Raw genomic sequence first — 115,343 nt, 5'->3', positions numbered from 1 at the left:
GAACTTTGCAACAATCGATTTAATAATATAAGTAACTCTTCTTTTTCTAAATCTTTCAGTTTCTCTTTAACTGCACTCTCACCAGCACCTTGCATATCATAAACAACTGCCGCCATATGTTTACAATAATTTTCATAGGGACACTCACAGTTACTTTCTGAAAAATCTTCGAGATCGATAACTACTTCATAATTCCCTGCATTTCCAGTAACGAAAGCAAACACTTTTTTATCTTGTATTTCAACATCTTCTACATGCCCATCTTCATAATATTCATATCCCTTATCTACAATGTACTTTGGGATCCATTTCGTTATATCTTTTAATAAGTAAGCGTACATAATTGTACCCCTTCCTTTAATTCCCTTTTGACTTCAAAAATCCTGCATGTTATTCTAATTACTGTTAAGTAGCAAGTCTACGTGACAAAACGACTGACACCTATTCGGCGAAGGTGTCTCTTTTCATTTGCAGCCGATATGAATTGCCTCTTTCAGGCACATTCAATTTTTGACACTACACACTCAACACCATTCCCTGTATCAGGCTGCTTTAGCAGTCTTTTACTCTACATACTCCGTTATTTTAAGAAAAAAAGAGAGCTTAGCTCCCTTTTCTCGCCTTATACAATACCCCTTTTTCAGCATAGAGATATTCATCAGCTAATGTAATTTTCCCATCCAGTTTTAGTTCGTCTAATAATCTTGATAAATAAAATTGATGCAACATCTTTTTCGTGAATTTTCCTTCATGATGCGAAACGATATGTTCTTGAATATCTAACAATGATATCGGCTTATCTTGCTCTATCATATATTCATAAACTGTACTACGCAGTTTTACGTATTTTTCGAGTGTCACAGTAATGCGCAACCCCTTTCTTCTTAATATAAATTTTCGTAATCGGTTTTTTTGCAATAAAAAAACCTCTCCGATAAGAAGAAGTTACGTATATATCTTCGTCTTATCTCCCAGAACAAATATGTTCTGCTGGAATTAGCACCTGCATCGCGGTTGCTGGGTTTCATCGGGCCAGTCCCTCCACCTCTCTGGATAAGAAAATATTCACTTAATTCTTACTATACGTAATTCCACTTTAATTGTCAAACAAATATAATAAATATAACAAATTATATTTTCTTCCTTACTGTTCATACTACCCATATACGAACATGCAAGGAGGATTATGAAATGCATCAAAATGCTCGCGGATATGTACAAGATTCTTTTCAATCATTACAAGAAGCTAAAAATTGTTTAGAAGAAGCGCTCGAAACAGTTGAAAAAGATTTTAATCGCGCTCGTATTGAACAATCACTTTATGCTGTTGAACAAGCTATTCAACGTTGCGAGTACACCGTTCACATTTTAGAAAAAGATTAAAAACTTCCCATCAATTGATGGGAAGTTTTTTCAAATGGCATACTTCATAATTATTGCCGTTATGATTAAAAAATATACAGAATTAGCAATTTCTAAAATTCCTACTTTTTTAATAGAAATTTTTTTGCCATACAACACAATTGCTCGAATGACACTTGGTATAAAAATAAGAGAACACCACGGATTAATCACAAATATGATTATCGTTAATACGATATGATATCCCCAAGATATAAGACGATACTTCGGGTTATTTTTTTCACGAATCATCGTTTTCACATAGAACGTACTACCTAAAAAGTATAAAAATGAAATAAGCGCAATGAATAATGCTGTATGATCGATTTGCTTCATTGAAAAGGAATAACTAATTAACCCACCGATACAAAACACAATAATCGCACAAATATCATTTAATAGTGCTCTTTCATTTTTTTGACGAGCGTAATACATATTCACTATAAATAATGGAATCATTACTATTACGAATAAAAGAATTCGCCACTCATATAATAAAGAAATCATCCCAAATAGGAACGCAATAAGAAAATAAATAATGGCAACTTGTAAAAACTCTTTTTTTCGTCTTTGCTTTATGTACGTAAGAAATGGGTACGTAGCTAAATAGATAAAGAACCACGCTAAAAACAATGGAATATGATAAATAGTAGGTTTCCCAAGTATGACACTTAATAAAAAAGGAATAACAAGCATGGCCCATGCACCATGTTGCTTCGGAATAACTAACTTCATTAACTATACACCTCCCTTTTGAAAAAAGTTCTCACCTACAATTATACAAATAATTTTATATAATAGCGGATGCATATTGAATCGATTTTTTGACAAAAAAATGCTCCTTACATTATGTAAGAAGCATGAAAGAGGCAAACGAATATGTAAGTCGCGACCCTACCTTATATGAGTATGCTTTTCTATGTCACGTTATGCTCATCTAATATACCGTATTTCTTTTTAAATCTTGTAAGAATCGTAATCCATGAAGTACTAAATAGTAATAAGAAAATAACATTCGAAATCGCATGGCTCAAATCAAAGTAAAAACTTGCGATATAATACGAAATGACAGTTTCCCATGTTGCTTCTCGTATAAAACCGAGAAGGCCCCAGAAATTCATAATCCAGCCAAATAAAAAGCCAACAATTACTCCGTAAAGAAGTCTCCCCCATAGCTTTTTCATAAAAAATGTATTACGAAGTAAACCTGCTATAAAACCAATCATGCCCCACGAAAACATTTGCCACGGTGTCCATGGACCTTGTCCTAAAAAAATATTAGATACGATTGCTGCTGTAGCACCAATCATAAAACCAGTTTCACTTCCAAATACAATTGCAGAAACGATAATGACAAAAGAAGTTGGTTGTACACTTGGTAAAATAGAAAATGGCACCCGGCTTACTGCTGCAATTGCCGCTAATACAGCAACGAGAACAATTTCACGTGAAACAAACGCCTTTCTTTCAAAACGGATATAGAAAGGTAACATAATAACCGCTAATAGAAACAAACTACTTAACATGTAATAACCATCCATAACAAGTGTCGTAAAGAGTAATGTGCCGATTATTACTGCAAAGATACATATTATGAATGCAACATATTGTTTGGACAAGCTTCGTACACATCCTCCCACGTTAATGCATATGGCAATTCTTTTCGAATGAATCGATTAATAGATGTTGTATAAAAGAAGTTGCCGCTAAAAAATTCTTTCGGTGCATCATTCATAATGACTGTTCCATCAAATAACATCATACATTGATCCACGTATTTCGCTGCAAACTCAATATCATGCGTTGCCATTACAATTGTTGTACCTTCTTTTTGCAGCTTCCTAAATAGTTCTCCTACTCTTTCTTTCTTCCATGGATCCAATCCCTTTGTCGGTTCATCAAGTAATAATAACGTTGGCTTTGATAATAACGTTGTACATAACGCAAGTAATTGTTGCTCTCCTCCGCTACAATCATGCGGATGGCGTTCTTTAAGCGAGTACAACCAAAACTGTTTTAGCGTATCTTCTGCTATTTCTTTTCCTTGTTCTCCATATAATTCACGCGCACGTTCATAAACCTCGTCCCATACTGTATCAAATGTAAAATGGTAATACGGATGCTGCGATACATACCCAATACTTTTAAACCGTTCTTTCGAATCGATTTTATGTACCACTTTTCCGTTCCACTTTACTTTTCCTCTTCTCGCTTTTTGTAATCCTGCTAAAATCGTTAACAGTGTAGACTTACCTGTACCGTTCTTCCCAACGAGCGCTACCCATTTTCCTTTTTCAATTGGAACTGATAAATCACGTAAAATAAGCGGACTATTTTTTTCATATTGGAAGGAAATATGCTCTGCGCTTAAAATTACCTCTTGCTTTTCACTTTGTGCTATTGGGTCATTTACATATGATATCGCTGCAAAATCATTCATTTTCATTTGCGCCTCTCGCACTGTAAACGGAATATCTCTCACATTCCACTCTAAAAATAGCCTTGGAATTTGCGGAATAAATGGACGGAATGTTTCTACTCCCCACATATCCGTAATAACAATTTTAGGACTACCATCATACATAATACGGCCATTATCCATACAAACAACGCGTGTTGCAAGCGGGATAACTTCATCTAAACGATGTTCACTTAAAATAATCGTAATTCCAAGTTCTTCATTAATCCGTTTTAATAATCCTAAAAACTCTTTTGCAGCGATTGGATCTAACTGCGCTGTCGGTTCATCTAATAATAGCAATTTCGGCTGCATAACTAATACCGCAGCTAAATTGACAAGCTGCTTCTGCCCACCAGATAACGTATGAACAGATTGATGCAATAAATCTTGAAATCCTAAAAAGCTAATAAGCTCTGCTATTCTTTTTTGAATAATATGTGATGGTAATCCGATATTTTCTAAAGAAAATGCTAATTCTTGAATCACTGTATCCATAACAATCTGGTTTTCTGGGTTTTGAAATACCATCCCAATTTCTTGGGCAGATAACAAATCAGCTACTTCCTCTATTAAAACACCCTCATAAAATATCTCTCCAGAACGCGTACCAATTGGAAGTAACTCCTTTTTAAAATGTTTTAATAACGTCGTCTTCCCAGATCCCGATCCTCCAGCAAGTGCAATAAACTCACCTTTTTGAACAGAAAGAGAAATATGCTGTAACGCGTATTCGTTTTCATCAGCATATACAAATGATAAATTGTTTATTTCTGCATGCGCCACCATATCCATTCTCTCCCTTCCATCATAATTGGTAAACTAATAAACAGTGTAAATAATACAAACATCATTCCATCATATTGCTGGAATAAAATAGATTCGACTTTCGGATAAATAATCAATTTCCCTCCGCCATAATTACTACATACAATAGCAGCTATAAATAAAATGATTAAATAACTGAGCGTATACCAATCACGCCTTTCCATTCTATAGCGAATATACGTCGTACGCTTCGTTACACCAAATCCACGAGCTTGCATAGAATCTGCCGTTTGCAGTGCATCTTCTAATGAACAAATTAATAATACTTGCAGCAATTGCATACCATTTTTGACGCGTTCAATTATCGAACCTGAATCTACCTGCACACCTTTCGTTTTTTGGACGAGTGTGATTTTCTTTAATCGTCTTATAAACAAAGGAACAAATCTCACTGTAATCATCGTTAACAATGCAACTTTCGGTGAAATTCTTGAAAACAAATATAAAAATTTATGACTGGAAATAATATCATTGTATGACGCAAACGTAAACATAACTGCAACTAGTAATAACCCCATTACTATTCCAAACATAATCGCCTCAAGCTTAATACGGCTATCACCTAACCAAAATAACGTAGTTCGACCTCTATGCGTTAATAACGAATTAAATAAAATTACCATAAAAAAGAAAACAATTGTGCTCGGTAGCATCTTTCTTATCTTTTCGCTATTTCCTTGCATCACATTTAACATAATAATTAATACTATTGCTCCAATTAAAAAAAGAGGATGAAGACACATCGTACATAGTATCATCACCCCGATATAATAGAAAAAATTCACAAAAGGATGTAAAGAAGAAAAACTTATTTTCATAGCCCTTTACCGAATGCCTTTCTTATTGTAATACGTATACCCACTCAATTGTATCTCCTGGTTTTACCGTAGCTACACCAGCACTATGGTTTGGAAAAGCACCGTTCACACGATATTTCCATCCACTAGTATCCGCAATATCTTTTTCATATAAATCATTAATACCTTTTACATAAATACTATCTCTAGATCCGCTTGCATCAACATCTAATCCTGTACGTTGTAATACTTTATACACAGTGTCGCCATCTTGTACATCCATCTTTTTCGCACCCATTATATATCCGTTATTTCCTTTTACCGAGATTGTTACTTGTTTTGCTTGCGGTTTCGGTACTGGTACTGGATCTGGTTTTGGTGGTTCAGGTTTTGGTACTGCCGGAGTCGGTATCGTTTTCTCCGCTTTATTCGGATCTTCTTTTTGCTCCTGCTTCGGTGTTTCTTTCGGCTGATTCACAACCTTTGCTTCTTCTTTTACTTCTGGTGCTTTCGGTTGTTGTTTCTCTTCTTGTGCTTGTTGCTGTTCTGGTTGCTTATTTACACCCGGCTGTTCTTTCGGTTGTTCCTGTTGTTCCTGTTGTTTCTCTTCTTTCTTTACCTCTGGTTGTGCCTGCGGCTTTTCCTCTTTCGGCTTCTCTTCTACTTTTTGTTCTTGTTTCTCTTTCTGCTCTTCTTGCTGCTTTTGCTCTGATTCAGCTTGCTTTTCTTCTGTTTTTTCTTCCGGCTTCGCTTCATCTTTTTGTACTTCTTGTTTCGCTACCTCTTCTTGCTTCGGTTCTACCTTCTTCTCAGGCTTTACAGCTGCCTCTTCACATCCGGCAAGTAGCCCGAGCGAAAGCAGTAAAGAAATGAACCATTTCACCTTACTCATCCTATCTCTCACCTTTCATACGAAAATTAGGAGCAAATAATTGCTCCTAATTTTTTGTTAAGCTGCTTTACGTCTCCATAATACATATGCAAAAGCAATACATAATACACCCATACCTACTTCTGTTGCTGCACTATGAGAAGATGCTCCTGTTTTTGGTAGACTGTTATCGTTTCCGATTTTTTTATTCTTAACCGGTTCGTTATCTACAACTACTTTTAGATTTTCATCTTTTGTTTCTTGTTGTATTTGTTTTTGTTCTTTCGGTTCTTCAATAACTTCTTTTTCTACTACATTATTTTCTGGTTCAACGACCTTTTCTGGCTCTTCAATCGGTTTTGGCTTAATTACATCACCAGCGTCTACATTAGACCAATCATAAATAGATTTTCCCATTTCCTTAAATTGAAGTAATGCTAAAAGAGCCTGTTCTGTAGCCATTCCGTTACCATTTTGATCACCTGGTAACCATTTAAATTCACCATTTGAAAGTTGATATGATAATAGGTTTTGCATTGCCTTATGAAGACGATTTTGATCTACATCTTTAACAAGCGATAATCCAATAATTGCTTGCGCAGTACTATTTGAATTTTCTTGTCCATCAGCTGAAAAACCACCATTTTGCAGCTGTTCGTTATATAAATACGCAACAGCTTTTTGTATAGCTGGTTTCACATCTGATCGCTCTTGATAAGGAGCTAATGCTGATAAAACCATACCTGTTACATCAACGCTACTAGCACTATCTTTACTACCTGAACTATTATAAGTCCATCCACCGTCTGTATGCTGATTATTTAACAGTGCTTCAACTAAAGCAACTCGGTTCCATTTTGATTCAACTGGAATCTCATACTTCTTCGTATCAAATGCAAGTAAAGCAAATGCATAACCTGTAACAGAATTCACTTTATCTGACTCATACAATTTTTGAACTAAATTATGTCCACCTACATTTTTAGGGTCTGCACTCATTGCATTCATCATAATAATTGTTCTAGCTAAATCTGTCGCTGAAAAACGATTAATGCGCTTTTCTACTTTTTCAGTTACTGACTTAACATAATTTAATTTCGCCTCAATTGGCACATTCTTTCCAGAACGAGCAAGCGCTACAGCTACCCAGTCACTTTCAATTCCATCTTGTAACATTTTTTCAGATGTTTTTGAGATTGCTTCCTCTAATTGCTTCGCTGGAATTTGAACATTCTCTTGCTTTGGTTGTTCTGGTTTTTTACTATCTTGGTCACCTTGGTTTTTCCCATCTGGCGTTTTACCGTCTTGGTCACCTTGGTTTTTCCCATCTGGCGTTTTACCGTCTTGGTCACCCTGGTTTTTCCCATCTGGCGTTTTACCGTCTTGGTCACCTTGGTTTTTCCCATCTGGCGTTTTATCATCTTGACCTTCTGATTTTGGTTCTTCTGTTTTGCCACCGTTAGTTTCTTCTGTTTTACACGTCCCGAACTTATCTAACGTTTCTTTCAATGTTTCCTGGCTTATATTGCTCCAGTCTGAAACAAAGCGAAAGACAACAACATCTCCAGATTTTAATTTATAACTATCTGCTCCGACTTCTGCAGACTTATCATTTACATCATATAGCCAAGCACTTGTAGCCCCGGCCATTAAACCATCGATTCCTTTTACATATGTTCCAAACGACATCGTTTCAGATTCTACTTTGTCCCCCATGACCTTTTGCAGCAAACTTAAAGCTGTTTCCCCATCTTTAATTTGCTCTTCTTTCGGACATAACATAATGCCCTTTTGTGATTCCCCAATAATTGCAAGTTTTGCTGTATTTTCTTCAGCAAACGTAATATGTACTGTATTCGCAAAAGAAACAAATACAAGTGTCACTGCCATTAACGACGTAAGCAGCCACTTTTTCAACATTGCCATCCCAAAATTTCCTCCCTTACTACCATTTACACAAAAAAAGGCCCTTCAAGGGCGTGCGATTGACACTCTCTTTTTGTAAGTGTCGAACAAAAATGTACAACACCTCCTACCCGCATTATTCGCGGCTATATTTGTATAGGAAAAATAATTTTGTTTATGAACGTATCATTGTGATAACATTCACTTTTCTTGGCACAACTTACTTCCATTTAAGTTATCGTAAAACGATAAACCTATACATTCTGTAAATTTTAAATTTCTGTATTATTTTACTATTGACAAAGAATTTTGTCCATGCTTTATCGGATTTATTTTCTAAGAATAATAACTTATTAACTCTTAACGATGTAAACTCTTTTCACTAATAATGACGCCATCTTCATCCGCATAGACATATTCATTTGGATTCCAATCCACTTGTCCAAAGTGCAATGAAATATTTCGTTCTCCTTTTCCTTCTTTCACACTTCTATTTGGCATCGTTCCTAACGCTAAAATACCAATATTAATATTCTTTAGTTCACTAGAATCACGAACATACCCATTCACAATAATTCCTGCTAGCTTTCTTTCTTCCGCAATAGCTGCCAAATTATCACCAAGTAACGCACAATTCGTAGACGCTCCGCCATCAACAACTAATACTGTTCCTTCTGGTAATGTTTGCAATCCTTCCTTCACTAGTACATTATCATCTTTCACTTTTACAGTTGCAATTTTCCCGTGGAATTGTTCTTTCTTCCCAAAAGACCGAAAAGACTGGCGACATATTTGTAATTCCTTTTCAAATTCATCACATAGATCAGTAGTTTTCCACATCTTGTTCCCTCTTTTCCTTTTTCTTTCTACATAACATATTCTTGGCTTATTATCGTTTCCCTGTCTAATATTGCAATAATTTGTACGTGCGGGAAAAGGATACAAAAACTATTGCCTTAAGAAGCTACCTTTATTATAATCTATTTCACAGATTAAATTCAGAATATTAAAAATTAACCAAGTGAAGAAGGAGGGATTTTATGCAAATACAAACTGAGGCAAAAAAACAACCTAGTAAACAAAAGTTTAAAATGCCTGATGCGTACGTACTACTATTTTTTATTGCCTTACTTTGCGCCATTGCTACGTACTTCGTTCCTGCTGGAGAATTTAAAAGGGTTACAAACGGGACCGTTACAACGACAATACCAGGTAGCTACCATTCTGTTCCGCAATCACCCGTAGGATTTGTTTCTTTTTTTACCGCTATTGAAAAAGGAATGACACTTGCTGCTCCTATTATCTTTCTAATTTTATTTACAGGTGGAGCTATTGCAATTCTTGAAAAAACAGGTGCTCTTGACGGTTTAATCTATCATGTTATTAACAAATTTCGTAATCAGCAATTACTTTTCATTTGTATAGTTGCTGCGCTTTTTTCTATTCTTGGAACGACTGGTATTATCGTTAACTCAGTTATCGGTTTTATCCCCATCGGCATCATCGTTGCACGCACGTTAAAATGGGACGCTATCGTCGGTGTAGCAATTATTTATTTAGGCACTTATGCTGGTTTTAATGCTACTATTTTATCTCCCTCACCTTTAGGCATTTCACAAAAGATCGCAGAACTTCCGATGTTTTCCGGGATTGGTTTACGCACCGCAATCTATATATCTTTTTTACTTGCCACTATCCTTTATATAAATTGGTATGTAAAACGCTTGAAAAAATCAAATAAAGGAAGCATCCTTGGCGACAACTGGTTTCCCAGTAACGCTCTTTCAAGCGAAAAAGAAGCAGAGAAAAAAGAAGTCCCTTGGACGATACGTCATAAATTAATTTTACTCGTTTCAGCTTTATCATTAATTGCATTTTTAATAGGCGCTTTTCGTCTACATTGGACGGACGCAGAAATGACCGCTACTTTTATTTTCATAGCAATTACAGCAGGAATAATAGGTGGCATGAAAGCAAACGATATCGCATCCACTTTTCTAACTGGCTGCCAAAATCTTATCTACGGTGCTTTAATCGTCGGAATGGCTCGCTGTATTTCAGTCATTTTAGAACAAGGCAAATTACTTGATACTATCGTTAACCAGCTCGCACAGTCTCTTGAAGGACAAAGCCCTGTATTTGGCGTTATCGGTATGTACGTAAGTAGTGCTGCATTACATTTCCTTATTTCATCCGGGACAGGAGAATCGGTTATTTTTATTCCGATATTAGCTCCATTAGCTGATTTCATGCACATTACACGCCAAGTTACAGTACAGGCTGTTATGCTCGGAGAAGGTGTAGTAAACTGCTTAAATCCAACTTCCGGTGTTTTAATGGGCGTTCTCGCAGCAAGCGGGATTTCTTATGGAAAATGGATTCGTTTCATGGCTCCACTTGCACTCATTTGGTTTATCATTGGACTTGTTTTTCTTATTGTTGGGGTGAATATTGAGTGGGGACCTTACTAAATACTTAACTAGATAAATAAGTACTATCGTTCCATATAAATATCTATTCTATTTCCCTCACTAGTCCTATAAAAATCATTTATTCTAGTAAAAATATAAGAAGGGATTGATCATAATGATCAATCCCTTTTATCAAAATATAATACCTTTAAAAATCTTAGTTCCAGATTTTATTTACCCATTCTGGATGATCAATAAAAGGGTTGCGGTTATGTTGATATTTTGTAAAAATCACTTCATTACGCTTTCGCTCTAAATCATCGACCGGGTCTTGTTCATTCCATTTTAATAAGACAGATAGTTTCCCCATGTATGGATCTTTATTGTTATTCACTTTTTCATTTAGTTCTAAATCTATTTCGCCGTTGTCTCCCTCGTAACGAACAGCCATATAAAACAGCATTCTAGCAATATCTCCTTTTACACTATCACGAGGTTCCCAAGAATCACTATCATATTTACATTCTGTCGCTTCAGAATGATTTACACCACCGTTATCAAAATCTAGATTTCCACGTGAACTATTTACAGATACATCCGTCGCTCTTAAATGATGTAGATCTGTTCCAGGTCCTGCAGTCGTTCCAAAGTCACCGTGAGATTTTGCCCAAACATGCTCTCGGTTCCAGTTATTTACTCCTGATCCATTCGTAAGTTTCCCTTGCGAACGACCAGTATATAAGAGTATCACATTATTTTTATTATTCGGATCTTCATCAGTATCTCTTAACGCTTCCCAAACCGCACTGTATGATAACTTTGTATGATTATCAATAATATTATGCAATTCCTTCTTTAATTCTAACCCCGTTTTTCCTATTGCGTTATTATAATATGTATCGTCATAATTTTTTACAATAATCTCCTGTGCTGATGCAGGAACCACTTCACCATGTATAATAGTATCTGTGAATGATAGAGATGCAGAACCTAAAATAAAAAATGAAGATAGTGTAACCATAGCAATCTTTGTATTTCGAAACTTCATATACCCATTCCCCTTTAAAATATAATTTAAAGCTATTAACTAAAAAGTGCTTTCTAACCCCCGAAACCTTTTAGAAACCCATACCCCTTTTCTGTTTATTTAATACAAGACTCTATCCAGTCTGTATCACTTCTAAACTTTTTGTTTATTCACATTCCAAACAATTTCACTTTTTACAAGGAATATCCTTTTCTTATAAAGATTATTAACATATTCTTTACAACTAAAAAGTAGTTTAATATTAACTTATAAATTTAAATTTATTTATGCAATAATGCATATTTGATAAATACTTTAAAAACAGTTTGAATAAAATGCATTCAAAGAAAACCGTGCCACAAAACAGATACGGTCTAAGACAGAAATAATAAAAATTAAGATGATAGCTCGACTTTTCCCTTTTCCATAACTATCTTTATTTTTGTGTAAAACCTTTCTTTCTCTGAATAATACGTACAAAAATAGATTGGATACCATGTAGGCACCAATCTATTTTAATTAAAGAAACTGTGTCAATTCTGAGTTCACAACACGTTGTGCAGTAATAATAACATTTTCAGCTGTTAGTCCATAAACACTATATAGTCCACCAGGTTGATTAGGAACAATTTGAACTTCATATTCAAATGCTTGTCCAAGAGCAGGATGAACTAAACTTAGAGTTGCAAAAGTAGAAGCATTAGAATTCACATTGAAGTTTACCTGTTCAATTAATACTAATGAACCGTCAAGTCTAAAAACTCTAGCTACTCCAGTAAGTGGGCCCGCAGTACGGTTAAGGATCTTCACCCTAACTTTATTTGCATTAGCAGGTTGATTTCCTACGTTTTCAATTGGTCCTGTAGTAAGAGCCATATAACACCACCTCCATTATATTATTATTATATTCAATGATAAACATTAATGTTATAGTCTAATTACCCAATTTATTTAAAATAAAAAAATGCTCGTTTTTATCGCGTGAATTAATAAAAACGAACATTTTATAATGAATGAATTCGCAAAAAATAAATTCATATACTAAACTAAATCAACCTACAACAACCGTTTTTTTACAGACAATTCCTCTCCCTTCCGACTTCCTCACTTTCGCCTAATATTGAACCGGAAATCTTTCTACCCGCATGTTGCGAGATAAAATGCGTATCCATCCAATTCACAATTATTTCTTCCAGCTCTGGATGAAGGGGCTTTCCCGCTCCTTTTTCATAATTCTTTTTAAACTCTAAAGCTTTGAACTCCCCCTCAAAACCTTTTAAACTATGATCCATATCTTTTATTACATGTACTTCAGAATCACCCTTCACATAATCACCAATCCGCTTCGCTCTTTCAGGGTCAGCCTGAATATCTTTATCACCAGCAATAGCTAGTACTGGACATGTTACTTGTTGTAAATCTTTATAAATATCATGCTGAAAATGCTCTCTAAACCACTTTGCGTTCATCGGTTTAAAACCAACTTTAATCGTATCTTTTTCTGTATTCATCATTTTCTCTTTTATTTTTTCCATCTGCTTTTCTCCACGTTTCTCCACATTGAGAAGACGCATTAATTTTCCTTTTATTCCTTTCTGCTCTTTTAGTTCTTTATATGCAATTTCTCTTTGTCTTTTCGTAGCTTCTTCTAATGATTCCGCAGCTCCTGTAAGAAGGATGAGCCCATTAACTGGTGTTCTTGCATTTACTACTGTTGCCAACATACACCCTTCACTATGACCAGCCAAAATGATATTTTCTGGATCAACAAATGGTTGTTCTTTTAAATACGTAATCGTAGACTCTATATCACTAACTAAATCCCACATTCCAGTCTTCATGATATCTCCGTCACTCTTTCCTACTCCGCGCTTATCAAAGCGGAGCGTCACCACGCCCAGTTGCGCCAATATATGCGCTAAATCTTTATATATGTTCGACGCAAGCTTTAGCGGTAGAATCGTTCCATCACGATCAATCTCCCCAGATCCCGCGATAATGACAACAGCCGCATACTTCCCGTCAACTTTGGGCCTTGTAATCGTACCTTGTAAAGTAAACTCACTATTGATCGCTACTTCATATTCATCAAAAGTCATCATTTTGTCACCCCTATTCTTTTATATCCAATTTAAATTTCAAACTCGTTATTATATTTTTATACTCTCTTACATCTTTCATTGGAGAAAAAACTGGATTCTCTGCAATAGTTTGTAACATGCTTCGCTTTATAATCTCTTCATTTCTAACTGTTTTAGCACCAAGTGGAAATTCTGCAAACCATCCATCAATCGCATCAAAATAGGAATCGCCGTGTAAATGCAGGCTATTTACTGTGAAGCTATTCGTACAAACCGCTGCATATTTCCGTAGCATTTCTAATGAACCTTCAAAATTCCCTTGCATGCAATATACTTGTGCAGCAGCATAGTATACTTTTAAAGTCATATTGGGATGTAACGTTTCTAATTCATATATATCTATTAACATAAAAGCTCTATTTAAAATTACCTCTACTTTTTCAGCGCTTGAAGCATTTACTACTACATAATTCGGTATTGTCCCAACGAGTTGTATTAAATGTTGATACATACTAATTTGCATCACTTCATTTGCCTTCTCAGTATTTCCAAGCATTTGATACGCCTGTGCGATTAGATCTTCCTCTGGAAAGTTAGGACGTATCGTTTCGCCAAGTAATTGAAGCACCTCATTTGGTCTATTGAGTATAAGATAGCAAGTTGCTTGAAACGATGCCGCCTCTTTCACAAGAGAAACATCGTCACTTTCTTCCTGCACTCTGCTAAAGAGATTCATTGCCTCTTCTAAAATTTCAATTCCTCTATCCGTGTCCTCTGTTAACATGTGATGATTAATAAAAAGTATTCCTATTTGAATTAATAATGGAAAACAAGAATAATATTTTTTGATTATTCCCCTGCACTCCATCATTACTTCATCAAACGGTTCTTCACTAAAAGCTTCGGCTAGTCGATGATATAAATTTTTAATATCTTCCTGCTCCATTTGTGGTGTATAACTAATTAGTTCATCTATACTTATGTTAAAGTACGATGCTAACAGTGGTAAAAATGTAATATCCGGATAACTTTGCCCTGTCTCCCATTTAGAAACAGACGCCTTCGTAATACCGATATACGCCGCTAACTCTTCCTGCGTAATTCCCTTTTCTTTTCTCTTATCCGCAATTATTTTATGAATGTTTATCTCCTTCACATCATCACCTCATACTTTTATTATATGCTTTTATTTCACACAAAATATGGATTTAAAGTCGACTTTCGTTAACAAAATCAACTGTTAGGAAACATCTCTCTAAAATGAAAGGCAGGAACATATTTGATATGTTCCTGCCTTTTTATTGTGGGGTACCGATACTAGCCCTCTAGTTAAGATTTTGAAGTGCTGCAAAATCAAAAATTTTATCTCACCACAGTTTTCTATGGGAATCCAGTGAACATTTTATTTACATAATTTTCGTTATTGGTAGTTAATACATCTAGAAGTCTACAAAAATATCCTCCAGTTAAGTACTCTGGAGGATATTCATATTTACATAATCATTCTTAAAAGAAGCCACACAAAATGAAACCTCTTTAGCTCCCAAAAGGCTTACTCTTATCTATTAATAACTGTACATCGTCTTGCTCCTCTACAGATTAAACGCTCGGCTTCTCTTAATGAAATTGGAACAAGTACAGCTTCATCAACATCGTCTTCTACATCAAAAACCGCAAATGCTTCCCCACCCACGATTAAAACACAAATGAATTCTACTTCTAAATCATCATGAGACCTAGGAATACAATTAGAAATAGTACAACGTTGAATCCCCCCTGCTAACAATGTTCTAGCTTCTTGCTCAGATATTCGAATAAAAACAAATTCCTCTATGGCTACATTTCCAAATTCCACTTCAATTTCTACTAGAAGAAAGAATCTGTTTCTAATTCTCACTATACAATTTGCCCCAATTGAAATAATATCTTCATTCATTCTTTTCACCTCCTTTAATACTATATAATTCATAAAGAGGTGAAATGGTGTGGACAAGCAAACAAAAAAGTTGTTTTTTGAAATGTGAGACATCAGTTAACAACTATCATCAAAAAAACAGAAAAAACAACCTACACGACAGGTAGTTTTCTCTGTTTTTAGTCTGTATACAATATTCAAACCTAGTTAACATAACGTCTCATTATCGGTAGCAGTGAAAAAGGAGAACCCTGCTCTCACACAGGAACCTTCTTTTTAGTTCTATGACTCAATACATGTTGTATACATTCCTATCCTGGTACCGTTTTAGGGTTCTTGTTTGTTACTGGATTAGCAAAAAAACTGTATAAAATCTTGCATACTCTTAGCATAGGGGGGTTCAAACATACTGACATTCCCGAATATACGCTTTCTTATTGCATTTCTTGAACCTTCATTAAAACACTCTCCCGTCCTTTGTCTATCTTTAAAAGTGACTCTAGTTGTTTATTTTAAGTCCTTCTCCCAAAGCCAAACAAACAATTCAGATTACATGCCTATATCAAACTAAACATTCAATCTTTATCCAGTTTGTAAATAAAAAAGGACAATCAGCCCTCACCAATCGGGCTTTTACGGGCAGTTGATCCCCACCTAATTTCTTTGCTTCCGCTGAAATTTGAGATGAGGGTCTTACTGCCCGGCAAATAGCGGGATAAAACTAGAACTTCTTTTCCTATGTATATTTACTTCGTTACCTCTCCAAACTGCGCTCTCGTCACTTTCGCCAAGTCATCTACTTTAAGCTCAATTTGTATACCAATTTTCCCGCCACTTACAATCATCGTTTCAAGTGATTGGGCGCTTTCATCGATACATGTAGAAAATAACTTTTTCATTCCGACTGGCGAACAACCGCCGCGAATATATCCTGAAACTTTCGTAATATCTTTTACAGGAATCATTTCAATTTTCTTTTCACTTACTGCTTTTGCGGCAGCTTTTAAATTTAGTTCCTCATCTACCGGAATAATAAACACATGATAATTTTTACTATTCCCTTGAGCGATTAACGTTTTATATACTTCTCTCACTTCTCGTCCAATTTTCTCGGCTACTGATACGCCATCAATTTTCCCATCGTCTGGATCATATGACATCATCGAATATTCAATTTTTTCTTTATCTAATATTCGCATCGCATTTGTTTTATCTTTTTTCATAGTGATCTCCTTAAAAGGTTATTTCATATTATTAAGTTTTATTATACACCCTTTTCCATTTCTCCTACATAACTTCACGTATATTTCAAAACTAAAAATATTGATAATTCAAAAATCATCTGATATAATTTGGAAAAACTTACGTTAAGGAGAGATTTGTAATGCGAAATTTTAATACTTCTTTCCAACTTCATCATCATACGTAACGCCGTGTATCCGAAGAAAAATTTTTCTTCGTGGGTACAGGGCTTTTCCTGTTGACCCACGAAGCGTTCATAAAGCTATGTGGGTATTTATATACCTGCATAGCTTTTTTAAATTTGAAAAAGGAGTGATTATGATGGAAATGAGAAATGTAAAGGGAACGAAAGACTATTTACCAGAGGAGCAAGTGCTGCGAAATAAAATTAAAAGAGCTTGTGAAGATACGTTTGAACGATACGGATGCAAACCGTTAGAAACACCAACGTTAAATATGTATGAGCTTATGTCATACAAGTACGGCGGTGGTGATGAAATATTAAAAGAAATATATACACTTCAGGATCAAGGAAAACGCGACCTTGCCTTACGATACGATTTGACAATTCCATTCGCAAAAGTCGTGGCAATGAATCCGAACCTCCGCCTCCCTTTTAAACGTTATGAGATTGGGAAAGTATTTCGAGATGGGCCAATTAAACAAGGAAGATTTCGTGAATTTATACAATGCGACGTTGATATAGTTGGTGTTGAGTCTGTCATGGCAGAAGCTGAACTTATGAGTATGGCGTTTGAACTGTTCCAAACGTTAAACTTAGAAGTAACGATCCAATATAACAACCGAAAATTATTAAACGGTATTCTCGAGTCTATTAACATCCCTACTGAGTTAACGAGTGACGTCATTTTGTCATTAGATAAAATCGAAAAGATTGGGATTGATGGTGTACGAAAAGATGTATTAGAGCGCGGGATTTCTGAAGAAATGGCTGATACGATATGTAATACCGTATTATCTTGTCTAAAGCTTACTATCGCTGACTTTAAAGAAGCTTTCAATAATCCACTCGTTGCCGATGGAGTAAACGAATTACAACAATTACAGCAATATTTAATCGCCCTTGGAATAAATGAAAATACGATATTCAACCCGTTTTTAGCGCGAGGACTCACAATGTATACAGGTACTGTATATGAAATCTTTTTAAAAGATAGATCGATTACATCTAGCATCGGTAGCGGCGGCCGTTACGATAACATTATCGGAGCATTCCGTGGTGATAATATGAACTATCCAACAGTCGGTATTTCATTCGGTTTAGACGTTATTTATACAGCACTATCGCAGAAAGAAACAATCTCATCTACAGCGGATCTATTTATCATCCCACTCGGGACAGAGTTACAATGCTTACCAATTGCCCAGCAATTACGTTCTACCACTTCCTTAAAAGTCGAACTAGAACTAGCAGGACGCAAATTAAAACGTGCCCTTAATTATGCCAATAAAGAGAATATCCCTTATGTGCTTATTATTGGGGAAAACGAACTTAGTACAAACACTGTTGTGTTGCGGAATATGAAGGAAGGTAGTGAGGTGAAGGTTCCGATTTCTTCTTTAAGTAATTATTTATAATACGAACCACCCTCGTTTGGGTGGTTTTTCTATTTTATAGATACCCAACAATTAGTTTACATAAAATTATTATATTCTATTAAAAATACAAATAAACAATATCCAATTATCTATTTTTTTTGGTAATATATAGATATGAATTGTTTTAGGAGGATTCACTTTGAAAACCTACATTCAAGCACTAAAGTGGACTACAGGGATCTATCATCTTTTATTATTTCCTTGTTATTATGTATTTCCAAGTCTTGTTAACCTATATGGGTTACCTTTACTACTATTGATTGTTTTACATATCAATACTATTTTATTAGCTAAAAAAGAAGGCATGAATACGTACCCTCATTATATCGGTATTATCGTTACTCTAGTTGCCTTCTTTCCTTATATAGACATCTTTCTACATATGATAGCAGCCATTTTCCTTTTATTAGATGCTGCTTCTACGAATGCAAAAGAAGTGTATGATTCATAACAGGATGAAATGAAACTTTAATCAGTAGAGTTTTGAAGTCGGTTAGCAAATTGCAAAACTTACACAATAACTTCATTGCTAACACCCAAAAAGGATTTACTTTTTAAGTAAATCCTTTTTTAAATTCCCCTCCTTACTCCAGAATAATAAAAGAATATTCTGTATAATTTTTATAAATTTCTAAATATTTATAATACATTCGAATTAACATACATTTTAGTTATGTAAAAAATCTAAGTTTTAAGGAGATGAATCCATGCTTAAAAAGTTGGTAGCAGGTGCATTATTAACTGTTTCGTCGTTAACTGGAGGAATGGGATTAGTATCAGCTAGTACCGAAAAAGATTATACGATTTCCTCTTTCGAATATGTAACTGTAGATGAAAAGACTGTTGATTCGTTTAACAAATTGAGTGCTCCATCAAGGGAAGACGTAAAAATAACGTTAGTTCTACCGAAACAAAATCAAAATGGAGACTGGTTATCTTATGGATTTTCGAGCAAAGAAAGTTTAGAGTCTTTTATTGAAAAAGATAAACAAAGGTTGAATCATTCAATCACTCCCCTTGGTGTTGGAGGAAGCGGACCTGGTAGTACAGACTTCTATAAACTCACAAATCAAGGTAGCGAGTATTTTTCACTAAGTAGCGGTTATAAAAACTTGTCTGCTAGTTGGCAAAATCAAATTGTTTCTGTACGTACAGCAGCTCCTACTGCTAGCTATTCAACAACACTATGGGAACGTACTTCAACTGACGGATATGGAAAAGGTGTTGTTTTTAAACATGCTGATTGGTATGGTCAAACTGCAAACTTAAATAACTTTCCAACTTCAGCAGTTGAAGTTAAAAAGTAAAAAATATAGAAATAAAAGGTGTTTTCATGTATGAAAGCACCTTTTATTTCTTCTATAACAATTTCAACTCTTAATTATTATTTTTCGTATTCCTATTCTCCAAAACCTTCTCCATATTATGAGTTGCCCATTCCATCATTAATAGAATCACTGGACGTAGTGATTCACCAAGCTCAGTTAACGAATATTCAACTTTAGGTGGCACTTCACGGTATACTTCACGATGTATAATGCCATCAGCTTCAAGTTCTCTCAGCTGCAGCGTTAACATTCTTTGTGTGATATTTGGTTTTAATCTTTTTAATTCATTAAAGCGCTTTGTACCATCTAATAAATGATACAAAATTACCCCTTTCCATTTCCCTCCAATCACCTCAACCATAGCTTCAACTGGACAAGAATATTTATTTAAAAATGGGTAATTTATATTATTTTCGTTTGGACAATCCATAATAAATCCCTTCCCTTAACAATAGTATCTTTTTTGATACTATATCACATAAATGTGCGTACTTGTATCTATGTTACTTTAAAAATATAATTTACTTACAAAAATAAATTCATGAAAAGAGGAACTTTTATGACAAATACAAACGAAATTACAAAAGAAAAGATTATGGAGGCTTTTCATTTCAGACATGCATGTAAAGAATTCGATCCTATGCACAAAATTTCAGAAGAGGATTTTAAATTTATTTTAGAAACAGGCAGATTATCTCCTTCTTCTTTTGGATATGAGCCTTGGAAATTTATTGTCGTACAAAATAAAGAATTAAGAGAAAAACTACAACCGTATTCATGGGGCGCTGGTGGGCAACTTGCAACAGCTAGTCATTTTGTTATTGTTCTTTCAAGAAACATTAAAGATATGCATTATGATGCAGAGTATATTAAATATATGATGAACGATATTATTGGATTGCCTGAAGACACTCAAAAAATTAGATATGAATTCTTCAAAAAGTTCCAGGAAACAGATTTTAACTTATTACAATCCGATCGTGCTGTATTTGATTGGGCATCTAAACAAACTTATATTGCTTTAGGTAATATGATGACGAGCGCAGCTCAAATCGGTATTGATTCTTGTCCAATAGAAGGATTTGATAAAGAGGAAGTAGATTCTTTACTTCGTCAAGAAGGCATTATACAAGACGATAACTTTGAAGTATCAGTTATGGTTGCCTTTGGTTACCGTAAAGAAGAGCCAAAGCGTGATAAAACAAGACAGACTATGGATACAATTGTTGAATGGATTAAGTAATATAGCACAGACAAATAATGCTCCTAATAGCTGGATACTTATACTAAAGAACTATCAGTCGTTTTTCTTATGTATGAATTTGGTTTTTCATGGAAAGATATGTTAGTATGTATACAGTTTGAGTGCTCTATTTTTAGAGTCGAACAGGAGGAGAATGAATATGTCTGATATTGAAGTTGGCGAAGTGTTTACTCTTAGTGATGAGAATAACGAAGAGCAAGAAGTAGAAGTACTTGGAGCGATGGATGTCGAAGGTGCAGAGTATATTGCTGTTGCCTTTGTTGAAGATATCCAAACAGAAACTGAGGAAGACATTGATATTTTCTTTTTAAAAGTAGAAGAAGATAATGAGTTTTCATACATTGAAAATGATGAAGAGTTTGATAAAGTATCTACTGCGTTTGAAAAGATTTTGGATGAGCAAGAGCAAGAATAGTATGAATGAAAAACACGCGGGCGGATGTATATCCGCCCTCTTTTTATTTATTACTCATCCAGAGACTCACGCAGTAATTGCAGTACATCTTTCATCGCAAAAGGTCCATCTTTTTTAACATGTTCCGCAAATTCTGAAACGAGACGTAATGTTCTCACACTTTCGATTGGATGCTCTCCTGATGCACTTTCAGCTGAAAGCATAACTGCATTCGTCCCGTCCAGTACAGCTTGAAACACATCAGTCACCTCTGCCCTTGTTGGAATAGAATGATCTACCATAGATTGAAGCATTTGTGTTGCTGTAATGACATATGTATTCGTTCGATTACATTCCTGAATCATCATTTTCTGTAAAAGCGGAATGCATTGATACGGTAACTCTACTCCTAAATCGCCCCTTGCAATCATAATTCCATCTGCTTCTTTACATATATCTTGAAAATTCTCGATTGCTTCCATCGTTTCTATTTTTGCAATTACATTAGGTGACGTTTCTTTATACTGTTGTATAAAATCTCGTATTTCTTTTATATGACTAGGTTTTCTTACGAAAGAACACGCGATAAAATCAACATTCTCTTCTAAAAGAAACTGAATATCTTTTTTATCTTTCTCTGTAATAGCTGGTAAACGAACAGCCGCATCTGGTAAATTAACTCCTTTATGAGATGAGATATTGCCACCTGTTTTTACCTTCGTTTCTATTTTGTCCGTACTTATCTTTTCAACAATTAATTCAACTTCTCCATCATTAATTAAAATTCTACTGCCTACTTTCACATCATTCGCAATTCCTTCATAATCAACGCTTGCTTCTGTATTACTCCCTGTAACTGGTTGTGTATGTAAAATAAAAGAATCTCCTGCCTGAAGTGTAATTTGCTCTCCCTTCACTTCACCTAATCTTATTTTAGGACCTTGTACATCACCCAAAAATTTAATAGAGTCATCTAATGATTTCACTAAACGAATGATGTCTTTATGACTTTCATGCGTGCCATGCGATAAATTCAGTCGAACAATTTTCATACCATTCTTTATTAACTGTGCTAACGTTTCTTTATTATTACTTGCGGGTCCAATTGTACAAATTCGATCGATTGTCATTTTTGTCACCATCCTTTTTTTAATAAGTTTCCCATATGAACTTAAAAATAACAGAGATTCTGACATGAATAGATTTAAATTTACATGAATTTCATAAAATTAAACCTGTATCCCTTGCTGGCTAAGCATTAGAAGATATATTCGCTTTTTTGCAAATGAAGACATGTTGAATCGAAAGTAAAAGAAAAGTTAAGTATGGGATAAACCATTGAGAGTTTCGAAATTTTCATATATTGTATGAATTGAGTTCGAACTCAAAAATTTAAAAAGGTGGGAAAATTAGTGAATATGAAAAAATCTTTATCGGTGACAACTTTAGGGTTAGCGGTTTTAGGTTTTGGTTTTACTAATAACGCAAGTGCTTCAGAGGTCGATACTGTAGACAAGCAGCCCGTTTTAGTTGACTTTGATACAATTCAATCAACAAAAACATCTAGTGTTCCTAGTTTGACTGTTGCAGTTGCACCTAAGAATGACTCTAACATTAGCGTATATACTCCCTTTTTTGGTAACCCATATGCAGTTGCTAAATCGAATTCAACTACGACCGAAGACTATGTTTATGCAAAAGCAAGAACTTTCAATGGCGATGGCTCATTAGTGAATACGAAAAGTAATAGTGCAAAAAAATCATCCTTTGTAAGTGCTACAGCGACCAACACAAGCATTTATTATGGAGATGATTACGCTATCGGTAATCATACCTATAAATTAAGTGGTTATAATGATGTGAATCACGAAACAAAAGCTTTCTGGTAAGAAAGAGAAAAAAGATATGCATCTTGCATATCTTTTTTCTCTAATATTTTACATATATTGAGGTGCTATTTATGAAACAAATATATATTATTAGCGGTGTTTTACTTATTTCATTACTTACAATTTATATTTTGTTCAATACTTCATTCATACAACCTCATCCACCTTCCATAGAAAATAAACGAGAGCAACAAACCAATACTATTTCTTACGGATTGAAGGATAATCAAGGCCAACATATTAACAATGGTAGTACAATTACTAGTGAGGATAATAAAATTAATGTAACATTATCATTCGTACATACTATTAATGAAAACCGAAAATATGGATTAATTGTTCTAGAAGATTACGAACAAAAACCTTTTAAAATAGAAGATACTACTACTGAAATATCACACTATTTTTTTGATATGAAACCAAACAGTTCAATTACTACGAAAATCTCTTTACACACTTCTCCTAATGCAAGTGAATTAACCTTTTTAATAATTAAAAAAACCTGAATACAAATTAAAAGATAATAACTTAAATAAAGCAGCTATTTTAGAAGATATTCTAAGTATGCGATATTCAATACATCCTCTTCAGAAAGAAAACGAAAAAATAAAACTCTCCCTTATAGATCCAGATGCTATTCTAAAAGATGGTCTTTACGAACCATTATTTGTTACGAACCGTGAAGAGAACTTACAAACTGTCTTCTTTGAAAAGGAAGGCAAGCAATTAATTTTATCAAACGGTAATGAAACAAATGATGAAATGACTTACGCAATCGTGGCTTTTAAAGATTGGAAACAAGTTGAAATATTTAACAATAGAAAAGTCGTTTATACTAAGGTTGCACCTGAAACGAGGCAAATCTTTAATTTCACATTGCCTTCAGTGGATCAGGAAAGTAATTTGCAACTCGTCGCTTTTCCATTTCCTTATAAAGTTAGCGAAGAAGATTATATCAGTCAACAAGCATTCAGTTCCTTTCGCATCGTAATTGAAAATGAAAATAAATAAGTTATACTATGCACATTACAACAACCTAAAAAAGGCCTACTCACACGAGTAGGCTTTTGAAACTATGAAAGTTTCGTCAATAACTGATTTAAATCTTTTTTCGTTTTCATCGTTAATGATTTCATTTTATTAATATCGATTTTTTCTTTCTCCGCTCCTACAATTAACGGATACATACTTTGACCGATTGTTTTAGAATCCGTCGGATGTGATGCTTCTAGCTCTTTTTCAATCACATCCCACTTTTCATTAATTTGTTTGCCAAGCTTATTCACTGTTTCCAATTTTGGATTAGCAGCTAACTGCTTGTCCAAGCTATCAATTAATGCTACAACTTCTTTAACATTCGTTTTCACAGCAACACTTTTCTTCGGATCTTTCGTTGTCTTTCCGTTATTGTTTGTGCTTGTACTTGTGCTTTGATCTGTTGTTTTCCCGCTAGTCGTTTGATCATTCGTTTTTCCTGTCGTCTCTTTTTCTTTTGTTTTTACATTTTCGTTTTGAGTTGACGTTTTGCCGTTACTTTCTGTCCCTGATGATTCTTTCATATTTTTTGCATCCTTATCTGTTTTTTCATTTGAAGAAGTATTTGTTTCTTTTTCAGTATCTTTCGTTGTTTTTGACGCTTCATCTGCACTTGTCGTTTTTGCTTCTCCATCATTTTGCGCAGTTACTTGCTCTTTCTTTTCCGTTTCTTTATCTGCTGAAGGACTACAAGCTGCCATAGTAAGCATTGTACCAATTGTTATCGATGCGATAGCGACCTTTTTCATTTTCATATAAATCCCCCTATGTTTTACATAATTTATCCTCCCCTTTACGATTCGATTCCCCCTTAAAAAATCCCTTTTCATACGAATTATCATCTTTCCGACAGTAATCTTCATAATAATACGTACAAAAACTGATAAACTCATTTTAATATTCGAGTTTCTTCTACTTCATTTTTCTACTCGCAAGTAAAAGAAAAAGAGTATATTGTCACATTAAGAATTACTATCTTCATATGACGATATACTCTTCTATCAAATTTTTATCTTTCTTGACATTTTATTTATACAAAAAAATAAAATTTTCTTTCGTTTTTTGTTTCTCAACATTTGTTAACATAATATTTTTATGAATAACCACCATTCGAGTGAATGACTTGCCCAGTAACCCATTTCGCTTCTTCACTTACTAAAAAAGAAATTAAGCGCGCAGCATCCACCGGCTCTCCTACTTTACCTTGCGGGAACTTCCATACTAAATGATGCTTCAGCTCCTCTGTAATCCATCCTGTATTCGTCGGTCCTGGATCAACGGCATTAACAGTAATCCCCTTCTCCATCGCTACTGGTGCTACTGACTTTGTAAATGCTTCAATTGCCCCTTTCGTTGCTGCATATGCTAGTTCATCTGGCATTGGACCTACTGACTGTCCTGAAGTAAGATTAATAATACTCCCGCCCGTTTTAAGTGAATAATGTTTTATAAACAATGAACTTAATAGCATAGTAGCTCGAACATTAACTGTATAATGTTTATCCAACTGCTCTACATCTAATTCCTCAATCCTCGTATGAGTAGAATATACTGCATTATTAACTAGAATAGATGGATCACCTAACCGTTCTGATACCATATAAAACAAACGATTTGGCGAATAAGACTGCGATAAATTGATTTCTGCCATTTCACATCGAACATCGTAACTTTCAATTTCCTTTTTCAGCAAAAAGGGTTCTTGATCACTCATTCCCCATGGCATCGCTTTATCATACTTTGGCCAGTACGTGAAAAAAATGTCTATCCCTTTTTGAGCAAGCACCTTGCATACAGCTGCACCAATTCCATTCAGACGAGTTGCCCCTGTTACAATTGCTATTTTCTTCACCTTTTTCTCCTCCATCTATACACAGATCCCCTGCATGAATACAGAGGATCTATCTTCTTATTGAATATTTGACAGTATACGTTCAGCACCTAATTTTAACATTTTAATAAAGATATAATTTACAATCGTAAACATTACAAATAAAACGATAAACATAACCCACAGTCCGACATGAAGGAAGAAGTATAATACACTTACTCCCCCCACAATAATTAAAGCTATTAAAATATTAGCTAAAAAATTCCACAAAGTTGTATATCGACTTTTAAATAATTTCTGCTCTGTATCCCAATGAATATCTGCAGTTTGCGCGTCCCAGCGTGTTCCGATTAAATTAATTAATAACAACCCGTTCGCACTTAGTAAAAACCACAGTATCATAAAGACTGGAGAAATCCCAGCTACAACTGCCATCGTAATACCAAATACTGCTAAAATGATTACATTAATTAACCAAGCAGTGATTGCTTTCGCAAAAAAGATATCCGAAGCCTTTACTGGTAAATAACGATTCACAAACCAAGAGCTTCCATCTCGCGAAAATGACGTTGTTGCAATGACGTTACTACCCATTAAAAATAACGATGCACAAAGGCCAACACCAATTGCAAATCCTGTTGTCTTTGGATTGTTAATATACTCTGTAATAAACTTTAAGTTTCCATCTTGCACAAATAAAATAAAGAACAACATAATTGGCATAACGAAAGTTTGTACAATGCAATTTAAGAAAAATTGTGGTGTACGGAATAACGTTTTAAATTCTTTTTTCACATACGCTTTTAAATGCGAACTTTGTACTGTTGATTTCTGTAAACCTTCCGCCGAAATAACTTGTTTCTTTGCTGTACTCGTTGAAAGTCCAATAACCCCTTTTAAATATGTACGCTCTGCTATGTAATAAAACAACACAAAGAAGACAAATGAAATAACTGCAAAGATTATTACATATAAAGGTCCCTTCCAATTTGCATTTTCTACTAATGCTACTGCTCCAAAATATGTAGTTGGAAAATAGTTTGTCATTTGTACTAAAAGAGAAGACTGGTTGTTTGCAAGGTAATCCGCAATTGCATCTTCAGAAAACGAACTTTTATTTTTCCACTGCAAAAATACGTTAATTCCTACAATAAATAGTATACTTACGATTCCAATAAATATATTTCCTCGGTCTTTATTTTTCGCTATATTTGTATACCTCATAATAACTGTCATCAGTAACGAAGCTAGTACTAACGGCACAATTGGGAAGAGTAAGTAAATGAAAATCATATATATGTAATATGTAATAAATGCTCCACTTTTTAAACCGTACGTAATAAAGATCGGTAATAAAATAAATGAACTCATTACGTATTGTGTAATTAATACTGTTAAAAATTTGGCTGAAATAATTTGCGCTGGTTTTAATGGTAATGGTAATAACATTTCAATGTCATTGCTGTAGTAAAATACAGTTAAAATGTTCGTAATACTCATTAAAAATACCCATATACTCGCAATCGCAAGTCCCATTGCGATAATCATTCCTGGATCTTGCCCTAAATGTATCATTCCCTCATACATTGCATGCGTGATAGAACCAAACAGTAAAAAGCCGACAAATAAAATAGCTGCAAATGAAAATACATACGCCCATCGCTTCTTCTTATCTGTTATAAAATCTGCGTAATTTAACTTTAATAGTGCCTTCGTTAACGTCCAAATTTTACTCATTGCCCGTCATCTCCAAGAACATTTTTTCAAGTGATTCATTGGATTTAAAATGATCTCTCATTTCATCTAAATTTCCTTTAAACTGCAAATTCCCCTTATTAATAATAGCAACCCGGTCACATATTTTTTCCGCTACTTCTAATACGTGTGTAGAGAAAAATACAATCTTTCCTTTATCCGCATGCTCTCTCATCATTTCTTTTAAAATATATGCAGATTTCGGATCAAGCCCAGTTAATGGTTCATCTAAAATCCATACATCTGGCTCATGTACGAGCACACCAATAATAACGATTTTTTGTCTCATACCGTGCGAATAACTTTGAATTTGATCAGATAAAGCATTATAAAGATCAAACTTCTTCGCTAAAGACTCTATTCGTTCTTGTCGTACTTCTTTCGGCACTTCATACATATCGGCCATAAAGTTTAAATATTCAATTCCTTTTAATCGTAAAAACATATCTGGACTATCTGGTACATAACCAAACGTCTTCTTCGCTTCCATCGGCTCTTCCATAATATTTTTTCCGTTAATCGTAATAGTCCCTTTGTCCACCCCGTGAATACCAGTAATCATCTTAATTGTCGTTGATTTACCCGCACCATTCGGTCCTAAAAATCCAAAGATTTCGCCGCTAGGTACAGATAAACTTAAGTCTTTTACTGCATAGGTAGACCCATTATAACTTTTTGACACATTCGTAATTTCAATCATTCCATCCAATCCTTTCCTTAATTACCAAATAACTATATTGATATTATAGCATACTTCTATTTTTAGATTTTTGTATTTTTCAGTTTTTTAACCTTTGAAATAAATATACAGACCTAATCCAACAATCAAAACGACAGCTAGTATAATATAAATCATCGTAAGCCTTCTAATATTCCCCTTTGTCGCTTTACTATAGTTTGCATCACCCTTTCGCCCAATTAACACCGTCGCGACTACAGTAATGACTACAAGTAATACAACGATCATAATCCAATTTAGCATACCTTCCTCCCCCTCCTTACAACCATTTTACAATATTATCCTCTTTGTTTCGCAGCATATTTCCTCTTTTTACTATTATTATGAAGCAAACTGGAAAACTATTATTACCATTCCTATCCAATTGTGATATATTTGTAACATAACGTGACTTATTTCTAACAACGTAAGGAGGACCTATCATGAAAACAACTTGGATAAAATATTTAGGATTTCTCGGTTTCTTCGGTTTCCTCGGATTTTTTTATGAAAAAGGATTGTTTACTATGTTCTGTTTCTTCTCCTTTTTCACATCGTATAGAACAGTTCAACACGATGAACTGTTTGAACAAATTGTCAATAAATCGTGTCGCAATGCATTTATCGTTACATTACTAACTACTGCTATCATTATATTTATTGAAATGTTATTTCCAAACTCTACGCTACAAGAGATTGATATCGCTCTTATTTTCGGCACACTCATTCTTACATTCGGTTTTTCTATGTTCTTTTATGATAAACCTGTTGATGAAATGGAAGATGCACCATGGCGTTCGTAACGAAGATAAAAGAATACCGCGCAAAATTGAACATGACACAAGAAGATTTAGCAAAGAGCGTTGGTGTGCGACGTGAAACAATTAGTCATCTCGAAAAAGGTAAATACAATCCTTCCTTACAACTTGCTCACGATATAGCGAAGGCACTACATAGTACGATTGATGAGATTTTTATTTTTGAGGATAAATAAAAAAATACCGTCATTCTTTCCAAGAAGAATGACGGTATTTCTCATTGATTATCCATATAAAACCGCATGAAATACGCCTAATAGTAAGTATTGATCCTCCATGTAATCTCCATCATATACATTCATCTCAATGTAATACATATCTTCCTCAAGACGAATATTCCAATCTGCAATTACATAGCCTTTTCGTAATAATTTTCCCATTCCAAATGAAGTTTTATGAACAACGTATTCTTCTGCCTTATATGTAAAGGTAAATAAGAAATTTGCATCCAATAACTTTCCGTCACATACAAGTATTTCATGCTCTGCATCATGATTATCTTTGTACATTACTAAAATCCTTCTTTGGCGCTGCCTACTTACATCCTTTGCAATGACGCGAATATTGTCCTTACTATCCTTTATTTCATAAATAATATTACTACCAATTTTCGGAATAAAATCCAGCACTCTCATCAGCGTATTTTTATAATAGCCCCTTACTACACCTACTTGCTCACTTCCATTATAAACCTCTATCGGTGTCGTATCTGCTTTACTATCACACGGTCGTTTGTAAGAGAGCTGCATCATTCGCTCTCCTCTTAAGTACTGATCAAACGTCACAGGATATTCTATCATGCGCAGTTCTTTATTTAACTCATACAAATAGCGTTGAACACTCTCTATTAATGTTGTAGTAGCTATACGCTCTTGAAGTTCAAATTCTTGCCAGCTGGAAAAAACATTCCATTGATTATGATCCTCTTCATAGAAGAAACCAAGAATTACCTCTTCACGGTCAGCCGTTTCATATTTCATAGGCACGTTCTGCCCATGTTGAACTTGTTCCATCCACTGACCTAAATAAATCCCCAGCTCTGCAACCTTCATACATGATTTTTGAAAAAATACGCTGTCACTCGCGCAAATCGTTACATCTCCTTCGATAAAGCCCTTTGAATAAGCATCATACCGTGGCTCATCCTTCTGCGGGAGATTCTTGTCTAACTCAAATAAAAACGTTAACATCCTTTATTCACCTCTAGTTGTTACACTAATCATACATGACATCGCATCACGCTAGGAAACTATTTATATACGCATATTTAATTCACGCATTATAACACGTGAATGACCTTGTATAGTAGCTCTATTTTTTTGTTCTATATCTTAGTATATGAATTTATATGAGCGATTTTTCAAATATATCTATCGCAACTTACAATATATCAACGATTTTTCAAATATATCTATCACAACTTACAATATATCAACGATTTTTTCAATATATCGATTTTTCGACAAATATCAGCATGATTAAAATGAAGCTACCTTTTCTTCCGCCACTTCTACAATTTCTAAAATTTGTAGCAGACTCTCCACTTCATAAGTCGGGTTAACATCTGTCCCGTTTTCTTTCAAACTCGGATTATACCAACACGTATCAATGCCGTAATCTTCTCCGCCTTTCATATCAGAAGTTAACGAATCTCCAACCATTAGTACGCTTGATTTATCAGTAATCCCAAACTTCTCAAACGCATAATCAAAAATCTCACGTGCTGGTTTTTGATGACCAACTTCTTCAGAAATAATAATGTGATCAAAGAAATTACATAAAGGCGAATTTCCGATTCTTGATTGTTGCACCTTCGTATATCCATTCGTAATAATACCTAACTTGCAATCTTGTAGATTTTCACATAATTGTACTGCGCCTTCTATAAGATGTACTTCTTTCCCTAAGTTTTCAAGATATACATCACTAAATTGCTGTGCATCTACGTCTATATTATGAAGTGCAAATAATTGTCTAAATCGATTTACTGCTAATTCACTTAGCGTAATCATTTTATTTTCTAAATCTCTCCATAATCCATTACTAATCTCCTTATAGCTTGCAAGATAATCATTATACCCTGTAGGCATATCAAACTGTACAAACGCATTATGTAATGCGTGTCTTTCCGTTTCGGGGAAATCTAATAATGTATCATCTACGTCGAATAATATAACTTTGTATTTCATGATGTTCTCCTCAATTCCTATTTTAAAAGCTTCGTTCTCATTGTTTAAAATTTATTTAATTCTTTTAACTAAAGCACACTTTAATTCAATTTTTATATAACTAAAACTACACCTCTGCGTTTAATAACTTATAATCATTATTAAAATAGGCATGTATCATGTGTCCACCAAATAAATCTCCATCATGATATTCACAGTATATATCATTTTCTCTAATTTCAATTTCATAGAGCGTAATTGCTTTTGCGAATTTTTCTTTCGTTATATCATATTCTCCTGCATCTACAGCATCCCAATTTAAATGTTCATCATTCTCATCATACTCAGGCCAAAAATCATTTTTGTAATTTATCAATTTTTCTGCTATGGCTACTTTAGCCTTTTTATCAAATTCTTCTATGCATAAAAAAAGCTTCTCTGCCCTTTTAATCATCTCATTAACATCTACATATTCATTTCTAATATCCAATTGCCAATGTATTTCCCCATTTTTTTGCTGATATGCTTTACATGTCTCATTAAAGGTAAACAATCCTATTAATTCACTTTTTATTGATTTCTCCATCTCCTAATTTCCTTTCTATTATGATAACCCTCCATCAAATACATAGACATTTTCTTGCTTTTTCCCTATAGTTCATTATAGAAATCATTATAAATCACACGACTTTACCGTCACTTAACATAATAACACGATAGTAATATAAGTTTATATATTTCATTATGAGGCGCTTAACCTGCTCTTTATTGAATACACCATTATCTTCTATTTTCAACTACGCTATAAGTAAAAGGAGGCTAATCCGCTCAGCCTCCTTTTACTTATTAGTCTTCTAGTAATAACTCTTTCATTTCCTCTAACGACTCTTTCGTAAAGCCAAGAGCCCTTTCAGCGTATGCTTCAACTGATCCGTATTGCTTTTGAATTTCACCAATCGCAGCTTGCAAGTATTCAGCACGTGCTTCAAACATTGCACCTAATATCGCTCTGCTCTCATCGTTTTGTAATTTCGCACCTAAAAAGGCCATCATTTTTTCATTTAGCTTTTCACGGAATCCGTTACTTAGTAAGTAGTCTTCCATTACTGTTTTTTCTGGTACACCTAGTAAAAGTAGTAATAATGCTGAACCAAATCCAGTACGATCTTTTCCAGCTGTACAGTGGTTTACTAACGGTAAGTTTTCCGGGTTTTGCGCTAAGTTTAAGAAGCTTACGAACGCCTCGTTACCACTTACGAAATCTTGATTCATTTTCACAAGATACTCACCTGGTTTTCCTAACATAGAAAGGTCACCAACTTGGAAAAACTCATTAATATTTAAGTCTTTCGCTAAGTCTTGCATAACTGGTAAGCACACTTGACGAGCACCTGTAATCTCAGGATTTGGCTTATGCTTTACCTCAAAGTCTGTACGATAGTCACAAATTAACTTTAAACCAGACTTTTGTAAATAGTCGATATCCCACTCTGTTAGTCCTGCTAATTCTTCAGAACGGTATAATTTGCCCCATTTCACTTTACGTCCATCTGTCGTTTCATATCCACCCATATCACGGAAGTTAAACGCACCTTGTAATGGCAATCTACGCTCAGCTACTGTCACTGCTTGTCCATTACTTCCTACTAGTCTAAAATATGGACGTTCATTTTCACTCGGGTTTTCAATTGTATATGATAATTCTCCATTTACAGTTGCAAGTAGTTCTCCATTTTCTTCAATATGATCTGGTGAAGTACTCCAATAAATACGAACTTCTTCTATATTATTTTCCCACTTTATTTGTAACGTATTATCTTCAATTCTTTCTACAGTTGCTTGTAGCCAATTTCTTTGCTGCTCCATTCTTTCACCAACGCTTTCTCTTATAATCGAATCTCACTCTATTGTATTATACAAATATCTACTTTGTCGTTCTCATTTTTCTTTTTATCTTACAAACAGGCAAAAAGTTCTTTTACTTGTTCAAAATTTGTACATGGATTACCGCGAAATACGTATGCGATTTGTTCATTACCTAAATCTTCGTATACAACTGTTCCGCGATTAGGGTGCGAATAAAACTCTAACCCGTTTATAATTTGTTTTGGGCCATAGTTCATTGTCCATGAAGAAATAGGATAATACGCTTTGTTTTTATGTCTACAAACCCAAAGTGCATATAGTTTATTAACTTCGTCCCAGTATACATACTGCGTTTCGTCATTTCCGAAACCGACCGATTCAAGTTTCCAATTTAGTTTTTCATGAATTAACAAATTTACATAGGATACGTCATCTGGAGCATTCCACTCTCTACATCTTCCTATCTCACCCATTTCACTTCTCTTCGCTTGAAAGCTTAATATGTGAAATGATGTATGTAATATCGTTTTCCCAAGCTCCATATTTACTGGTTGTAATTCAAATAGAAATCGTTCCATTTCGTCTTGGTTTACATATCCATGATCAACAGAAATTTCAACTTGTGTTTTCCATATAGATGTAACGTAACTTTCTTTTCCTTTATAATTTACACCTTTCCAATACACAAGCCCTTTATATTGAAAACAATCTCCTTTTGCTTGAGAAATACAGCTATCCGGAAATACTGGTTCTATTATATCGAGAAAAAATTCCTTTACTCGAAACATCCCAGTTGGAGTAACAACCTGAAACCAAAAAGTTCCCCACTTTTCACCTTCATAACGTTCTGAAACTTTTTCAACATTCCAGCCTTCTAACAATACATTTGGATACAATAACACGAATGAATGCATGGATTGCTTTAACATATATAGTCCCCTCCCGCTATACGAGTTCGAGAGTATACATCATTCATCCTCCTAAAACTTTCTCACATATCTCTCAGTTGAACTAAGCAGCTGACATCCATTCTTTTCAAAAACATCCTTCATCCACTCATTTTGCATATTTGTCTCACCAATATAATAAGATGCACCTATTTCCTTTAAGACAAACATCGCACCTGCAAATAGTGCAGCTTCATATCCCTTATTACGCATATTTGGAGTAACTGCGAAGTACATAAGTTTCCCTTCTTCTAACGCACCTCTTTCAATATGTGGAATTACAATTCCTATCGGCTCTTCACCTACACTCGCTATTAAACAATGTTCTTTCCACTGCTCACCAATTTCTTCTAGCATCATATGCACAAATTGATCATGAGCGACTGGTTCTCCCGTCGCTTCATTCCACAGTGAATAAAAAGCCTCTTCTCCAACTTCTTCAATAAGCTTAAAATCAATTTCACTTTCTACATCTTCTACTTCGTATATATCTTTAAATACAATCATGTTTTCCGTAACATATTCAAATGAATACGTTTCAAAACATTTTTTATACACATCATAATTTGGACTTTTTGAAGAGATTTCAAAATGTAGTTTTTCTAATCCATCTTTTTTAGCTTTAGCAACGCAATATTGCATCATTTCCTCTAATTGCTCTTCTGTAAAAATCTCTGCATTATTTTCTTTTATCATAATAGAAGAAGCACTTCTTCTTATTTTAAAATGTTTTTCTAACTGTTCTATCGTCGTCATATTCTTCCCTCATCTATATCATACTCGAATTTCTAATCGTTCTCCTTGCATGAGCAGGATTGTCCTTGAATATATAGAATACTAGAAAAGATCGCATCTTTAAAGTGCGGAGGAGGTTCTCCATTGGATATTACAGCATTGCAACAACAGTTAGAGCTTATACAACAAAATGACTACACGCAACTGCAACATATAGACGTAAATGAGTTAACTTTGAACATGCTTCAGTATATCGGAACGACTGATAGCTACGTTCGTTACCAACTTATATATAAATGTTTTGCGCATTTCATTCATCATGAATTCCTTATGGACGATCAGCTGAAATTACTTCTGCAAACTTGTTTAAGTGATGAGTATTTATATTGTGACATTTACTCCCCACATACAGATGGGGTTTTCACACGTTCTTACACTGTTTCGTTAATTGCGTTAATACTCCAATTCGCTAATTCGCACTACTTTTGTACAGAGGAGGATATCGAAGAAATAAAAAATAAACTCATTACATACACAAACTTAGAAACGGATTTTCGGGGCTATATTGAAAATAAAGGATGGGCTCATTGTCTTGCTCATGTATCTGATGCCTTTACTGAAATTGTTCATAATACGTATACAACTTTTGAATGGTACGAAGAATTAATTCATTGTTTATTAAATAAAATCTTTATTCCATCTGACCTTTTTCATAATAACGAAGATGAACGCATTGTTACTCCATTACTAGCAATGCTGTATCATGATTTTCCTCAGAACGATTTAATTTCTATTATTCATAAAAAAATAAAAAGGCTTCCTCAAATTAGAAAACGCCTTTCGCTTAATGAGTATTGTATTTTATGTGCCAATATTAAAACCTTTTTACGCACATTATTTTTCAGAACGAAAGATGACCATAACTTAGCCTTTACAGCACGTAAAACAGAAAGAATGTTAAAAGAACTTCCTAACTATTATTAAATACAAGGAGCAATGACATGGGTTATATTGAAGATATGAGAAATCTAGTAGGAAATCATCCACTTATTCTAATAGGATCACACGCCATTATATTAAATGAAAAAGATGAAGCATTGCTGCAGCTCCGTACAGATTTTAACCGCTGGGGCATTATTGGCGGTGCCTTAGAATATAACGAAACGTTAGAAGATGCTTTAAAACGAGAAGTGTTTGAAGAAACTGGACTTATTATTAAAAATCCAGAACTATTCCGTACATACTCAGGACCAGATTTCTTTCAAATCTATCCAAATGGCGATCAAGTACACGGTGTACTCGTTGTTTATATTTGCCGCGAATTCCACGGTGAGCTTGTATGCGACCATACGGAATCGAAAGAACTACGCTTCTTTTCACTTGATGAATTACCTAATAATCTTCCTCCTGTTATCGAGAAGATTATTACAGATTATCTAAAAAAATAAGGGAACGCTTAACGTTCCCTCTCAAATCCAATCCGTTTTTTAATTTCCGCTAAATTTACCTTCGCAATAGCGCGTGCCTTCTCAGCACCGTTTTCTAATGCTTCATATAATAAATCCGGCTCATTCATATACATTGCGTACTTTTCACGAGGTCCAGCTAACTCACAATCTACAACGCGAAACAACTCTTTTTTCACATCGCCCCATCCGATTCCAGTCTCATATTTTTCACGTAATGACTGTACTTCGTCTTCTGTCGCAAACTCTTTATATATCATAAATAATGTTTCTAATTCTTTCGGTTCATTTGGAAGTGAAGAGTCTGTTTTGATTTTAAATATTAACTTTCGAAGTTTTTCTTGCTCTGCAAATAATGGGATTACATTTCCGTAACTTTTACTCATCTTCCTTCCATCAAGACCAGGTAAAATAGCTCCTTCTTCTTGCACTACATACTCCGGTAGTGTAAATGTCGTGCCAAATGTATGATTAAAATACGTCGCAATATCACGCGCAATTTCAATATGCTGAATTTGGTCTTTTCCAACTGGTACATGAGTAGCTTGAAATAATAATATGTCAGCTGCCATTAAAATCGGGTACGTGTATAACCCCATATTCACTCCCGCATCGACCTCTAACCCTGCTTCTTTATTTTGCTCCACCTTCGCTTTATACGCATGAGCACGGTTCATAAGACCTTTCGGAGTTAGGCAAGCTAAAATCCAAGCTAATTCTAGAATTTCCGGTACTTCTGTTTGCCGATAAAAAACAACATCTTCCCCAAGTCCAAGCGATAACCAAGTAGCTGCTACCTCTTTCGTATAACTGCTGAACTTTTCTGAATCATGCACAGCATTTAATGCATGATAATCAGCTATAAAGTACAATGCTCTTCCTTCATTATTCTTTGACATTTGTAATGCAGGTTTAATCGCACCAATATAATTTCCTAAATGTGGATAACCTGTCGGCTTAATTCCTGTTAACATTATTTTTTCACTCACACTAACTCCTCCTTTCGCAAAATAAAAAGAGCCCCTCATCCTTAAAAAAGGACGAGAGACTCCCGCGGTACCACCTTAATTAGCTATCATTAGCTCACTTCATACTTCAATAACGTGAAGTAACCGTCTTTACCTACTCATTTCAGTTAGAAGCTCCAGAGTCCATTCCATATTCATCCCTTACTGATTTCCACCACATATCAGCTCTCTGAAAAGTTTCGAATATGTACTCTTCTCTTTCATTGCTTTTTCGTTATTTTTTACAGTTTATCACATTTCACTTCCAAACAAACCCTAATTTTCTATTTTATATAGCAGGAATTTCCACTTCAATTGTCTAATATTATATAGGTTTGTTGAAATATTCGAAACAACTTTGGAGGTTTTTTCATGGTAAAATATATATCAATTTTAGGTTCAACAGGATCCATCGGCACATCTGCATTAGATGTCGTTTCAGCTCATCCTGAACATTTTAAAATCGTCGGTTTAACCGCAAATTATAATATCGATCTTCTTGAGCAACAAATCAAAACGTTTCAACCTCGTATTGTAAGCGTTGCGACAAAAGACTTAGCAGACAAGCTTCGTACGCGTATTTCAGCAAATACAAAAATCACACACGGGACTGATGGCTTCATTGCAGTAGCTACTCACCCTGATTCAAATCTTGTATTAAGCTCTGTTGTAGGTGTTTCAGGATTACTTCCAACAATTGAAGCATTAAAAGCGAAGAAAGATATCGCTATTGCTAATAAAGAAACTTTGGTTGCAGCTGGACATATCGTAACTGAACTAGCGAAACAAAACGGATGTCGCTTAATTCCAGTAGATAGTGAGCATTCAGCTATTTTCCAATGTTTAAAAGGAGAAAATAATAAAGAGATTGAGAAGTTAATTGTAACAGCTTCCGGTGGTGCTTTCCGTGATAAAACACGTGATGAAATGCAAACATTACAAGCAAAAGATGCTTTAAAGCACCCAAACTGGTTAATGGGCGCAAAACTAACGATTGATTCTGCCACATTAATGAATAAAGGGTTCGAAGTAATGGAAGCGAGATGGCTATTTGATATTCCATATGAAAAAATTAATGTAATGATTCATAAAGAAAGTATCATTCATTCTTTAGTAGAATTTATTGATGGATCAGTTATGGCACAGCTCGGTGCTCCTGATATGAGAATGCCGATTCAATATGCGTTTCACTATCCTACTCGGCTACCTTCTTCCTATGAAAAATTAAATTTATTAGAAATCGGTAGTTTACATTTTGAAAAACCAGATTTAGAGAAGTTCCCTTGTCTACAATACGCATATGAATGTGGCAAAATCGGTGGTACTACTCCCGCTGTATTAAATGCAGCAAATGAAATTGCGAATGCGCTATTCTTAAAAAATGAAATTGCCTTTTTCGATATTGAAAAAACAATTTACAAAACAGTTGAAGCTCATCATAACGTAAAAGATCCTTCACTAGATGCTATATTAGAAGCGGATCAATGGGCACGCCAATATGCAAATGAATTGTTAATAAAAAAGCGCTAAAACAGTTCCCACTGTTTTAGCGCTTTTTTTCACGTATTCAACTTAACAAATCTATAACCGTGCGTAACTAATACTTTCAATATCGCATATCCTGGAATCGCTAAAATAATCCCCATAATCCCGAATAAGTTTCCGGCAGTTAAAATGATAAAAATGATAGTAATCGGATGAATATCTAACTTTTTACCCATAACTTGCGGAGAAATAAATTTACCTTCTGCTAATTGTACAACCATCATAACGATAATTACTTTTAACACCATTGCTGGCGAGTCGATAAATGCGATAATTAACGCTGGTGTAATCGCGATAATTGGTCCTACGTACGGAACGATATTTACAATCATCGCTAAAATCGCAAGTAATACCGCATATTTAATACCAATAATAAGATAACCAATTAATAGCATAATACCGATAAATAAGCTGACGATAATTTGACCTCTAATATACGAGCTAATCGCATAATGCATATCATCTAGTATTCTCATTGCTGCTGGTTGTCTTTGCTCTGAAATAAACTTTAAAAAGTGATTCGGCAATTGCTCACCATCTTTTAAAAGATAGAACAATATAAATGGAACCATTACAAATGTCAAAACAACCTCTGTAACAGTACTCAAAAATCCAGTTACATTCCCAGTTACTGATGATAATGACTTTGTAAAATCAACTGTGTATTCTTTTACCATATTCGCAACATTAATATTTAAATTCTCCTGAATTTTACCGAGTAAATTACTTTCCCCGAATCTACGTGCTGCTTGTTCAATCTCATGGCCAAAATACGGTAAGTTATCAATTAATGCATCAATTTGATCTTTAATAATAGGGATAACCGTTACAACTAAAAATACAAATAATCCTAGTACGATTAAATATATGGAAGCTATCGATACGATTCTTGAAACACCTTTCTTTTCTAAAAGCGAAACGAATGGATGCAAAATATAAAATAGCACGCCTGCTAATAGTACTGGGAAGAAAATTGTTTTTAAAAATACGATAAACGGTGTAAAAACAAATGATATTTTTGTTAGCAATAAAATATTAATGAACAATAACGCAAATCCAAGTAATACCGCCAAATAATTTTGTTCTCTAAAAAACTTTCTTAACTTATCTCTTTTTCTTATATTTATTTTCTCCAATGAAACCACCTCTTCGAATGATGAAAAGCCCTTATTCAGGGCTCTTCATCATAATCTATATCTCTATTTCTTTGCAGCTTTCACTACAAATGATACAATAAGAATTAACACGATTGCACCTAATAATGCCGGCACGACATGAATCCCACCAAATGATGGCCCAAAGGATCCAAATAATCTACCACCTAACGAAGCACCTAATAAACCTGCGATAATATTTCCGAACATACCACCTGGGAAATTTTTACCTGTTATAGAACTAGCAATTGCACCTATAATAGCACCAACTATTAATGTGATAATCCATCCCATTTTTAGTCCTCCATTTCTATTATAGTTTGTATGATTCAATACAAACATATGTATTTATCATTGCTAATCATATTTCACTATAGAAATATATTTACTACTATTTTACATATGGAGATACATATATTATATGCAAAAAAGAAAAATATTGTCAAACTAACCCATAAAGCAATTATATTCATATACCATATTTAAAGGAGGCTTCATTATCTATGATTCTTAAGTTAAATTCCACTTCTTTTGAAGTAGCAACCTCCATTTTACAGGTTCAAATTCCAGCTTATAAAGTTGAAGCAGACTACTTGAATAGTACTGCCATACCTCGTTTATATGATACTGTAAACGATATTCAAAATTGCGTTGAAACATTCTATGGATATTTTTCTGAAAATAAACTTGTCGGTTTTATTTCTTTTGTACAAGAAGAAAAACTAATCGATATCCACAGGTTAGTTGTATCGCCCGATTTTTTTCAAAAAGGAATCGCAACGAAACTCCTAATTTATATATTTAACATGTTTCCCTCTTCAATGACATACATTGTACAAACAGGTAAAGCGAATACCCCTGCTATTACTTTATATAAAAAACACGGATTCATTACAGTATCAGATACAATACTTCCTGACGGTATGATTCTTACGCAATTAAAAAAGACAGAATACACAAAATAATTTGACTTCTTCGCTCCTTTATGTTATTTTTTACTTTATAAAACCTTTTGCTGAGTCCAAATTTTGGAGCGGGGGAACCATTTTTGTAGCTATGCTACTTGGGGCGAATCTTTTTTAAGTAGGGAAACTCTCACTTCCCGAGTCCGACAGCTAACCTCGTAAGCGTAATGGGAGAGGAAGGTGCTTTTTGCCTATGTTACACATTTTGCCTCCTTAATTATAAATATGGGATCGATATCAAATAGTCACCTATATTTATAGAAAAGGAGAATGTATTATGTTACGTTTATCTGATCACGCAATTAAAATGATGGAGCAAAGACTCCGGATTGAAAAACAACGCACATATCAAGCAAATAAAGTTGTAGATAACTTACATCACAAATACTTCTTTCAGCATATTTTTCAACCGAAAAGATAAAGAAACGGTTCATTTAACATTAAAAGCACAAGGTGTGTCTAAAAAGACATTCCTTGTGTTTTTTATTTTTCTTATAATATTCTCACTACATTTAAACTTGCCGTAATTGCACCTGCTATGGTTGTTACATGCCCTACACCTAATGGACCATTTTGTAATACTAACGTTGAATTAGCACTCGTTACATTCACAAGAAGTGTATTTGAAATGGCCGGTTCGATTACTACAGTTGATGTCGTTACGTTTTGTATAAAACTCCCTGTTAGTTGCGTTCCATTTAATAGCAATCTCACAGATACTGTCTCATTCCCACCAGTCGCGTCCCCTTGGAAATAGTAGCTTACTAAATATATTCCTGGCGTCGCTACTGTGACTGTCGTAGCACTAGTTAACGATACACCAGTTCCATATACAGTGGATCCAGAATTAATTGGGATAGTGGCATTTGCCGCAATTGTACTTGTTGATGTAGAAAAGAAATATCCGCCACCTGTCGATATAGCAGATGATCCGGTTGGGCCTGTTGCTCCCGTTGGACCGGTTGCTCCTGTTACACCGGTTGCTCCCGTTGCTCCTGTTGGACCAGTCACTCCTCGTATGCCTTGGTTTCCTGTCGGGCCGGTTGCACCAGTCAATCCCGTCTGGCCCGTTACTCCTGTTGGACCCGTTATCCCTTGGGGACCTTGGATTCCTTGGGGACCTTGAGGACCCGTTGCTCCTGTCGCTCCCGTCGCTCCCACTTGCCCTGTTACTCCTTGCGGTCCTTGGATTCCTTGCAAACCTTGTGGACCGGTTGCTCCTGTCGGGCCAGTTGCTCCCACCTGCCCTGTTACTCCTTGTAGCCCCTGTAAACCAGTTGGACCGGTCGCTCCCCTTACTCCTTGCTCACCTTGTATGCCTTGTATCCCTTGAGGGCCGGTTGGACCGATTGGCCCCTGTGCCCCTTGCACTCCTTGTGGACCAGTCGGACCGGTTGCTCCTACCGGTCCCTGAATTCCTTGTAGACCTTGCGGACCAGTCGGACCGGTTACTCCTTGTATCCCTTGTGGACCTTGAATACCTTGATCACCCGTTGGACCCGTTGCCCCCATTGGTCCCTGTACTCCTTGCAAACCTGTTACACCAGTTGCTCCGGTCGGTCCCTGTATTCCTTGTACCCCTTGAATTCCAGTCGCTCCTGTTGCTCCGGTCGCCCCTGTTGCCCCTGTTGCTCCAGTCGGACCAGTTGGACCCCCTGGTGATCCTGCTGGACCGGTTGGACCAGTTGGACCTCCTGGTGGACCAGTTGGACCGGTTGCTCCAGTCGGGCCAGTTGCAGAACCTGTCGGACCAGTTATCCCAGTGGCTCCTGTTGGGCCGGTTGGACCTCGATCACCTTGTAAACCGGTTGGACCAGTCGGACCGATTACACCTTGCACTCCTTGTATTCCTTGTATTCCTGTTGGACCTACCTGCCCCATTTCTCCCTGGGGACCTTGTAAACCTTGAACACCAGTTTCCCCTTGTGGCCCCATTGGTCCTTGCTCCCCTTGAATTCCTTGAGAACCAGTTGGCCCTGTTGGACCAATCGGACCCTGTATTCCTTGTATTCCGGTTACACCTTGTAAACCACTACCTCCTAAATTACCTTGCACACCTTGTATACCAGTATTTCCAGTTGGTCCAGTCGGACCAATTTCCCCTTGCACTCCTTGTATTCCTTGTATTCCTGTTGGGCCGGTTGGACCGATTTCTCCTTGCATTCCTTGTATGCCTTGTATTCCTGTTGGACCTGTTGGACCGATTGGGCCAGGAATTCCTTGTATCCCTTGAATACCAGTTGGACCAGTCGGACCTCTTTCGCCTTGTATTCCTTGAACACCTTGTATTCCTTGTGGGCCTCGTTCTCCCATAGGCCCTTGATTACCTTGAGAACCTTGTGGTCCAGTTAAACCAGTTGGGCCGGTCGGACCATTTTCTCCTTGCACCCCTTGCACTCCTTGTATTCCTTGTGGGCCGGTTGGACCGATTGGACCTTGTACGCCTTGTATTCCTTGCGGTCCAGTTGGGCCACCTAAAGCACCAGTTGGACCGGTTGGTCCAGTGGGCCCCGTAATACCTGGCGGTGGAAAAGGAATAGGTGCTTGAAACTTACTACACTTATCTTGATTCTTCACAAGCATCTCCCCCGTTATAACTAACGTATCAAACTATTTTTAATACATTTAAACTAGCTGTTATCACACCAGATAATGTCGTTACATGCCCGATAGCTAACGGACCATTTTGTAAAGACAAAGTTGCATTTGAAGAAGTAACTTCAATGACCATCGTATTCGAAACTGCTGGTTCTAATATAAAAGTACCTCCTGTAACATAAAAAATAAAACTCCCTGCGACTTGTGTTCCATTTAAAGTAAGCCTCACTGAAATTGTTTCATTTCCGGCCGTTGGATCACCTTGAAAATAATAGCTTACTAAATATATTCCAGGCGTACTCAACGTTACAGTTGTTGCACTTGTTAAACTAATTCCTGATCCAAAAATCGTAGAACCAGAGTTGATTGGTATTAGCGCATTCGCTGCAATTGCACTCGTGGCAGTGGAAAAGAAATAACCGCCCCCACTAGGTAAACCGGTCGCTCCGGTCACTCCTACTATTCCGGAGAAGCCTATTGCTCCTACGCTACCAGTTGCACCTGTAGGTCCAACCGCTCCATTTTGTCCCTGACTACCTTGCGCTCCAACTGGTCCTATACTACCACTAGCACCTGTCACTCCACTTGCTCCAGTTGGGCCTTGCAACCCTTGAATACCTTGTATCCCTTGTATTCCTTGCGGACCCGTTGCACCTGTATTGCCTGTCGTTCCCGTTATTCCTTGTATTCCCGTAATCCCTTGCACTCCTTGCACACCTTGTGGTCCAGTTGCCCCGGTTGCTCCAGTCGCTCCAGTTTCACCAGCTTCACCTATAATTCCAACATTTCCTTGTGGGCCTTGGGGCCCTTGACTACCTTGTGCCCCTTGGACTCCTTGAGGACCTGTTATACCGACTTCCCCTGTATTTCCTTGGGGACCTCTAATTCCTTGTGCACCTGTTGGACCTATTACACCTTGAATACCTTGTATTCCTTGCACTCCTTGCGCTCCTGTTGGCCCCGTTATTCCTTGTAATCCTTGAGGACCTTGCAAACCAATAGCTCCAGTCGGTCCTATTATTCCTTGCACTCCTTGAGGACCTTGTGCTCCTTGTATGCCTGTCAATCCGGTAGTCCCTTGTATCCCTTGAACCCCTTGAGGACCTTGTGTTCCAGCTGCTCCTGTTTCCCCTTGAATTCCTTGAACTCCTTGTATTCCTTGTGCTCCTGCAGGACCTGTTGCTCCTCGGATTCCTTGTGCTCCTTGAGCTCCTTCCGCTCCTGTAACACCAACTGGACCAGCTATCCCTTGTATTCCCACCATTCCTTGTGCACCTGTTGGACCTATCACACCTTGAATACCTTGAATACCTTTAGGACCTTCTGCACCAGTTGGACCAGTTACTCCCAGCGGACCTTGTATTCCTTGAGAACCTTCTGCACCCGTTGGACCTGTTATACCTTGGTTACCTTGAGGACCTTGTGCTCCTTGTACTCCAACTGCTCCAACTACACCTTGGGCACCTTGCGCTCCCCTTACACCTTGATGACCTGTTGGACCTGTTATACCTTGCACACCTTGCCCTCCAATTGGACCTATCCCTCCGCTTACACCTGTTGAACCGGTCGCACCCGTTGGACCTGTTGGACCTCCTGGTGGACCGGGTGGGCCAGCTGGTCCAGTCACTCCACTAGAAGGGCCAATTAATTGGACCGGTCACTCCCGTCGGACCGCCCGGTGGTCCTTCTGAGCCTTGAGTACCAATACTACCCGTCGCTCCTGTTATACCTCTTATTCCCTTTATCCCTTGAAAACCTGTTGCTCCCGTTATACCTTGTATTCCTTGCACACCTTGTGGTCCTTGTAAACCTATTACACCTGTTATCCCCTTTATTCCACTTATACCTTGGGCACCTTGCATTCCAGTAGAACCAGTTGGACCCACTTCACCTTGTATTCCTTGAGCTCCTTGTGGGCCTTCCTCCCCAGTAATTCCTTGTATACCTTGGAAGCCGTCTTCTCCTTGTATACCAATAGCCCCTTGCTCTCCTTGTATTCCTTGAACACCTTGAGGGCCTTGTGGACCAGTTACACCCGAGACTCCAGTTATGCCTCTCTCTCCCTGCATTCCTTGTGCCCCTGTTTGTCCTCGCTCACCTATTTCCCCTTGTATTCCTTGTATACCTTGTATTCCTTGACTACCAGCAGGACCCGTAGCTCCTTGTATTCCTTCTAATCCTTGTACTCCAATATCACCAATTAGACCTTGGTTTCCGATTAATCCTTGAGTACCTTGGAGACCAGTTGGGCCAGTTATACCTTGCTCTCCTGTATCACCAATAACTCCTTGTATTCCTTGTGCTCCTGTTGTCCCTCGGGGACCTTGTATCCCCCTGATACCTTGAGGACCTTGGGGCCCAGTTGCTCCCGTCGGTCCAGTCACCCCTGTAGGACCAACAGGACCTTCATGCCCTCCAGTTGGACCGATTGGACCACTATTACCTGTCGGACCCGTTGCTCCTATAAGCGGAAGAGGCAGTGCCACTCCAAATTTTTTGCACTTTCTATGATGACGCACAACAATCCCCCTTCCCCAAAATAATTACACCTTTTATATGAAATGCATTTTTATAAGAAAAGTACACCTTTGACCTCATTTTTTTAAAATAAAGAAGCCTATCATTTCATCTATTTGAAACGATAGGCTGCTTTTTATAAAACACTTTACTTTCTCGCCTTAATAATAAAAGTAATTGGCACCATTCTAGCTTTATATAAAGAATAGTATTTCGTAGACATAGACAGGTCAGCTAGTTCTTCATCAAATGAGCTCGATGGTCCAGGCTCTTCTATTAATAAAAAGATTCGACCATCGTATGTGACAGTCGAATCTTTTTATTGTTCATATTCAAGATGATTATGCCTTTTACAACCAAACAAATAGCACCCACCTATAAAATCCGTTTCAAATTCTAACCCTGGAACGTATCCAGATTTGATACGTTCTACCATTGTTTTATAACAATTATTCTCTTCTGTATATTCCTCAATTAACTCTTTCTTATCATTTTCTGTCCAGTTTTCTTCTACTTCTTCATTCTGAACATCTTCTATTTCTGCTGTTTTCGCTTCGATACATTCCCGTATAACTTCATTTATACGGGAGAAATTATTCGTTTTATATAGAGCATACACAAATCTACCAATCCAATTAGGACTTTTCCAGCATTCTTTATATCCCTTTTCGAACCATTCAATTGCTTCTTTATAGCAATTCAACTCAACATATAAATCTGCTACATTAATTTCCCCTAAAAAATTATCAGATTCCCTGTTAAAAGTATCTAACTTCTCTTTTGCTTCTGTCGTTCGTTCTAAATCAATTAAACATTTTACATAGCTATACATGATATAGTCCGAATCCCCTGCAACTCGCAAGAAAAAGTCTGAAGCTTTTTCCAGCTCTCCAAGGTTATAATGCGCTACAGCTACATTATGATATGCTTCATCCGATGGTTGAATCGAAATAGATTTTTGTAATACTTCCTTCGCTTCTTCCCACTTTTTTTGTTTTATATAAATTTCCCCTAAGATGTTATAGGGAAAGTATGAAGAAGGATTCAACTTAACAACTTCTCTTATTAATTCAAGAGCTTTCTCATCATTCTCTTCCTCATAAAAGTACATCCAAGCCAGATTATTGAGAGATTGTACATCTCTAGATTTATGTACTGCTTGTTGAAATAGTTCCATTGCTTCCTCATATTTATTTTGTTCAAACATTTCAATTGCCTTCTCATTAATGTTCAAATAACTACCTCCGAAGTGAATGAATTCATCTATTCCCTATCATTATTGTAAAATGTAAAAATTGTAATTTCTATAAAAAAATTTCTTTCTCTCGTCTACATTTCGATTGAAATAGAAGCTAAAACACAAGAATTTACAACAATCAGTAAATTCTTCAATCTCCCTTAAATTGGATATACACCTGTTTTAATTTACATATTATGGTACAATTAAGGGGGTACTAACTAAACATTTACGCTCCGCACTAGTAATCTAGCAATACCAAAATCAAAAATCACATAGAATCGGAGGGGATGTTATGAAAAAGAAATTACTTGTTCTTCTATTCACTGGAATCATATTATCAGGATGTTCAACTATAGCAGAGAATTCTTTAGAAAGCGGGAAAGGCAGTATGGAATTATTAACACCAACGATCACAGCAAAAGATAATGAATTAGAAATTAAAACTAAAGGCATTGATGAAAATAAAGTAACTTTTATTTATGTTGCTAATAAAAAAGTGTTGGAACAAAAACTAAAAAATGGTGAATCCTACAAACTTAACATTAAAGATATCGAACACGCTCATAGGACGGACTACAAACCAAAAGTTCAACTTTTACAAACGAAAGACGATGATGATGATGAAGAAATAGTAACCTTCAAACAAGTTAGATATACAGTTAAAAACTAATTTTAAAGTTGTTTCATTATAAATGTAACAAAAGAAAATATACTTTTAACAGTAGATAAATATAGGGGGTGCTAACATGAAAAAACGATGGATTTCTTGGTGGATTGGTAACCTATTTTGGATTATCGTTTTTGGAATATGGGCCGCTATTATTTGGTTACGAGAGGTTGATGGTGCTGGTGTTATTCAAACACCTGAAATTAAATCCATATCACTTATCGTTATATTAATCGCGTTTATCATACCGGTATTTTTTCAAGTTATATGGCTAATCATTAATTTGAGGATGAGTAAAAAACATAATTATACGATTTAGTTTTTTTGAATTAACAGATGAATATTTTTCATAAAAAAAGAGAGGAATCTACATCAAAATAGATTCCTCCCTTTTACATTTAGACTTATACTGCGCTTTTAATGCATCACTATTCCTCTTTTTTACGATGCATGTTCATCTTTCTTCTTCATTAACGCTCTTTTCTTCATCGCCTTCGTTAAATATCCACCCTTAAACGAGCGAATTTCATACGAAGACATAAACGCTTTCGGTGCAATTTCATTAATGATTTCTAAAAGCTCTTTCTCTCTAGAACGCTTTGCGACGATATCTAAGCGATAACGTATAGAATTAATACCTTCGCCTTCAAATACTGTAACGCCAAATCCAGAGTGACGTAACTCATCTACTAATTCATTACAACGGTCTAGTAAACTAACTTGATACGTAATATAACCAATTGCTAATTTATTCTCTATATAACCGCCTAATAACAGTCCCGCACTAAAGCCAATGACATAGGCAACGATGTTCATCCAATTTGATAAATCTTGAAACACAATACCTAAACTGACAATGTAAATAGCTCCTTCTAACAATCCAACACCAGCAGCGGATCTTGTTTGATTCTTTACAAGCAAAATCGTACGGATTGTTAAAATTGGAACGTAAATAATTTGAAGCACAAAAATAAGTAGCGCTTGTAACATTGGTATCCACCTCTTTCAAAAAGTCTTTTGTCATAATAACATACATAACCTTTAGAAATCGATGGGTTTTTAATTTTTTTTTTATTATTTTTCATACTATTGAAAAACGCAAAAAAGAAGCGTATTATATTTGTCGTTAATTTGATTACTTGTATCATATCGCTAAACTAAAAAAGGAACCTGATTAGGTCCCTTTCATCATAGCTCTATGTTTTTTGAAGCATGTTCTCTTTGCTTCTCTTCTTCTTTCACTAACTGCATATTTGCATAAGCTAAATTTGCAATCATTAAAAAGTGACCACCTAAAATACCTGTACCGAATGCCCACATTTCCATTTCATGCTCAATTTCATACATGATGATAGCTCCTAAAATAGCAGCTGCAAATCGGTTTAAAACTCCTAATCCAGGAGCCTTTTTCTTCATTACGATACTTTTTCCGAGTTTCTCCACTCTGCGAGCTAATAACCAAAGACAATAGGCGCTTACTGCTAATCCAATACCGAACCCTGTCACTTGTTTTCCAAACGGAGTAATCGTCCACATAAGTAGTAAACCACTAAAGATCACATACAATTGTAATCGATATACACGTAAGGCTTCTTGAATCAAAATATCCGCTCCTAAGTTCTCATTTTTTGTACTTTAGAAGAAAAGCAGCAACTTACACAGTTGCTGCTTTCTCTTCTTCTTGTTCTTGTTCCATCTTACGAATTTCAACACGTTTAATTTGGTAAGCGTCTTTTTCTAACACTTTAAATTCATAACCTTCCGCCTCAACGTGTTGTCCTTCTTCGATTTCATGATTTTGCATCATAATCCATCCACCGATTGTATCCACATCATCTTCTTCGATGTGTAATCCAAATAAATCTTTCACTTCTGAGATAAGCACTTTTCCATCAACAATAATATGTTGCTCGTTCACATGTTGAATTGGTGGTGCTTCATCTTCATCATATTCGTCACGAATTTCGCCGACGATTTCCTCCAAGATATCTTCAAGCGTTACAATTCCAGCTGTTCCTCCGTACTCATCATATAAAACAGCCATCGGAATTCGCTTCTTCTGCATTTGAAGTAATAAATCGTGAATTGGAGTCGTTTCCATCACTTCAATAATCGGACGCATATACGAGCGAATAGATGATAAATCTTTTTGATCCTCGGTCATATATCGAATAAAGAAATCTTTTACGTTGACCATACCGATAATATCATCTTTATCTTCTCCAAAAATCGGATAACGTGTGTATCGCTCATTTTGGATTACTTTCATGTGTTCTTCTACTGAATCTTCCAGATAGAAACCAACGATTTCTGTTCGCGGTACCATAATCTCTTTTGCAATACGATTATCAAATTCAAAAATATTATTTACATACTTGTATTCAGCTTGATTAATTTCGCCACTTTCATAGCTATCTGAAAGGATAAGACGTAATTCTTCTTCTGTATGAGCTACTTCATGTTCTGAAGCTGGCTTTAAACCAAATAAACCAGTTATCACACGAGCTGAACCGTTCAATACCCAAATAAATGGATACATCACTTTATAGAACATCATTAATGGACCTGCCAATAATAACGTTACCCTTTCAGCCTTTTGAATTGCCATCGTTTTTGGAGCTAATTCTCCTACTACAACGTGTAAATACGTCATAATCATAAAAGCAAGACCAAATGTTAATACTGATGAAATAGAAGGATTTAAGTTCCATTTCTCAAATAACGGGTGTAATAACTTTTCAATTGTCGGTTCACCTAACCAACCTAATCCCATAGCTGTAACTGTAATACCTAATTGACAAGCAGATAAATATTCATCTAAATTTGTTGTTACCTTTTTCGCTGCTAAAGCACCGCGTTTTCCTTCCGCAACAAGCTGATCGATACGGCTTGAACGTATCTTTACAATCGCAAACTCTGCTGCTACGAAAAATCCAGTAAATGCGATTAAAATCGCAACCATGACTAAATTAAATATTTCCAATGAATCCCCTTAGTTAAAAAACTAAGGTGTCCACCTCCTGTATACTATAATGTTTTCTTATTTGTTTGTTAGAAAACATAGCCCGATACAAAAATTAAAGAGGTCGGATTTCACTTATTCTATAATAATAGAGCAAGTGTCTGTATTAAAGCTGTCGTTTGACCTGATAAAGATTTCGATATTTTTTCACGTTGTGAATCAGTCAATTCATCTAAAAGCGGTTTTAACTCAGTAAGCTCCACTTCTAATCGATGAATATGGTCTGTCACTTCATTCACTTGTTTCGAAACGTGTTCATTGATACCGAGCAGCTTCTTCTTCTCCTCGATTTTCTCTTTAATCTCACAAAGCGGCATATGCATTTCTTTGCACTTCTCAATAAATTGTAATGTCTCAAATGCTGTTTCGTCGTAATAGCGATAATTAGATTGAGATCGCTCCGCTTTTAAGATACCTAGATTCGTATAATAATCAATCGTTCGTTTCGACACGTGAGCCATGAGAGCCAACTGTCCGATTCGATACACCTTCCCAACGATCTTCCCCCCTTGTTTATATTACTTACATCATACAATACATAAACTGTACAGTCAAACGTGACGGTTTATTATTCACAATTTATACAAAATTCCAATCTCCTCCTATGATGATTCAATACGAGTAATCTACACTTATACAATAAAATTACTAAACTACTACCTAATCACTACATTATCTGCCACTTTTAACCTTTCTTATTTAAAAGCATATCCTACTAATAATGATTGCTTGTATAGGAGGGAATTAATATGAAAAAGACAATCATTTCTCATTTTTATAATGAAGAATACCTACTTCCATGGTGGCTTATGCATCACACGAAAATATTCGATCACGGCATTTTAATTAATAGAGGGTCTACAGATCGTTCCGTAGAAATTTGTAAGCTATTAGCACCCCACTGGGAAGTACGAAATTCAAGATTTCTTGAGTTTGATCCAACTAATACTGATATTGAAGTGATGGAAATTGAAAGAGAAGTTTCAGGTTGGAAAATCGTTTTAAATACTACTGAATTCTTTTGTTGTAATAATACTGAAGAATTTTTTTCATCTCTTCATACACTAGGCCAAAACATGTATGCGATTAGAATGATTTTAATGATAGATAATCATAATTATAATTATTCAAAGCCTAGATATTCTATCCCCTTAGTAGAACAGCGATACCACGGTGTCTTCCCTTATAACCCAAATCTCGGATGTGCTTGGAGATTTATTCACAATCATCTAGACGGTGCATATTTACCTGGTAGACATCATTCGCGGCACGGATATATAATTTATGACTATCCTTCATTTATTTTAAAATTTTATTTTAGCCCTTGGAATGAACAATCAAAGGCAAGAAAATTACAAATTACACCTACCCTTTCAAAAAGGGGTGTTCAAATGGGACTTCAAACACATTACGGTCAATCTCCTGAAGTACTGGACATACGTTTTTTAGAGCTTAGTAACCTAACACAAGACCTCCGTCATAACCCTGAATATCAAGAATTATTTCCAAAATTCAAACCGTAATATTTTCTGCATCGTCATCACCTCAAACATTTTCATTCACTTAATCAAAAACAATCTCATTTGCATAAAACATGAATACTGTATAAATAATAAATTTTTATTTTAGGAGGAAAAAATGAAAGCTGTTATTCTTGCTGGTGGGTACGGTACAAGAATTGGGGAAGAAACACATTTAAAACCGAAACCTATGATTGAAATTGGAACAAAACCCATTCTATGGCACATTATGAGTTTGTATAGTCATTACGGGATTACTGAGTTTATTATTTGCTTAGGCTATAAAGGATATGCAATTAAAGAGTTCTTTCTAAATTACAACTTACACATGTCTGATTTCACAATACAGTTAAACGATAATACAATTACTAGCCATTCTCATCGTGTAGAACCATGGAAAGTTACACTAATCGATACTGGTGTAAATACCGAAACGGGTGGCCGAGTGAAAAAGATTCAAAATTATGTCGGAGACGAACCTTTCTGCCTCACTTATGGTGATGGATTAAGTAATGTAAATATAAAAGAACTTATTACATTCCATAAAAAACATGGAAAATTGGCTACTGTTACTGCCGTACAACCTCCTGGTAGATTTGGTTCTCTCATATTAGATAAACAGTCTGTAACATCTTTTCAAGAAAAACCATTAGGTGATGGCGGATGGGTTAACGGTGGATTTTTCGTTTTAAATCCTGAAGTTTTCAATTACATTAGTGGAGATAAGTCTGTTTTTGAAACAGACACTTTAGTTCAGTTAGTAAACAAAAATGAATTGGCCGCATATCAACATTCTGGTTTTTGGCATCCGATGGATACATTGCGCGATAAAAATAAATTAGTCGAGCTATGGGAAAGTAATAACGCTCCATGGAAGGTTTGGTAATATGGCTTCATCATCTTTTTGGAATAAGAAAAAAGTATTTATTACGGGACATACTGGATTTAAAGGCTCATGGCTCACCCTTTTCTTAACTTCTTTAGGTGCAGAAGTAGTAGGCTTTTCTTCTCATCCCCCATCCATTCCTAACATTTTTGAACAAAGTAACGTAGCAAAAGAGTGCACGACAATGAAAGGTGATATTACAGATTACCATTCTTTATTTCATGCCATGAAGCAGCATAAACCTGACATAATATTCCATTTAGCAGCTCAGCCAATCGTAACCGCTTCATACAAAAATCCTATCGATACATTCAAAACGAATGTTTTAGGTACTGTCCACGTGCTAGAAGCAGCAAAGTCCGTCGAAAGCGTACGTGCCATTATTAATGTGACAAGCGATAAATGTTATGAGAATGACGGTAGTGGCGACCGAGCGTTCGTGGAAAATGACCGACTAGGAGGTTTCGACCCTTATAGCGCTAGTAAAGCTTGCGCTGAATTAGTCGCAACATCTTATCACAAATCTTTTTTTCACACGAATACTACTTCGCTTGCCTCTGTAAGAGCAGGTAACGTTATTGGTGGTGGTGATTGGGCAGAAGATCGATTATTCCCTGATATCATTCGGGCATATTTGCACAATCATACTTTGTGTATTCGAAACAAATATGCCGTCCGTCCGTGGCAACATGTTTTAGATCCTCTACATGGCTATATCCTTTTAGCTGAGAAACTTTGGAATGATGATAAATATGCAGAAGCGTGGAATTTCAGCCCAATGAATGAACCTAACAGAACCGTTCATGATGTCATTGAATCTGTAATAAAATTATGGAATAACCCACTAACAATCATTTCCTCCTCTACAAATACTCCTTATGAATCACCTGTTTTAACACTCGACAGTACAAAAGCAGTAAATAAACTCGGCTGGACTCCTAAGTTATCAACAGATGATGCTATCGCTTGGACTGTTGATTGGTACAAAAAATATGCATCTGGTGAAAATATAGAATCTTTCACACGACAACAAATCGATGCATTCAAAAATTTATAAGGGGGCTATAAAATGGAACAGAAAAAATGCCGTTTTTGCCACTCATTACTAACCAACACTTTTTTAGATTTGGGCGTTTCCCCTCTTGCTAATTCATTTGTAGCTCCTGAAAGCTCATATAAAATGGAACCTTTTTATCCGCTGCACACATTTGTTTGTAACTCTTGTTTACTCGTACAGCTAGATGAATTTGAATCCCCACAAAATATTTTTCATAACTATTTATACTTCAGCTCTTACTCCTCAAGTTGGCTACTACACGCTAAACAATACGTAGAAATGGCGATTAAGCGTTTCAACTTAACGAAACATTCAAAAGTGATTGAAATCGCAAGTAACGATGGGTACTTATTACAATACTTTAAAAAAGAAAATATCGAGACATTGGGAATTGAACCCGCGAAAAACGTAGCAGAAATTGCTATCAAAAAAGGAATTCCTACTCATGTAAATTTTTTCAGTAATGACTTAGCAAAAAAATTGCCACAAGCTGATTTAATCGTCGCAAATAACGTATTAGCACACGTTCCGAACTTGCATGATTTTGTCGCTGGTTTAAAAACACTATTAAAACGTGATGGCACGATAACAATTGAATTCCCACACTTATTAAACCTTATATCCTTTAACCAATTTGATACCATCTACCATGAACACTTCTCCTACTTCTCACTTATAAGCCTTCAAAAAGTTTTAAGTTATCATCATTTAAAAATTATTGATGTAGAAGAACTTTCAACGCATGGTGGTTCCTTACGGATTTTTGTAAACCATCTAAGTGCCCAATCAACTATCCATTCCAATGTTACAAAATTAATTCAAAAAGAAGTCGATCATGGGTTAGATACTTTAGATTACTATCTCCTTTTTTCTAAACGCATCGAACAATTGAAAATAAATATTTTAAAGTTTTTTATTGAAGCGAAAGTTTTAAACAAACAAATTATCGGTTACGGTGCTCCAGCTAAAGGAAACACCCTTTTGAATTATTGCGGGATAGGTAAAGAATTTCTAGCTTATACAGTAGATAAAAATCCTCACAAACAAAATCTCCTTTTACCAGGAACTCGTATTCCAGTAAAATCTCCAGCAGAAATTAAACGTACAAAACCGGATTACATTTTCATACTTCCTTGGAATTTGAAAGACGAAATTATGAAAGAATGCTCTTTCATTCGTGAATGGGGCGGTAAATTTTTAGTGACGGTTCCAGAAGTTGAGGTGATCGAGCCATGAAGAAAGTTGTTGTAACAGGTGGTAGTGGCTGGATAGGTAAATATGTTGTACATTCACTTATACAAAAGGGATATGAAGTGCACGCCACGTATAATAAAAATAACCCCTCTCACCTCCCTTGCCATTGGCATAAAGTAAACTTGCTTCGCGATGACGAAGTAAAACAATTCATTTCGGATGTTCAGCCTAGCCATCTCATTCACCTTGCTTGGGAAGCAGTGCCACCAGCATGCTATATATCTATTAATAATTACTATTGGCTAAAGTCTAGTATTTCATTGATTCAACACTTCACAATATGCGGTGGAAAGCGTGTTGTCGTTGCAGGTACTGGCGCAGAATACGAATGGTTTAACGGCGTATTATTTGAAGATTCACCGCTCCTTTCCTATAAAACCCCGTATTCTTTGTGTAAAAATGCACTGCACTCCTGGCTAGAAACGTATGCACAACAAACAGGCCTCAGCATGTGTTGGGGCCGCATTTTTCATATGTATGGACCTCACGAACAAGGTAATCGGCTCGTTTCTAACATTATCACTTCCTTATTAAAAAATGAGGAAGCACTATGTACACATGGAAAACAATCGAGAGATTTCCTCCATGTGAGTGACGTCGCTGACGCTCTCGTAACAGTATTAGAACATGGCGTTACAGGCACCATCAATATCGCTTCAGGTCAATCTGTACAAATTAAAGAACTAGCTTCTATCATCGCTAAAAAGATAGGAAAAGAACATTTAATTAAACTAGACGCGATTCCTTTCTCTAAGGATGAACCTTTATTCGTCGGCGTTAGTGTAGAACGTTTAAAAACTGAAGTAAACTGGAAACCAACATACGATTTAAATACAGGAATAGAAGAAACAATTTTATGGTGGGAATCATTTATACAAAAACATAACGATATACGTCACTAAAACGTAAATCCTTCGTTCCTCTCGCTAATTCCTTATACCATTCTTCTAATCTTTCCGGCGTAATAATATGGTGCGTCCCCATTCCCCCATGCTTACTAGCTTCAGAAAGAGTCGGACCAATTTGTAACTTTCTCTTTCTCATCACATCGTTCCACGGACTAAATCCAAACCATAATATACAAGCAAGAGGTGGATAAATCATCGATTCATGCGCAGATAAATGTCTTCCAACCGTATAACTTCCATGCTCATGATTATGAATAAATCTACCTCTTCTCCATAACGGCCAATCTTCTGGTAAATAACCATGAAATCGCTGTTTCATTAAAGGTATTCCAAAGTTAAGGTCAGGATAGTTGTAGTTAGGATCATCAACCATAATAAGCCCGTCCAGCCAATACATCCTCCCCCCCAATTCATTTAGCGATTTCCAAAACTGATTTTTATCTTGCACGCAAAGAAACTCAGTCGTATTTAAAATCATTTTCCATCCTTGTACTTCTTGTTCTATCCTCATCACTTCATGATCTGTCGCATATGCATCAAACTCTGGATTTACAGAATCTCGCACCTCCCAATGCGGTGCGAATTTTTTACAAATCTCAACGGAACGATCTGTTGAACCTTTATTAATTAAAATACCATGATCAAAAAGTTTCGTATGATGCATAAGCCACCATGGCAATAAATACTCTTCATTGTAAAAATGTGAAATAACGGTTGTAGTTATAATAATCTCCTCCTCTTTCTCTATTAATCTACTTTTTATCCTACAACCAATATACTCATAAGCAAAAATATGTTTCCTAATTATTGATCAAATATTATTATTAATATTTTTGTAAGTTTTCCTTTGGTACCCAGCCCTTCTCACCATCTCTTCCTTCGCACCAAACCCATTCATTCAATTCTTCTAATCCGATCAATCTTTCTCCAATATTCACATTTAATTCTTTCGCAGTATATTGTTTTATAATAATTCCTGTTCCATTCATATCTTTTCTTATAATTTGCTCCGGAACCCATCCTTTCCGGTTATACTTCTCTTCGTGACAAAACATCCAGTTTTCCCAGTTTTCCGGACCAGCGTAACTCTCTATCATTTTCACTACATCCCCCTCTTCTAAGCGAATTGGATTAGGATAATTGCTAACATGTGATTTTATAACGATATATTTCATAACAACCTCCAATAATCAGAAAATTAAGTTATAATATCATTATAACTTAAAGAGGAGGAATGCACTCATGTACTACAACACTTCATTCGAAAACGATCAACCTGTAGGCCGTCTATAAACTAAGACGGGCTTATAACACATACACTATGCCTCGTCTTAGGGAACTCATATTACCCTAAAAATAGACGGAGGTACTTCAAATGAAACAAACAATTTTAGGAGCTATATGCTTATCACTAGCAGCAAGTATATGGGGCGGTATGTATGTTGTTAGCAAATACGTACTCGATTTCATTCCACCACTAACACTCGTTTGGCTACGCTTTATTATCGCTTTTGTTGTTTTATATGGCATTTTGAAACTAGCTGAGAAAAAGCAAAAGAAAAAAGTAACCATTCGCAAAAAAGATTGGCTCCTATTCGCTTGGATTGGATTTATCGGCTATTTCATTTCGATCACATGCCAATTTATCGGAACAAAATTATCCGACGCTCATACAGGCTCGTTAGTTACATCAGCTACACCTGCATTTATGGTTATATTTGCAGCGCTCATTTTGAAAGAAAAACTAACTGCTCGTAGACTTTTATCTACTATAATAGCGACAATCGGTGTCATTATCGTAATCGGATGGGATATTGAAATTGGCTCCTATTTTATTGGAACAATCATTTTAGTTGGAGCCGCTATTACGTGGGCTTTACTATCTATTTATGTAAAAATCGCTTCAATCCAATTTTCATCCTTAGTTATTACAACGTACGCAATTTTCTTTTCACTCTTTTTTATTACACCTTTTATGATATGGGAGCTACAAGCGGCCTCTATCGGAACAGTAAATACGTACGTAATATTAGGCGTATTATATTTAGGAATCGTCTCAACAGCAGGTGCCTTTTTCCTTTGGAATAAAGGATTAGAATTACTGGATGCAAGCATAGGTTCCTTATTTTTCTTCTTCCAACCTATCGTTGGATCGTTACTTGGTTGGCTCTTATTAAATGAAACATTAAATAGTAACTTTTTTATTGGTGGTATTCTTATTATATGTAGCGTTTTAATTACTACTTTTGAAAAGAAATAAAAAGCAGGCAGAGATTCTTAGTCTCTGCCTGTTCGCATTATTGGATCTTGGTCGTGAAAACCAATACAAATCGGTATATTATTTTGCACTTCACTACGTACACTTATAAAACTACACAGCGTTTTAGCAATTAAATATAAAGTGATACCAATTGCTTTTTCACTTGCGTCAAAGCCATTTTCATTATACATATCCGCTAATTCTACAGACTCCGGTCCCTCAACATCATATGTCCATTCAGAAGCCCAATCATCATCCTCTTCTTCAAGTGGAGCATACTCCTCACAAATATAAAACTGACTAGTCCACTCGTTATCAAGGTCATACTCAAAATAAATCGCTTTTGCTTCTTCATTAGTAGCCATATCTACAGCTGCATCCAAACCTACTCGAATACTTACCTTATATGACTCTACATCAATTACTTTAATTCGTTCTGCATATTCTGTAGACGCCAACATGCAACAAATATCATAATACTTCGCTTCTATTTGCTCTACTGCTAACGAAAAGACATCCTCTTGCATCTCTTCTAAATACTGAAATATATCCACACTAAATACTCCTCACTCTTTACGCACTCCAATGCGATGGACGAGACAATAATTTCGGTAATTTCGTATGTTTGTCCCCTCTAGCAGCATTAACTTGAACTTGCGTCAGAAAAATACTATTAGTAAAATCAGCCCCGCGAATATCTGCATCTCGCAAATCTGCTCCGATGAGATCTGCTCCTCTTAAATCTGCACCATTTAAGTTAGCCGCAATTAAGTAAGCTCCTCTTAAATTTGCACCTTGTAAATTTTTCTTTTTCAGATTCGCTCCCATAAGGTCTGCTCCGCGGTGAATAATTCGTTTCTTACGCGCAGTATTCATTTCCTTCCATACTAATTCGCTCGTTTCTAAAAGAAGAATGTTCACCTCTGCCCTATGCATTGGAACATTTATTTTCATTAGCTCATCTGGATTTAAATTCGAAAGTCGCTCTGTCTCCTCAATTGCGGTCTCCAGCTCTTTATGAATTGGCTGTGTTGCCTTTAAAAGAATCGCTTCATTCAAATACCAAAGCATTTCATGAAGTTGATGCATAACCGGAAAAGCATCGTACATTTTTCTTGCATGCTTTGCATCTTTCCTCCAATCAATCCCTTTAAACGTACCCTGAGAAATCTTCTGCCCAGCACCGAAACACTCAAATACTGTACAACCTTTATAACCTTTTCCTCTAAGATTTTTATGTATACTACATTTAAAATCTGATTGTAAGTTGGAACATGGTTTACCACCATCTTTATTCACTGCAAAATCTACCGATGCTGCAAACGGTAATGCAACGCAACATAGACCGAAGCATTTTTCGCAGTTTGCTTTTAAATGATCGTTATGATTAGTCAAAATCTATACCCCCTGTTGTCTTTTGACTATTTCATAATATTCCAACTGTAATAAATAATCAATTTTAAAATAAACCAGCATCTTTCGTTTCAATTCATAACTTTATCATTCGATTTCCTTTCAATTGAAAAGGACTATTTCTATTTAATGAATTATAATTAAATTATAAATTTTCTGACTAAAAAGGAGACTTATTATGGCACTAGAAATGAAAACAAACTGTCAAATTTGCGATCAATCGCTCGAACAAGATTCTGAAGCATACATTTGTGTATATGAATGTACATTTTGCGCACCATGTACAGAAGAAAGACATAACGTTTGTCCAAACTGCGGCGGCGAATTAGTACGTAGGCCGAAAAAGAAACAATAAAAAGCAAAGCGATATCGCTTTGCTTTTGTTTAGGCATCTGAAATTATATATTTAAAAACTTCACACAAACAGGCTCTGGCACAACAACATCAGATTGTAAAAGTGTTAACTTACCTGTAGATTCATCTCTTGAAAATAACACAAGATTATGTGACTTTTCATTTGTAGCAACAAGGAACTTTTCAGTAGGATCTAATACAAAGTCTCTTGGCCAATTTCCTTCTGTAGATGTATGTTCAACAAATGTAAGCTGACCTGAATTTTGATCTACGCTATAAACAGCGATACTATTATGACCACGATTACCTGCATATACAAAACAGCCGTCAGAAGAAATATGAATCGCACTTCCTTGATTATTTTCATCAAACTCTTCTGGAACAGTAGAAATATACTGTAGTTCTGTAAAGGATCCTTCTGTAGGATTATATGTTAACACAATAACCTCTGAACTAAGCTCCGTCATTACATACGCATACTTTCCATTCGGATGAAAAGTAATATGTCTTGGACCACTTCCTGGATTTACAGATAAACGATTCACTTCTGTTAATATACTATCTTTTACTTCATACGTAATTATTTTATCTATCCCTAAATCAACGCCCACTACATATTTTTCATCAGGAGTATATCCCGCGTAATGTGCATGTGGTTTTTCTTGTCTTTCTTTATTCGGACCTGAACCTTCATGTGTCATAATAGATGCAGCAGGATTTACAGTTCCATTTTCTTCATTTACTTCAAAAGACTCAATCGTTCCTTTATGGTAATTTGCTGTAACTACTGTATGATTTCCACTATCAACACTAATATGACAAGGAGAAGCCCCTTCTACTACTTGTCTATTTTTCGCTTTTAGTTCTCCAGTATGACTATCCATGGAATATGCAGCTACACCGCCAGATTCGCCTTCCTTAACAACGGAATAGAGATATTCATTATTTCGATTAATCGTTACATATGTAGGGTTATCCAACTTAGCGGCAAGTGTTACATTACTAATTTTTTTTGCTTCCGTTTCTAAAGTAAACTTATATATTCCTTCACTATTTTCTTTCGTGTATGTTCCAACATATCCGATAAACTCTTTGTTATTCTTCATTTTCATAACCCTCTCTCCCTATATTTTTCATTCATCATACTTCTTAAAATATTTTATGTTGAAAGAGTATCCTAAAAAATCGGAGTACCTCTTTATACGTTACCATATTTTCTTGGTAACTAGCTTTTAAACCCACTTTTTTTGGTACGCTGCTATACTTTCATATTCTTCTTCCAATTGACGAGACAGACGAATATAGATTGGTGTTAAATCTTTATATTTTTCCACACTTTCCATGTTTGGTTCATGATGGAAATTCGCACCTACCATTTCAGAAACTACATGCAACGTATCTACTTCACCTAAACTATATAAACCGAGGATTGCAGCTCCTAAGCAAGAGCTTTCAAAACTTTCCGGAACATATACGTCTTGATGGAAAATATCTGCCATCATCTGTCTCCAAAGTTCCGATCTTGCAAAACCACCTGTCGCTTGAATTTTTTTCGGTTCACCAATTAGCTCTTTTAAAGCAAGAAGAACGGTGTATAAATTATAAATTACTCCTTCTAAAACAGCACGGATCAGATGTTCTTTCTTATGATGCAATCCAAGTCCAAAGAAAGATCCTCGCGCATTTGCATTCCATAAAGGAGCTCTTTCTCCTGCTAAATACGGGTGAAATAATAAACCGTCGGACCCCGGACTCACTTTTGCTGCTATTTCAGTAAGCACTTCATATGGATCTTTTCCTAAACGCTTCGCAAGCTCAATCTCTGAAGTGCCTAATTGATCACGAGCCCATCTGAAAATCATACCACCGTTATTAACTGGTCCACCAATTACCCAATGGTCTTCAGTTAAGGCGTAACAAAAAATTCTACCTTTTGGATCTGTTACAGGACGATTTGTTACAGCACGTATCGCACCGCTTGTACCAATTGTCACAGCAACAACACCAGGATCAATTGCATTTACACCTAAATTGGATAGGACTCCATCACTCGCTCCTACTACAAAAGGCGTAGAAACAAGTACATTCATCTCTTTGGCAAGCTCTTCATCTAATCCGGTTAAACTGTGCGTTGTTGGAACGAGTTTAGAAAGCTTGTCATCTGTAATTCCCGCAACATGTAAAGCCTCTTCATCCCATTTTAAAGATTTCAAATTAAACATCCCTGTTGCTGATGCTATAGAATAATCAATTACATAATCCTTATATAACTTATAAAAAACATACTCTTTAATAGAAATAAATTTATAACTTTTTGCGAACAATTCTGCCTGTTCATTCTGTAACCAAACTAATTTCGAAAGTGGCGACATCGGATGAATTGGTGTCCCAGTACGCAAATAAATTTCATGACCATTCATATCATTCTTTATTTTCTCTGCCCAGCTTGCACTTCTATTATCTGCCCAAGTGATACATCTCGTTAACGGTTTTCCCTTCTCATCTACAGCAATGATACTATGCATTGCCGAACTAAAAGAGACACAAAGAATATCATTCGGCTGTACACTACTTGACTGTACAGTTTCTTTAATCGTATTTATTACTGCACGAAAAATTTCTTCTGGGTCTTGTTCTGCTATTTCAGGTGTAGGAGAATATAAAGGATATTCAATTCCATGACTTGCAATAACAGACCCATCAGTAGAAAATAGAACCGATTTTGTACTAGTTGTCCCAATGTCTACACCAATCATATATTTTGTGCTCACCATTTCTTCCTCCTAACAAAAATCCCTACAGTATCCTAATCATATAAGAACCATAAAAATATATTTATTTTATCTGTTCATAACGTTATGTGCTAAAGTTGTCTCTCTTAATTGATATAAAAATATCCTTATTTTAAACAAACATATCGAGTAGTAAAACTCCTCCAAAAGCGATAAATGAAAGTAACGTTTCTAATACCGTCCATGTTTTAAATGTTTCTTTCACTGTTAAACCTAAGTATTCTTTTACCATCCAGAACCCAGCATCGTTTACGTGTGAAAACATTAATGCTCCTGCACCTGTTGCAATGACGAGCAACTCTAAATTCACACCTGTCGTATTTTCAATGATTGGTGAAACGATGCCTGCTGCTGTTGTTAAAGCGACTGTCGCTGACCCTGTCGCAATTCGAATTAGTCCTGCTACTATAAATGCTAATACAATTGGAGATAGAGCTAAATGCTCAGACATTTGAGCAATAGCATTGCCTACACCACTATCGATAAGAATTTGCTTAAATCCCCCGCCGGCACCAATAATCGCAACAATTGAACCGATTGGTAATAAGCTATCTTCTGTTACCTTCTTAATAGCCTTTTTATCGATACCTTGACGAAATCCAAGAAAATAAAACGCTGCAAAACATGCAATCAATAACGCAATGATAGGACTACCGATTAATGTGATAATCTTCATCAAAGTAGTAGAAAGTGGAACATAAGGAGCCGCTGCAGCTAAAACCATTAACATAACTGGTAACAATATGACTAAAAATGAAACTCCTATTCCTGGTAATTTCGTTGATTTTGTATTTACACGAATCAATTCTGGCTCATTTTCAGGAATTACACGTTTGTGAATCCATTTAGCGAATATAGGACCTGCAATAATCGCTGCAAAAAATGTAATAATGAGTGAATACAATAGTACCTTCCCAAGGTTCGCTTTATAAATACCAATTGCAACGATTGCCCCTGGATGCGGAGGAACTAGGCCATGTACGACAGATAGCCCAGCAATTGCTGGTAACGCTATCAATAAAATATTTTGTTTCGTAGTTTTATGAATTGAAATTACTAACGGCAACAATATTAAAATACCTACTTCAAAAAACACCGGAATTCCAATAATAAAACCTGCAATTAACATAGCCCACGGTAAGTTTTTTATCCCAAAGGATTTAATAAAGAACTCTGCCACTTGCATTCCAGCACCTGACTCTGCCATCATTTTCCCTAAAATTGTACCTAAAACTAAAATACCTACTAAATGCCCGAGAACACTCCCAACTCCCGTTTCATAAGCACTCACTATTTTATCCATTGGCATTCCAGACATAATTGCTAAAAACAAACTTGCAACCGTTAAACTAATAAACGCATGCCATCTCCACCACGAAACCCCTAAAATAACAATTACAATTGATAATAATGTAATCATTAAAAGGTACATATTCATACTTAATCCCCCTTTATGTAAACCCTTTCAAAAATGCTATATAATGAAAAGAACCTATATAGTTCTTACTTGAGTAAAAGATAGCTTTACATATTGATATGCACTTAAAAGCATCCTCACATCATAATGATTTATACAAAAAGAATCTCCCTTATCAGAGATATACTTTAACTCACCTCTCTGATAAGGGGATTTCTCTTTCATAATTATAATGTCATTGTGATAAACGCTTCGCGTAAGCAAATTTTCCTTTTTTAAAAGTGAATGACGCTTTCTTCTCTTGCTGTTTTCACATAGTAAGACTACAAACTCGGGATCCAGTTTAAACGATGAAGTTACTTAGAATTTGTCCTCTCATGAAAAGCAATTTTCAGCAAGCCCCTTCACTTTTATACATTATAATTTAGGAGCTTTCGCCCAATCCGCAGCAAACTTCTCAATACCTTGATCTGTTAATGGGTGCATAGCAAGTTGCTCGATTACTTTATAAGGGATTGTTGCAATGTGAGCACCTGCCATCGCTACACGAGTTACATGATCTGGATGTCTGACAGAAGCCGCAATAATTTGTGTATCTAATTGATGAACATCGAATAATTCAGCAATTTTAGCAACTAATAGTACACCATCTTCAGAAATATCATCTAAGCGTCCTAAAAATGGAGAAACATACGTTGCACCTGCTCGAGCAGCTAAAAGTGCTTGGTTCACAGTGAAAATAAGTGTAACGTTCGTTTTCACACCTTTTTCAGTAAGATAGCGACAAGCTTCTAATCCTGCTAGCGTCATTGGAAGTTTTATCGTGACGTTTTTATCGCCACCGTTAATTTTAATTAATTCTTCTGCTTGAGCAATCATTTCTTCAGCTGTAACAGCATCTGGCGTTACTTCTGCCGAAACAGACTCAACTTTAGGTACTGCCTGACAAATTTCTGCGATACGGTCTTCAAACTTAACGCCCTCTTTTGCTACTAAAGAAGGATTCGTTGTAACACCAGCTAAAACTCCAAGTTTATATGCTTTTTTTATGTCCTCAAGATTTGCAGTATCAATAAAAAATTTCATGATCAATTCCCTCCAGTTTTTAAACGTTGATGAGTTACATGTTTAATATGCTTATCCCGTAAAAGCCCGATTGATGTGGAATAAAGCCCCTACTTATTAAAGTTTCACTTTATTTCTTTTCTACTGCATGTCCGCCAAATTCATTGCGCAGAGCTGCTACAACTTTTCCTGTAAATGTATCATTGTCTAATGAGCGGTAGCGCATTAATAGAGACATTGCGATAACAGGAGTTGCTGTTTGAAGGTCTAATGCTGTTTCTACTGTCCATTTTCCTTCACCAGAAGAATGCATAACACCCTTAATTTCATCGAGTTTTGCATCTTTAGAAAATGCATTTTCTGTTAATTCCATTAACCAAGAACGAATGACTGAACCGTTGTTCCATACTCTTGATACTTTTTCATAATCGTAGTCAAATTCACTTTTCTCTAGAATCTCAAATCCTTCACCAATAGCAGCCATCATACCGTATTCAATTCCGTTATGAACCATTTTTAAGAAGTGACCACTACCAGCTTTTCCAGCATATAAGAATCCATTTTCTACAGCAGTATCGCGGAAGATAGGTTCAACGATGTCCCAAGCTTCTTGATCTCCTCCGATCATGTAACAAGCACCATTACGAGCGCCTTCCATTCCACCAGAAGTTCCTGCATCCATAAAGTGAATGCCATCTTCCTTTAATTGCTCATATCGGCGGATAGACTCTTTATAATGTGAATTACCAGCTTCAATTAGAATATCTCCTTTTGATAAAAGTGGTGTAACCTCATCAATAACAGAATCAACAACAGCGTGTGGTACCATTACCCAAAGAATTCTTGGTGATTGTAATGACTGAACAAGTTCACTTAAACTAGATGTACCCGTTGCCCCATACTCTTTCATTTCTTCTACTGCGCTCGTATTTAAATCAAATGCTACTACTTCATGTTTATGATCCATTAAATTTTTCCCTAAATTTAATCCCATTTTACCTAACCCAATTAATCCTACTTGCATAATATAATTCCTCCTCAAATCATCTTTTATTAAAAATTCATATCACTACAATCTGGAATACCTTTCAGCACTGAAATGTTAGTATGTACAGAAAGGTATTCACAGTCATAGCTTAAGAATTCAACACATTTTTTGTAATTTGAACAACATTTTCTGTCGTAAATCCAAATAGATTCATGACTTCAGCTCCAGTTCCTGAAGCTCCAAATGTTTCAATTGATAGTACTTTTCCTTCTTGTCCTACATAACGTTCCCAACCTAGAGATACACCCATTTCAAGAGATACTCGTTTCGTTATAGAAGACGGAAGAACGGATTCTTTATATTCGTTCGATTGGCGATCGAATAACTCCCAGCTCGGCATTGCAACGATGCGAACAGAAACTTGATCTTCTTCTAATTTTGCTTTCGCACTAGTAGCTAAGGATACTTCAGAACCTGTCGCAATTAAAATTACATCCGGATTTTCATTCGTTTGTGTTAATACGTAAGCTCCTTTAGAGAGATTCTCTATGTTCGCTTTCGTTTCATTAAACACCGGTAAATTTTGACGGCTCAATACTAAAACGACTGGACCATCCGTTTGCTGTAAAGCATACGCCCAAGCACTTGCTGTTTCATTTGCATCTGACGGACGGATAACTGTTAGACCAGGAATTGCTCGAAGCGCTGCCAATTGTTCAATTGGTTCATGCGTTGGACCATCTTCTCCTACAGCAATCGAATCATGTGTAAATACGTAAGTAACAGGTAAATTTTGCAGTGCAGCCAGTCGAATCGATGGACGAAGGTAATCATTAAATACAAAGAATGTACTTACGAAAGGTTTTACTCCTCCATGGAGAGCCAGTCCATTTGCTGCCGCGCCCATTGCATGTTCACGTACACCGAAGTATATATTTCGTCCAGCATACGATTCTACCGCGTACACAGCTTCACCTTTTATATCTGTCATAGTGGAATGAGAAAGATCTGCACTTCCACCGAAAATAGAAGGAATCGATTTCACATAATGATTAATAGCTTCCCCACTTGCAACACGAGTGGAAATCGTTTTTTCAATATCAAAGGATAGAATGTCTTTCGCTTCAATTAAAACATCACCTGTAATCGCTTTTTCTAATTCATCTGCTAGTGCAGGGTTCGACTCTCTGTATGAATTGAACTGCTCATTCCAGTCATTTTCTTTTTCAATACCTTTTTGTTTCAGTTCATTAAAATGAGCTTTTACTTCTTCAGGTACAAAGAAATCTTCCTCATAACCCCAACCATACACTTGTTTTGTCGCTGTTGCCTCTTCTACTCCAAGCGGATTACCATGTGCTTTGTTCGTTCCAGCAACTTTTGGACTTCCATAACCTATAATGGTTCTAATTTCTATAAGAGTAGGTTGATCCGTATTTTCTTTCGCTGATTGAATAGCTTTTGTAATAGCATCGACATCGTTTCCATCTTCAACTCTTACATATTGCCAATGTACAGATTCTGCCCTTTTCTCAATATCTTCAGAGAAAGCAATGCCTAATTCACCATCAAGTGAAATTTCATTTGAATCATACAGTACAATTAACTTGCCAAGTTTCATATGTCCTGCCATTGACATCGCTTCATAAGCGACACCCTCCATTAAGTCACCATCTCCGACTAAAGCATACGTATTGTGATCTATAATAGAGTGACCATCCTTATTGAACTTCGCTGCTAAATGAGCTTCTGCCATTGCCATTCCGACAGCATTAGCAATCCCTTGTCCTAACGGGCCTGTCGTCGCTTCAACTCCAGGAGTATGACCAAACTCAGGATGTCCTGGTGTTTTACTATTTAACTTTCTGAAGTTTTTCAAGTCATCAATTGAAACGTCATATCCAGCTAAATGAAGTAGGCTATATAACAGACTAGATCCATGTCCCGCCGATAAAACGAAACGATCACGGTTAAACCATTCTGGGTGATTAGGATTGTAATTTAAATGATTCGCCCATAATGCATAAGCCATTGGTGCTGCTCCCATCGGAAGACCTGGATGACCTGAGTTTGCCGCATTAATAGCATCAATTGATAATGTACGAATTGTATTCACTGCTAATTGATTTATGTTTTGTGTCATAGTAATCGTCCCCCTACATGCTTTCATGAAAGAAAGTACTTATTTTTCCGTCTCTTGATCTAACCACCATTTAAATCCACTTTCTTGCAATAATTCATTAGACGCATCTGGACCATATGAACCAGACTCATATTCATGAAGTGGTAATAAGTTCTCCTCGAATGCTTCAAGAATTGGTTGTACCCATTCCCATGACAATTCAACTTCTCTCCAATGTGCAAAGAATGTAGCGTCTCCACTCACCGCATCATGAATGAGTCTTTCATACGCTTCAGGTACTCCCACATCCGCTTGCTCACAAGTAAAGTTAATACGCATCGGTTCAATTTCTCCATTTTTCAATGGATTTTTACTATTTAACTGTAATGAAACGTTCTCACCTGGACTAATTTCAATTATTAATAAGTTAGGTGCTGCATTTGGATTACTATCTTGATATTGCTGTTTTAACGTATTTTTAAATTCGATTACAATACGAGTAGACTTTTCTTTCATTCGTTTACCTGTTCGTATATAAAATGGAACGCCAGTCCAAAATGGATTATCGATCCACAGGCGAGCAGCAACAAATGTGTCTATGTTAGAAGAAGGATTTACTCCTGGCTCCTCTTTATACGCTACAACTTGTCCGCCTTTTATTTCTCCTGAAACGTATTGACCGCGAACGATATGGTTTTGAACGTCTTCTTTTTTCACTTTACGAAGCGTCTCCATTACCTTTCGCTTTTCCTCTCGAATTTCACATGCATTAACCTTTTCCGGCAGATTCATAGCAGTCATCATTAATATTTGTAACATATGATTTTGAACCATATCTCGAATGGCTCCTGCCTGGTCATAATATCCTGCCCTTTCTTCAACCCCAACTGTTTCACTAGCTGTGATTTGTACATTCGCTATATGTTCTTTATTCCAAATCGACTGGAGAACAGGATTTGCAAATTCTAGCGCTTCAAGGTTTTGAATCATCGGTTTACCTAAATAATGATCAATACGGTATATCTCGTCTTCTTCAAACGTGCGACTAAGCTTATCATTCAGCTCACGAGCAGATGCAAGGTCGTGCCCAAACGGTTTCTCAATCATCAGGCGTTTCCATCCATCTGTTTTATCAAGTCCGCTTTCCTTAATATTTAAAGCAATCGTCTCGAAAAATTCAGGAGCAACTGAAAGATAGAACATTCTATTACCTTTTATATGTAGTTCTTCTTCCCTTTCACGAACGACTTGTAATAATCTCTCATAGTCTTCCGGCTTACTCACATCTAATGGACAATAGCGAAAGTTATCTAAAAAAACTTCGAGTTCTGGAGTACCTTCTTCTCTATGACGGGAAAACGTCTCTATTGATTCTTTTATTCTTTCTTGAAAATCCACATGAGATACTTGACGTCTCCCAAGCCCGATAACGGATATTTGCTTTGGAAGCTTTTGATCTCTATATAAGTTATATAGTGCGGGGTAAATTTTGCGTTTCGCTAAGTCCCCTGTCGCTCCAAATAAAACAAAGGTCATTGATTCCAATTTCAGTCCCCCTCTTGTTGTATAATCCTTGTCAATATTTTAAAAATGAATTGTACAGAAGCCCCTGTTTTTATAAAAAAAAACAAAGAGTTATCAAATTCCAATTCCTTTTATACCTTTCGCTTTCTAATTGTCCCCAATATTAATAGTGGCAATTCAAAGCACTTCTACCACAGATTACTTATTTATCGAACTCAACAAACAAATGTATATTCGATTACTTTTAGTAATTAAATAATCTTATGTCTAGTATATTAACCATATAAATTATTATCGTCAATAAAAATGTCTTGCATTACATACTATTTATTTCGTAATGCTTTTCTAAGTGTATTCCTAATTACCATTCATTTTCAAAGATAATGATTGATATAAAAAATGTCAGTTTCATCAAAATCTTCAATCATTTTTCCTTTAAACTCACGAGCAGACGTTACATGATAACCAAAAGGCTTCTCTATAATAAGACGGTTCAATCCTTTTGTAGCCCACAATCCACTTTCCTTAATATTTAAAGCAATGACATCAAATACTTCTGGTATAACAGATAGGTAAAACATGCGGTTTTCAGGAATGTTTAATTCTGTTTCACGCCTCTTTACAAGACGCAACAAATCTTGATAGTCCTCTATATTCGCTGTATTTAATTGACAATAACGAAATGTACTAATAAATTCTTCTACTCCTGATTCGTCATCAGTAGATATTCTAGAAAATGTAGCAAGGGATTGTTCTACCTTTGTTTGAAATTCCATATCTGACATTAGCCTTCTGCCAATACCGATAATCGAAAGAGATTGTGCTATATTTTGATTACTAAATAGGTCATATAAAGCAGGATAAATTTTGCGTTTCGCTAAATCCCCTGTCGCTCCAAATAAAAGAAATGTCATTGAATCCATTTGTTCTCTCCCTTTTAAAACAATTGCTAGAATAGAATATATAAGTTCATTCGCTACTTAGCACAATACTGTCTCTAAAACCTCATACTTTACCAATGTTTCTTCAATACAATTTTCCCAAGAGCACGCTCTGACTCACTTATGTGGTGTGCTTTTTTTACACCTTCTACATGTAAAGGCAACACATGCGTGGCAACAGGTTTAATCTTCCCGCTCTCAATTAATTCTGTAATAAGAGAAAGTTCATATCCGTTAGGTTCAGTAAATATATGGTCACTCTCAATATTTTTCTCTCTTGATATCTCGGTTTGCGGAATTTCCATACCTTTCGGACCATAAATAGACGCTAACTTTCCATTTGGTGCAAGTACTTAATAACTATTCTTTAGTACATCCCCACCTAACACATCAAATACAATATTGTAATTATGCAAAAGCAAAGAAAAGTCTTCCGTTTTGTAATCGACGACAGTATCAGCGCCTAGATCCTTTACAAATTGCATGTTTTTCGTACTAGTCGTAGTTGCAACATGTGCACCGAAACTTTTCGCTAGCTGAATAGCAAACGTACCAATCCCGCCAGATCCAGCATGAATTAAAACCTTATTACCTTTTTGAACATTTGCGAACTTCACTAAGCTTTGCCAACTTGTCAAACCTACTAGAGGGATTGATGCCGCTTCTTCAAAAGATAGATTTCTCGGTTTTTTCGCCACATATTTTTCATCTACAGCCACGTACTCTGCGTACGTGCCGTTTCGTTCAATATCTGGACGACTATATACTTCATCCCCCACTTTACATACTGTTACGTTTTTTCCTATAGCAGCAACTACACCTGCAACATCCCATCCTAAAACGAGCGGGAAGTCATAAGAAATTACGTCTTGAAGTAAACCCTCACGTATTTTCCAATCCACAGGATTTACACCAGCTGCATATACTTCAATCAGTACATCGTTGTCTTCCAATAGCGGTGTCTGCATTTCAATCTCTTGTAGTACACTTTTATCTCCATATTGCATAAGTCCTATTGCTTTCATTCTTTTCACTCCTTTACAAGGCTGGGAAATGCGGTAGCACTTCTTCTCCTAGCTCATCCAATACTTCGTCAGCTGGACGTTGACCATCAAATAGAGCAAGGAATAAATGATTCACACCAATACTTTTATATATATCAAGTAATTCAATTAGTGCCTTACGCCCTGTACGGTAACCTAAACGTATCGGTGTAGGACGTTCATTTGGATCTTCAGATAAATCTAAATGCATCGGTTGGATAAATGGTTTGAATACAGCTGGATGATAATCCTCTACTAGTTCTCTCCATTGTCCAATTGCTCCCGCCTGATGCACCGGACTACGTGGATAATACATCCATCCATCTCCATGTTCAGCAAACCATTCCATATTTTGCTGACTAAAACCTGTAATAAAGGTTGGAACACGTTTAGACGGTTTTGGAACTAAATTCGCACCATGAACTTCTCCTAGTGTCGACTGGATAGACGGGAAGTTTTTATACAAAATTTCTTCCAAGTAAGCAAATGCTTCTCTAAACTTTTCACCTCGTGTTTCATGACTAACACCTAACGCTTTGAAATCGGCACGTCTGTCACCGGATGAAACGCCAAGCATAATTCTTTCTGGAAATAGTTGATCTAATGTAGCAATTTCTTTTGCTACACGCAATGGATGACGAAGTGACAACACTGTTGCCGACGTTCCAAATGCGATTTTCTCTGTCTTGCTTGCTAAATACGTCAAATAAATCATCATATCGTAAATTTGACCTGTTGCAGGATCACCAAAATCAGGGTCTTGCAGCAATACATCGCGAAGCCATACACCTGTAAAACCGTATTGTTCCGCTTTTTGTACTAACTCTACTTGTTTTTCCATCGTTGGAGCATGAAACTGATAATTTTCAATCGGAATGTGAACTCCTAACGTAAGTTGATCTTTCGCAAACATACGATTATATCCAAAATGATTCGCAAACTTTTCCATGTGTTTCACTCACTTTCCTTTATTCATATAAATCTATACTTTTCATATTTCTTCTCAAAATTCATAAGCAATACTGTAGCACCACATTGTTGCCGATTGTCATCGTTATAACTTTCTTTGTGCTACGAGTGTTATTATAAATCGGTCATAACATGAATAACAGTACGTACTTTAAAGTGATGTAGGCACTTTAAAGTACCTATACTAAGTGAGTAGTAATAAACATAATGAATAAATCGTGCTGCAAAAATAACATCTATCCTTTCTTCAAAAAACTTTACAGTTGCTTTTGCAAGTACGTTACATGATCCCACGTACTTTCCTCTTCTTTATATAAAATGCTCAATATCCAAATTCAAAATATTATACTTATTTTTCGTACTTTGCTATGCTATAAGCACAAACAGGAGGTATAAACAATGAAAGCACAAATTATCCATTCTTTTGGGGATTCATCTGTATTTCAATTAGAAGAGGTTTCAAAACCGAAACTTTTACCAGGTCATGTTCTAATCCATGTAAAAGCAACAAGTGTAAATCCAATCGATACAAAAATGCGTAGTGGTGCCGTTTCAGCAGTCGCTTCTGAGTTTCCAGCTATATTACATGGAGATGTATCCGGTATTGTTATTGAAGTAGGAGAAGGTGTTTCGAAATTCAAAGCTGGCGATGAAGTATACGGGTGTGCCGGAGGTTTTAAAGAAACTGGTGGTGCACTTGCAGAGTTTATGCTTGCTGATGCACGACTGATTGCTCACAAACCTAAAAACCTAACAATGGAAGAAGCTGCTGCTCTACCATTGGTTGCAATTACAGCTTGGGAATCTTTATTTGATCGTGCAAATATTAAATCAGGTCAAAATGTGCTCATTCATGGAGCTACTGGTGGCGTAGGACACGTAGCCATTCAATTAGCTAAATGGGCTGGTGCTAAAGTTTTTACAACTGCTTCTCAGCAGAACAAAATGGAAATAGCCCATCGTCTAGGAGCCGACATAGCTATTAACTATAAAGAAGAATCTGTTCAAGAATATGTGCAAAAACATACGAATGGCAACGGATTTGAAGTTATATTTGATACAGTAGGTGGCAAGAATCTCGATAACTCTTTCGAAGCTGCTGCAGTCAACGGAACTGTCGTAACAATTGCAGCTCGTTCAACCCATGACCTCTCTCCTTTACACGCAAAAGGACTCTCTCTGCACGTTACTTTTATGGCGTTAAAAATATTACATACAGATAAACGTGACGCTTGCGGGGAAATTTTAACTAAACTAACGCAAATAGTAGAAGAGGGACACCTTCGACCATTACTAGATTCGAAAACTTTTACGTTTGATGAAGTTGCACAAGCACATGAATATTTGGAATCAAATAAAGCAATTGGGAAAATAGTGTTGAAAAACGTTTGGTAACTTTCACTAAATAATACAAATAACAGCGGGATTGCTTCGTCTTATCTTTTTCTTAAGAAATGCCACAACGCTAAAAGCTTTCCATCCTTTACAACAAGTAAAAAAGAACAGCCGAATTTTTCTTATAGTAGAAAATCCGGCTGTTTTCTTATCACAATTTGCTTTTTGTATATTTCTATTAATGAGTAAAATACAACTTATTTGTCTTACCATCTTTACTTTCTACAGAATACTATGTTGTTTTTAATTTATTAAAATACACTACGTACTAATCCCCCGTCTATTCGCAACGCGGAACCATTAATCGCTGAAGAAAGTGGGCTGCTTAAGAAAGTGACAAGATTGGCAATTTCTTCTGGACGAATAAGTCTTTGAATAATAGAGGTTGGTCGATTCTCTTTCATAAATCGCTTCTCAGCTTCTTCTATTGTCAATTGCTCATTAGGATAAAGACTATTTAACATAGTCTCCACTCCTTCCGTTAAAGTCGAACCAGGCATGATAGTATTAACAGTCACATTCGTTCCTGTCGTCAGCTCAGCTAAACTGCGAGAAAGTGAAAGTTGCATCGTTTTAGTCGCACTATAGTGAGCCATTTCTTGAGATGGCATAATAGCTGCTTCGCTAGCAATAAAGATAACTCTTCCTTCTTTTCTTTCAATCATTTTTTTCAAGTACGAGCGAGTAAGTCGAACACCACTCATAATATTGACTTCAAACAATTTAAACCAATCTTCATCAGGGATATCAAAATATTCTACAGGTTCAAAAATTCCTAAGTTGTTAATAAGAATGTCTACTTCAGGGTACTTTTCAATCACGTTTTGGCACCCTTGTTCTGTTCCTAAATCAGCTACTACAGGTTGAAGGATAGCCTCCGGATACTGCGCTCGAATTTCGTTTATCGTTTGATTAACATTTTCTTCACGGCGTCCATTAATAAGTACAGTAGCTCCTTCCGCTACTAATGAAGTGGCAATTGCTTTTCCAATGCCTGCCGTAGATCCAGTAACCAGTGCTGTTTTCCCTTTTAATTGCATATGCATATAGATCCCTCCAAATTCATGTGCTACATGATTGACTTACGTTGGAATAAATAATTACGTTTATATTGTGGTTCACTTCTCTTATCTTTAACAGAAAATAAGCAGATCCACCCTTTTTTCGAAAGAGTATAAACGAAAATTATGTAGCTATTGCACTCTGTACTGAATTAAAAATCGAAATTATCATCATTTAGATCTACTCGATAATTCTGATTCTAACCATTGTCATGTTAAAAAATCACATCAACAGCAGAGTAAAGCTAAAACCAACCAGTAAATACCATTATGATCTATATTAACTAGAAAGAAAATTACGCACTTTAAAGTTCCATAGGAACAAAAAAGTGCCCTATATACTATAATTTCTAACTTTTTATATTTACTAACGTAGTATCCTTTTCTATCATAAAAAAGAGTGTAAAATTACACATTCTTACATACAGTTATAGGATTATTTTTTATCCTAATTAACTAAAAACCATATAACATAAAGTGAAACTTTAATCAGCCCGACCCCCACCTAACTTCTTTTCTTCCGCTGAATTTTAGGGCGGGGTCTTACTGCCCGGCAAATAGCGGGATAACATTCAAAAAAACCTTGCAGAAAAATTCTACAAGGTTTTTGCCTATACACACAAATTAATCACTATATTAAAATAAAAGGGTTTATAATTCATCGCAATATTATTAAATATAAGCTGCTTTAAAGGCTTGTTGGACAGCTTGTACTTCTAATGAGTCTTTACCATATAAGTTCGTTGCTACACGAATACAAGCTTCTTTTAATTCTTTAAAGTTAGAAGTCATATTTAATTCATCCGTATTTGCATAATAGAAAATATCAAACATTTTATCTTCTCCAATGCCATGTACGTTTACTCCATTATGGTTTCCACCACTAGCAATCAAGTAAGCTACTTTATTAATAATGCTAGAGTTCGTGTGTACACCACCATGATCGTGGTCAGCATCAATAGGTAAGTTATTATAATGTCTATAGTCCTCCGGATATCTAGAAGAGATAGATGATGGGTTTTTCATATCTCTAAAAATACGACCTGATTGTTCTCCCATTGTCCAATTGAACTTTCCGTTATTAGCATACTTTTCAACTGCTACTCCTAAAATATCAGATAGAGCCTCATTAATTGCACCAGCTTCTCCTGCATACTCAAGTCCAGACTCATTTCTTGTAACCGCGTGTGTAAATTCATGTCCTGCCACATCAAATGCTCTAACAATTGGATCTCCGTATACTAGCATAGCTCCATTACTAAATGCATTAAACCACTGCTTAGGATTTCCTTTATTCGTACCATTTGTGTTCCAACCATGAACGACAGAAATTACTTTTTGTCCGTTATTATCAAAGCTGTTACGGCCATATTTTTCTTGATAAAAATCATATACTTTCGTTGCTAAATAATGAGCACTAACTGCTTTAGGATCAGTAAAATTTGTAGAATTACTTGTTACTAAATCATCGAGATAACCCCATACATTTCTTCTATAATTATTATAATCTTTATAATTAGCAGTATATGTTTCAATTCCCTTACCACGAGAATAATCTGCAAGCATGTACGTTCCATCACTTCGCTGCGTAATTCCAAACGTACGATTAATACCTAAGTCATCTTTTCCTGTACCTGTTAATCTTGAAGAATCTTGTGATTTATTTGCTGTCGCAGATTGGACAATACTACTATCTACTTGTATACCCAATTTTTGAACGAGTTCTTTTAATAGATTACCACCAAAAGCATCAATTAATACTGTACCAGATACATATTCAGGTGTAGATGCACTAAAAGTAATTTGATATGCGTTTGTAGCTTTATTTGTATTTTCATCTACATATACCACTTGTTTAATTTCTGGTTCTTCAATAAATGTGAGATTATTTCCATAGATGTTGAAAAGCTGTTTTTTTGCATCCTCTTCTGATAAAGTAATAGGTTGTTTCAAATCTTCCTGTTGTTGTAGATCTTGGGCACTATCCCCTGAAACGCTCGTAAGTACACCATCATCATTAATATGTGCTGTTAGTTGATATCCGTATACATCACGTCCTTCATACGTTTGTTGAAGACGTACCAATGTAGTACCATCATAAGATTTACGACTTTGCGTAACATTATAATTAACTTTGGATTCCGTATTAACTTGCTTTGATGATAATGCTTGTTCTGTTTTTCCTTTTAGTGCATCCTTTGCTACATTTTCTGCCGAATTTTGAGAAGGTGCTGTTAAATTACCTGTTCGGAACGTATCTTCCTTTGTTTCCACTTTTAAATCTTCTGTTTCCGCATGCACTCCTCCATAGGGCATAATCGCCGATAACACCACTCCTGTAGTTAAACCTACCTTTACGAAATTATTCATATTCTTACTCCTTTATAATCTTATTATTAAGTTAAATAAATGTTTTTTCAAAATTGGAAACATAGATATTTCAAACTATCTATGTTTATCTACTGTTTATGAATTGTGATTCCTCATAATATAGATAGATTGCGTCTTTACTTTTAGATTCATTTCATTCCTCAAAAATTACTCATTATATAAGCTATCTTTATATTTATTTATATACGTTATTTTTTGTGGTTCTGATAACATATTTATCGCCATCCACACATTCTTTTTCATTTCTAATTTTTGCATTGGTATCTCTTTTAAAACCGGATTACTTATAATTTCTTCCATTTCTTCATCAATTCTTTTCATAAGATTTTCTTCTGGATTATTTTTTAAATAAGTATTTTTCAGTCCCCATTTTGTCATTATAAATTCATTCGTTTTATTCATAGGATTAATAATAGTAGCTTTACTAGTTAATCGTTTTTTTATTTCATCATGATAGATTTTAATTTTATATCCTTCTTTTAGTGGAATAGTATCTTTTATAATCGTTACATTTGTCCCTTCCATTTCCTTCGTATAAATTTTTTCACCTTTCTCATTAAACACCTCTATTGATGCGTATTTTTCATCTGCATAATAGCTATGAGGCGTTTTAGTAGTAACCGTAAAAACAGCCCGCTTTTGCTCTAAGTCTGTATTTAATTCGGCAAACTGATCATCTCCTAATCCTAGGAATTGAATCGTTTCATTTACCAAATTGCTCACTTTCATTTCGTTAACATCAATCGTTAGACTATTATCCTTTTCCTTTACATAGGCATAATACGAACGGAAATGATACATTCTATCCATTTTCTCACCTGAAATTTCAACCGTATAAACCCCATTTGGTACGTCTTGTAAATTGATATCTGCTGTTTCAATTGTTTTTTCTTGAACAACTGTATTCCCTTCTTTTAATTTAATCTTTCTTCCTTTCAATGTATCTATTTCATTTGTATTTAAATGGATATGCAAATTCCCTTTTAACCCAAGTGAAGCAATTTGCTGATTCGTAACTATTTCAAAGTTAGAGTTTATCGGAATATCAGGATCAACTAGAGCTCTCGCCTTAGCTAATTGTGATTCAGGCACTATATACGCTAAAGAAGTCATTGCCGGATAACCTTTCGCCCTATTCATCTCTATTTGTTTATGATTAAGCTTAAAGCCCCATCTTTCAAAAACGGGTGTAAAATCAACTTGTACATTCTCGCTATAATACTGATTCATTAAATCCGGTAAAGAATAATCCCCCTTTTTGAAAGCAGCATTGCTAGCTAGTTTTCGATAACCTTGATACATTTTTGCAAAAGCTTCATCGCCAGCTTTTTGTTTCGCCATCGTTAAAAGAATAAGTTTTTGTCGTAAATCTAAGTCATCATAATTTTTATTTTCTTTCATTAAAGCATTATATAAATTCCGTTCTACTTGTTCCTTTTTCCCGAAATTAAACAACCAACCAACTTGATCTGCTTTTTTTCCATATTTACTATATTGATATTGAACACCGAATAGATTATTAGAAACTTCTCCTGTAAATATTCCTTGATTATCAAAACCAGCTTGGTATCCGTGAGCGATTTCATGTAAAGTTCCCCAACTCAGTTTATCTAACCACATCTTTGTACTATCTGAACTATTCGCTGTCCAATTTGCACCATAATAGGCACCGCCAGCACCGGATATATCTGCTTTTAAAAAATAACGATTTTGACTTTTTTTATTTTCAACCGCTGAACCATCTAAACCAATAATTGAATCATACATCGCAAAAATATTTTCATAATACGCAATTAACTCATCCAATGATTGAAAATCTTTTAAAGACCTTACTATTTCTTTATCTTTTTTAGGTATAAATAATTGAAAACTCTCCCCTTGAAGTAACGCATACTCTCCATCAAATTGATCCCATGTACTAAAAAATTGAGATACACTTCCTTGTTGTTTATAAATGGGAAGAGGTTTAGTAGCACTTTCATTCCCTACTTGGTACTCAAGTACAGCGTGCTCTTCACCATACGGAGTATCTATGAAAGGAACTAAAGGCGTATAACCTTGAATGGTAATCCATTCATTTCCTACTTGTATGGATTTTTCATTTTTAGAGTCATTAGACAATAAACGTAATGTTAATTTGTCTTTAAAATTAGGCTTCGTTTGTCTTACCTTTAATGGTGTATTTCTCTGCAAAATAAATCCTAAATCTTGTCGATCGTGATATTTACCCTTACTTATGCCCGCCTGAAATATCCAAGTAGGCTCTTCTAAACTAGTAATTTCTTTTACATTTGTTCGTTCATCAGCATGTAAGTGTATATTTCCTATGAGGAAAAACATTGTATACATGATGCCTATAACAAGTAGCCTTTTCATTTACATATCTCCTTTTCTATTTTTTATATACAAAATACAATAAAACCCTCCTTCTTTACTTATAACTGTCGTCAGTAAGTTACTTATTAGTGTAATTATTATAGTTACATTAGCTCATGATTATCAATCATTAAATATATGTAATTTTGCATATACGGATATAAAACCGAAATTTTTGAAATACCGTGAAATGATCCAATATTATTTCATACATTATTCAATAAAAAAACACACGAAGCCCCTTAAGTCTTCATGTGTTTTCATACATGTTATTACATTTGTAATTGAATAAATTATCTTATTCTGTAATATTAAATTTTGAAACCAGTTCCGTTAATTCTTCCACCTTTTCTTTCATTTTGTTAGATTGAATTGATATTTGTTCAATTGATACAGCTTGTGATTGAATTGATTTTACTGTTTGAAGAGTCTCTTTTTTTACATCCGTTGCAGTTTCAGAAACTAGCGAAAGAGAAGCATTTACTTCTTCTGTACCAGCAGACATTTCTTCTGTCGCTGCGGATACTTCTTGAATTTGACTTGTAATCTTATCAATATCTCTCATAATAGACAAGAAGGTTTGATTCGCTTTGTGGGCAGCTTCTTTTCCTTCTACTGCCTTCTGTTGGCCTTTTCGCATGACATTAACTGTATCTTGAGTATCTTGTTGAATGGATTTTATTAAATGATTCACTTCCTTTGCAGATTCTTTAGATTGCTCAGCCAAGTCTCGAACTTCTGCGGCAACCACTGCAAATCCTTTCCCATTCTCTCCAGCACGTGCCGCTTCAATAGCGGCATTTAAGGCAAGAAGATTCGTTTGTTCGGCAATATTAGTAATTGCAGCGAGAGCTGTATCAATCCGTTGTGTACGTGTAACAAGTTTATTTATTACTTTTGATGTTTCCTCGACAACATCATGCACACTATTCATTTGAAGAATAGAGTGATTTATCACTTCACTACCGATATTTATTCGTTCTGTAGTCGTTACTGCTACCTCAGCGACTACTGCTGAAGATTCAGCTACAGTTTGCACCCCTGTTGTAATTTCTTCCATTGAGGATGAGCTCTCCTGAATACTAGTTACCTGTCCTTCTATTTTTGTTTTTACTTCTAAAACAGTCTGTACAACCTCATTTGAAATACTAGACGCTCGATTTGTATCTTGTAATACGCCCTCCGTAGTAGAAATAACCTCTTGTGTTGTCATCTTAACATTCGCAATTAATTGTTGAAGGTTATCTAACATACTATTAAAAGACTGAACAATATGCCCTAATTCATTATTTGCTTTATAAGGAGTACGTGTTGTTAAATCTCCAGCTGCTACTTTTTCCATATCATTTTGTAGTAACACAAGTGGTTTTCGGATAGTTAATTTAATAATATATCCAATTAATATAATTATTAAAATTGCTAAAAGCGAAATACTTATAAACATTATCATTGTATTTTGAGCACTATTATTATTTTCCTTCTGTAAAAGCTCTGCATTATTACTATTATATAAAATCAATTCCCGAATTGATTTTATTGATTTTTGCATATTAGGTTCAATCTCTTTTAGGTAATATGCATATGCTTCCTCATTATTAGATTTCCCTAATTCTTGCGCTTTCTTCATTTGAGTTCTTAATTCATTAAATGTTTCATAAAACGTGTTATATAATTCTTTTTCTTTAGTAGAAATAACTTTAGCCTCAAACTGCTTTAAGAGATAATCATTTTCCTGACGAATTCCGTCCATTTCTCTTATTAATTCATTCATTCTTTTTTCATCTTTTGATACCATAATTTCCATAAAGTTCATATTAACATGATAAAAATTAGATTCTACAATACCAATCCACTCAATTGGTAGTAAATTATCCTCATACATATTAGAGGAAGTACTTTTCCCTCTTTCTAATCCCCAAAACCCTATTAGGGATAATACTATACATGCAATACTTGATATAGTTATTAATATGTTTAGTTTTGTACCAACCTTACTGTTTCTTAATAATTCCAATTCACTTTCTCCATTCTAATATATAGTTTAAGTAATGTATTTTATACCAAGAATCCAAAAATTACGATGTTTATTTTGTGATATGCAATTTTGCATATCATCCACTACTGATTCAAAATAACCTAACATTGTAATTTTGGTTTTCCAAAAATTCATGATTATGAACAAACCCTATTAATTCTTAAACTTCTCATCCAAAATATCCAAAAATATTGTGGCACCAGGGGAACCCATCATTGATATATAAATTACACTGCTATACAAGACTAGCTTAAAAATATTTTTCTTATTGCTCATTTTTCTATTTCCTCTCTATTAGAAGTACTCCTAGCACATCGCACTAATAAAAACGATAGTATTAAAAAATAAGGAAAGACATAACACCTATGTCTTTCCTCTAAAATTGTAACACTCAATATACTCTTAGCTCTATTTGATTTGCCAGTTAAATCCTCACATTTCTTTCTTTATAATATCTCCTAACTCTGTCCAACTTGTAATACGCGGGATATTGAGATGTTGATTGTAAGAAGTAGTTTTTGCATACACTTTTATTGGCTTTCCTATTAACGTTTCTAAGACAGCTGGCTTATCATCAAAGAAATAGTTTAATTTCATTTCTTGTATGAAGTGTATTTTTTCTTCATCTTTCATTCCATAGAAAAAGCGATCTTCATGTACCGGAAAACCTTTTTCTATTAACCATTTTTTTGTTTGCTCTCCATGCTCTTTAGGCCGAGCTGTTATATAGTATATTTCATGTCCCTGTCTTTCTAATTCTTGTAATGTCTCTACTGCATATGGAAACGGTGAACAAGAAGTATAATAAATCTCATCCAGCAAACTATTCCACATATGACTGCCTTCCTCCGAATTCATGCCAAATGCTTCATGAATTTCAATTGTTTTTAAAGAATGAAATACATCCAATCCTACTTTTTTGTTTAATTTCTTATTATATAAATGAAAAGCATGCTGCCTTAAATCAATTAATGTATCATCGATATCAAATCCAAACTTCACTCTTCATCGCTCCTTTCTGCCATCCATTTATCGGAAAATATAAGTAGCTTTTATTCTCCTTATATGTTCCGATATTCTGGATAGCCAATAAATCTATAATCTTTTCCAACCTGGGTAAATGATATATCCTTAAATTCAATTGCATCTTGCATTTTAGTAATACCAGTCCCCCCTACAAAGCTAGGCGCCAATCTGCCCCCAATAATTTTTGGTGCGACATATAATATAAGTTTATCCATCAATTTATTTTCAATAAACGAAGCATTTACCTCTCCACCACCTTCAATAAGCAGGGAGGAAACTCCTTTTTGCCCTAAAACATCAAGCATTTCATGTAAGTTTATATGCTTTTCTCCGCTAGTAACAAATACTTTAACTCCTGCATTTTCTAATGCTTTCTTTTTTTTCGCTGCATGATTACTTGTTGTAAATATCCAGGTAGGAGCTTCTCCATCTGTAACAACGTTAGCTTCCATCGGTATGCGTAATGTCGAGTCCAATATTATTCGAATTGGATTTCGTCCATTTGGAATACGCGTTGTCAATGATGGATTATCCTTTTGAACAGTATTCGCTCCTACTAAAATAGCCGCATTTTCGTTTCGTATTTGGTGTACTTCTTGTCTTGCTTCTGTAGATGTAATCCACTTACTATCCGATGAAGACGTAGCGATTTTCCCGTCTAATGTAACTCCTGATTTAATCGTTACAAATGGACGCTTTGTCAAAATATATTTATTAAAGACTTCATTCATTTTTTTAGATTCTTCTTCACACACTCCTACAAGTACTTCAATACCTGCATCTTGTAGAATTTTAATTCCACGTCCAGAAACAAGCGGGTTTGGATCAAGTGTAGCAACTACTACCTTCTTAATTCCTGCTTGTACAATTGCTTCAGCACAAGGCCCTGTTCTACCATGATGAGAACAAGGTTCAAGAGTTACATAGATTGTAGCACCACGTGCCTGTTCTCCAGCCATACGTATCGCATGTATTTCGGCATGTGGTTCTCCGGCCTTCATATGTGCTCCGACCCCTACAATTCGATTATCATTTACAATTACAGATCCAACCAATGGATTTGGAGTCGTTTGTCCCTTCATAGCCTTGGCATTTTCTAGTGCTAGCTTCATATACAATTCATGCTCAAGCATGTAAGTGTCCCCCTTCAAAATGTCCAGAACGCTGAATCTTCGTTTGCAAATATTTCTCATTAAACTCTGAGATATCACCCCATAACGGTTCACGACTCGTAACATTTAATCCAGCTTTTTGTAACGCTTCTAATTTTTTTGGATTATTTGTAATAAGTTTTACAGGTTTTGAGCGTAGCGCTTTTAATACTTCAATTGTATCATCATAGTTTCGAACATCATCTTCAAAGCCTAGGTTCAGATTAGCTTCTACTGTATCTAACCCATTTTCTTGCAAGAGGTACGTCATTGCTTTACTAAACAAACCAATTCCTCTTCCTTCATGATTCGCTAAGTAAAATAAAGCACCTGAACCATGTTCTGTAATCATTTGTAAAGACTGCTTTAATTGGAATCCACAGTCACAACGTTTACTACCAAAGATATCACCGGTGTGACAAATACTATGCATACGAATTAGGGCATCTTCAGAATTCTCAAAATCACCATATACAAGCACACTAGATTGCTGCATATCAGCTAAATTAATAGATGAGAGTTTTTTGATAATTCCTTCTACACTATTTGTAACCTCACTACATTGTAACCAAGAATACCATTGGAAAATTTTAGTCTCCCCATATAAATTAATTGGCAATTTGATAGGTCCTACTAAATAAATATCCTTTCCATCTTGATGTATAAATTGAATTTTATCTTCTAACATATGAATTGTATCTGTTGTAACCATTAGGTACCTCCTAGTATTGAGAATCTCTAAAAATTCTCTTCCATTGTTATATTTTTTATTGTTTAACTTACACAACGTAAGTGTTTTTACAGATGCTATTCTTTTTTCTCTCAGCTTATATGCAATATGTATCATTACAACTTTGGCCATTTAAAGAAAAGAGTTTTAGTTACATAAAACAACTTAGTTACTTTATGTAAGTGAGTATACATTCGTAATTAATTTACGTCAAGTAATTAATTATAAAAACATTTGTTACTAATAGTAAGATGTTATATAATTTGTTTTAGGAGGTGAAGGAAAATGAATGATTCTACATTATGCCCTCGCTTTGAAAAAGGAATGAAATTTTTTAGCCAACGATGGACAGCACTAATTATTTACCAACTTTTTTCTGGATCTCAGCGCTTTTGTACGCTTGAATCTTCTCTTCCTGTTAGCGGAAGATTACTTTCAGAAAGATTGAAAGAATTAGAACTAGAAGGAATTGTCGAACGTAAAGTCTTTCCTGAGACACCAGTTCGTATAGAATATTCTTTAACTCAAAAAGGATTTGCTTTAGAAGCTATTATTCGCGGAATAGAAGAATGGTCACAGGAATGGATAGAACTTGAGGAATAACATAAAAGCTTTTTCGTATATAGTTTTAAGTAATCAAATTACAGATACCTATTATTAAAACGCTAGTTTTTCAAGCATTTATGAAAAGCTAGCGTTTTTTAATGAATAAAATAAAATAAAATTTAAGAAATGAAACAAGATGATCAAACCGATCACCTTGTTCCTTTAAAGATTAAAATAGTGATTTTAACAACTTTTATTAATACATACTCGATTAACAGAAATAATAAATAGAATTTTTGTAACTAAACAGTTTTATTTTCGCAATACAGTTAGCTTATCCCGCTATTTGCGGACAGTAAGACCACCACTAATTAAATTTCCATTTTATTGCATTTGAATATTACTTATGAAATTTCACACGCTCTTCAAGTGGTTGGAATTCTTTTTCACCTGGTGCAGCTGTTGGATTACCAAATGGCATTTGTGCAATTAGTTTCCAATTAGCAGGAACATTCCATTCTTGTTTTACCTCATCGTCAATTAATGGATTATAATGTTGTAAAGATGCCCCTAATCCCTCTGCTTCTAAACCTGTCCACACGACTAATTGGTGCATACCTGATGCTTGGTGTGACCAAATTGGGAAGTTTTCAGCATATGCAGCAAATTTTTCTTGAAGCGATTTAACGATAGCCTCATCTTCAAAGAATAGTACTGTTCCATAACCAGCTTTAAAAGAATCCATTTTTTGTTGCGTTCCTGAGAAATCTCCATCTCCAACTACTTTTCTTAATGTTTCAGTTGTAATATCCCATAATTTATCATGAGCTTCACCAAATAATACAACTAATCGCGCAGTTTGAGAATTGAAAGCTGATGGAGTATATTTCACAGCAAACTCCACAATTTCTTTAATTTTTTCATCCGATACTTGTACCTCTTTGTTAATTCCATAATAAGTACGTCTTTCTTTCAGTGCAGTATAGAAATCTTTTGTCATAATTCATTTCCTCCTAAGTTTTAATATTCTTCAAAATGATACATTGCGAAGATAATATGAGTTGAAATGAGTTCATTTTTGAACCATTGAACACCATAACACCAATTGCTAGTCATTCTGAATCTAAACCACTGCTTCTTGCTTCAGTTTCCCTAAAAAAACACTTATAGCATCATTGATACAATCTAGTGATCATTCGGTATTATTTTACCCATTCTCTATCCATGTATCCTGCTTGTTTCATATTTACACAAATATGAAAATAACCTTAAATTGCTGGTCAAAAAAGCCAGGTAGCATGAATAACACATTACCTGGCTTTTTACATTTTTAATTTAAATTCAACTAAACATTACCAATGAATAGTAGTAAAAACTATACCCGTCACTTATTTAATAATTAACATCTCATATGGATGTTGTTCCATAAATCTATTCTCCCAAGGAATCTCTAATGATGTCCAATTTGAACCACCGTCTACTGACTGATACACTCCTTTATTGCTAAACAGATAAAACGTTCCATCACTTGTTGCCTTTAATACTGGTATGATTGTCCCTTTAGGAGTTGGTAAACCTGCATTCATTTCCGCCCAAGGCTGATCTTTTTCTTTCTTATAAATAAATGATTCACAATTTCCATTATTGTAATCATGCGCTACGTGTGGATTTGAAGATGTCGCGATGATAATATTTTCTGGATCATTTGGGTTAACTGCCATTTGATATGCGTAATGATGCTTTAGCCCACTACACATATAGTTCCACGTCTTACCTCCATCATTACTCTCCGCATACTCTTGACCTGGTTCTTTCAAGAATGAATCACCTAACACCCCGTATAAACGATTTGGGGCATTGCGATGTGATGTAAGAATGTGAATATCTTGAGGATAGTTCCCCTCTTTTTCCTCAGTCCATGTCTTACCTCCATCTACACTTTTAATTAATCCCCCAACCTCAATAGTCGTATAAATAGTTTCTGGATTATTAGCATCAATTTCAATATGTTTTACATGGTGTGTATATGTTCTTTGAGGAAAGAACCATGATGAATATGATGGCATTTGTCGATAATCAGTTAGCAGCTCAAAACTGTCTCCTCCATTTTTGGATACGAACATTGCGCTCGGTTCAGTTCCTACATATACAATCCCGTTACCGTCATCCCCCTTCTCTGGAGATACAGAAACTGCTGTAATAGCTCTCATATGAATAGCATTTGCTGGGAACACTTCACCAAAGGAAGGTAACGCACCAATCGCTTCCCATGAACTTCCTCCATCTTTACTTCTCCATAATCCCCTGTCAAAGGTACCACAATACATTCTTTCTGGATCGTATGGATCTGAAGCTAATGCAACCGGATTCGCACCTACAAACTGCGATTGGACGCTCCATGTTGAGTCTTTTTTTTCTGCAATTACAAGTTCTCTATCAAACGCTAATATGAATTTTTCCATTACTAAAATCTCCTCGCTTCATGAATTTTCTACTATGTTATTTAAATTTTGAACATTACAAGTTAAGAGGTGTATTTTGTATGCTATAGCATACAAAGGATAAATTTTATAAGCAATATGTGATTAAAAACTTACATTATATAATTTGTTAACTTCACATCCGTATGATGAACAAGATGTCCTGTTAACTCATATAAGTCCATATGCCACCTCTAAATAAATCGTAATTTACATGCTATAGCATATATAATATAGAATCCATTATTTTATGTCAAACTTTAATACTGTTAATCAGTTCTTTAGCTCGTCTAAAGTAATTTAAAAGTCATAATATAAACAGAAACATTTTATAGTCTATTCAATAAAAAAAGAGTGCAATTTTTGCACTCTTTTTACTCATTTCTATTAGAAATCAAAGTTATCAGGATCTGGACCAACGCGGTGATTTTGATTTAATGCATCGATTTTTTCCATATCTTCTTTCGTTAATTCAAAGTTAAATATATCTGCATTTGCAATAATGCGGTGCTCTTTCGTTGATTTTGGAATTGTGATCACTTCATTTTGAAGGTCCCAACGTAAAATCACTTGTGCTGTTGTTTTACCATGTTTCTCAGCAATAGCCTGTAATGTTTCATTATCTAATAATTGACCTTGCATAAGTGGTGACCATGCTTCCATTTGAATACCTTGTTCTTTACAGAAAGCTTGTAATTCTTTTTGTGTTAAACGAGGATGGTATTCTACTTGATTGATCATCGGCTTAATTTCTGCATCTTTTATTACATCTTGCAGATGGTGAATTTGGAAATTACTTACGCCAATTGCACGTACACGCTTTTCTTTATAAAGTGTTTCTAACGCTCTCCATGTATCTTTATATTTCCCTTCTACAGGCCAGTGAACAAGATATAAATCTAAATAATCTAGCTTTAATTTTTTTAAGCTCTCTTCGTATGCAGCAATCGTTTCTTCATATCCTTGATCTGCGTTCCATACTTTTGAAGTAATAAATAATTCTTCTCTTGAAATACCAGTTGTTTCAATACCGGCACGAATCCCCTCACCTACAGCTGCTTCATTTCCGTAAATTGCAGCTGTATCAATGCTGCGGTATCCTGCTTTAATTGCTGATTTAATCGCTTCTACAAGTTCTGGTCCTTCTTCTACTTTAAATACACCTAAACCAAACCAAGGCATTTCCACACCATTACTTAATACTGTTTTACTTTGTAAGTTTTTCATTTTATTTTCTCTCCTTTTATTTTACTTGATCTCTTTTTTCTAATGTCATGCTCCATGCTGTTAAAATAACAGCACCTACTACCATAATGCCGCCTACCCAAGCTGTATGAATTAACCCTAACGAGTTCGTTACAATACCGCCTAAATAAGCACCAAGAGCAATCCCAGCATTAAACGCCGCAATATTAATTGCCGATGCAACATCGACAGCACTCGGTACAAATCGTTCAGCTAACATTACGACATATACTTGTAACCCTGGAACATTCATAAATGCGAATAGCCCCATTAAAATAATTGTGATTAACCCAGTTACCTTAAATGGTGCCGTAAATGTTAAAACAAATAGTATAATCGCTTGAATAAAGAACATGTAGAATAGCGCTCGAATTGGATTATGATTCGATAATTTTCCGCCAATCACATTCCCTATCGCAATGGCGATTCCATACACTAATAAAATGATAGTAACCGTATTTGCTTTAAATCCTGTTACCTCTTGTAATAACGGAGATAAATACGTAAAAGTTACGAATGTTCCCCCATATCCTAATGCAGTAATAATGAAAACTAGTAACAGTCTTCCGTTCGTAATCAGTTTAAATTGATCGCGGAATGATACAGACGCACCTTTTTTCATATTAGATGGAATGAGAATACTATTTGCAATTAAGGCGATAATTCCAATTACTACAATTGCTAAAAATGATGTTCTCCAGCCAAATTGTTGACCAATAAATGTTCCAATTGGTGCACCTGTAATAGTTGCAACTGTTACACCAGTAAACATAATCGCAATCGCGCTAGCCCGTTTATTTTCTGGGACAAGTGCCGCAGCAATTGTTGAACCAATTGACATAAACACACCATGCGAAAGTGCAGAAATAATTCGCGCAATAAGTAATACAGTGAAGCTTGTTGCTACCGCTGCGATTCCGTTACCAATAATGAAAATAATCATAATCCACATTAATAACGTTTTTCGTGACATATTAGCTGTTAATGACGTTAATACTGGAGCCCCAAACGCTACGCCTAACGCATATAAAGAAACTGTTAAACCAGCCGTTGTAACCGACACATGTAAATCTTCCGAAATAGATGGTAATAAACCGACACTAACAAATTCAGTTGTCCCAATCCCGAACGCACTAATTGCTAACGCTAACAACGCAAATATACTTCTTCGATTCGTCTGAACTTCTGAAGACGATGCTGTATATGAATTCAATTGAGTTTCCCCTCTTCCCTATAATTCCTATCATAATAGTGCGATAAAAAGGCCCTTTTATCTTCTAAAAAACATATTTAATCTCTACAAACGCTATTATGAATGGTTTCATTCTTTTTTTAAAGAACGCACTTTAAAGTACTATAGGTACTTTTTAGTACCGTAAAGCTTGTCTCTCTCTTACATGTACTATTATGAAATATATTCAATACAATGAATAGTACGTACTTTAAAGTGCTGTAGGTACTAAAAAGTAACATAGTTAGTTACCAGTACCGTAAAGCTTGTTTCTCTCTTACATGTGCTATTATGAATGATAATCACCCTAATAAAAAGTACGTACTTTAAAGTACTATAGGTACTAAAAAGTAACATTTATATAACCTAGCTTATTTTGCTCAAAAATTGAAATCTACATTCCATGAAAAAGACTTTCAAATGAAGAAATACACTTTCCCGTAGAGGCAACTTTAGAGAATATTACTTAAACATATAAAGGATCATGTTCATTACCACAGACAAATAATAAAAAGGCAAAAACGAACAGAAATGTGTTCATTTTTGCCTTTTTTATTTAATGATTAAAATGTACGACTTTTGGAAAGGAAATCTGCATTAGCTCCTGTTACACCACTTTGTCCCCAGTTCCCTGGAATCATTTCACGAATAAGAATTAGCACTTTATCCAAAGGTGCATGAGTATATTTAGATGTTACTTGTGTAAGTTCGTTTACCCACTTATCCTTTGTCTCTTGATCAAATGTATTCCATATATCAACCTTAATAATAGCCATTCCATTAACGTTACGACCTAGTGTATCGTAAGACTCTTTTGTCTCCCAATCGGACACCCTACTTTTCACAGCAAAGGTAGCATCACTTGCTACAGCCCCAGCTTTCCCCCAGTTTTCTTTCTCAAGTTCTGTTATCAACACTTGAATTTTGTCAGGGACAATTTTTAATAGTTTTATTGTAAGTTCCGTTACACTATAAATAAATTCCTTCTTTTCTTCTGTTGACATGGTTGGCCAAGTATTTAGCTCGATTAATGGCATAGTATTGCCCCCTAAATTTAATTATCTATTGACTAGTTACAACTATTGGTTCAAATGATTTTTAACTGCTCTTACTACCAATTCGTGATCTTCTTCTGGTGGTAATCCTGAAACTGTTATCATTCCAATAACCCCTACGTTTTTTATCCTGATAGGAAAGCATCCACCAAACGCAGCATATTCCGAAGTATCTAAAAGATATTTTTCATTATATGAAATTCCAGTTATTTCACTTTGTATCTGCATATAATACGAGCTACGATCATGCAGGGAAACGACTCGTTTTTTACGCTCAATCCATTTCGTATTTTCCGCATTTGTCCCTGTCATCTTGAAATGAAATAATTGCACACCATTTTTCGTTATATCAACAGCAATCAATTTCCCCTCTCGCTTTGCTGTTTCAACGATAAATAAACCTAGTTGCAAGGCATCTTCATTTGTAAAAGAGGAAAATTGAAGCGTTTCCTCCTCTTTTAAAATTTGTTTACTTATTTCATTCAAATTTGAAGTGCTCATATTTTTAACCTCCATAATTGTTTTATGCCACACCGACATTTTTTCGAAATTATTAGGCCATATAGTACAACCCTTCAATCAATCTGATTCCAAATAAACTGCTGTAACATCGTTGGTAACTAGTAGTACCGTAAAGCTTGTTTTCTTCTTACTGGTGCTATTATGAATGATATTCAAAGTTATAAAAAGTACGCACTTTAAAGTGCTATAGGTACTTTAAAGTACTATTCTACTTATCCCTATCTTACAGAGACTATTATGAAATATATTTAACATCTTAAAAATGTATGTACTAAAGAATAATATTTTTAATCACTAACTTTTTTGATCAATCGTTATAATCCAATTTCATCAAAATTTTTATCAATTATTACACTATCCAACAATAGGAGGAAACAAAGATGGATGAAAATATATCCAAAAGCTGAAAAGCAGTTGAGTCCCTTGAGGGAATAGTTATAATTCACTACTTATAGAAATAGACATACAAAAACGCCATCCTTTCCTATAATTCTACAGAAAGAATAGCGTATTTTTCAAAAATGAGTTCTTTTATTGAGAAACTTTGATTCTATATCATACATAAAAGGGCAACCAGTGCTAAAACAGCTGGAAGTCCTTGTTTCACAATAATTGATTTATTAGATGTGAAACCTCCGAAAATAGCTGCTACCACCACACAAATCACGAAAAATAATTGGACCATATAACCAATTGGATTGAGTCCAAGTACAAGTCCCCAAATGAGACCAGCCGCTAAAAATCCATTATATAAACCTTGGTTTGCAAACATAATGGCTACGTTTCGATCTCCTTCTAAATGCTTCGGTAATTTGAAAGCACGTTTCGCTACTTTTGAATCAATAAAAAACATTTCAAGGATCATGATAAACAAATGTTCTAATGCTACGATCCCGACTAAAATAGCTGCGATTATTTCCACACTATTCTGCCCCCTACACTCTCTATTCTTTAATATTCTCTACATTTTTTTGCACCTGTAATAGAACATGAATAAGTATTTTGCGTTCTTCTCCACTGATATTTACGAACATTTCCTTCATAAAATGTTCCTTTTCTTTCTTGTCAAAATATTAATTGATATATCAATTATTGATACATCAATTAATATACATCTCTCTTTTTATTTTTGCAAGTTTTTTTGCTCAATTGGTTTTATTTTGTTCCAGCAACTTTAAACCAATTCAAAACATCAGTTCGCATTTCTAGAAATCATAATTACTTTAAGTTCATTCTGACAATCATATTTAACTAAATATATAAAAGAATTGAGTTATATCTCCATCAATTTATAAAAATTAATTTTTTCTAAAAACAGATACTTTACGTTTTTTATAGTAATAAAAATCATTTTTTTGTTTCAGAGGCAATCCATTTTGTTAGCCTGATGGGCATAAGATAGCACCCATATGGAGAACCAATTATCTTTCAAGAAGATGGCTAGAAATCTGGATTTGGTACAAGAGTTGCCTACTTCCCCGATTCAGATGGTACTAATTTAGAGCTAATTGCTCCAAAAGGGCCATTTAGACGTGACTAATAAATTAATACCGAAACAGCCACCTTATCTGAAAGGTGGCTGTTTGTTAATAGATTGAATAAAAAGGACAAACTCTCCAACTTGAGAAGTTTGTCCAAAAATAGATATTTCATATTCCACTACTTTGACACTAAAATCAACAATAGTGAATTAGAATAATGACTTAATACTTGCTAAGACAGTAAGTACACCTACAATAATAACAAATACGTTGCTCATTTTCCCTTTGTATTTAGCTAGTACTGGCACTTTTTGAATCGCATACATCGGTAATAGACATAAGATAGCAGCAACTAAAGGACCGCTTAGAGAATCAATAAGTCCAAGAATACTTGGATTTGTATAAGCAACAAACCAGCATGATAATACAACAAAAGTAAGAATTATTGTCTTAATTGTTTTTTCTTCAATATCTTTTCCACGTGATTTACCAAACTTAATAATCATGTCACGCATTACTTCAAATGCTCCTATATAATGGCCAAGGAAAGACTTTGTAATAGCCACAAAAGCAATAATTGGAGCTGCAATAGTGATTACAGGCGAATTAAGCTCATTAGCAAGATATGAAAGAATTGATAAGTTTTGTTCTTTTGCCATTTTTATATCATCTGGAGTCAAGCTCAATGCGCTACTCCAAACGAAGAACATAACAACAGCGAATGTCATGATATAACAAACCTTTTGTATTTGCGCACATTTAGCATCAGTGGCTTCGATTCCATACGTAGCTCTCTGTTTCACAACAAATGATGAAATCATAGGTGAATGATTAAATGAGAATACGATGATTGGTAGAATCATCAATATCGTCCCAAAATAGCCTGTTCCTGTTGAAGCAGTTGAAACAGCTGAAAAACTAAGCATTGACGTATTCCACTGTGGAATTAAAGATATTGCGATAAACAGTAGAGAAACTATGAAAGGATACACTAACATACTCATTACCTTTACAGTAATATCTTGACCAAAATTCAGTATAGCGATAAGACCAAGAACTAATACAAGTGATAAAATAGCTCTTGGAGGTTCTGGCATGTGCAATTGATGCACGATAAAACTACTTGCAGTGTTTGTAAGCGCAACCGAATACATTAGTACGATTGTATAAATTGAACCGAAATATACGATGTTAAAAATGATACTCGCTTTATTTCCGAAATACTCTCTAATTGTACCTGTGATCCCCTCATCAGCAGAATTAGAAGCGTATATCATTTTAGCAAGTGCCCTATGTGAGTAGTACATAACTGGATATGCAAGCAATGTAATTAGTAGTAAAGATAATAAACCACCTGAACCTGCATTAATCGGTAAAAAGAGCACCCCTGCTCCAATTGCAGTTCCAAATAGACTGAGTGCCCATGTAGTATCCTGCTTATGCCACTTTTTCGGATCTGCATATTGCTCATTTTTTAGTGCGGTATTTTCAGCTTGAACTTCTATTTTCTTTGCAGTATTCCCGTTCATATAATAACTCCCCCTTGTATCTATTCCTGCATCTCTCTTTGCACCTAACAAATATTCCCTTTTTGAAAAATGAATTCCTTACAAGTTGCCCCACATTGTATGTCCTTCATCATAATGAATCCAAATTGAAACATTCGCTAATTAGCGTCCTAATATAATTGTTAGCGTTCACAAAAAAGTTTACTCGTAATATCCGCTCTTTATATAAAGAACCCTTAAGAGAACAATATAGAATAGACTTCATAAATACGTTGCAACATTTCTAATAACAGTGTATTACTTTAATGGTTTCTCTTTTTTACTTTTAACAGTAATTTTAGCTAAACCGGCCTCTCTTCATTTGCGAGGCATTTCTTTCTCAATTCTATACATTACTTTCATAACTTCGGTAGCACTGATGATATTGCTCACACAAGCCACTGAAGCACATTACATACATTTCGCCTCTAATCACACACCTTTCTTACTAATAATCGCATTTTTTATATTTTCTCCAGAGATAATAAAATTTCTCTCGACGCCCTCATTATAACGTGTATATTTATAAAATTAATATTTTTATATTTTCAGAAATATTAAAGAGGAATAATTTTATATGGATAATATTTTACAGTTAGCATGTAGCCATTGTTTTTATCGCTTAAAGCTGAATTAGTTAGTAAAAAAATACAATAATACATTGTTTTTCTAGGTGACTTATTATAAAAATACTTATATCCCCTTTTATCAAAAAATTTTATTTTAAACATAAAAGATATTCTAATAAATAATTAATGTAGGTAAAAAGAAAAAAATCCCAAAATACAAAAACCAAATTTTAGGATATATATTATTAATATTGAATTCATATACAATTTAAAAAGCTACACTGAGCAAAAAACAAAAAAGCTGCCCCATATGGACAGCTCATTTACATAATTATCGTTATCAGGAATACACAAACAAATCACTTCAATATCATCTTAATTGTAGTTTGTTCGGCTCTTCTTCAGGGATATCTCTATATTAGTAATGAATCGTTTTTACATCATTTCCTTTTATGCGAAAAGTAATTGTGTCCCATAAGGCGGATTGTGTGCACCCTCAAAAGTTTAAATTTTAAAATCCCTCATTAACTAGCTCTTTTATCGAGTTTAATTTTGAAGAAAGCTCGATAAACCATTCTTCATCCCCTGTTAATAATGCAAGATCTATAAGATAAAGGATTTGTTCCTTATTTATTACCTTTGATTCAGGGAGTTTGTTAACGTGTTTACTAAAGAGTAAAATCGCTTCGTTTATTGTGTACTGGCCGTCACGTTTCACAATACTAACTGTAACTATATCCTCTACATCATCAAGTGATACAATATAACCAACTATTAATTCACCTTCATTTGATATTCCACGAACCCAATCTCCTACTTTTAAAACATGATTATTATTTGACATCATACCGTTTCACCTTCCTATAAATATTTTTTGTGACGATAAAAAAGATATAAAAACAAATTATACTGTAATATTTTTCATTACATTTAAATGTTAAGAACTCACGGCTATATAATAGTTAAGCCGCTTAACGCTCTTGATTGATAAGGTCAACAACTTCTTTCATTGTATAATTCTTTAAGTATTCACCTAGATGCTCTTCAGCACCTAAGAAAATAGCGAAAAGAACTTTTCGCATATTCGAACCTACAACACACTGATTGTTTGATTCTGGACACTTCGGCTGCAAAGCACCTTCAGAGGTTATCTGATAAATATGCCAAAGATTAATTTCATCTAAATCGCGAGCGAAAATAAAACCGCCACCAGTCCCCTCTTTCGATTGTATAAACTTATGTTTTTTTAACAAACTTAGTACTTTGCGAATGCGTACTGGATGAACACCTGCACTTTCTGAAATAGCATTACTTGTTGACATCCGGTCTGGCTGTAAAGCTAAATAAGTTAAACTGTGTATGGCCAAGGTAAAGTCGCTGTTCATGATTTTCCTCCTACGATTAAAAATATTGTTTCTCATATATTAACATACTGTAGCCATAAATATTACAGATTGGTTAGAACGTTAAAACATGTGGAATGCTTCTTGCCATAAAAAATTAATTCCATTATATTCTATCCCGTCCCACCTATATCTGATAACTTCATTTAGCTTTTTAAGTTAAAAAGAAAATTAAACACTCCACTGTTTCTTCACTTGTTCTTCTGCCAACTGTTCAATTTTTGTCCAAATCGTATCTTTACTCACAATAACATTTGTTTGATAATTTCTATTATTATAATTAACTGTAACACATACTTCAATCATCTTCTGCTTCCTCCTTTCAAGAAAATTTCTTATTTATATTTAATACCTGAAAAATTTTGAATTTAGTTATAATCTCTAGCATATAACTTCATTTTTTTAAATAATTAAGTTTAAAAACCCCACTGTTTCTTCACTTGTTCTTCTGCCAACTGTTCAATTTTTGTCCAAATCGTATCTTTGTTCACAATGACATTTGTTTGATAGTTTCTATCTTTATAATTAACTGTAACGCATACTTCTATCACCTTCAGTTTCCTCCTTTCAAAAAATTTCTCTTTCATACTATTACTTATTAATTAGCCAACTTTTGCAGTTCAATGTTTAAAAATGTTCGGACACTACGTGGTAAAAATTTGCGAATTTCTTCTTCGTTAAAACCAATTTGCAATCTTTTTTCGTCCAGCATAATCGGGCGACGCAACATTAGTGGATGCTCAATTATTAATGTATAAAATTCATTTAGCGAGAGCTCATCAATATTTATATTTAAGTCCTGAAAAGTTTTGGATCTAGTTGAAATAATTTCAGTAGCCCCCTCTTCAGTTAAACGAAGAATCGATTTAAGCTCATCAACTGTCATAGAATTTGATACGATGTTTTTTTCAATATAATCAATTTGATGCTCTTCAAGCCATGCTTTCGCTTTTCGGCATGAAGCACAGCTTGCTGTTGTATATAGAATTACCATATTTAACTCACTCCTTTAATGTTATTAAACGTACATTTTAAATATCGCTTATTGAAATGTATTAAAAAAAATTACAGTTTAGAATCAAATTCACATAATGTTAATTATTCAGCAATGTTTCATTTATCTCTATTATTCATGCTACATTTTACAGACGTTAACAACTCACTTTTAAAAATCTTACTGTAATTTTAAACTTTACAGTTCAATTAATCAACTGTTAAGTCTTGGATTAATTTTAATAACACAACAAATTATTCTCATGTAAAATTCCCCATAGCATGATGGCTCCTTCAAAGCACATTTCACGCATTTCTTGCTTACAAGTGCTATTATGGATTATATTCATCCTAATAAAAAGTACGTACTTTAAAGTGTTATAGGTACTAAAAAGTAACATATGCATTTTTAAGTGCCGTTCTGCTTATTTCTCTCTTACATCGGTTATTATGACCGATATTTAGCACAATAAATAGTACGCACTTTAAAGTGTTATAGGTACTAAAAAGAAATAATTTTAGTATTGCAACGGATGTAGGCTCACAACTGTAATCTAAATTCATCAAAGGAGTTTTTTTATGAAGACATACAATATTCCTGTAGAAGCGACTTTAGAAGTTATTGGCGGAAAGTGGAAAGTTGTTATCCTTTGTCATTTAAAAAAAGGAACAAAAAGAACGAGTGAATTAAAACGTTTAATGCCTGGTATTACGCAAAAAATGTTAACGCAACAATTACGGGAACTAGAAGAAGATGGTGTAATCCAAAGGAAAGTATATGACCAAGTACCACCAAAAGTAGAGTATTCTTTAACGGATTACGGTTCGTCTTTAGGAGCTATACTCGATTCCCTCTGTTCCTGGGGAGAAGTTCATCTTGAAAAAACCGGGAACACATCCATGCTGATTACAGCAGATGAATCATAACTGTAGAAGACATAAAATAGGTTGAGACAATGCTTGCCTCAACCTATTTTATGTCTCTTTATAATTTTTTTGCCGTAATGACTGTTTCAAACTCAAAGGTTTCCGGTAGATGATCTGCATAAGAATATTCAAAAGTTCGTCCATCCGTTAAGTAAGCTACTTGCTCAACTCGCATTAGGAAATCCTGATTTGTTAAGTTCATAAACTGCTTTTCCCTATCATCTGGGCGAATCCCTTTAACCCTGACAACAGATGTCCCTACTTCAAGACCAAGTTTATTTTGAATATGTGAGTATATCGACTCCTCTAAAACAGAAGCTTCAACACCTGGGATAACCGAAATTGGCATCCATGTATGCTCCATAATCGTCGGAATGCTGTGAATGATGCGGAGGCGAATGATTTTATAGACGAAATCACCAATTGAAACTCCCAATTTCTCAGCAACTACTTCATCAGCACCTACAATCGCAAACTCGATAATTTTACTTTCTACCTCACTACCGTAAACAGCTTTCGTACCTGTTAAAGTTTGAATCATTCGTGCCTTTTCCTGCTGATGCCAATCTTGTACCACTGTTCCACTTCCGCGCCGACGGATAATGTAGCCGTCTCTTACTAATAGATCCAGCGCTTTTTTAATCGTAAGTGCTGAAACATCGAATTCTTCAGCAAGGACGGAGCTACTCGGAATTTTTTCGTTGATTTTATATTCACCGTCTAAAATTTGCTGTTTAATCTTTTGATAAATGCCGAGGTATTTTACTTGTGTTGATCCGCTTGCCATTTCCATACCTCCTTTATACTGCAAACTCTCTTCTATTCATTCAAATGTAAAGCCTCAAGTTTGTAAACTGAAGGTGATGGGGCAGCAAATCCGTTTTCCAAGATTTCAATATTCGTTACTGCTTCTTCATCTTTCACAAGTTTTGGTGCACCATTTACAATTGTGTCATACGCTGCATCATAGAAACGACCGTAATCACCAAGCGGCGTTTTAATTTGTTTTTCAATCCAGTCACCATTTGCATTACGATACTTAGCAATTCCATAATACATCGGCGAATCTTCACCAAATCCTGCACTCTCAGGCATAATACCCGCTTTCAAATCATTTTCCTGCTGATCTTCACCGTATTTAATAAAAGAGCCATTTGTTCCATGAACGATAAAGCGTGGATAATCTTTTGCTACGATATGGTTCGTTTTCAGCTTAATCTTCAACTGATTTCCATAATGTAGACCAACATCGAAATAGTTATCAACCGCACCTTCCACTTCATTATTACGAATATCGTATGTCACTGTATTTGGACGGCCGAATAGTGAAATCATGCGGTCCATCGTATGAATACCTAAACTGTAAAATGAACCTTCTTCTTTTGGAGCTTCATGAGTGATTGAACCAGGACGGAAATAATCAATATGTGATTCAATCTCAATAATATCACCAAGGAATCCTTGTTCAACTACTTGCTTTACAGCTAAAAAATCACCATCAAAACGACGGTTTTGATAAGGCATAACGACTACACCTTTCTCTCGTCCTAAAGCTAATAATTCTTTCGCATGTTCTACTGTATCGCAAAATGGTTTTTCAACGATAACTGATTTTCCGGCTAGTATAACTTTTTTTGCTAATTCATAATGCGTATGTGCTGGCGTACAGATCGTCACGACTTGAATTTCTTTGTCATTCAACAATTCGTCCAAATCAGTAGTGAAGTAAACACCTCTTTCCTCATATGGAGCCGCTAATTCTTCATTTATTTGACGTACAAAAATCGTTTTTACTTTTATATTATTACGTGTCTTTAGATAAGGTAGGTGATAACGGTTAGCTGATTTTCCAAATCCAATAAAGCCCATTGTTAATGTCATGTTCTTCAACTTCCTTGCTCATAAATTTTCGTTTCTACATTTATTATATATTTTTTCTTTAAAAGTATATAGTTTTAATTTTAAAATTATATACTAAAAAGGCGAGATAGAAATCATTTTCTGATTCCCATCTCGACTTTACGTTATAGACTTATATCCTATCATCATTTTATTTATACTCAATGACTTGAGAGCTACTTGGTTACATGCTCTTATTCATACATATACGAACGTGTCATCGGAATTGTATCATTAATCCTTTTAGTAAATACAAATTGATGTAAATCAATATTACCTGTAAAGAACGAAGCTGCACATGCATTTAAATATAAACGCCACATGCGGATAAATCGCTCATCTTTCGTTTTACGAACTTCCTCTAGTACGTTTTCAAAATTTCGAGCCCAATGTTGTAATGTTTTTCCGTAATGTCTACGTAAGCTTTCTACATCCACAATAAAAAATTGTTCGTTTGTCATGTTCGTGATTAATTCGTTCACAGCAGGAACATACCCACCAGGGAATATATATTTTTCAATCCAACCATTCGTAGCACCACCATTAGCCGGAGAAGTAATACAATGCAGTAGAGAAATCCCGCCATCATTTAATAATTTGTTAACTGTTTCAAAGTATTGCGTAATGTTGTCTTTTCCTACATGTTCGATCATACCTACACTAACAATTTTATCAAATTTATGATTCTTAATATCGCGGTAATCAAGTAAAGATACTTCAACTAAATCCGTAAGTCCCTCTTGTTTAATTCGCTCAGAAGTCTTAGCATATTGTTCCTCACTTAACGTTACTCCCATCGCTTTCACACCGTACTGTTTAGCGGCAGCTGTAATGAGTTCACCCCACCCACAACCGATGTCTAATAGCGTATCACCTTTTTGAAGGTTCAACTTTTTCAAAATATGATTCACTTTATTATGCTGCGCTGTCGTTAAAGAATCTTGCTCATTTTGGAAATATGCACAAGAATATGTCATTGTTTCATCAAGCCATAATTTATAGAAATCGTTCCCAATATCATAATGATGAGCAATATCATCTTTATTTTTTTGTTTTGAGAAATTCCATTTACTTTTGAAATATTGCAACTTACTATCACCTAAAAAGCTATCCTGCCTTTTATAAATAGATTGAATTGCTTTTTCAAGGTTACCCTCTATTTCAAGATCCCCATTCATATATGCTTCACCGAATGCAATAGAAGGATCCTTAGCGATTTCTTTTTTTGAAAGTGGCTTATGGAATGTTATGTGAAATTGAGGTTCCCCTTCGCCATATTGGATTGTTTCTCCATTCCAAAGTGTAATTTGAACTGGATCTGAAAACAGATTTTTGAGTATTTTTTTATAAAAAAGTTCTTCAACCATAAAAACATCTCCTACTAAAAAATTGAACAAAAAACTATACTAGTTAATAAGTCTTTTTGAACATAGCTTAAAATCGTTATTGTACTGACTTCTTGCTACGAGTGTCATTATAAAACGGTTATATTATGAAGCATAGTACGTACTTTAAAGTGATGTAGGCACTTTTAAGTACCCATAACTGAAACAGGTCCTCAAAAATTTTACTTTTCATCATAACAACTTTCTAAAGTTTTAAAACGAAAAACACCACCTCGTCATTAGGTGGTGTTTTCAATATTACATATAGAGATTTCACTTAACTTCTGTGTTTTTTCTATCTATGCATCGTTCTCCCCATGCGGTTAATTGATTTAATACATTCTGTAAAGACCACCCATAATCGGTTAGAGAGTATTCTACTCGAGGGGGAATTTCTTTATAAATTTCACGTGTAATCACACCATCTTCTTCCAGCTCGCGTAGTTGCTGCGTTAACATTCTCACAGAAATTTCAGGAATCAAACGTTGCAACTCACTCGTTCGCTTCGTCCCTTTCGTTAAGTGACATAAAATAACGACCTTCCACTTTCCCCCGATAATTTCTAAAGTTGCCTCTATCGGTATATTGTATTGTTTCACACGATCTCCCTCCTTTTTTCTAAATTTCTTCTCTATTGTTGCGTAAAAACAAATAATTTTCTATACGGCACATTTTAGTTCCTACAGCACAAAAAAGTACCTATATTACAAAAAAGTAATTATGCTGCGTAAAAATCTCCCTCTATACAAAAAGAAAAAACGAACGTATTCTCGTTCGTTTTTTCTTTCTTTATTCAGCTGCTGTTATAAGCATAGATGTGTTCCCATTCTTTTCAAGATGATTTTCTCCCCAGTTACAAAGAGTATCGAGTATAGAATCTAAAGAATGACCGTAATCAGTTAAAGAGTACTCTACTTTTGGTGGCACTTGGTTATACACTTTTCTCTCGATTACACCATCTTCTTCTAATTCACGTAATTGTTGCGTTAACATCTTTTGTGTAATACCAGACATTAATTGTTTTAATTCGCACGTTCTCTTTTTGTCTTTCTTTAAATGACAAAGGATAACTACTTTCCACTTTCCACCGATAACCTCTAAAGTTGCCTCTACAGGAATATTGTATGTTTTCATATAAAAATCTCCTTTAATAATTTTATAAGACAAATAAGCTAAAATATTTAAATATTACTTTTAAGTATCTATAGCACCTTAAAGTACGTACTTTTTACCCTGTTAAACATGTTTCATAATAGCATACGTAAACAGCAGATGAGTAGTACGGCACCAAAAAGTACCTGTATTACTTTTTAGTATCTATATCACTTTAAAGTACGTACTTTTCATTATGTAAAATACATTTCATAATAGCATTTGTAAGGGTTGAGTGAGTCATGCAGTGTTAGAAATTACCTGTTAGTACCTTTACTTTAAAGTGAGTATTTTTCTCATACATTTTGTCAGACGATAAAATGACATGTTTTCATTTTCACATCCATTCACAATGAATAAATATTTTTCAAATACATTTTAGGAGGATATCTATAATGAGTAAATTACTAAAAGAAAAAATCGGGTTTGGTACAGCACCACTAGGAAATATGTACCGTAATATCCCAGAGGAAGAAGCAATCGCTACAGTGGATGCTGCTTGGAAGAATGGCGTTCGTTACTTTGATACAGCTCCACTTTATGGATCTGGCTTAGCGGAGATTCGTCTTGGTGAAGCACTATCAAAAAGAAATCGTGATGATTACTTTTTAAGTACGAAAGTAGGTCGAACTATTTCGGATGAATTAGAAGATCCATCTGCACGTGATTTAGGTGAAAAAGGCGGGCTTTTCGAATTTGGTCGCAAAAATAAAATGATCAATGACTATAGCGCAGATGCAACACTTCGTTCTATCGAGCAAAGTTTGAAACGTTTAAAAACAGATCGTCTAGACTTTGTTTTCATTCATGATTTAGCACAAGACTTTTATGGTGATGCGTGGATTTCACAATTTGAAATTGCTCGAACAGGAGCATTCCGTGCGCTAACACGTTTACGTGAAGAAGGAGTCATTAAAGGCTGGGGGCTTGGAGTAAACAAAGTAGAATCAATTGAACTTATGCTTGATTTAGAAGAAGCGAAACCAAATATATCCTTATTAGCTGGTCGCTATTCATTATTAGACCACGAACGTGCATTGCAACGAGTAATGCCTGCAGCTGTAAAGCATAATATGGATATTGTTGTTGGTGGCCCATATAGCTCAGGTATTCTTGCTGGAGGCGCTCACTTCGAATATCAAAAAGCATCGCCAGAAATTATTGCAAAGGTTGAGAAAATCAAAGCTCTTGCAGATCGTCACGAAATCAGCATCAAAGCTGCTGCACTACAATTTTCACTAGCCAATCCAGCAGTTGCTGCTGTTGTTCCTGGTGCAAGTAAACCGGAACGAATTGTAGAAGACCAAAACGCCTTAAATACAGTAATTCCAGCAGCATTCTGGGAAGAAATGCGCGAACAAAAATTAGTAGCACCTAATGCACCACTACCAATCAACGTAAAATAATTTGAAACCTTAATCAGTGGGGTCATCCCCACTGATTATTTGCTCGCAAATATCGAGATAAAAAGGAGCGTAATGAACATGGCACATACTACTACATCTATGGAAATTTTCGGTTCACCTGAACAAGTATGGCAATTAATCGGAGGTTTCAACTCCCTTCCAGACTGGTTACCTTATATACCTAGCAGTAAATTAACGGAAGGCGGTCGTGTACGTCATCTAGCTAATCCAGATGGCGATACAATTATAGAACGCTTAGAAGTATTCAATGATAAAGAACGCTACTACACGTATTCAATCATGAATGCACCGTTCCCAGTCACTAATTATTTATCTACAATCCAGGTGAAAGAAGGTACTGAACGTAACACATCGTTAGTAGAGTGGTCTGGTACATTCACTCCTGTTGAGGTTAGTGATGAAGAAGCAATAAATCTGTTTCATGGTATTTACAGCGATGGACTGAAAGCATTACAGCAAGCATTTCTAGATTAATTTACTAAAAACAATGAAAAGCAAAGCGATATCGCTTTGCTTTTTTTATAAAATCCCTTTTAACTTTTCACCAATTAACTTCGCTACATACTCATAACCTTCTGGCCCAAAGTGTAATCCATCTTTTTCATCATTTTCTACAAATCTTTTATAATCCCGTTCTTGAATCATTTCAGCATACAAATTTAGAAAATAGCTTCCTGTTTCTTTTGCCACTTCCTCTACCACGTCTGCATACTGACTCAGCACTCTATTTGTTCTATTATGCTGTCTTTCTTCATCAACTGGTGCAGGACTAATCAGTAGTACTTTATCTGATGAAACTTGGTTCACAATCTTCTCTAAGTTTTCGTTATATGCTTGTAATGACACTTGAGAAAAAGAAACTGCATCATTCGTACCAAGAAAAACTGTTACGAAATCTGGTTTATATGATATTACATCTTCTTCAATCCTATTTAACGCATCGAATGTATTATCACCTGGAACACCTGCATTCACTACTATCCAATTCGGAAACATCTCTTGCAAACGTGGTGTTAATCTCGGCATTCCATCATAAAACGTTTCATCAGCTGTAATACTATCTCCAAAACATACTAACGTTTTCATTAAGCTACTCTCCTTTTACGTATGAAACAACTTTCCTTCTATTGCTTTTATATATCTTTCAGCAGAACGTTCAACTGCCTCATTTGCATTTTCTTTTACTACTCGATGAAAAGCGTTGTATAAACGATTAAACTGTAACGGCTTCACTCGATTCACCATTTCTTCCACTTTTCTCGCTGGTAGTGGAATTAAGTTTGGATAGCTGTACATAAAGCTTACCCACCGCTCATCTGCTACAACTTGAATAATATCACCTGTTAACAAAATCCCTTTTCCATCATTACCTTCTTCCCAATGCAATACAGAACCACCACTAAAATGTCCTCCAAGACGATGTACAGTAATCCCATCAGCTAATTGTAAAGACTCACCAGACCAATAAATAATACGACTACTCGGACGCATCACCCACTCTTTATCATCTTCATGTATATAAATTGGTACATCAAATGTCTCTGCCCATTCTACTTGCGTTGAATAATAATGAGGATGAGACAATGCAATCGCATCTAATCCGCCAAGCTCTTTTATTTTCGTAATTGTCGTTTCATCTAAATACGTAATACAGTCCCACAGTAAACGATATGACTCTGTTTTCACTACAAATGCCGTTTGACCGATCGCAAATCCTGGTTTTGTTGTAATACTATAAAGTCCATCTTCCTCTTCGATTATTTCATTTTTATATGTATCACCAATTTGTAAGCTTTCTAGTGTCGTCCAAGATTGTCCTTTTGGATTCACATATTGCCTCTCTTCATCACAAATATGACAACTCACCGGTTCTTCTACACTCGCTGCATACTGCACGCCACACGTTGTACAAACGTAATTTTTCATCATAATTCCCCCTATCCCTAAATTTTTATTAAGCTGCTTTTTTATGTTCAATTAATAAACTTATAAAAGTAAGTAAATAGACAAATGTAACCGATAATGGAATTACAGTAAATCCTTTTTCGCTTCTACAACATTCATCTCACCATTTCCCCTAAAAATATTTGTACTATAAAGTCACCTCAACCTCACCCATCCAATAACGCCAAGCTGCTAAATAATCTTCTAAATCTTTCGGGTGGTGCCGTAAACATGTATCTATACGCAAATATAATCCTATGACTATCTCTTCATATAAATCACGGTCATTTTTATGAAATACACATTGTTTCATCGCATAACCAATCGTTTCTTTTGTTAAATCTTCCGGAGTTGAACAGAACGCATAAATTAAATCATATATAGGATCTCCTAACACTGGTAAAGGATCAATTACACCGTGCAGTTTATTCTCTTGAAATATAAAATTATGAAATCCAAGATCACCATGCAATAAAAATGGCTGATTTATTCCAGTCCCCCTACTTGGACTATTTGCTAACTTAAAAACCGTTCTATACGCTTCCTCACTTATGTAACGTCTTACATTTTCATGAGCTTCCATCACATTTGTCGTTAAAAATTCATTCCAAGATTGAACTAGGTTTTCTTTCCATCCCCAGCCATCAATCTCTGTAGCTACTTCATACTTATTGATAACTTCCTTTACAAGTTTACAAAGAACGCTCCGTTTATGGCCTAGTTTGCAAAAAGTTGTGCCCTCAAGGAATGAGTAAACAATATAGCGATTTAAAGGTTCCTTATAAAAAAGCTTTGGAAATAATTCATCCTTTTTATAAAACTGAAGAAAATAAGCTTCTTCACGTATGACATCCGATTCATTCAACTTTACAACGTATTGTTCATCTAACAAATATATAGTACTTGTTGTTCCCCCGTTTAATGCTTTTACACTATTTGGATAATGTGAAATCACTTTCTCCTTAACTAGTTGTGCAGTGATTATTGAAATATCCATTCTCTCACCCTTTAACTCCGAATATTCCCTTAATTCAAAAAACAACTTTACTATTATTTGACAAACATAAGGGAATTCCTCCTAAAAATCTTAATATAACAAAAGATAATTTTATTTCATTGCAACTGCGTCTTTCAATATTCCATCATATAGTTCATTCTATTGATGGTAATGCGATGTAATTTCTTCATTCCAAATGTTCTTCATTTAATCTAGTAATTTCTATTGAATTATCTCTTTCTTTTAACTTATGAGCCAAACTTTCTACACCAAACACTTCTGTAAACGTATGACTGCCTACAATTAAATTAATCCCTTTAAATTTCGCCTGTTGCACTGTATATAATGTTTTTTCACCTGTTATGTACGTGTCACACCCTTTTTCTAATGCACGTTCAATCAAATTTGTATTGTTTCCTGCACCGGTTAAAATCGCAATCCGTTTTACTGGTTTATCGTGATTTCTCCAGCTCTTCACTTTCTCTTCCATTCTTTCTTCAAGTTTTCCAACTAAGTTTGAAAAAGGAATCGCTTCTTTATATTCTCCTATTCCCGGTAGTTCTTCTTCCTCATACGTGGAATATTCCAGTATTGTATCTATCCCAATTCCGTTAAATAACGATGTACATGTGCCAAACTTTACAAAATCTAACGGCAAATGAACCCAAAAATGATTCATTTCATATTGCTTCAATTTCTCAATACAAGCCTCTTCCATACCAAATAAAAAACTCCACGGCGCATGATGTGTAACTATCATATCGACTCCATTTCTATACGCTTCTTCAATAGTTTCTAACGTTAAATTTGTTGTGTAACCGATTTTGTGAAATTCATCTTTACTTATATGAGTAAAACCATATTCATCATCGCCGTATTTATGAAGATGCTCTCCAAATAGTGATGTTATATGTTCGTTAAACTGCTTTATATTCATTTTATTTCTCCTTTCATTTACTTTTATATTTCAAAAATAAGGAAATACTAAATAAAAACGTTACATACATATAGGAGGACACCATGAAACCTGAATTTTTAAAAGCTGTACATAATGCCATTGGAAACGTCGAACATATTCATATAGAAGAAAGCGGTGCTGACAGCTTACTTATCCATCATGATGATGCACAGCAATTACAACAAGTCGCTAAAACGCTAGAAAATAACAATTTTCGCTCTGCTTTAAGAACAACTGGAGATGCTTCGTATATTGAAGTGTTGAACAGATAATGAAAGTCCGGATGTATGCCGGGCTTTCTTTTTTATATTAAAACTTCAAACTCTTTCACATACACCGCTGTTCCAGCAATATCTATTTGTAACTTTTCGTTTTCTATCCCTTTCGTTACATAAACAGTTACACGACCATCTTTATTTATTTCCTGTCCTTGCTCAACGATTAAGTCCAATTCATGTTCAAAATCTTTCTCTAAATACTCCGCATAATACGCTCCCATTACACCTGAAGCTGTTCCTGTCACTGGATCTTCAATCGTCCCAGCATAAGCTGACGAGAAATGACGGCCATGCATTTGTGCTAGTTCATCATAAGTTTCTAGACAAATTGGGTGAATAGAAGCATTAGGTATTTCTTTTAATACCGATGGAAATGCAGCATTATTAGGTTTCATTCTCTCACACGCATCTAGATTTTTAATCGGCACAATTACAGTCCAGTTTCCTGTACTTCCATATACTATCGGTAAACTTACATCTAAATCATTTACTTCTAAACCAATACTATGAGCTAATTCTTCTTTTGAACCTGCAAAATCTTTAAACTGAGGTGCTGTCTGCCTCATTTTAATAAAGGTTTCTCCATTTTCATTTACACCTATTTGTATCGGTAAAATCCCTGCCTTCGTTTCAATCGTAAGGTTACTTTTCTCTTCTAATAAACCTTTTTCGCGCAAGGCATATATCGTCCCTACTGTCCCATGACCACATAAATCCATTTCAAAACCAGGTGTAAAATAGCGCATTCTTATATCTCCTACTTCTGAGGAAAGAACAAAAGTTGTTTCGTTATATCCAACTTTTTCAGCAATAATTTGCATTTCCTCTTCCGTTAATCCATCTGCTTCTAATACAATACCTGCTGGATTTCCCTTATTTGGCTTATTCGTAAATGCGTCATAATGAAATACGTTTATAGTCTTCATTTTCTTTTCCCCTTATTTGTCCATTTCTTTATTTTTATAATCAATAAGAAAATTGATCTAACCAACTTTCATAATCAGCTTTTTGAAATGGACGGATAATGAGTCTATCCGTCTCTACTTCTAATAACGATAGCTTCATTTAATTTCATCCCTCAAAATATTAATTGAATTTTCTTTATTATCTTACACAAAATGCAAAATCTAGTAAATCATTATGTTTTTGATACATAAAAACCCAGTCATGTCTTATACATAACTGGGTTCTCCATCGTTTTATAATTTTCTATTTCACAAGAACTACATCTCGTAATTCCCTCTTCAACACTTTTCCTAAAGCGTTTTTCGGTAACTCGTCTATGAATACTACTTCTGGTATTTTATAACTTGCTAACTTCTCCTTACAATACTGAATAATACTTTCTTCTGTTAATGTTGTTTCGCCATCCTTCACAATGTAAGCTCTTGGAACCTCTCCCCAAAAGTCATCTGGAACTCCAACTACTGCAACTTCTAAAACACCATGTATTTCATGAATAACATCTTCTACTTGATCTGGATATACATTGTCACCACCGCGTATAATAACGTCTTTATATCTTCCCATAATATGCAGGAATCCATCGTCATCTATCATGCCAGCATCACCCATGTTAAACCAGTTATCTTTTACTACCTTCTTTGTCGCCTTTTCATTATTCCAATACCCTTTAAACATGTATGGACTTTTCACATGAATCTCTCCAACTTCATTTGTTGTTAATTCATGTCCTGTTTCTGGATGAACAATTTTCACCTCTACATTTTTCAAGGTTTTTCCTACAGAAGACATCTTTTCTTTTCCCATCATTGGATGCCATGAGGTTACAACCCAACCTTCTGTACTACCATAACCTTGCACCATATATATTCCTTTTTCCATATATTTTTGAATGAGTGTTTCTGGCACTTTTGTACCACCGCTTTGTGCTACTTTAAAGGTTGAAATATTACGTTCTTTTTTATTTAATTCATCAAGCATGTAACTATAAACAGCAGGGAACGCAAGCATCGTAGTAATTTTCTCTTCTTCAATCTTATCCCAAATAATAGCAGGATTCGAATCAGCTAAGAAAATCATCGTAACGCCATGATAAATACAATTTAAAATAGAAAGCACGCCACTCATATGGAACAATGGATGCACAGATAAAAAGCGTTCACCTGCTGGGATTTCTCTTTGTCCCGCAATTTCAGCAAAATAGTGATGTAAGTTTTTATGTCCAATTACACATGCTTTCGCCTGTCCAGTCGTTCCTGAAGTAAATAAGTAAATGGCGTCGTCTTCTTCATGAACTTCTACGTTCGGTTCTGTCGTTGGCTGTTTTTGCAGCTCTAATTCAAATGAACCAAAACCTTCTTTTGTCGTTTGAATTACATAAGGAATTTCTTTAACAGCATCAACATTTAATAACACTTCACTAAATTCTTCATCAATAACTAACACTTTTAATTTCGCTTCTTTTACAATTGTTTCTAATTCATATACAGTAAGCTGATGATTTAGCGGAATAAATACCGCTCCAATTTTTAAACTTGCCATCATAACGCTTGGAAAGGGGTGATTATTTTTGCATAGTATTCCTATACGATCTCCTCTTTGCACACCATTATGTAACAAATAATGTGCAAGCTGATTTACTCGTTCATTATATTGCTGAAACGAATATCTTTTCTCCCCTCCTACAAGCGCTTCCAAATTTGGTGACTGCATTGCTCTCTTTTGTAATAATTGTCGCATCGTTCTCAAGTAAAACTCCCCTTTATATATGTTAGGTTTTTTATTTTACCAGATTAACTATTAATTTACTAAAGATTACACTTAGTGAATATAAGAAAAATATAAAATAGCCATTTACTTCACAAGTAAATGGCTATTTTTCATTATATATTAGAATACTTCTTGTTCATTACATATTGCACATACTCAGGTGCACTTTTATCAATCTCTTCATCACTTAGTTTATATTCTGCACCATATAAATAAAAGGAAGGTATAAATTCCATACCTGTATATAGGCATGTAGCTTGGAATGGTTTCGTCAACTCATCCATTGTAATCCCACTATTTTCATAGTCTTTTTCTAATCCACCTATAGAAATAGCTACACCAAATTCTTTCCCCTTCACTTTATCTCCTTGTGATCCGTACGCAAATCCATATGTTAATACATCATCGAACCATTTTTTTAATAATGGTGGTGTGCTGTACCAGTAAAGCGGAAATTGAAATATATATCTGTCATGTTCTACTAATAACTTTTGCTCTTCTTCAATATTAAACTCCCAATTTGGTGCCACCTTATATAATTCATGCACCGTAATTTCATCTGAATGTTTCTCAAGTTCTTCTATCCATCTTTTATTAATTTTTGATTTTTCAATATGAGGGTGTGCTACAATTACAAGTGTTCTCATCATTTTCCAGCCCCTTTATAAATTAATCAATCCTTTACGTATTAGTATGAATGAGTTACATATAATTGAAAAGTACGTACTTTCAGGTACTATAGGAACCTTGAAGTACCTTTGGAGGTGTTATATGAATCAAAATGATAATTGCCCAATTGCAACAACACTCGATGTAATCGGTGGAAAATGGAAAGTTCATATTTTATGTATTTTGTCGGATGGAAAAATGCGAACAAATGAAATTAAACGAGAAATCCCAAACATTACACAAAAGGTTCTTACACAACAACTTCGGCAACTTGAAGCTGATGGGATTATCTATCGTACCGTATATCAAGAAGTACCACCAAAGGTTGAGTACACACTAAGTGAATACGGAAAATCTTTAATGCAAATAATGGATAATCTGTTTGAATGGGGAAAAGATCATCAAATTAAAAGATTACATGACTAAAAAAGCACTATATACTTTGTTTAATCTTCTACGTTCATATTTTTTATTTCTATAAAGTTTATTTTCATCATTTTTTAGCTAACTTGTTTTCTTAGATTGATGGACGTGACCCCACATCCATCAATCTAAAAAGATACAATTAGAAAAATGAGATTTCTATAAAGTTTCGCATATAAACACTACTTCCGCCTCATTAAGCGCTCGCTCTACTTTTTCTAATCTCAATTGTACGTAAGCTATAAAGAAGCACCCCTAAACCGAGAATTTTTTCATTATTAGACGCATTAGAACCTAAGGTAATAGTAGGTACATTTAAACCCATAAACCTTTCACTCCATTCTATAGGCATATAAAAAGATACTCCTTAAAAATAAAAAACGCTATTCTCTCTGTAAAATCATAGAAAAGAATAGCGTTTTTTATTTTGAAATAGAAGTCATTATTTAAACTAAACATGCTAATATTGATTTTGTGCGATTGTCAGTTACCTCATAATAAATTTCTAATCCTTTCCGAGTACCTGTAACCATTTTAGCAGCTTTTAGTTTAGATAAATGTTGACTAATTGTACTTTGAGGCATTTGTAAATCCCCATACATTGTTGTTACATTAGTAGGACCTTTTGCAAGCATTATTTTTACTAAAGATAGACGAACTGGATGCGCCAATACCTTTAACACCTCAGCGATTTCTTGAAACATTTCTTTTTTTTCTTTCATCTTATTTCTCCCCTTTTATATACATATTTATGTTATCCATATATATAATTCGAAGGTATATGCGTTTTTGTGTCCGTCATTTTAAAAAAATATAAAAAAACTTTAATCCGAAACTAAAGGATTAGCTTAACATACTGTCTCACTATTCATAATGAATAGGAATCTCGTTATAGAAGCAGCAGTTTTTATGCTACAACTCTACATTCAACTAACTAAAACTAATGAAAAAAAGAGCAGATATGAACTGCACCCCAATTGTTAGACACAGCCTAACAATTGGGGGTGCAGTTTTTCTATGGCTAAATTTACAGCTGATGAAAAAATACAAATCGTTCTACGTTATTTGAACGGAAATGAAAGTTATCGAGAAATGGGTAGATCGCTCGGTATAAGTGACACAATCATTTTGAATTGGGTAAACCAATATAAACAGAATGGTCTGGAAGCTTTTCTAAAACGATGTACAAATTACACACAACAATTTAAACTAGACGTACTAAACTTTATGATTGAAAACGGTATGTCCTTATTTGAGACGGCAGCTATCTTTAATATTCCTGCCCCTTCAACGATTTCTGTTTGGAAAAAACAGC

The 115,343-nt window shown here is 35.1% G+C and carries 116 protein-coding genes, 7 pseudogenes, 2 riboswitches and 1 other annotated feature (1 of these 126 running past the window's edge); of the genes and pseudogenes, 34 read left to right on the top strand and 89 right to left on the bottom strand.

The features are described 5' to 3' along the window. Both BLT20_RS20850 and BLT20_RS20845 read right to left on the bottom strand, forming a co-directional pair. Window positions 1-341: the 5' portion of an SWIM zinc finger family protein gene (locus BLT20_RS20850; protein WP_000271526.1), read on the bottom strand. It extends 49 nt beyond the left edge of the window; 341 of the gene's 390 nt are visible here — the first part of the coding sequence; its start codon is at window positions 339-341; its stop codon lies off the left edge, out of view. Window positions 342-603: 262 nt separating this feature from the next. Continuing rightward, entirely contained in the window at window positions 604-861 is a 258-nt protein-coding gene (locus BLT20_RS20845; protein ID WP_000171476.1) for a hypothetical protein, read from the bottom strand. Window positions 862-961: 100 nt separating this feature from the next. Further along, window positions 962-1,060: riboswitch (SAM riboswitch) on the bottom strand. A gap of 131 nt (window positions 1,061-1,191) precedes the next feature. On the opposite strand from BLT20_RS20845, the gene BLT20_RS20840 reads away from it, so the two are divergent. Beyond that, a complete protein-coding gene (locus BLT20_RS20840; RefSeq protein WP_000554032.1) occupies window positions 1,192-1,383 on the top strand; it encodes a hypothetical protein in 192 nt (63 codons plus the stop codon). Window positions 1,384-1,413: 30 nt separating this feature from the next. Here BLT20_RS20840 and BLT20_RS20835 read toward each other — a convergent pair whose 3' ends face one another. The 7 genes from BLT20_RS20835 to rraA form a co-directional block, all read right to left on the bottom strand. Next, window positions 1,414-2,136 (bottom strand): YwiC-like family protein, encoded by a 723-nt coding sequence (locus tag BLT20_RS20835; RefSeq protein ID WP_000779987.1) that lies wholly within the window; start codon window positions 2,134-2,136, stop codon window positions 1,414-1,416. Between the two features lie 182 nt (window positions 2,137-2,318). Next, window positions 2,319-3,020 carry an ECF transporter S component gene (locus BLT20_RS20830; protein ID WP_000043896.1) on the bottom strand — a complete coding sequence of 234 codons (702 nt, stop codon included), beginning with the start codon at window positions 3,018-3,020 and terminating at the stop codon, window positions 2,319-2,321. Continuing rightward, window positions 2,993-4,654 (bottom strand): ABC transporter ATP-binding protein, encoded by a 1,662-nt coding sequence (locus BLT20_RS20825; RefSeq protein ID WP_033684534.1) that lies wholly within the window; start codon window positions 4,652-4,654, stop codon window positions 2,993-2,995. The genes BLT20_RS20830 and BLT20_RS20825 overlap by 28 nt, the downstream gene beginning before the upstream one ends. Beyond that, window positions 4,627-5,505, bottom strand: coding sequence for an energy-coupling factor transporter transmembrane component T (locus BLT20_RS20820; RefSeq protein WP_002178524.1), 879 nt, complete (start codon window positions 5,503-5,505; stop codon window positions 4,627-4,629). Before BLT20_RS20820 ends, BLT20_RS20825 begins: the two co-directional genes overlap by 28 nt. A 22-nt stretch (window positions 5,506-5,527) precedes the next feature. Then, window positions 5,528-6,376 (bottom strand): DUF4430 domain-containing protein, encoded by an 849-nt coding sequence (locus tag BLT20_RS20815; protein WP_000048901.1) that lies wholly within the window; start codon window positions 6,374-6,376, stop codon window positions 5,528-5,530. A 57-nt stretch (window positions 6,377-6,433) separates the two neighbouring features. Then, window positions 6,434-8,281 (bottom strand): DUF4430 domain-containing protein, encoded by a 1,848-nt coding sequence (locus BLT20_RS20810; RefSeq protein ID WP_061685344.1) that lies wholly within the window; start codon window positions 8,279-8,281, stop codon window positions 6,434-6,436. A gap of 339 nt (window positions 8,282-8,620) precedes the next feature. Further along, complete coding sequence (gene rraA / locus BLT20_RS20805) at window positions 8,621-9,100, bottom strand: ribonuclease E activity regulator RraA (RefSeq protein WP_000266037.1); 480 nt, start codon at window positions 9,098-9,100, stop codon at window positions 8,621-8,623. Window positions 9,101-9,300: 200 nt separating this feature from the next. Between rraA and BLT20_RS20800 the strand changes: the two genes are divergently transcribed. Continuing rightward, on the top strand, window positions 9,301-10,731 hold the full coding sequence (locus BLT20_RS20800) for a YfcC family protein (RefSeq protein WP_001166974.1): 1,431 nt from the start codon (window positions 9,301-9,303) through the stop codon (window positions 10,729-10,731). Window positions 10,732-10,888: 157 nt separating this feature from the next. Here the strand turns inward: BLT20_RS20800 and BLT20_RS20795 are convergent, their stop codons facing one another. From BLT20_RS20795 to ybaK, 6 genes are all read right to left on the bottom strand, one after another. After that, the gene (locus BLT20_RS20795; protein WP_000672196.1) at window positions 10,889-11,719 is read right to left on the bottom strand and encodes an endonuclease I family protein; all 831 of its coding nucleotides are present in this window, start codon (window positions 11,717-11,719) and stop codon (window positions 10,889-10,891) included. Window positions 11,720-12,217: 498 nt separating this feature from the next. Then, the gene (locus BLT20_RS20790; RefSeq protein WP_001229415.1) at window positions 12,218-12,574 is read right to left on the bottom strand and encodes a hypothetical protein; all 357 of its coding nucleotides are present in this window, start codon (window positions 12,572-12,574) and stop codon (window positions 12,218-12,220) included. Between the two features lie 197 nt (window positions 12,575-12,771). After that, window positions 12,772-13,800: an alpha/beta hydrolase family protein gene (locus tag BLT20_RS20785; protein WP_000988169.1), complete on the bottom strand. Its 1,029-nt coding sequence runs from the start codon at window positions 13,798-13,800 to the stop codon at window positions 12,772-12,774. Window positions 13,801-13,810: 10 nt separating this feature from the next. Continuing rightward, a complete protein-coding gene (locus BLT20_RS20780; RefSeq protein WP_000659025.1) occupies window positions 13,811-14,935 on the bottom strand; it encodes a helix-turn-helix domain-containing protein in 1,125 nt (374 codons plus the stop codon). Window positions 14,936-15,337: 402 nt separating this feature from the next. Then, complete coding sequence (locus tag BLT20_RS20775) at window positions 15,338-15,715, bottom strand: hypothetical protein (protein ID WP_001001282.1); 378 nt, start codon at window positions 15,713-15,715, stop codon at window positions 15,338-15,340. A 725-nt stretch (window positions 15,716-16,440) separates the two neighbouring features. Next, window positions 16,441-16,917 (bottom strand): Cys-tRNA(Pro) deacylase, encoded by a 477-nt coding sequence (gene ybaK, locus BLT20_RS20770; RefSeq protein WP_000710860.1) that lies wholly within the window; start codon window positions 16,915-16,917, stop codon window positions 16,441-16,443. Window positions 16,918-17,257: 340 nt separating this feature from the next. Here ybaK and BLT20_RS20765 point away from each other — a divergent pair, with 340 nt between their 5' ends. The 3 genes from BLT20_RS20765 to BLT20_RS20755 all read left to right on the top strand — a co-directional run bounded on the left by BLT20_RS20765 (window position 17,258) and on the right by BLT20_RS20755 (window position 19,863). Continuing rightward, window positions 17,258-18,535 (top strand): histidine--tRNA ligase, encoded by a 1,278-nt coding sequence (locus tag BLT20_RS20765; protein WP_000425985.1) that lies wholly within the window; start codon window positions 17,258-17,260, stop codon window positions 18,533-18,535. Between the two features lie 160 nt (window positions 18,536-18,695). Continuing rightward, on the top strand, window positions 18,696-19,007 hold the full coding sequence (locus BLT20_RS20760; RefSeq protein WP_000860706.1) for a hypothetical protein: 312 nt from the start codon (window positions 18,696-18,698) through the stop codon (window positions 19,005-19,007). Window positions 19,008-19,263: 256 nt separating this feature from the next. Then, the gene (locus BLT20_RS20755; RefSeq protein WP_000914427.1) at window positions 19,264-19,863 is read left to right on the top strand and encodes a hypothetical protein; all 600 of its coding nucleotides are present in this window, start codon (window positions 19,264-19,266) and stop codon (window positions 19,861-19,863) included. A 70-nt stretch (window positions 19,864-19,933) separates the two neighbouring features. Here BLT20_RS20755 and BLT20_RS20750 read toward each other — a convergent pair whose 3' ends face one another. After that, window positions 19,934-20,314, bottom strand: a complete 381-nt coding sequence (locus BLT20_RS20750; protein WP_000340579.1) for a winged helix-turn-helix transcriptional regulator — start codon at window positions 20,312-20,314, stop codon at window positions 19,934-19,936. A 129-nt stretch (window positions 20,315-20,443) separates the two neighbouring features. On the opposite strand from BLT20_RS20750, the gene BLT20_RS20745 reads away from it, so the two are divergent. Both BLT20_RS20745 and BLT20_RS20740 read left to right on the top strand, forming a co-directional pair. Further along, window positions 20,444-21,127 (top strand): NAD(P)H-dependent oxidoreductase, encoded by a 684-nt coding sequence (locus BLT20_RS20745; protein ID WP_000185713.1) that lies wholly within the window; start codon window positions 20,444-20,446, stop codon window positions 21,125-21,127. 154 nt (window positions 21,128-21,281) lie between these two features. Continuing rightward, entirely contained in the window at window positions 21,282-21,563 is a 282-nt protein-coding gene (locus tag BLT20_RS20740) for a DUF1292 domain-containing protein (protein WP_002026117.1), read from the top strand. A gap of 50 nt (window positions 21,564-21,613) precedes the next feature. On the opposite strand, the gene BLT20_RS20735 is transcribed toward BLT20_RS20740, so the two are convergent. Next, a complete protein-coding gene (locus BLT20_RS20735) occupies window positions 21,614-22,672 on the bottom strand; it encodes a pyruvate kinase (protein WP_000151079.1) in 1,059 nt (352 codons plus the stop codon). A gap of 282 nt (window positions 22,673-22,954) precedes the next feature. Between BLT20_RS20735 and BLT20_RS20730 the strand changes: the two genes are divergently transcribed. Both BLT20_RS20730 and BLT20_RS20725 read left to right on the top strand, forming a co-directional pair. Continuing rightward, a complete protein-coding gene (locus BLT20_RS20730) occupies window positions 22,955-23,431 on the top strand; it encodes a hypothetical protein (protein WP_001056358.1) in 477 nt (158 codons plus the stop codon). Window positions 23,432-23,502: 71 nt separating this feature from the next. Next, window positions 23,503-24,442 (top strand): annotated as a pseudogene (locus tag BLT20_RS20725) (hypothetical protein). Between the two features lie 62 nt (window positions 24,443-24,504). Here the strand turns inward: BLT20_RS20725 and BLT20_RS20720 are convergent. From BLT20_RS20720 to BLT20_RS20695, 5 genes are all read right to left on the bottom strand, one after another. Beyond that, window positions 24,505-25,221 (bottom strand): hypothetical protein, encoded by a 717-nt coding sequence (locus BLT20_RS20720; RefSeq protein WP_073339781.1) that lies wholly within the window; start codon window positions 25,219-25,221, stop codon window positions 24,505-24,507. A 338-nt stretch (window positions 25,222-25,559) separates the two neighbouring features. Continuing rightward, a complete protein-coding gene (locus BLT20_RS20710; RefSeq protein WP_000716965.1) occupies window positions 25,560-26,318 on the bottom strand; it encodes an SDR family oxidoreductase in 759 nt (252 codons plus the stop codon). A gap of 57 nt (window positions 26,319-26,375) precedes the next feature. Beyond that, on the bottom strand, window positions 26,376-28,034 hold the full coding sequence (locus BLT20_RS20705) for a putative ABC transporter permease subunit (RefSeq protein ID WP_000036852.1): 1,659 nt from the start codon (window positions 28,032-28,034) through the stop codon (window positions 26,376-26,378). Further along, window positions 28,027-28,752 carry an ABC transporter ATP-binding protein gene (locus BLT20_RS20700; RefSeq protein WP_000570204.1) on the bottom strand — a complete coding sequence of 242 codons (726 nt, stop codon included), beginning with the start codon at window positions 28,750-28,752 and terminating at the stop codon, window positions 28,027-28,029. The genes BLT20_RS20705 and BLT20_RS20700 overlap by 8 nt, the downstream gene beginning before the upstream one ends. Before the next feature lie 87 nt (window positions 28,753-28,839). Then, complete coding sequence (locus BLT20_RS20695) at window positions 28,840-29,034, bottom strand: hypothetical protein (RefSeq protein ID WP_000935861.1); 195 nt, start codon at window positions 29,032-29,034, stop codon at window positions 28,840-28,842. A gap of 179 nt (window positions 29,035-29,213) precedes the next feature. Here BLT20_RS20695 and BLT20_RS20690 point away from each other — a divergent pair, with 179 nt between their 5' ends. Beyond that, on the top strand, window positions 29,214-29,573 hold the full coding sequence (locus BLT20_RS20690; protein WP_000859210.1) for a DUF3796 domain-containing protein: 360 nt from the start codon (window positions 29,214-29,216) through the stop codon (window positions 29,571-29,573). After that, complete coding sequence (locus BLT20_RS20685) at window positions 29,561-29,764, top strand: helix-turn-helix transcriptional regulator (RefSeq protein ID WP_000896302.1); 204 nt, start codon at window positions 29,561-29,563, stop codon at window positions 29,762-29,764. Before BLT20_RS20690 ends, BLT20_RS20685 begins: the two co-directional genes overlap by 13 nt. A 48-nt stretch (window positions 29,765-29,812) precedes the next feature. Here the strand turns inward: BLT20_RS20685 and BLT20_RS20680 are convergent, their stop codons facing one another. From BLT20_RS20680 to BLT20_RS20655, 6 genes are all read right to left on the bottom strand, one after another. Then, on the bottom strand, window positions 29,813-30,778 hold the full coding sequence (locus BLT20_RS20680) for a tubby C-terminal domain-like protein (RefSeq protein WP_000955100.1): 966 nt from the start codon (window positions 30,776-30,778) through the stop codon (window positions 29,813-29,815). A gap of 288 nt (window positions 30,779-31,066) precedes the next feature. Further along, entirely contained in the window at window positions 31,067-31,777 is a 711-nt protein-coding gene (locus tag BLT20_RS20675) for a YjjG family noncanonical pyrimidine nucleotidase (protein WP_000875912.1), read from the bottom strand. 106 nt (window positions 31,778-31,883) lie between these two features. Next, window positions 31,884-32,342 (bottom strand): DUF2262 domain-containing protein, encoded by a 459-nt coding sequence (locus tag BLT20_RS20670; RefSeq protein ID WP_000415679.1) that lies wholly within the window; start codon window positions 32,340-32,342, stop codon window positions 31,884-31,886. A 260-nt stretch (window positions 32,343-32,602) separates the two neighbouring features. Beyond that, on the bottom strand, window positions 32,603-33,622 hold the full coding sequence (locus BLT20_RS20665) for a tyrosine-protein phosphatase (RefSeq protein ID WP_000437802.1): 1,020 nt from the start codon (window positions 33,620-33,622) through the stop codon (window positions 32,603-32,605). 89 nt (window positions 33,623-33,711) lie between these two features. Then, window positions 33,712-34,551 (bottom strand): hypothetical protein, encoded by an 840-nt coding sequence (locus tag BLT20_RS20660; protein ID WP_002026111.1) that lies wholly within the window; start codon window positions 34,549-34,551, stop codon window positions 33,712-33,714. A 51-nt stretch (window positions 34,552-34,602) separates the two neighbouring features. After that, window positions 34,603-35,325 (bottom strand): GNAT family N-acetyltransferase, encoded by a 723-nt coding sequence (locus BLT20_RS20655; RefSeq protein ID WP_000207411.1) that lies wholly within the window; start codon window positions 35,323-35,325, stop codon window positions 34,603-34,605. 123 nt (window positions 35,326-35,448) lie between these two features. Between BLT20_RS20655 and BLT20_RS20650 the strand changes: the two genes are divergently transcribed. Both BLT20_RS20650 and BLT20_RS20645 read left to right on the top strand, forming a co-directional pair. Further along, the gene (locus tag BLT20_RS20650) at window positions 35,449-36,288 is read left to right on the top strand and encodes a DUF2785 domain-containing protein (protein WP_000355451.1); all 840 of its coding nucleotides are present in this window, start codon (window positions 35,449-35,451) and stop codon (window positions 36,286-36,288) included. A gap of 17 nt (window positions 36,289-36,305) precedes the next feature. Continuing rightward, window positions 36,306-36,752 (top strand): NUDIX hydrolase, encoded by a 447-nt coding sequence (locus tag BLT20_RS20645; protein WP_000540450.1) that lies wholly within the window; start codon window positions 36,306-36,308, stop codon window positions 36,750-36,752. A gap of 8 nt (window positions 36,753-36,760) precedes the next feature. On the opposite strand, the gene BLT20_RS20640 is transcribed toward BLT20_RS20645, so the two are convergent. After that, complete coding sequence (locus BLT20_RS20640; protein ID WP_001290899.1) at window positions 36,761-37,759, bottom strand: tryptophan--tRNA ligase; 999 nt, start codon at window positions 37,757-37,759, stop codon at window positions 36,761-36,763. A gap of 44 nt (window positions 37,760-37,803) precedes the next feature. Next, window positions 37,804-38,011 (bottom strand) — a binding site (T-box leader). Window positions 38,012-38,149: 138 nt separating this feature from the next. On the opposite strand from BLT20_RS20640, the gene BLT20_RS20635 reads away from it, so the two are divergent. Further along, window positions 38,150-39,307, top strand: a complete 1,158-nt coding sequence (locus BLT20_RS20635; RefSeq protein WP_000241784.1) for a 1-deoxy-D-xylulose-5-phosphate reductoisomerase — start codon at window positions 38,150-38,152, stop codon at window positions 39,305-39,307. A 29-nt stretch (window positions 39,308-39,336) separates the two neighbouring features. On the opposite strand, the gene BLT20_RS20630 is transcribed toward BLT20_RS20635, so the two are convergent. Together BLT20_RS20630 and BLT20_RS20625 are read right to left on the bottom strand one after the other, a co-directional pair. Next, window positions 39,337-40,458, bottom strand: a complete 1,122-nt coding sequence (locus tag BLT20_RS20630) for an AI-2E family transporter (protein ID WP_000411484.1) — start codon at window positions 40,456-40,458, stop codon at window positions 39,337-39,339. Window positions 40,459-40,521: 63 nt separating this feature from the next. Continuing rightward, window positions 40,522-40,770, bottom strand: coding sequence for a GlsB/YeaQ/YmgE family stress response membrane protein (locus tag BLT20_RS20625; RefSeq protein ID WP_000539732.1), 249 nt, complete (start codon window positions 40,768-40,770; stop codon window positions 40,522-40,524). Between the two features lie 209 nt (window positions 40,771-40,979). Between BLT20_RS20625 and BLT20_RS20620 the strand changes: the two genes are divergently transcribed. Together BLT20_RS20620 and BLT20_RS30610 are read left to right on the top strand one after the other, a co-directional pair. Then, a complete protein-coding gene (locus BLT20_RS20620; protein ID WP_000601229.1) occupies window positions 40,980-41,441 on the top strand; it encodes a GNAT family N-acetyltransferase in 462 nt (153 codons plus the stop codon). Window positions 41,442-41,479: 38 nt separating this feature from the next. After that, a riboswitch (cyclic di-AMP (ydaO/yuaA leader) is annotated at window positions 41,480-41,622 on the top strand. Between the two features lie 96 nt (window positions 41,623-41,718). After that, the gene (locus BLT20_RS30610) at window positions 41,719-41,862 is read left to right on the top strand and encodes a hypothetical protein (protein ID WP_000945243.1); all 144 of its coding nucleotides are present in this window, start codon (window positions 41,719-41,721) and stop codon (window positions 41,860-41,862) included. A gap of 71 nt (window positions 41,863-41,933) precedes the next feature. Here the strand turns inward: BLT20_RS30610 and BLT20_RS20610 are convergent, their stop codons facing one another. The 4 genes and pseudogenes from BLT20_RS20610 to BLT20_RS20595 all read right to left on the bottom strand — a co-directional run bounded on the left by BLT20_RS20610 (window position 41,934) and on the right by BLT20_RS20595 (window position 47,790). Then, window positions 41,934-44,024, bottom strand: a complete 2,091-nt coding sequence (locus BLT20_RS20610) for a collagen-like protein (protein WP_002026108.1) — start codon at window positions 44,022-44,024, stop codon at window positions 41,934-41,936. Window positions 44,025-44,046: 22 nt separating this feature from the next. Then, window positions 44,047-46,558: pseudogene (locus BLT20_RS20605) on the bottom strand (collagen-like protein). Between the two features lie 146 nt (window positions 46,559-46,704). Then, window positions 46,705-46,833: pseudogene (locus tag BLT20_RS31360) on the bottom strand (ubiquinone biosynthesis protein UbiE); the annotation flags it as partial. A 42-nt stretch (window positions 46,834-46,875) separates the two neighbouring features. Continuing rightward, on the bottom strand, window positions 46,876-47,790 hold the full coding sequence (locus BLT20_RS20595; RefSeq protein WP_001024471.1) for a tetratricopeptide repeat protein: 915 nt from the start codon (window positions 47,788-47,790) through the stop codon (window positions 46,876-46,878). A gap of 298 nt (window positions 47,791-48,088) precedes the next feature. Between BLT20_RS20595 and BLT20_RS20590 the strand changes: the two genes are divergently transcribed. Continuing rightward, window positions 48,089-48,466 (top strand): hypothetical protein, encoded by a 378-nt coding sequence (locus BLT20_RS20590; protein ID WP_000728045.1) that lies wholly within the window; start codon window positions 48,089-48,091, stop codon window positions 48,464-48,466. Window positions 48,467-48,542: 76 nt separating this feature from the next. Further along, window positions 48,543-48,782, top strand: a complete 240-nt coding sequence (locus BLT20_RS20585; protein WP_000747694.1) for a DUF3923 family protein — start codon at window positions 48,543-48,545, stop codon at window positions 48,780-48,782. A 122-nt stretch (window positions 48,783-48,904) separates the two neighbouring features. On the opposite strand, the gene BLT20_RS20580 is transcribed toward BLT20_RS20585, so the two are convergent. The 4 genes from BLT20_RS20580 to BLT20_RS20565 form a co-directional block, all read right to left on the bottom strand. Next, entirely contained in the window at window positions 48,905-49,453 is a 549-nt protein-coding gene (locus tag BLT20_RS20580; RefSeq protein ID WP_000938438.1) for a DUF2179 domain-containing protein, read from the bottom strand. Between the two features lie 198 nt (window positions 49,454-49,651). After that, window positions 49,652-50,065 carry an ATP synthase subunit I gene (locus BLT20_RS20575; protein WP_000613883.1) on the bottom strand — a complete coding sequence of 138 codons (414 nt, stop codon included), beginning with the start codon at window positions 50,063-50,065 and terminating at the stop codon, window positions 49,652-49,654. A 52-nt stretch (window positions 50,066-50,117) separates the two neighbouring features. Then, the gene (locus BLT20_RS20570; protein ID WP_000402258.1) at window positions 50,118-51,446 is read right to left on the bottom strand and encodes a hemolysin family protein; all 1,329 of its coding nucleotides are present in this window, start codon (window positions 51,444-51,446) and stop codon (window positions 50,118-50,120) included. Window positions 51,447-51,565: 119 nt separating this feature from the next. Beyond that, window positions 51,566-51,973: a MerR family transcriptional regulator gene (locus BLT20_RS20565; protein WP_000285639.1), complete on the bottom strand. Its 408-nt coding sequence runs from the start codon at window positions 51,971-51,973 to the stop codon at window positions 51,566-51,568. A gap of 261 nt (window positions 51,974-52,234) precedes the next feature. Between BLT20_RS20565 and BLT20_RS20560 the strand changes: the two genes are divergently transcribed. From BLT20_RS20560 to BLT20_RS20540, 5 genes are all read left to right on the top strand, one after another. Further along, window positions 52,235-53,008, top strand: a complete 774-nt coding sequence (locus tag BLT20_RS20560; RefSeq protein ID WP_000750973.1) for a glycosyltransferase family 2 protein — start codon at window positions 52,235-52,237, stop codon at window positions 53,006-53,008. A gap of 115 nt (window positions 53,009-53,123) precedes the next feature. Continuing rightward, a complete protein-coding gene (gene rfbF / locus BLT20_RS20555; RefSeq protein WP_000648804.1) occupies window positions 53,124-53,891 on the top strand; it encodes a glucose-1-phosphate cytidylyltransferase in 768 nt (255 codons plus the stop codon). A gap of 1 nt (window position 53,892) precedes the next feature. Then, window positions 53,893-54,948: a CDP-glucose 4,6-dehydratase gene (gene rfbG, locus BLT20_RS20550; protein WP_059303578.1), complete on the top strand. Its 1,056-nt coding sequence runs from the start codon at window positions 53,893-53,895 to the stop codon at window positions 54,946-54,948. A 12-nt stretch (window positions 54,949-54,960) separates the two neighbouring features. Next, the gene (locus BLT20_RS20545; RefSeq protein ID WP_000435778.1) at window positions 54,961-56,184 is read left to right on the top strand and encodes a class I SAM-dependent methyltransferase; all 1,224 of its coding nucleotides are present in this window, start codon (window positions 54,961-54,963) and stop codon (window positions 56,182-56,184) included. Beyond that, window positions 56,181-57,104 carry an NAD-dependent epimerase/dehydratase family protein gene (locus BLT20_RS20540; protein ID WP_000758374.1) on the top strand — a complete coding sequence of 308 codons (924 nt, stop codon included), beginning with the start codon at window positions 56,181-56,183 and terminating at the stop codon, window positions 57,102-57,104. The genes BLT20_RS20545 and BLT20_RS20540 overlap by 4 nt, the downstream gene beginning before the upstream one ends. Here the strand turns inward: BLT20_RS20540 and BLT20_RS20535 are convergent. Beyond that, window positions 57,073-57,873 carry a glycosyltransferase family 2 protein gene (locus BLT20_RS20535; RefSeq protein WP_075678122.1) on the bottom strand — a complete coding sequence of 267 codons (801 nt, stop codon included), beginning with the start codon at window positions 57,871-57,873 and terminating at the stop codon, window positions 57,073-57,075. The two genes, BLT20_RS20540 and BLT20_RS20535, sit on opposite strands and share 32 nt — an antisense overlap. A gap of 61 nt (window positions 57,874-57,934) precedes the next feature. After that, window positions 57,935-58,285, bottom strand: a complete 351-nt coding sequence (locus BLT20_RS20530; RefSeq protein WP_000875287.1) for an SH3 domain-containing protein — start codon at window positions 58,283-58,285, stop codon at window positions 57,935-57,937. Window positions 58,286-58,485: 200 nt separating this feature from the next. On the opposite strand from BLT20_RS20530, the gene BLT20_RS20525 reads away from it, so the two are divergent. Further along, complete coding sequence (locus BLT20_RS20525) at window positions 58,486-59,370, top strand: DMT family transporter (RefSeq protein WP_000814733.1); 885 nt, start codon at window positions 58,486-58,488, stop codon at window positions 59,368-59,370. Window positions 59,371-59,387: 17 nt separating this feature from the next. On the opposite strand, the gene BLT20_RS20520 is transcribed toward BLT20_RS20525, so the two are convergent. Both BLT20_RS20520 and BLT20_RS20515 read right to left on the bottom strand, forming a co-directional pair. Then, the gene (locus tag BLT20_RS20520) at window positions 59,388-59,924 is read right to left on the bottom strand and encodes a hypothetical protein (RefSeq protein ID WP_000350941.1); all 537 of its coding nucleotides are present in this window, start codon (window positions 59,922-59,924) and stop codon (window positions 59,388-59,390) included. A 19-nt stretch (window positions 59,925-59,943) separates the two neighbouring features. Next, window positions 59,944-60,765, bottom strand: coding sequence for a pentapeptide repeat-containing protein (locus BLT20_RS20515; protein WP_000181430.1), 822 nt, complete (start codon window positions 60,763-60,765; stop codon window positions 59,944-59,946). A gap of 196 nt (window positions 60,766-60,961) precedes the next feature. On the opposite strand from BLT20_RS20515, the gene BLT20_RS20510 reads away from it, so the two are divergent. Next, complete coding sequence (locus tag BLT20_RS20510; protein ID WP_001162789.1) at window positions 60,962-61,138, top strand: DUF1272 domain-containing protein; 177 nt, start codon at window positions 60,962-60,964, stop codon at window positions 61,136-61,138. 43 nt (window positions 61,139-61,181) lie between these two features. Here BLT20_RS20510 and BLT20_RS20505 read toward each other — a convergent pair whose 3' ends face one another. The 11 genes and pseudogenes from BLT20_RS20505 to BLT20_RS20455 all read right to left on the bottom strand — a co-directional run bounded on the left by BLT20_RS20505 (window position 61,182) and on the right by BLT20_RS20455 (window position 74,292). After that, window positions 61,182-62,249 (bottom strand): lactonase family protein, encoded by a 1,068-nt coding sequence (locus BLT20_RS20505; RefSeq protein ID WP_000782642.1) that lies wholly within the window; start codon window positions 62,247-62,249, stop codon window positions 61,182-61,184. A 120-nt stretch (window positions 62,250-62,369) separates the two neighbouring features. Continuing rightward, window positions 62,370-63,911: a gluconokinase gene (gntK, locus tag BLT20_RS20500; protein WP_000255193.1), complete on the bottom strand. Its 1,542-nt coding sequence runs from the start codon at window positions 63,909-63,911 to the stop codon at window positions 62,370-62,372. 130 nt (window positions 63,912-64,041) lie between these two features. Beyond that, a complete protein-coding gene (gene gntP / locus BLT20_RS20495; RefSeq protein WP_001057631.1) occupies window positions 64,042-65,367 on the bottom strand; it encodes a gluconate permease GntP in 1,326 nt (441 codons plus the stop codon). Window positions 65,368-65,763: 396 nt separating this feature from the next. Continuing rightward, window positions 65,764-66,432, bottom strand: a complete 669-nt coding sequence (fsa, locus tag BLT20_RS20490) for a fructose-6-phosphate aldolase (RefSeq protein ID WP_000667692.1) — start codon at window positions 66,430-66,432, stop codon at window positions 65,764-65,766. Between the two features lie 109 nt (window positions 66,433-66,541). Next, a complete protein-coding gene (gene gnd / locus BLT20_RS20485) occupies window positions 66,542-67,435 on the bottom strand; it encodes a phosphogluconate dehydrogenase (NAD(+)-dependent, decarboxylating) (protein WP_001195924.1) in 894 nt (297 codons plus the stop codon). 112 nt (window positions 67,436-67,547) lie between these two features. Beyond that, entirely contained in the window at window positions 67,548-69,542 is a 1,995-nt protein-coding gene (tkt, locus tag BLT20_RS20480) for a transketolase (RefSeq protein WP_000193041.1), read from the bottom strand. 39 nt (window positions 69,543-69,581) lie between these two features. Continuing rightward, window positions 69,582-71,066 carry a glucose-6-phosphate dehydrogenase gene (zwf, locus tag BLT20_RS20475; protein WP_000445365.1) on the bottom strand — a complete coding sequence of 495 codons (1,485 nt, stop codon included), beginning with the start codon at window positions 71,064-71,066 and terminating at the stop codon, window positions 69,582-69,584. 353 nt (window positions 71,067-71,419) lie between these two features. Further along, window positions 71,420-71,968 carry a glucose-6-phosphate dehydrogenase gene (locus tag BLT20_RS20470; protein WP_000377924.1) on the bottom strand — a complete coding sequence of 183 codons (549 nt, stop codon included), beginning with the start codon at window positions 71,966-71,968 and terminating at the stop codon, window positions 71,420-71,422. 89 nt (window positions 71,969-72,057) lie between these two features. After that, window positions 72,058-73,011: pseudogene (locus BLT20_RS20465) on the bottom strand (NADP-dependent oxidoreductase). Between the two features lie 13 nt (window positions 73,012-73,024). Further along, window positions 73,025-73,978: an LLM class oxidoreductase gene (locus tag BLT20_RS20460; protein ID WP_000410336.1), complete on the bottom strand. Its 954-nt coding sequence runs from the start codon at window positions 73,976-73,978 to the stop codon at window positions 73,025-73,027. Between the two features lie 134 nt (window positions 73,979-74,112). Continuing rightward, the gene (locus tag BLT20_RS20455) at window positions 74,113-74,292 is read right to left on the bottom strand and encodes a hypothetical protein (RefSeq protein WP_000534223.1); all 180 of its coding nucleotides are present in this window, start codon (window positions 74,290-74,292) and stop codon (window positions 74,113-74,115) included. 105 nt (window positions 74,293-74,397) lie between these two features. Here BLT20_RS20455 and BLT20_RS20450 point away from each other — a divergent pair, with 105 nt between their 5' ends. After that, entirely contained in the window at window positions 74,398-75,393 is a 996-nt protein-coding gene (locus BLT20_RS20450) for a zinc-dependent alcohol dehydrogenase family protein (protein WP_000647261.1), read from the top strand. A 251-nt stretch (window positions 75,394-75,644) separates the two neighbouring features. On the opposite strand, the gene BLT20_RS20440 is transcribed toward BLT20_RS20450, so the two are convergent. The 7 genes from BLT20_RS20440 to BLT20_RS20410 form a co-directional block, all read right to left on the bottom strand. Then, window positions 75,645-76,439, bottom strand: coding sequence for an SDR family NAD(P)-dependent oxidoreductase (locus tag BLT20_RS20440; protein WP_000551097.1), 795 nt, complete (start codon window positions 76,437-76,439; stop codon window positions 75,645-75,647). Between the two features lie 687 nt (window positions 76,440-77,126). Next, window positions 77,127-78,824, bottom strand: coding sequence for a M4 family metallopeptidase (locus tag BLT20_RS20435; RefSeq protein ID WP_001058949.1), 1,698 nt, complete (start codon window positions 78,822-78,824; stop codon window positions 77,127-77,129). A 168-nt stretch (window positions 78,825-78,992) separates the two neighbouring features. Beyond that, a complete protein-coding gene (locus tag BLT20_RS20430; protein ID WP_061685146.1) occupies window positions 78,993-81,221 on the bottom strand; it encodes a putative mucin/carbohydrate-binding domain-containing protein in 2,229 nt (742 codons plus the stop codon). A 298-nt stretch (window positions 81,222-81,519) separates the two neighbouring features. Then, the gene (locus BLT20_RS20425) at window positions 81,520-83,235 is read right to left on the bottom strand and encodes a methyl-accepting chemotaxis protein (protein WP_000422014.1); all 1,716 of its coding nucleotides are present in this window, start codon (window positions 83,233-83,235) and stop codon (window positions 81,520-81,522) included. A 453-nt stretch (window positions 83,236-83,688) separates the two neighbouring features. Beyond that, complete coding sequence (locus tag BLT20_RS20420) at window positions 83,689-84,258, bottom strand: 5' nucleotidase, NT5C type (protein ID WP_000668221.1); 570 nt, start codon at window positions 84,256-84,258, stop codon at window positions 83,689-83,691. Window positions 84,259-84,317: 59 nt separating this feature from the next. Further along, window positions 84,318-85,415: a bifunctional diaminohydroxyphosphoribosylaminopyrimidine deaminase/5-amino-6-(5-phosphoribosylamino)uracil reductase RibD gene (ribD, locus tag BLT20_RS20415; protein ID WP_000889425.1), complete on the bottom strand. Its 1,098-nt coding sequence runs from the start codon at window positions 85,413-85,415 to the stop codon at window positions 84,318-84,320. Beyond that, window positions 85,408-86,145, bottom strand: a complete 738-nt coding sequence (locus tag BLT20_RS20410) for a GTP cyclohydrolase II (protein WP_000258858.1) — start codon at window positions 86,143-86,145, stop codon at window positions 85,408-85,410. Before BLT20_RS20410 ends, ribD begins: the two co-directional genes overlap by 8 nt. A gap of 303 nt (window positions 86,146-86,448) precedes the next feature. On the opposite strand from BLT20_RS20410, the gene BLT20_RS20405 reads away from it, so the two are divergent. Then, window positions 86,449-86,766: a winged helix-turn-helix transcriptional regulator gene (locus BLT20_RS20405; RefSeq protein WP_001000104.1), complete on the top strand. Its 318-nt coding sequence runs from the start codon at window positions 86,449-86,451 to the stop codon at window positions 86,764-86,766. Between the two features lie 343 nt (window positions 86,767-87,109). Here the strand turns inward: BLT20_RS20405 and BLT20_RS20400 are convergent, their stop codons facing one another. From BLT20_RS20400 to BLT20_RS20370, 7 genes are all read right to left on the bottom strand, one after another. After that, entirely contained in the window at window positions 87,110-87,709 is a 600-nt protein-coding gene (locus BLT20_RS20400) for a nitroreductase family protein (protein ID WP_000158938.1), read from the bottom strand. A 388-nt stretch (window positions 87,710-88,097) separates the two neighbouring features. Continuing rightward, complete coding sequence (locus BLT20_RS20395) at window positions 88,098-89,171, bottom strand: glycosyl hydrolase (RefSeq protein WP_000410434.1); 1,074 nt, start codon at window positions 89,169-89,171, stop codon at window positions 88,098-88,100. Window positions 89,172-89,576: 405 nt separating this feature from the next. Further along, window positions 89,577-90,416, bottom strand: a complete 840-nt coding sequence (locus tag BLT20_RS20390; protein ID WP_000793564.1) for an aldo/keto reductase — start codon at window positions 90,414-90,416, stop codon at window positions 89,577-89,579. 16 nt (window positions 90,417-90,432) lie between these two features. Then, complete coding sequence (locus BLT20_RS20385; protein WP_001089892.1) at window positions 90,433-91,647, bottom strand: MFS transporter; 1,215 nt, start codon at window positions 91,645-91,647, stop codon at window positions 90,433-90,435. Window positions 91,648-92,228: 581 nt separating this feature from the next. After that, complete coding sequence (locus tag BLT20_RS20380; protein WP_001128308.1) at window positions 92,229-92,702, bottom strand: tautomerase family protein; 474 nt, start codon at window positions 92,700-92,702, stop codon at window positions 92,229-92,231. 42 nt (window positions 92,703-92,744) lie between these two features. Then, window positions 92,745-93,260 carry a heme-degrading domain-containing protein gene (locus tag BLT20_RS20375; RefSeq protein ID WP_002195678.1) on the bottom strand — a complete coding sequence of 172 codons (516 nt, stop codon included), beginning with the start codon at window positions 93,258-93,260 and terminating at the stop codon, window positions 92,745-92,747. Between the two features lie 532 nt (window positions 93,261-93,792). Further along, the gene (locus tag BLT20_RS20370) at window positions 93,793-94,164 is read right to left on the bottom strand and encodes a DUF1304 domain-containing protein (protein WP_000402473.1); all 372 of its coding nucleotides are present in this window, start codon (window positions 94,162-94,164) and stop codon (window positions 93,793-93,795) included. Window positions 94,165-94,647: 483 nt separating this feature from the next. Here BLT20_RS20370 and BLT20_RS20360 point away from each other — a divergent pair. Next, window positions 94,648-94,782 (top strand): annotated as a pseudogene (locus tag BLT20_RS20360) (VOC family protein); the annotation flags it as partial. 150 nt (window positions 94,783-94,932) lie between these two features. On the opposite strand, the gene BLT20_RS20355 reads toward BLT20_RS20360, so the two are convergent. From BLT20_RS20355 to spxA, 6 genes are all read right to left on the bottom strand, one after another. Beyond that, entirely contained in the window at window positions 94,933-96,252 is a 1,320-nt protein-coding gene (locus BLT20_RS20355) for an aromatic amino acid transport family protein (RefSeq protein WP_001014168.1), read from the bottom strand. 1,098 nt (window positions 96,253-97,350) lie between these two features. Beyond that, a complete protein-coding gene (locus tag BLT20_RS20350) occupies window positions 97,351-97,686 on the bottom strand; it encodes an IDEAL domain-containing protein (RefSeq protein WP_000987462.1) in 336 nt (111 codons plus the stop codon). A gap of 124 nt (window positions 97,687-97,810) precedes the next feature. Then, the gene (gene saiR / locus BLT20_RS20345; protein WP_001083465.1) at window positions 97,811-98,224 is read right to left on the bottom strand and encodes an Rrf2-family transcriptional regulator SaiR; all 414 of its coding nucleotides are present in this window, start codon (window positions 98,222-98,224) and stop codon (window positions 97,811-97,813) included. Window positions 98,225-98,413: 189 nt separating this feature from the next. After that, a complete protein-coding gene (locus tag BLT20_RS20340) occupies window positions 98,414-98,548 on the bottom strand; it encodes a BA3454 family stress response protein (RefSeq protein ID WP_000573538.1) in 135 nt (44 codons plus the stop codon). A gap of 110 nt (window positions 98,549-98,658) precedes the next feature. Continuing rightward, the gene (locus tag BLT20_RS20335) at window positions 98,659-98,793 is read right to left on the bottom strand and encodes a BA3454 family stress response protein (RefSeq protein WP_000573515.1); all 135 of its coding nucleotides are present in this window, start codon (window positions 98,791-98,793) and stop codon (window positions 98,659-98,661) included. 47 nt (window positions 98,794-98,840) lie between these two features. Continuing rightward, complete coding sequence (spxA, locus tag BLT20_RS20330; protein WP_000236189.1) at window positions 98,841-99,236, bottom strand: transcriptional regulator SpxA; 396 nt, start codon at window positions 99,234-99,236, stop codon at window positions 98,841-98,843. A gap of 578 nt (window positions 99,237-99,814) precedes the next feature. On the opposite strand from spxA, the gene BLT20_RS20320 reads away from it, so the two are divergent. Continuing rightward, window positions 99,815-100,162, top strand: a complete 348-nt coding sequence (locus tag BLT20_RS20320; protein ID WP_000860832.1) for a winged helix-turn-helix transcriptional regulator — start codon at window positions 99,815-99,817, stop codon at window positions 100,160-100,162. A 48-nt stretch (window positions 100,163-100,210) separates the two neighbouring features. Here BLT20_RS20320 and BLT20_RS20315 read toward each other — a convergent pair. From BLT20_RS20315 to BLT20_RS20295, 5 genes and pseudogenes are all read right to left on the bottom strand, one after another. Beyond that, window positions 100,211-100,949, bottom strand: a pseudogene (locus BLT20_RS20315) (GntR family transcriptional regulator). Window positions 100,950-100,981: 32 nt separating this feature from the next. After that, window positions 100,982-102,043, bottom strand: a complete 1,062-nt coding sequence (locus tag BLT20_RS20310; RefSeq protein WP_000176601.1) for an oxidoreductase — start codon at window positions 102,041-102,043, stop codon at window positions 100,982-100,984. A 212-nt stretch (window positions 102,044-102,255) separates the two neighbouring features. Then, window positions 102,256-103,428 carry a cyclopropane-fatty-acyl-phospholipid synthase gene (locus tag BLT20_RS20305; RefSeq protein ID WP_073339777.1) on the bottom strand — a complete coding sequence of 391 codons (1,173 nt, stop codon included), beginning with the start codon at window positions 103,426-103,428 and terminating at the stop codon, window positions 102,256-102,258. A 291-nt stretch (window positions 103,429-103,719) separates the two neighbouring features. Next, window positions 103,720-104,046, bottom strand: coding sequence for a winged helix-turn-helix transcriptional regulator (locus BLT20_RS20300; RefSeq protein ID WP_000816339.1), 327 nt, complete (start codon window positions 104,044-104,046; stop codon window positions 103,720-103,722). A 190-nt stretch (window positions 104,047-104,236) separates the two neighbouring features. After that, window positions 104,237-104,581 (bottom strand): winged helix-turn-helix transcriptional regulator, encoded by a 345-nt coding sequence (locus tag BLT20_RS20295; protein WP_000860820.1) that lies wholly within the window; start codon window positions 104,579-104,581, stop codon window positions 104,237-104,239. Window positions 104,582-104,994: 413 nt separating this feature from the next. Between BLT20_RS20295 and BLT20_RS20290 the strand changes: the two genes are divergently transcribed. Continuing rightward, window positions 104,995-106,005 (top strand): aldo/keto reductase, encoded by a 1,011-nt coding sequence (locus tag BLT20_RS20290; RefSeq protein WP_000040540.1) that lies wholly within the window; start codon window positions 104,995-104,997, stop codon window positions 106,003-106,005. Window positions 106,006-106,083: 78 nt separating this feature from the next. After that, a complete protein-coding gene (locus BLT20_RS20285) occupies window positions 106,084-106,500 on the top strand; it encodes an SRPBCC family protein (RefSeq protein WP_000951519.1) in 417 nt (138 codons plus the stop codon). Window positions 106,501-106,545: 45 nt separating this feature from the next. Here the strand turns inward: BLT20_RS20285 and BLT20_RS20280 are convergent, their stop codons facing one another. The 4 genes from BLT20_RS20280 to BLT20_RS20265 all read right to left on the bottom strand — a co-directional run bounded on the left by BLT20_RS20280 (window position 106,546) and on the right by BLT20_RS20265 (window position 109,904). Then, window positions 106,546-107,112: an SGNH/GDSL hydrolase family protein gene (locus tag BLT20_RS20280; protein ID WP_000855218.1), complete on the bottom strand. Its 567-nt coding sequence runs from the start codon at window positions 107,110-107,112 to the stop codon at window positions 106,546-106,548. Between the two features lie 15 nt (window positions 107,113-107,127). Then, window positions 107,128-107,955, bottom strand: coding sequence for an MBL fold metallo-hydrolase (locus BLT20_RS20275; RefSeq protein ID WP_013142076.1), 828 nt, complete (start codon window positions 107,953-107,955; stop codon window positions 107,128-107,130). Window positions 107,956-108,118: 163 nt separating this feature from the next. Further along, on the bottom strand, window positions 108,119-108,967 hold the full coding sequence (locus BLT20_RS20270; protein WP_002026086.1) for an aminoglycoside phosphotransferase family protein: 849 nt from the start codon (window positions 108,965-108,967) through the stop codon (window positions 108,119-108,121). A gap of 187 nt (window positions 108,968-109,154) precedes the next feature. Next, on the bottom strand, window positions 109,155-109,904 hold the full coding sequence (locus BLT20_RS20265) for a Nif3-like dinuclear metal center hexameric protein (RefSeq protein WP_001022443.1): 750 nt from the start codon (window positions 109,902-109,904) through the stop codon (window positions 109,155-109,157). Window positions 109,905-109,987: 83 nt separating this feature from the next. On the opposite strand from BLT20_RS20265, the gene BLT20_RS20260 reads away from it, so the two are divergent. Next, complete coding sequence (locus tag BLT20_RS20260) at window positions 109,988-110,197, top strand: hypothetical protein (RefSeq protein ID WP_000801658.1); 210 nt, start codon at window positions 109,988-109,990, stop codon at window positions 110,195-110,197. Between the two features lie 32 nt (window positions 110,198-110,229). On the opposite strand, the gene BLT20_RS20255 is transcribed toward BLT20_RS20260, so the two are convergent. The 4 genes and pseudogenes from BLT20_RS20255 to BLT20_RS20245 all read right to left on the bottom strand — a co-directional run bounded on the left by BLT20_RS20255 (window position 110,230) and on the right by BLT20_RS20245 (window position 113,583). Then, complete coding sequence (locus BLT20_RS20255) at window positions 110,230-111,129, bottom strand: PhzF family phenazine biosynthesis isomerase (protein ID WP_000849321.1); 900 nt, start codon at window positions 111,127-111,129, stop codon at window positions 110,230-110,232. A gap of 46 nt (window positions 111,130-111,175) precedes the next feature. Further along, window positions 111,176-111,268: pseudogene (locus BLT20_RS30795) on the bottom strand (N-acetyltransferase); the annotation flags it as partial. Window positions 111,269-111,412: 144 nt separating this feature from the next. Next, a complete protein-coding gene (locus BLT20_RS20250) occupies window positions 111,413-112,906 on the bottom strand; it encodes a class I adenylate-forming enzyme family protein (protein WP_002026085.1) in 1,494 nt (497 codons plus the stop codon). 143 nt (window positions 112,907-113,049) lie between these two features. Beyond that, window positions 113,050-113,583 carry an NAD(P)H-dependent oxidoreductase gene (locus BLT20_RS20245; RefSeq protein WP_025921899.1) on the bottom strand — a complete coding sequence of 178 codons (534 nt, stop codon included), beginning with the start codon at window positions 113,581-113,583 and terminating at the stop codon, window positions 113,050-113,052. Between the two features lie 124 nt (window positions 113,584-113,707). On the opposite strand from BLT20_RS20245, the gene BLT20_RS20240 reads away from it, so the two are divergent. After that, window positions 113,708-114,031: a winged helix-turn-helix transcriptional regulator gene (locus BLT20_RS20240; RefSeq protein ID WP_001072981.1), complete on the top strand. Its 324-nt coding sequence runs from the start codon at window positions 113,708-113,710 to the stop codon at window positions 114,029-114,031. Window positions 114,032-114,224: 193 nt separating this feature from the next. Here BLT20_RS20240 and BLT20_RS30605 read toward each other — a convergent pair whose 3' ends face one another. Continuing rightward, the gene (locus BLT20_RS30605) at window positions 114,225-114,380 is read right to left on the bottom strand and encodes a hypothetical protein (protein WP_001121201.1); all 156 of its coding nucleotides are present in this window, start codon (window positions 114,378-114,380) and stop codon (window positions 114,225-114,227) included. A gap of 94 nt (window positions 114,381-114,474) precedes the next feature. Continuing rightward, window positions 114,475-114,750: an ArsR/SmtB family transcription factor gene (locus BLT20_RS20230; protein WP_000660066.1), complete on the bottom strand. Its 276-nt coding sequence runs from the start codon at window positions 114,748-114,750 to the stop codon at window positions 114,475-114,477. Between the two features lie 295 nt (window positions 114,751-115,045). Between BLT20_RS20230 and BLT20_RS20225 the strand changes: the two genes are divergently transcribed. Then, window positions 115,046-115,343: helix-turn-helix domain-containing protein (locus BLT20_RS20225; protein WP_141769980.1), on the top strand; the 298-nt coding region annotated here is incomplete at its 3' end.

This window comes from Bacillus sp. cl96 (assembly GCF_900100505.1).
GTDB lineage: Bacteria > Bacillota > Bacilli > Bacillales > Bacillaceae_G > Bacillus_A > Bacillus_A cereus.
Note: the sequence above shows the minus strand (reverse complement) of the source record. Positions and strands in the feature narration are given on the sequence as shown.

Coding starts and splice junctions, on each gene's coding strand:
- BLT20_RS20735 (WP_000151079.1), bottom strand. CDS start 22,672: ATGACAATCGATCGAATTTGTACAATTGGACCCGCAAGTAATAATAAA.
- BLT20_RS20700 (WP_000570204.1), bottom strand. CDS start 28,752: ATGATTGAAATTACGAATGTGTCAAAAAGTTATAATGGGTCTACCTAT.
- BLT20_RS20680 (WP_000955100.1), bottom strand. CDS start 30,778: ATGTTAACGTTTTTATTTGAGTTAGACAAGAATCTCCCGCAGAAGGAT.
- rraA (WP_000266037.1), bottom strand. CDS start 9,100: ATGTGGAAAACTACTGATCTATGTGATGAATTTGAAAAGGAATTACAA.
- tkt (WP_000193041.1), bottom strand. CDS start 69,542: ATGACACAAAACATAAATCAATTAGCAGTGAATACAATTCGTACATTA.
- BLT20_RS20320 (WP_000860832.1), top strand. CDS start 99,815: ATGAAGACATACAATATTCCTGTAGAAGCGACTTTAGAAGTTATTGGC.
- BLT20_RS20260 (WP_000801658.1), top strand. CDS start 109,988: ATGAAACCTGAATTTTTAAAAGCTGTACATAATGCCATTGGAAACGTC.
- BLT20_RS20690 (WP_000859210.1), top strand. CDS start 29,214: ATGAAAACAACTTGGATAAAATATTTAGGATTTCTCGGTTTCTTCGGT.
- BLT20_RS20305 (WP_073339777.1), bottom strand. CDS start 103,428: ATGGTTGAAGAACTTTTTTATAAAAAAATACTCAAAAATCTGTTTTCA.
- BLT20_RS20460 (WP_000410336.1), bottom strand. CDS start 73,978: ATGGAAAAGTTTGCGAATCATTTTGGATATAATCGTATGTTTGCGAAA.
- BLT20_RS20310 (WP_000176601.1), bottom strand. CDS start 102,043: ATGACATTAACAATGGGCTTTATTGGATTTGGAAAATCAGCTAACCGT.
- BLT20_RS20835 (WP_000779987.1), bottom strand. CDS start 2,136: ATGAAGTTAGTTATTCCGAAGCAACATGGTGCATGGGCCATGCTTGTT.
- BLT20_RS20705 (WP_000036852.1), bottom strand. CDS start 28,034: ATGAGTAAAATTTGGACGTTAACGAAGGCACTATTAAAGTTAAATTAC.
- BLT20_RS20355 (WP_001014168.1), bottom strand. CDS start 96,252: ATGAACGGGAATACTGCAAAGAAAATAGAAGTTCAAGCTGAAAATACC.
- BLT20_RS20540 (WP_000758374.1), top strand. CDS start 56,181: ATGAAGAAAGTTGTTGTAACAGGTGGTAGTGGCTGGATAGGTAAATAT.
- BLT20_RS20525 (WP_000814733.1), top strand. CDS start 58,486: ATGAAACAAACAATTTTAGGAGCTATATGCTTATCACTAGCAGCAAGT.
- rfbF (WP_000648804.1), top strand. CDS start 53,124: ATGAAAGCTGTTATTCTTGCTGGTGGGTACGGTACAAGAATTGGGGAA.
- BLT20_RS20340 (WP_000573538.1), bottom strand. CDS start 98,548: ATGATTGAAGTATGTGTTACAGTTAATTATAATAATAGAAATTATCAA.
- BLT20_RS20530 (WP_000875287.1), bottom strand. CDS start 58,285: ATGAAATATATCGTTATAAAATCACATGTTAGCAATTATCCTAATCCA.
- BLT20_RS20695 (WP_000935861.1), bottom strand. CDS start 29,034: ATGCTAAATTGGATTATGATCGTTGTATTACTTGTAGTCATTACTGTA.
- BLT20_RS20820 (WP_002178524.1), bottom strand. CDS start 5,505: ATGAAAATAAGTTTTTCTTCTTTACATCCTTTTGTGAATTTTTTCTAT.
- BLT20_RS20275 (WP_013142076.1), bottom strand. CDS start 107,955: ATGATGAAAAATTACGTTTGTACAACGTGTGGCGTGCAGTATGCAGCG.
- BLT20_RS20775 (WP_001001282.1), bottom strand. CDS start 15,715: ATGAATGAAGATATTATTTCAATTGGGGCAAATTGTATAGTGAGAATT.
- BLT20_RS20625 (WP_000539732.1), bottom strand. CDS start 40,770: ATGGGATGGATTATCACATTAATAGTTGGTGCTATTATAGGTGCAATT.
- rfbG (WP_059303578.1), top strand. CDS start 53,893: ATGGCTTCATCATCTTTTTGGAATAAGAAAAAAGTATTTATTACGGGA.
- BLT20_RS20505 (WP_000782642.1), bottom strand. CDS start 62,249: ATGAAAATGAAGAATAACAAAGAGTTTATCGGATATGTTGGAACATAC.
- BLT20_RS20350 (WP_000987462.1), bottom strand. CDS start 97,686: ATGATGTCAAATAATAATCATGTTTTAAAAGTAGGAGATTGGGTTCGT.
- BLT20_RS20765 (WP_000425985.1), top strand. CDS start 17,258: ATGGAAATGAGAAATGTAAAGGGAACGAAAGACTATTTACCAGAGGAG.
- BLT20_RS20675 (WP_000875912.1), bottom strand. CDS start 31,777: ATGAAATACAAAGTTATATTATTCGACGTAGATGATACATTATTAGAT.
- BLT20_RS20810 (WP_061685344.1), bottom strand. CDS start 8,281: ATGGCAATGTTGAAAAAGTGGCTGCTTACGTCGTTAATGGCAGTGACA.
- gntP (WP_001057631.1), bottom strand. CDS start 65,367: ATGAATATGTACCTTTTAATGATTACATTATTATCAATTGTAATTGTT.
- BLT20_RS20470 (WP_000377924.1), bottom strand. CDS start 71,968: ATGGATTCAATGACATTTCTTTTATTTGGAGCGACAGGGGATTTAGCG.
- saiR (WP_001083465.1), bottom strand. CDS start 98,224: ATGAACAGCGACTTTACCTTGGCCATACACAGTTTAACTTATTTAGCT.
- BLT20_RS20230 (WP_000660066.1), bottom strand. CDS start 114,750: ATGAAAGAAAAAAAAGAAATGTTTCAAGAAATCGCTGAGGTGTTAAAG.
- BLT20_RS20825 (WP_033684534.1), bottom strand. CDS start 4,654: ATGGATATGGTGGCGCATGCAGAAATAAACAATTTATCATTTGTATAT.
- BLT20_RS20660 (WP_002026111.1), bottom strand. CDS start 34,551: ATGTTAAAGCAATCCATGCATTCATTCGTGTTATTGTATCCAAATGTA.
- BLT20_RS20545 (WP_000435778.1), top strand. CDS start 54,961: ATGGAACAGAAAAAATGCCGTTTTTGCCACTCATTACTAACCAACACT.
- BLT20_RS20280 (WP_000855218.1), bottom strand. CDS start 107,112: ATGAAAACGTTAGTATGTTTTGGAGATAGTATTACAGCTGATGAAACG.
- BLT20_RS30610 (WP_000945243.1), top strand. CDS start 41,719: ATGTTACGTTTATCTGATCACGCAATTAAAATGATGGAGCAAAGACTC.
- BLT20_RS20720 (WP_073339781.1), bottom strand. CDS start 25,221: ATGAAAATGAAAAAGGTCGCTATCGCATCGATAACAATTGGTACAATG.
- gnd (WP_001195924.1), bottom strand. CDS start 67,435: ATGCAAGTAGGATTAATTGGGTTAGGTAAAATGGGATTAAATTTAGGG.
- BLT20_RS20610 (WP_002026108.1), bottom strand. CDS start 44,024: ATGCTTGTGAAGAATCAAGATAAGTGTAGTAAGTTTCAAGCACCTATT.
- BLT20_RS20245 (WP_025921899.1), bottom strand. CDS start 113,583: ATGAGAACACTTGTAATTGTAGCACACCCTCATATTGAAAAATCAAAA.
- BLT20_RS20295 (WP_000860820.1), bottom strand. CDS start 104,581: ATGAAAACATACAATATTCCTGTAGAGGCAACTTTAGAGGTTATCGGT.
- ribD (WP_000889425.1), bottom strand. CDS start 85,415: ATGCTTGAGCATGAATTGTATATGAAGCTAGCACTAGAAAATGCCAAG.
- BLT20_RS20440 (WP_000551097.1), bottom strand. CDS start 76,439: ATGCATATGCAATTAAAAGGGAAAACAGCACTGGTTACTGGATCTACG.
- BLT20_RS20755 (WP_000914427.1), top strand. CDS start 19,264: ATGCTTAAAAAGTTGGTAGCAGGTGCATTATTAACTGTTTCGTCGTTA.
- BLT20_RS20410 (WP_000258858.1), bottom strand. CDS start 86,145: ATGGTTACAACAGATACAATTCATATGTTAGAAGATAAAATTCAATTT.
- BLT20_RS20740 (WP_002026117.1), top strand. CDS start 21,282: ATGAATATGTCTGATATTGAAGTTGGCGAAGTGTTTACTCTTAGTGAT.
- fsa (WP_000667692.1), bottom strand. CDS start 66,432: ATGAAATTTTTTATTGATACTGCAAATCTTGAGGACATAAAAAAAGCA.
- BLT20_RS20655 (WP_000207411.1), bottom strand. CDS start 35,325: ATGACGACGATAGAACAGTTAGAAAAACATTTTAAAATAAGAAGAAGT.
- BLT20_RS20560 (WP_000750973.1), top strand. CDS start 52,235: ATGAAAAAGACAATCATTTCTCATTTTTATAATGAAGAATACCTACTT.
- BLT20_RS20745 (WP_000185713.1), top strand. CDS start 20,444: ATGACAAATACAAACGAAATTACAAAAGAAAAGATTATGGAGGCTTTT.
- BLT20_RS20270 (WP_002026086.1), bottom strand. CDS start 108,967: ATGGATATTTCAATAATCACTGCACAACTAGTTAAGGAGAAAGTGATT.
- gntK (WP_000255193.1), bottom strand. CDS start 63,911: ATGGTGAGCACAAAATATATGATTGGTGTAGACATTGGGACAACTAGT.
- BLT20_RS20240 (WP_001072981.1), top strand. CDS start 113,708: ATGAATCAAAATGATAATTGCCCAATTGCAACAACACTCGATGTAATC.
- BLT20_RS20435 (WP_001058949.1), bottom strand. CDS start 78,824: ATGAATAATTTCGTAAAGGTAGGTTTAACTACAGGAGTGGTGTTATCG.
- BLT20_RS20790 (WP_001229415.1), bottom strand. CDS start 12,574: ATGGCTCTTACTACAGGACCAATTGAAAACGTAGGAAATCAACCTGCT.
- BLT20_RS20585 (WP_000747694.1), top strand. CDS start 48,543: ATGAAAAAACGATGGATTTCTTGGTGGATTGGTAACCTATTTTGGATT.
- BLT20_RS20815 (WP_000048901.1), bottom strand. CDS start 6,376: ATGAGTAAGGTGAAATGGTTCATTTCTTTACTGCTTTCGCTCGGGCTA.
- BLT20_RS20800 (WP_001166974.1), top strand. CDS start 9,301: ATGCAAATACAAACTGAGGCAAAAAAACAACCTAGTAAACAAAAGTTT.
- BLT20_RS20510 (WP_001162789.1), top strand. CDS start 60,962: ATGGCACTAGAAATGAAAACAAACTGTCAAATTTGCGATCAATCGCTC.
- BLT20_RS20620 (WP_000601229.1), top strand. CDS start 40,980: ATGATTCTTAAGTTAAATTCCACTTCTTTTGAAGTAGCAACCTCCATT.
- BLT20_RS20375 (WP_002195678.1), bottom strand. CDS start 93,260: ATGTCGGTGTGGCATAAAACAATTATGGAGGTTAAAAATATGAGCACT.
- BLT20_RS20665 (WP_000437802.1), bottom strand. CDS start 33,622: ATGGAGCAGCAAAGAAATTGGCTACAAGCAACTGTAGAAAGAATTGAA.
- BLT20_RS20390 (WP_000793564.1), bottom strand. CDS start 90,416: ATGAAAAACTTACAAAGTAAAACAGTATTAAGTAATGGTGTGGAAATG.
- BLT20_RS20635 (WP_000241784.1), top strand. CDS start 38,150: ATGGTAAAATATATATCAATTTTAGGTTCAACAGGATCCATCGGCACA.
- BLT20_RS20785 (WP_000988169.1), bottom strand. CDS start 13,800: ATGATGACTTTTGATGAATATGAAGTAGCGATCAATAGTGAGTTTACT.
- BLT20_RS20290 (WP_000040540.1), top strand. CDS start 104,995: ATGAGTAAATTACTAAAAGAAAAAATCGGGTTTGGTACAGCACCACTA.
- BLT20_RS20380 (WP_001128308.1), bottom strand. CDS start 92,702: ATGCCATTAATCGAGCTAAATACTTGGCCAACCATGTCAACAGAAGAA.
- BLT20_RS20645 (WP_000540450.1), top strand. CDS start 36,306: ATGGGTTATATTGAAGATATGAGAAATCTAGTAGGAAATCATCCACTT.
- ybaK (WP_000710860.1), bottom strand. CDS start 16,917: ATGAAAAAAGATAAAACAAATGCGATGCGAATATTAGATAAAGAAAAA.
- BLT20_RS20250 (WP_002026085.1), bottom strand. CDS start 112,906: ATGCGACAATTATTACAAAAGAGAGCAATGCAGTCACCAAATTTGGAA.
- BLT20_RS20590 (WP_000728045.1), top strand. CDS start 48,089: ATGAAAAAGAAATTACTTGTTCTTCTATTCACTGGAATCATATTATCA.
- BLT20_RS20400 (WP_000158938.1), bottom strand. CDS start 87,709: ATGACAAAAGATTTCTATACTGCACTGAAAGAAAGACGTACTTATTAT.
- BLT20_RS20795 (WP_000672196.1), bottom strand. CDS start 11,719: ATGAAGTTTCGAAATACAAAGATTGCTATGGTTACACTATCTTCATTT.
- BLT20_RS30605 (WP_001121201.1), bottom strand. CDS start 114,380: ATGCCTATAGAATGGAGTGAAAGGTTTATGGGTTTAAATGTACCTACT.
- BLT20_RS20580 (WP_000938438.1), bottom strand. CDS start 49,453: ATGTTACAAGCGCTACTTATTTTTGTGCTTCAAATTATTTACGTTCCA.
- BLT20_RS20670 (WP_000415679.1), bottom strand. CDS start 32,342: ATGGAGAAATCAATAAAAAGTGAATTAATAGGATTGTTTACCTTTAAT.
- BLT20_RS20450 (WP_000647261.1), top strand. CDS start 74,398: ATGAAAGCACAAATTATCCATTCTTTTGGGGATTCATCTGTATTTCAA.
- BLT20_RS20405 (WP_001000104.1), top strand. CDS start 86,449: ATGAATGATTCTACATTATGCCCTCGCTTTGAAAAAGGAATGAAATTT.
- BLT20_RS20395 (WP_000410434.1), bottom strand. CDS start 89,171: ATGGAAAAATTCATATTAGCGTTTGATAGAGAACTTGTAATTGCAGAA.
- BLT20_RS20685 (WP_000896302.1), top strand. CDS start 29,561: ATGGCGTTCGTAACGAAGATAAAAGAATACCGCGCAAAATTGAACATG.
- BLT20_RS20255 (WP_000849321.1), bottom strand. CDS start 111,129: ATGAAGACTATAAACGTATTTCATTATGACGCATTTACGAATAAGCCA.
- spxA (WP_000236189.1), bottom strand. CDS start 99,236: ATGGTAATTCTATATACAACAGCAAGCTGTGCTTCATGCCGAAAAGCG.
- BLT20_RS20265 (WP_001022443.1), bottom strand. CDS start 109,904: ATGAATATAAAGCAGTTTAACGAACATATAACATCACTATTTGGAGAG.
- BLT20_RS20285 (WP_000951519.1), top strand. CDS start 106,084: ATGGCACATACTACTACATCTATGGAAATTTTCGGTTCACCTGAACAA.
- BLT20_RS20840 (WP_000554032.1), top strand. CDS start 1,192: ATGCATCAAAATGCTCGCGGATATGTACAAGATTCTTTTCAATCATTA.
- BLT20_RS20750 (WP_000340579.1), bottom strand. CDS start 20,314: ATGGATTGTCCAAACGAAAATAATATAAATTACCCATTTTTAAATAAA.
- BLT20_RS20430 (WP_061685146.1), bottom strand. CDS start 81,221: ATGAAAAGGCTACTTGTTATAGGCATCATGTATACAATGTTTTTCCTC.